The sequence below is a fragment of the Actinoplanes sp. NPDC019969 genome (assembly GCF_055562375.1).
This window is the reverse complement of the sequence record NZ_JBVHFK010000009.1, coordinates 225,816-341,158: the sequence shown is the minus strand read 5'-3', so window position 1 is coordinate 341,158 and position 115,343 is coordinate 225,816. Positions and strand designations below refer to the sequence as shown.

Genomic DNA, 115,343 nt, shown 5'->3' with positions numbered 1-115,343 from the left:
GTGGACCGACCACGCCCGTGACCTGGTCGCCGACCGGGTCGCCACCCAGTTCGCCGGCTCACCGCAGAAGGTCGCCGCCCAGCTGCGCATCCTGCAGCGCGTCACCGGCGCCGACGAGCTGCTGATCACCACGATCGCCCACGACCACGCCGACCGGGTCCGCTCCTACGAACTCCTCGCCAAGGAGTGGAACGCCTGACGTCGATTCATCGGGCATGATCGGGGGCGGCACACATCTGCCGCCCCCGATGGAGGTCCGCATGACCCGCCGCCGTCTCCGCCCGCGCCGCTGGAGGCCGCCGCGTCTCGCCGACCCCGGGGCGACCGGCACGCTGCGGGTCGCGGGGCGGCTGGCGACCGGCGGGCGAGGACCCGAGGACGTGGTGTTCGGCCACGACGGGCGGATCGTCTGCGGGCTCGGCGACGGGCGGATCGTACGGATCGACCCGGTCACCGGCGAACGGGCCGTGCTCGCCGACACCGGCGGGCGGCCGCTGGGGCTGCACCCACGGGACGACGGCGGGCTGCTCGTCTGCGACCACGACCGGGGGCTGCTCCGGGTCGATCCGGACGGGACGGTCGAGGTGCTGGCGGAGGTGACGTTCGCCAGCAACGTGGTGGAGGCCGCCGACGGGACGATCTGGTTCACCACCTCGACGACCGAATGGAGCCTCGACGAGCACCTCGGCGATCTGTTCGAGCACTCGTGCACCGGCCGGCTGCTGCGCCGGGACCCGGACGGGACGGTCGCCACGCTGCTGGACGGGCTCAAGTTCGCCAACGGGCTCGTGCTCGCGCCGGACGGGTCGCATCTGCTGGTCGCGGAGACGGCCGGGTACCGGATCCAGCGGTACTGGCTGACCGGCCCGCGAGCCGGGACCGCGGAGATCCTGATCTCCAACCTGGCCGGATTCCCCGACAACATGTCGCTGGGCGGGGACGGGCTGCTCTGGGTGGGGATCGCGGCGCCCCGCAACGCGCTGCTGGACCGGCTGCTGCCACTGCCCGGCGCGCTGCGGACACTGGTGTGGAACCTGCCCGAGGCGGTCCGGCCGAAAGCCGTCCCGATCGCGTGGGTCATGGCGTTCACCCTGGACGGCACGCGGGTGCACGACCTGCGGGCCGCCGACGGGTCGTACGGCTTCGTCACCGCGGCCGCCGCCCAGGACGGAACGGTCGTTCTGGGCAGCCTCACGGAACCGGACGTGGCGACCGTACAAATACCTCTTTAAGGTGATTTTGGGGTTGAAGGGTGTGGGGTGGTGGCCGGGCGAGCACCATCGCAGGGTGGAGTTGCGGCAGCTCAGCTATGTCGAGGCGGTGGCGCGCTACGGGGGGTTCACCCGCGCCGCCGAGCGGCTGCACGTCGCGCAGTCGGCGGTGTCGGCGCAGATCCGGGCCCTGGAGATCGAACTCGGGGTGACGCTGTTCGCGCGGACCACCCGCAAGGTGGCGCTGACCCCGGCCGGGGAGATGTTCGTGGCGCGGGCCCGGCGGATCCTCGCCGAACTCGACGGCGCCCGCGCCGAGATGAACGAGATCAACGCCGTGGTCAGCGGCCGGGTGACCGTCGGGGTGACGGCGGTGCTCGGCGCCTACGACCTGCCGCGGGCGCTCGCCCGGTTCCGCGAGCAGTTCCCGAAGATCGCGCTGCGGCAACGGTCCGGGCTGATCACCGGGCTGCTCGGCGCGCTCGACGGCGGCGAACTGGACCTGGTCGTCGGGCCGCTGCACGCCGACCTGCCGGTCCGGTTCGAGGCGCTGCCGCTGGTCGACGAATACCTGTCGCTGGCCCTGCCGGTGGGGCACCCGCTCACCCGGGTGGGCCGGCTGACCCTGGCCGAGGCACGTGACGAGCCGTTCGTGAGCCTGCCTCGAGGCAGTGGGCTGCGCTGGATCCTCGACGACGCGGCCCGGTCGGCGGGGTTCACCGCGCGGGTGCAGTTCGAGACCGACGGCCCGGCGGGGGTACGGGAACTGGTCGCCGCCGGGCTCGGGGTCGGCCTGCTGCCCCGGTCGGCGGCCCAGGCGCCGTGCGGGTCCGAGGTGGAGATCCGGCAGCTGCATCCGCCGCCGCCGCACCCGCCGATCGGCGTCGTGCACCACAAGGACCGGCCGCTGGGCCCGGCCGCCCAGTCGTTGCGGCACCACCTCGCCGAGTTCGCCGGGCCGCGTCCCCTGCCCGCCCCGGAACCCGAACCCTCCGATGCCGACGACTTCGCCGAGGTCCCCGACTGACTCCCCGTGTGGCGAGTTCGGCCGTCATGCGCGCCCGAACTCGACACGGTGGGGTGTGTGTTGGGTTCGGCCATCATGCGCGCCCGAACTTCACACGCTGGTCAGAGGCGGCGGTACTGGGTGAAGTCGGTACGTCTGCGCAGCTCGAAGCCGATCGACTCCTTACCGGCGATGTCCTCCGGCTTGGTGACCTGCTCGCCGTACCCCTGCTTCGCCGGCCACGCCAGGTTGTCCAGGCGGTAGGTGACGAAGTCGTACTTCTGCTTGCGCTCCTCGGTGACCGTGATGTTCGACGCGCCGAGCTGGTACTTGCCGCCGTTCTGCAGGGCGGTGAGGTGGGGGAGGAGGTTGAGGTTCTGGAAGACGAAACCGATCCCGATCCGCTGCTTGAGGATCTGCCGCTCGCTCAGCTCGCCGTCCACCCGGACCGTGCCGCGGTTCACCTTCTCCAGGTGGTTGACGCACCGCAACAGGGTGGACTTGCCGGAGCCGGACGGGCCGAGGACCACCGTGACGGTGCCGGCCTCCGCGGTCAGGTCGACGCCCTTGAGCACCTCGACCGGGCCGAACGACTTGTGCACGCCGGAGATCTCGATCATCTGCGGAACGCCGCCTTCAGTCGCTGGAACGGGGTGGGCGGCAGGGTGCGGACCGCGCCGCGGGCGAAGTGCCGCTCGCGGCGCCAACCGGGACACCAGGAAGTAGCCGGCGAACGTCGTTGCGCGTGGGACGGGTATTGCCAGTAACTCCATAGATGCGATAGGAATACCGGGCATTCATCGCGTACCCCTGCCTGGAGTTTCCTTTGACCACCTCCGTCGCCCCCGCGCCGCCGGCCGCGCAGGCCGTGAACCCCGCGGCCGGCCGTCCCGCGGCGCTCGCGCCCGGCGGCGGCCTGCGCCGCCGGCTCGCCCTGCGGTTCCTCGCGCTCGTCGTGCTCTACGTGCTGTGGGAGATCACCGCACGCGTCATGCGCAACCCCACCTTCATCCCGTCGCCCGGCGCGGTCTGGGACCAGCTGATCACCACCTCGACGACCCACGACGGGGTACGCGGATACAGCGGCCACCTGCTCATCGAACACCTCGGCGTCAGCCTCCGGCGCATCGTCGTCGGCTCCGCCATCGGCATCGCCGGCGGCCTGCTCATCGGCGTGCTGCTGGGCACCGTGAGCTGGCTGCGGGTGGTCGCCGAACCGGTCATCACGTTCGTCCGCGCGCTCCCGCCGCTGGCCTACTTCAGCCTGTTCATCATCTGGTTCGGCATCGACGAGACCCCGAAGCTGTGGCTGCTCGCCATCGCCGCGCTGCCGCCCGTCGCGGTCGCCACCGCCGCCGCCGTCCACAACGCCCCCACCCACCTGGTCGAGGCGGCCCACGCGCTCGGCGCCGGACACCGGCAGGGCATCCGGGACGTGGTGCTGCCGAACGCCCTGCCGGAGATCTTCACCGGTGTCCGGCTGGCGGTCGGGGTCGCGTACTCCTCGGTGGTCGCCGCCGAGACCATCAACGGCGTCCCGGGCATCGGCGGGATGATCCGCGACGCCCAGCGCTACTCGCAGACCGACGTGGTCGTGCTCGGCCTGTTCGCCATCGGGCTGTCCGGGCTGCTCATCGACGCGCTGCTGCTGACCGCGGAGAACAAGCTGATCCCGTGGCGCGGCCGCGCCTGACCACCCTGTCGAATAATTTCAGCCTGAACAGTTAAGGACCCCCGTTGAAGAAACTGCTCGCCACCGTCATCTCCGTCGCGCTCGCCGGGGCTCTCACCGCCTGCGGTAGCGGCGCCGCCAGCGGCGGACCGAACCCGGAGCAGAAGACCATCCGCCTGGCCTATCAGGCGTTCCCGTCCGGCGACCTGATCGTCAAGAACCAGGGTCTGCTGGAGAAGGCGCTGCCCGGCTACAAGATCACCTGGACCAAGTTCGACTCCGGCGCCAGCATCAACACCGCGTTCGTGGCCAAGAGCGTCGACATCGCCGCGATCGGCTCCAGCCCGGTCGCCCGCGGGCTGTCCGCGCCGCTGAACATCCCGTACCAGGTCGCGTTCGTGCTGGACGTGGCCGGCGACAACGAGGCCCTGGTGGCCCGCAACGGCAGCAACGTCACCGACGTGGCGTCGCTGAAGGGCAAGAAGGTCGCCACCCCGTTCGCGTCGACCGCCCACTACAGCCTCCTCGCCGCGCTCGACAAGGCCGGCGTCAAGGAGTCCGAGCTGACCATCGTCGACCTGGAGCCGCAGGACATCCTGGCGGCCTGGACCCGCGGTGACATCGACGCCGCGTACAGCTGGCTCCCGTCGCTGGACGAGCTGAAGAAGACCGGCAAGGTCCTGATCACCAGCCGGGAACTGGCCGCCGGCGGCAAGCCGACCCTCGACCTGGGCGTCGTCTCCACCGCGTTCGCCGAGGCCCACCCGGACGCCGTCGACGCGTGGCGCAAGGTCGAGGCCGAGGCGCTGCACATCATCGCGAGCGACCCGGACGCCGCGGCCAAGGCGGTCGGCGCCGAACTCAACATCTCCGCCGGCGACGCCAAGGCGCAGCTCGCCCAGGGCGTCTTCCTCAAGCCGGCCGACCTGTCCTCGCCGGAGTGGCTGGGCACCGAGGGCGCGCCCGGCAAGCTCGCCGACAACCTGCTCAGCGCCGCCGAGTTCCTCAAGTCCCAGCAGAAGATCGACGCCGTGCCGGCGCTGGCCGACGTGCGGAAGGCCATCTACGTCAAGGGGCTTCCCGGTGTCCTCGGCTGACGCCATCCGGATCGACGGCGTCGCGCACTCGTACGGCGACGTCACCGCGGTCGGGCCGATCGATCTGACCGTTCCGCAGGGCGAGTTCCTGGTCCTGGTCGGCGCGTCCGGCTGCGGCAAGAGCACACTGCTCCGGCTGATCGCCGGGTTCGAGCAGCCCACCACCGGGACCGTCCACACCGATGGGACGGCTCCGGAGCCCGGCCGCGGCGCCGGACTGGTCTTCCAGCAGCCCCGGCTGTTCCCGTGGAAGACCGTCGGCGGGAACGTGGCGCTCGCTCTCAAGTACGCGGGCCTGGACGCCTCCCCGGCCCGGGTGGACGAGCTGCTCGCCCGGGTCGGCCTGCACGACGTGGCGAAACGCCGTACCTGGCAGATCTCCGGCGGCCAGCAGCAGCGCGTCGCCATCGCCCGCGCCCTCGCGGTCGAGAACCCGCTGCTGCTGCTCGACGAGCCGTTCGCCGCCCTGGACGCGCTGACCCGCGAGAAACTCCAGGACGACCTGCGGCAGGTCAGCGCCTCCACCGGGCGGACCAGCGTGTTCGTCACGCACAGCGTCGACGAGGCGGTCTTTCTCGGCAGCCGGGTCGTGGTCCTCACGCCCCGGCCCGGCCGGATCGCCCTGGACCTGCGCATCGACCTGCCCCGTACCGGCATCACCGCCGACGAGCTGCGGGGGTTGCCCGCGTTCGCGGCGCTGCGCGCCGAGGTCGGCCACGCCATCCGCGACCGGGTCACCGTCTGACCCTCCGCAAGCGTGTGGATTTCGGCCGCGCATAGCGCCCGAAATCCACACGCCGGGGTGACCGGGAGCCGGGGCACAATGCGGTGGTGATCGAAACGACCCGGGACCTTCTCGCCGTGCTGGAACCGCTGGCCCACCGGCCGCGGATGCGCCACATCGCCGCCTGGGCGCGCGGCGCCGCGGACCGGGCCGAGGTCTGCGCCGACCTGCGGCGACACGGGCCCTACGAACGGCATGTCGCGCTGATCGCGGCGATGGCGGCCCAGGACGCCGCGGGCATCGAGGCGGCCACCCGGGACCCGCTGCCGTCGTTGCGGGCCGCCGCGTACACCGCCGCGCTGCGGGCCGGGGTGCTGGGCGGGCGGCAGGACGACCTGGCGGCCGCGGACCGCCGGCTGATCTACCGCAAGGTGCGCCGCCTGCGGAGACCCGGCGTCGCGGACGCGCTTGTCCACGAGGTCCTGGAGCATCACGGGCCGGGCGAGGCGGCGGCGCTGCTGCCGGTCTGTTCGGCGGAGACGGTCCGGGCCCTGCTGCCCGGCCTGGAGCACGCGGTCAACCTGACCGCTCTGTCCTACGAACACCCTGATCTGGTACGGGATCATCTGCGCCGCCGCTTCGACGAGACGCCGCCCGAGCACCGGGCGTGGCTCTGGCACCGGGCGGCCGCGCCGATCCTCACCGGCGATCCGGCGGCCGCGCTCGAGATGCTGGAGCGGTACGCCCCGGAGGATGCGCTGCCGGGCGCGCTCACGGCGTACCGGAGAATCGACCCGCAACGCCTCGCCCGCCTGCTCACCGCACCCGGCCGCACCGCCTGGCTGCGTCGCCAGACGCTCCCGCCGGGACTGCTGCGCCGCCTCGCCGCGCTGCCCGACGAGCTTCTCGTGCCGATCGGCCGGGTGTTCCGCGACGACCCGCGCATGTTCCCGAAGCTGCTGGCCGCGCTGCCGCCGGCCCGCCGCGGCGCGTTCCACGACCACGTGCTGGCCGACATGGACACCGCCGCCCGGACGCCGTCGACGCAGGTCATGGACGTGCTGCCGGCCGCGGTCCGGATCCGCGAGGCGACCCGGGTGCTGAGCCTGCCGGCGACCGGCGAGCAGGAGGTGAACGTCTACCGGTGGAGCACCTACCTGGCCTGGCCGGAGGCGTCCGCGGCGCTGGAGCCGGCGATCCGGGCCGCCGACGCGGGCACCCGGAGCCTCGGCTGGTCCCTGCTGGTCGCGGCGGCGGTCCGGAGCCGGGAGACCGTGCCGGTGGCCGAGGTGATCGAGCGGATGGGGCGGCTGCGCAACGAGCAGGATCCGGTACGGGCGTCCGCGCTGCGCGCCCTGGTCCGGGCCGGCCGGCTGGTCACCCCCGCGAGTGTGCCCGGCCTGACCCGGATCGTCACCGACGTGGCCGAGGCCGCCGACGCCTCCGAGGACACCCGCCGGTCGGTGGGCCGGCTCGCCGGGGAGGTGCTGCGCCACCAGCCGGGCGTGCCGGAGCTGGTGGACTGGGCGCTGTTCGCCTGTCAGCGGTTGCGCGGCAGCGTGCTCGCGTCGCCGCTGGAGCTGCGGCACGGACAGGAGACGCTGGTCTTCGAGCGGCTGCGGCCGGACCTCGAGGCGGCGTTGCGGAGGGGCGCGCCGGCTGACCTGTTCGCGCTGACCAGGGCCTTCGGGCGGCGGGCCGGGGACGTGCCGGGTCTGCAGGAGTTGCTGCGCCGGTGCATCGAGCCGGGCGTGCCGGAGTCGACGGCCCGGCGGGCGATCGAGCTGTGGCTCGAGAATCCGCGCCATCGCGGGGAGCGGGTCGCCGAGGTGCTGGCCACCGACCCGACGGCGGTGGCGATCCCGGTGGTGTGGGCGACGGTGTGCGCGACCCGTACCGACCTGCTCGACGTGGTGCTCGCCGACCCGCCGCGACCCCGGTCCGGTCTGCGGGCCGCGCTGTCCGGCAGCCGCCCACGCGGCCGCTTCCTCCCCGAGGGCGTGCGGTGGGTCCCGTCCCACGTGGAGCACGCCGGCCGCTGGACGGCACGGCAGCAACGCCGCCTCGTCGAGCTGATGGCCCGGGTCGTCGACGACCCGGGCCGGCCGGACCACGAACGGGCCGCGGCGCTGCGGACCGCGTCCGTCGTGCCGGTCGCCGGCCTGGAGCTGGTGCTGCGCCACCTCGACGGCCCCGAGGTGGTGATCGCCGAGGCCGCGCTGCGGGCCCTGGCCCGGACCGGCCGGCCGGAGGAGGCCCTGCCGAGGCTGCTCGCGCACGCCGGCGGCGACCGGGCCCGGGCCGCGATGTACGCCGCGACCCGGGCGGTCCGGCACCTGCCGCCGTCACGCCTGCCGGACCTGCTCGCGCCGGTGCTCACCGGACCGGCGAAGGTCACCAGCCGCAAGGAGGCGGCGCGGATGCTCGCCCACTACGGCCCGCCGGGCGCGATGGAGCTGCTGCGCGACGCCTACCGGGCCGAGGGCCGGCACCGTGACGTCCGGGCCGCGATCGTCACCGCCGCCCGGCAGCACCTGGCGAGCCCGGTGAGCTGGGACATCCTCGACGCGTCGGTGCACGGCGGCCGCGAGGAACGGCAGGCCGTGCTGGACGCGAGCCCGGAACTGATCGCGGTGGCCGACCGGCCCCGGTACGCGGCCCTGGTCGCCGCCACCTGCCGTGCCACCGACCGGTCCCTGCGCCGGGAGGCGTACCACCGGCTGCCCGTCTGGGCGCCCTGGTCGGGTGACGTCACCGCGCTGATCGTGGAACGGCTCACCGACCTCGGCGAGATCCTGGACCGGTACGAGGCCGGCACGCTGCTGGCCGTCGCCGGCGGCGGCTGGCTGCGCGGCGCGTTCGACAGCCTGGCCGCCCGCGACGCCGCCGACCCCGAACCCGGCCGCTCGGGTTCGGACCGGCCGGCCCGTCGCCGGATCGAGGAACTCGCCCGGGCGACCCTCGCCGTCTCCTCCCGGGTGACCCGGGCCGAGCTGGCGGAGGAGATCCGGTGGCTCGCGCGGCGCCCCGAGTACCTCCGCACCGCCGTCGTCACCCTGATCGGGCTGGGCCGGCTGGACGACCTGGCGGAGGCCGCCGATCTGTGCGCGGATCGGCCGGCGCTGGCGGTGCGGGCCGCCGAGACGGCCGGGACCCGGCTGCGGCAGCTTCCGGAGCTGATCGACGCCGGGTTCCTGGAACCGCTGATCACCGGCCTGGCCGGGCGCGGGGACCTGGCCGGCGGGCTGATCGCGGTGGAACTGGTCCGGCCCGGCGCCACGTTCGGCTGGGCCGAGCCGTGGCGCGGGCTGCTGCTGGCGCTGCGCGGGCACCCGGCGCCGGACGTCCGGGACGCCGCCTGCGCGGTCGACATGACCTAGCCGGCCCTGACGACGGCCTTCTTGCCGGAGATCGTCACGGTGTAGGCGGCGGACCTCCTGGTCCACGGGTTCACGGCGGAGACCCGTACCCCGCCCGCAATGTCCTTGACCTGCACCATCGCCACACCCGCCGCCTTGTTGGCGGACGCCGCGCCGCTGCGGGCGAGCTTGCGCAGCGCGGCGATCGTGGCGGTGCCCTTGGCGGTTCTGGTGACGACCTTGCGGACCACGGCGGCCATGTCGAGGTACGCGACACCCTTCGCCAGCGTTCCCCCGGCGATCGTGACGGCCCCGGCCGGCAGGGTGACGGTCTGCGGGCCGTAACCGAAGACGATGGAGGCCCGGCTGACCCCGGTCGCGCCGGCGGGCACCGCGTCCACCCCGGTCAGCACCGATCCCGCGCCGACGTGCAGGGTCACCGTGTACGGGTCGTCGCCCTCCTGGTCGAGGACGGTGAAGTCGGCGGTCCCGTCGTCGTGGACGGTCCTGGTGCCGGCCCGCGCGTAGTATTCGGCCATGTCGGCCGGGGCGGGCGCGTTGTCGGCGGCCAGGAAGGCGTCCAGCTTCAGGGCCTTGTCGGCGCTGAACACGTACGTCACCGCGGCCTTGCCCATCATCCGCAGCGCTGCCGTCTGCCCGCCGTCCTCCACCGTGCGGTACACGCCCTCGCCCGCGGCCGCGTAGGTCTCCTCGCGGCCGTACCTGCCCAGGTCGACCACGTTCGCGTACCGCCCGTGCACCGGATCCACGACGGTGGTGTCCGCCATGGTGATCGTCCCGGCCTGCGGCGCGGTCAGGCGGAAGTCCGTGACCGCCCGCCAGCCACCGGCCCCGGCCAGCGCCGACGCCGCCGCGACCGGCTGCAGCGCCGCCGTCATCTCGGCGGCGGTCAGCGTCGTGGTGGCATCGGCGGCGAAGGCCGGGCCGGGCGCGACGAGCAGACCGGCCGCGACCGAGGCGGCGGCGAGCAGGACAGCGGGCCGGGATCGAACGGACATGCGGTGACCTCGGGATTCACGTGGTGGCTGACACCGCTTGCGATCGGCCGCCGGCCCGCGGTCCGTACCGTCCGGCCGGTAGCGGTCCGGGTGCAGTCCTTCGCATCGGGATGTCTGCCGGCACTTCACCCGGAAGTGAGTGAGGAGTGTGGACCGGCGCGGTGTTCTTCACTATGGTTCACGAGTTCCTCCATCATTTGCGAGTGGATCGACGACACTCAGCAGCGATACGGGCGTGCATGATGGAGTCAGGAGGCGGGTGCACGGAGGCGATGGGAGAGGTCCGGTGCCGCAGGGCTCGAACAAGAAGGATCCTGCAACCGACCTGAGGGATGCGCTGATCAAAGCCCTCATCGAGATTCCGTTCATGAACGCGCTGCCCGATCGGCGGCTGTTGCTGCAACTCATTCGCCGCGACGTGGTCAATTTTCCCGACGTTCAGGAGCACAACGAGGTCCGTCTCCACGTCGTGCAGATCGTCCTGGCCTGTCTCGGTCATCCCGGCGGCCTGCGCGCGCTGACCGCCGCGCTGTCGACGATGGCGCCGGACGCATCCGGGAGCAGGCGGGCGGTCGAACTCATCGACACCGCGTCACTGCTCAGCCTCCTTCCCGAGAGCGAGAGCAAGCGGATCAACGACCTGCTGCGCCGGGCCGAGACCGAGCAGGGCGAGCGGGGCTGGTGGCGCTCCGGGGCGATCGAGGCGGGCATCGGCGTGCCGCCCGAGGCCACCACCCTGAACGCCGCCTTCGCCGGGCTCGCCGCGCGGCCGGCCGGCCCGGGGACGGAGCTGTCCGCGCTGACCCTCACCCGGCACGTCGCCGACCGGCTGACCGGGTCCCTGGCGGTCGAGCTCTCGCACTGGTCGGCGGGCCAGGCCGACCGGCTGGAGATTCCGGAGCCGGCCGCGCCCGCCACCCCACCGTGCGCCGGTGACGAACCCCTCGTCACCGGCGTTCCGAGCACCACCCCTGCTGTTCCAGATGACCCGGGCGGTGGCGCGAAAGGGCCAGTGCCTACAATTACCCCGGACAGTCCGGACAACTCGGGCGAATCGTCTGAAGTTTATCCGGCGGAGGAGGGCATCGAACCGGTCCGAGCGGGCGACAGCGATTCGACTTCACTGCGAGGAGATAGTGCGATGCCTCCCGTCGGCACCACCCCGCCACTGGTGAAACTGCCCCAGGTGTGGGGTGAGATTCCGCAGCGCAACCCGACCTTCACGGGACGTGAGGACCTGCTCAAGGTCATCCACGAGGAACTGAACCGCAGCCAGGAGACGGCGGTCCTGCCACAGGCGCTGCACGGCATGGGTGGCGTCGGGAAATCCCAGGTCGCCATCGAGTACGTGTACCGGCACGCCGCCGAATACGATCTCGTCTGGTGGGTGCCCGCGGAGCAGGAGGGCCAGATCCTCGCCTCCTTCACCCAGCTCGCGCAGCAGCTGAAACTCGACGTCGGCCCGGAGGTCAACACGGCGGTGCCGGCCGTGCGGGACGCGCTCAGCACGGGTCGCACCCCGTACAGGAACTGGCTCCTGGTCTTCGACAACGCCGAGGCGCCGCAGGCGGTCAAGAAGTTCTTCCCGACCGTCGGGTCCGGCAAGATCCTGGTCACCTCCCGCGACCGGGACTGGACCCGGTTCACCCGATCGGTCGAGGTCGATGTCTTCACCCGGGCGGAGAGCCGGGACTTCCTGCTCGGCCGGGAGCTCGGCCTCGACGACGACGACGCGGAACGGCTCGCCGAGGCACTCGGGGACCTGCCGCTGGCGATCGAGCAGGCGGCGGCCTGGCGGGCCACCACCGGCATGCGGATCGAGGAGTACCTCGACCTGCTGGAGCAGAAGCGCATCGACGTGCTGGAGACCAGCCCGTCCCCGGACTACCCGGACTCGGTGGCCGCCGCGTTCGAGCTGTCGCTGGAGAAACTGCGCGAGAAGAACCCGGCCGCCCTGCAGTTGCTGCAGATCTGCTCGTTCTTCGCACCCGAGCCGATCGCCCGTGACCTCTTCGCCGGCTCCCCGGTCGCGCCGATCAGCGAGGCGCTCGACCCCGTTCTCAGCGATCGGTTCCGGTTGAGCCGCGCGATCCGCGACATCCAGAAGTACGCCCTCGCCAAGATCGACCACGCCCGGGACGCGCTGCAGATCCACCGGCTGGTCCAGGCCGTGCTCGTCGGCCGGATGACCGACGAGGAACGGATGCAGATGCGGCGGGGCGCGCACACCCTGCTGGCCAACGGCAACCCGAACAACCCGAGCCGGCCCGAGGAGTGGCGGCGTTACCAGGGGCTGCGCCCGCACGTGGCGGTCTCCCGTGCCGTCGAGTCCTCCGACCCGCGCGTGCAGGACCTGGTGTTCGGCATCGTCCAGTTCCTGTACTACTGGGGCGACCACACCGGCAGCGAGCAGCTCGCCGAGGAGGCGCACGGCTGGTGGGTCAAGACCCGCGGCGCCGCCCACCCGGAGACGCTGCGGCTGGCCAAGTGGCTGGGCTGGATGCGCTGGGTCAACGGCGACTTCGCCGGGGCCAAGCAGCTCAACCAGCGGACCCTCGAGCTGTACCAGGAGCACATCGGCGACCGCGACGAGGGCACGCTCGACGCGATGTACATGGTCTCGATCGACCTGCGGACCAGTGGCGACTTCATCGCGGCCCGGGATCTGGACGAGCGGGTGCTGACCATCGCCCGGCAGGAGTTCGGCAAGGACGATCCGGCGACCCTGATCTTCGCCCACAGCCTCGGCGTCAGCTTCCGGTTCACCGGTGAGTTCCAGCGAGCCGAGGAGTACGACGCCGACACCCACCGCCGCCGGGAGATGGTTCTCGGCGTTCATGACGAGAACACCCTGAACACCCTGAACGCCCTGCTGATCGACCGGCGGGAGCTCGGTCATTACCTGGAGGCCGCGCGGCGCCAGGAGGAGCTGTACCACCAGCATCTGGAGCTGTTCGGCAACGACAAGCCGTCCACCCTGCAGGCCGCGCGTTACCTGGCCATCGCCCGGCGCAAGGCCGGCGACCATCCGGGGGCGCTGAAGATCGCCCAGGACACCCTGGAGCGGTACACCCGGCGCTACGGTCCCGACTATCCGCGCACGATCGCCATGGCGGTGAACTACGCCATCGACCTGCGACATGCGGGCGAACTCGAGCGAGCGGCGGCCTACAGCACCGACACCTACGACCGGTACCAGCGAATGTTCGGCGCCGGCCACATGTACACGCTGGCCGTCCGGACCAACCTCGCCGTCGTGCTGCGGCTCCAGGGTGAGTGCGAGCAGGCCAGGCAGCACAACGCCGCCGCGCTGCAGGGACTCGAGACGGGCCTGGGCCCGGACCATCCGATCACCCTGATCTGTGCCACCAACCTGGCCAGTGACCTGCACGCCCTGGGACGTTTCCAGGAGGCCTACGAACGCGACACCGACACTCTGGCCCGGTCGTCGCGGGTTCTCGGCGACGAGCACCCGTCGACTCTGGCCGTCGGGGTCAATCTGGCGCTCGACCTGCGTTCGCTCGGCCGTGTCAACGAGGGCGACAAGATCCTCGCGGACACGATGCTGCGGCTGCGGGCGACCCTGGGCGACCGGCACCCGGCCACGCTCAACGCTTTGCAGAGTCTGCGTGCCGACTGTGACGTGGACCCGCCGCCGCTCTGACGCCGACGCTCCCGGGCGGGTCGGACTCTCAGTCGACCCGCCCGGGGCTGCCGCCGCCGCCGAGATTGGCGCGAGGAGTGTCGACCTGCTCGAGGATCCTTCTCATCGACGCGCTGAGCACCGAGGGATCACAGCGGTGCAAGGACGCGAGAGAAATCTCGGAAAGGTCGATCAGATCGGTCTCCACCTCAACCGGAGAAAGATCCACGGGGCGAGCCTCCCTTGATTCCGAATGCGGGCGCGCGCATCCATGGCCTCCACTATCGCATATAGCACTTGATTCACCCGGCGAACTTATTTCTGTACTTATCCACCACCGGCATGCCAGGCTAGCGGCGTCAATGTCCGCGGCAGTGATCGGATGCCGGGTGAACGTTCGTTCCATGAGAGTCGTCGTCGACGCGCTGGAGAACATCCCCCTGATGCGCGACGACTATCAGCGCCGCCTGGTGCTGGACCTGTTACCCGTCCGGATCCGTTCCGGGATCGCGGACAGCACCCTTCCGCGGGTGCACCTCGTCGCCATCGTGCGGGGCTGTGAACAGGACCCGGGGGGCCGGCACGCGCTCGTCGAGGCCCTCCGGCTGGTGCTCGGCGACGACTCACCGGACTTCCGGCACTTCGACGGCGTCGTGCGCGCCCACTGGTAACGCCCGCTCCAGCCACGTGGTCGTAGTGAGCGGATCGGTGACGATGTGCCGAGCGCGGAGGGCGGCGTGCAGGGCGTAAACGATCTCGGGGAAGGTCGCCAGCACCGAGCCCGGGGCGATGGTCGCCGCCAGAGCGGCCCAGGCGGGCGGGTCGGACGGGCGGTCCGAGATGGCACGCAGTGCGGCGTCGCGGGCGGTGTCCACGTCGGCGGCCAGCACCGTGGCGTGGAATCCGGATCGTTCCACCTCTCGGGCGCCGGCCAACCGCCACGCGGTGATCCGCCAGACCAGCGACCAGCGTCCGTCCCCATCGGGCCGGACGGTGCGGGCGGTCAGGCCGGCGGCCCCGGCCGGGTCGGCGGGCCAAGCGGCTGCCAGGCGCCGGATCAGTTCCGGGTCCGGTGCTGACTGCCGGATCCGCCATTCCAGCCGGTGCACCGCGCAGAGCCGGGTGGCGATCGTGACCGCCAGCGGATCCACCGGGCCGTCCGGCCACTCCCGTACGGAACCGGCCAGCCCGTCGACCATGCGGCGGCCGGCCTCGGTCAGGCCGTCGGCCCCGGACAGTTCTCGCAGGGCCGCTTCGACCTGGTCGCGGGCGTACCGGAAGGCGAAGTCCGCGACGGTGCGCCGCCGGCCCTCGGTGCGGAGCCGGCGGGTACGCCAGAAGTCGGCGATCCCGAAGAACGCGTACACCCCCTGCACCAGCCCGGGGAGCGGACGGGGGTCGTCGCGCCACGGCGCGTACAGCACCGGCGCGCCGTGGTCGCCGGTCAGGGCGGTCAGATGGATGAGGCCGCCGAGCTTGATGTGCTGGAACTCGTGGACCAGGCCGACCGCCAGATCGACGTGATCGTTGGGTGGGGAGATCATCACGCTGCCGAACGCCTCGCCGGTGGAGGCGCTGCGGGTGATGCCGGTCCGGTCGTCGGGCAGCGGCACGAGGCTGACCACCCCGGCGGCGAGGGCCTCCGCGGTCACCGGATGGTCCCGGCACAGCACCGACCAGGCGCCGTCGAGCAGCTCCGTCCAGCGGTCCACGTCGCCGGCGTCGAGGCGGTCGGGCGCGACCGGGTCGGCGAGCTCCCGGAACGGGTCGATGTCGTCCAGGAACACCGACAGGCGAGGCCCGTCCCCGGTCCGGATCCGCCGCAGCGGCCACCACCCGGGCGCCTCCGGCTCCGGACCGTCCGGCACCAGCACCTCCCGCCCACCGGCGCGCAGCCGGATCACGCCGCTCGCGCACGTCGCCTCGACCGTGTCCCACCGGTGCAGTCCCGGGAAGGTCGCCATGCCGAGGGCGGGCAGCATCACCCGGCCGCTCCTGGCCGGCAGCCGGGTCCACCAGCTGATCCCGGCGCGAGCGGCCGCGATCAGCGCGATGGTGTGCAGGACCCCGGCGTCGACCCAGAACGGGGCCTCGGACGCCGCCCGGTTCCGGCTGCGCCGCACCACGTACGCGGCCCATGATCCGACCTGCGGATGGAGCAGCAGCTCACCGGCGCCGGCATCGGTGCCGGCGGCGAGAAGGACCGTCCAGGCCTCGTCCGCGGGTGGCAGGGGGCCCATCCCGGCCGGGTCGGCGGTGACGGCGCGGTGGACGGCGTCGAGCAGGAGCAGGCGGCGGCTGCGCTGGCCGGCCCAGAGTGTGCGGATCGCCGGGACGCTGCCGCCGCCGGCGTTCAGTTCGGCCAGCTGGTCGGCCGGGATGCGGTGGTTGTGCAGCGTGTGTTCGTGGTCGGCAGTCTGTCCCACAGGTGTGCCCCCGCTCAGGCCGATCGACGCTGATCACTGTTTGATCCCAGGGTGATCGTACGCACACGGTCGGCAGTCGTTCGAGGGTGCGCCGGGCGGGGTTGAGGGAGTCCGGCCGGCGTGATGGGGTGGGGCGGTGACGGACTCCGAGATCGAGACTGATCGGCAGCCGTGGCTCGGCGGCCTGTGGGCGCTGGTGCCGCACCTGATGCTGCTGGTGTGGATGCTCTGGTCGGCGGCGACCGCCGAGGAGCGGCCGGAGCTGGCCGGGATGCTGGTGCTGCTGGAGATCTGGCTGGCGCCGGCCGGGCTGATCGCCGCGGCTCTGCTGTGGCGCTCGGACCGGTTCCGGGCGCGGACGCCGTGGGTGGCCGGCGCGACGGTGCTGGGCGCGGCGATCGTGTGGATCGCCGCCGTCTCGCTCTGACCCTCCGGTGTGGACGTCAGTGCCGGGCCGCGTATGCTCGGCGCCGATCGTGACGCCGCCGACGGGAGCCGCCGCCATGACCGACCAGGACGTCGCCGCCAAACTGGACACCAGCGTGCCGCACTCGGCGCGGGTGTGGAACCACTGGCTCGGCGGCAAGGACAACTTCCCGGTGGACCGGGCCGTCGGCGACGACTTCGCGAAGCTGTACCCCGACATCGAGGTGGTGGCCCGGCACTCCCGGGCGTTCCTCAAGCGGGCCGTCACCTTCCTGGTGACGGAGCGCGGCATCCGGCAGTTCCTGGACATCGGCACCGGCATGCCGACCGCGGAGAACACGCACCAGGTCGCGCAGGCCGCCGCCCCGGACACCCGGATCGTCTACGTCGACAACGACCCGCTCGTGCTGGTGCACGCGCGGGCGCTGCTGACCAGCACCCCCGAGGGCCGCACCGACTACATCGACGCGAACCTGCACGAGCCCGCCGCGATCATCGAGGCGGCCGGGGCGACGCTGGACTTCACGCAGCCGGTCGGCCTGATCCTGATGAACATCCTCGGTCACGTGCCCGACCTGGACCGGGCGGTGGAGATCGTCCGGGCGCTGCTGGCCGAGCTGCCGTCCGGGAGCTACCTGCTGACCGCCGACGGCACCAACGTCATCGACGGCCCGGCGTTCGAGGCGGCGATCGCGGTGTGGAACGCGAACGCCCCGCTCGGCTACCACCTGCGTCATCCCGACCAGATCGCCCGTTTCCTGGACGGCCTGGAGGTTCTGGAGCCGGGCCTGGTGCCGTGCTCGCGGTGGCGCCGGTCCCCGGACGCGTCCGGCGAGGACCTGCGCGAGGTCGACGAGTTCGGCGCGGTCGCCCGCAAACCCTGAGGCAGGGCGTGCGGCCACCGGTCTGCCGCCGGCGGGGTCAGACCTTGCGGGGTACGCCCACGCATGACCGCATCGACGCAAGAGGCGGTGTCGCGCGACCGGCTCTCACCCGAAGCTGAGACGCGGCCGCGCGACGACGCCTCTTTCGTGGGCCCGGTCATGTGTGGCCGTACCAGAAGAAAGCGGCTGACCGCCATGAGTGTCGCGCCCATGGTGACCGGCCGTCCCCCTCCGTCCCGGGGGCGGCCGGCCACCGGTCTCACGGGGCTAGATCGACCACCAGACGGTGGTGTCCGGGGGCAGCACGACGGTGCCGGCGTCGCCGCCGAGCGGGCCGCTGGCCAGCAGGATCTCGCCGGAGCGGGGGAGCGTGACCGGCTCGGCGCCCATGTTGACGGTGACCCGGACCGCCGGGGCGCCCGCGGCCTCGCGCTCGAACGCCAGCACGCCGGCCGGAGCGGTGATCCAGCGCAGGTTGTCGATCGGGGCGAGCGCCGGGTTGTCGCGGCGGATCGCGAGCGCGTCCCGGTACAGCTCCAGCGTCGACCCGGCGACCCCGGCCTGCGCGGCGACACTGAGTCCCGCCCAGGACGCGGGCTGCGGCAGCCAGCTGCCGCCACCCTCCGGGCCGAAGCCGTACGGCGCGGTGTCGCCGCTCCACGGGATCGGCACCCGGCAGCCGTCGCGGTACCCGTCCTGGCCGGTGGCGCGGTGGAACGCCGGGTCCTGGCGCACCTCCGGCGGCAGGTCGATGACCTCGGGCAGGCCGAGCTCCTCGCCCTGGTAGAGGTAGGCGGAGCCGGGCAGCGCCAGCATCAGCGCGCTGGCCGCCCGGGCCCGGCGCAGGCCGGCGATCTCGTCGACCGCCTCGGGCTTGCGGCCGGCGGCGTCGCCCTCGACCTTCTGCATCAGGCGGGTGCTGTGCCGGACCACGTCGTGGTTGGACAGCGTCCAGGTGGTCGGGGCGCCGACCGCGCGCATCGCGGCGAGCGACTCGTCGATCATCTCGCGCTGCTCGTGGGCGTTCCACGCGGTGCCCAGGTAGCTGAAGTTGAACGCCTGGTGCAGTTCGTCGTCGCGCACGTAGTTGGCGACCCGGGCCAGCGACGGCGCCCACGCCTCGGCGACGGCGATGCGCTCGCCGGGGTACTCGTCGAGGATCTTGCGCCAGTCGCGGTAGATCTCGTGCACGCCGTCCCGGTCGAAGAACGGGCTCTCGCCGGCGCCGAGCAGGTGCCACTCGCCGGTCTCGCCGATGTCCGGCAGGCCGGCCTCCTTGACCATGCCGTGCGCGACGTCCACCCGGAATCCGTCGACGCCCAGGTCGAGCCAGAACCGCAGGATGGTCTTGAACTCGTCCCGGACGGCCGGGTGCTCCCAGTTGAAGTCGGGCTGCTCCGGGGCGAACAGGTGCAGGTACCACTCGCCGTCGGCGACCCGGGTCCAGGCCGGGCCACCGAAGATCGACGGCCAGTCGTTGGGCGGCAGCTCACCGTTCGCGCCCTGGCCGGGACGGAAGTGGTAGCGCTCGCGGAACGGGGACCCGGGGCCCTCGGCGATCGCGCGCTTGAACCATTCGTGCTGGTCCGAGGAGTGGTTGGGAACGAGGTCGACGATCACTCGCAGGCCCAGGGCGTGCGCGCCGGCGATCAGCTGCTCGGCGTCGGCGACGGTGCCGAAGATCGGGTCGACGGTGCGGTAGTCCGACACGTCGTAACCCGCGTCCGCCTGGGGCGAGGCGTAGAAGGGGGAGAGCCACACCGCGTCGACTCCCAGATCCCGCAGGTACGGCAGGCGGCTGCTGATGCCGGGCAGGTCGCCGATGCCGTCGCCGTTGGAGTCGGCGAAGCTGCGCGGGTAGATCTGGTAGATGACCGCGTTCTGCCACCACGATGCCGGGGGCGCCTCCACGGTGGGCGGTGCGATCAGTTGGTCCGTCATGGCGACGAACGCTAGCAGCTTACTAACTCGTGTTACATAGCTCGACGGCTGCTTTCTTTCAGCAAGTTCTTGCAGTGATGGGTTATGTCGGTTTCGCGGTGGATTCCCGGACGATCAGAGTAGTGCCGAGGGTCTGCTGCGGGTGCTGCGCCTCACCCCTGATTGCCGAGATCAGGAACTCGGCGGCCATCCGGCCCTTGGTCACGATCGGCTGGCGTACGGTGGTCAGCCGCGGCCGGAACCACGAGGACTCCGCGAGGTCGTCGAACCCGGTCACGGACACCTCCTCGGGCACTTTGATTGCAAGTTCTTGCAAAGCATCCACGGCCCCGTAGGCGAGCACGTCGGACAGCGCCAGCACCGCTGTCGGACGGTCCGGCCCGGCCATCAGCGCCATCGTCGCCTGATAGCCGTCCGCCCTGGTCACCGGCACCTCGGCGAGCCTCATCCCGGCCATCGCCAGACCCGCCTCGCCGAGCGCGTCGGCGATCCCGGCCATCCGCCGCGCCACCGGCCCCCGATAACCGCGCACCGCCGCGTCCGCGCCCGGGTCCATGGACAGCACCGCCAGCCGCCGGTGACCGAGTTCGAGCAGGTAGCGGGTCACCTCGCGGGCGCCGCCCCGGTCGTCCACCTCGACACTCGGGGCGCCGGCCAGCCGGTCGCTGTCGATCAGCACGAACGGGATGCCGCGCCGATCCAATTCGGCCACCTCGCCGCGATCGGTCTCCAGCCCGCACACGATGAAACCGTCCACGGCGGCGTACGGGATCGCCTTCAGCACCGAGTCCTGCAGCGGCGGCGTCAGCAGCAGCGTGTAGCCCTCCTGGTCGCACACCTGCCCGGCGCCCATCAGGAAGCGGGAGTAGTACGGGTTCTCCAGGATCCGGGCCAGCCGCTGCGGCAGCAGCACCCCGAGCGAGTTGGTGGTGCCGGCCTGCAGCATCCGGCCCAGCGTGCTCGGCGCGTACCCCAGCGTCTCCGCCGCGGCCAGGATCCGCTCCCGGGTCGCCGGCGAGATGCGCCGCGGATTGTTGAAGGCGAACGAGACGGCGGAGCGGGACACCCCGGCCGCCGCCGCGACGTCACTGGACGTGGCCTTTCTCGACGGCATGGGCCACCATAACGCACCCAATCTGACCGTACGGGTTCCCCCGGCCGGGGGATCGATGGCCCGGTGGGCCGGTCGGTACGCCTAACGTGGGAGCGGTGAGCCCGACCCTCTTACCCGACCACACCTGCTGGTCCTTCGACGACGATCGGGCCTTCGAACGGCACGCCCGGGAGTTCCTGCACACCGGCCTCTGCTGCGGCGAGCAGGTCTGGTACGTGCCCGGCCCGCGCTCCGACGGCATCGCCGACTGGCTGCTCGACACCGCGACGGGCCGGGAGCGGTCGGTGCGGATCCTGGACCCGGAACTCGCCTACCCGGCGGACGGCGCGATCGACCCGGACGCGCAGACCGCCGCCTACGTGGCCGCCACCGAGGAGGCCCTGTCCGAAGGTTTCACCGGCCTGCGGGTGGTCGCGGACGCCACCGCGCTGGTCCGGACCGCCGCCCACCTGGACGCCTTCGCCCGCTACGAGTACGCCATCGGCCGCTACATGCGGATCGCCCCGCTGCGCGCCCTCTGCGTGTTCGACCGCTCCGCCCTCGGCCCCGACGCCGTGGCCGAACTCGCCTGCCTGCACCCGCGCACCAACACCGCCGAGGTGCCGTTCGGCCTGCACGCCGGGGCCACCCCGCGGACCGCCGTCCTCGGCGGCGAACTGGACGTCTCGGTGACCGAACTGTTCGCCCGCGCCGTCGAGCGCGCCGGCCTGCGGCCGGTCCGCGGCGAGGTGGTGGTGCACGGGGAGGGCCTGCGCTACATCGACCACCACTGCCTGCGGGTGCTGCACGAGTACGCGGAACGCAACGCGATCACCGTGGTGCTGCGGACCAGCCTGAGCACGGCGCCGGTGATGGTCGAACTGCTCGGGCTGATCCGGCTGCGGGTGGAGATGCTGCGATGACCGGGAACCTGCACCAGGCCCTCTGCTACGACTCCGACGACCACCTGCTCGCCGTCGCCGTGCCGTTCCTGCTCGGCGGGGTGGCGGCGGGCGAACCGACGGTGGTGTCCCTCGGGCCGCGCAACGCCGAGCTGGTGCGGGCGGCGCTGCCGGCGCTGGTCGGGGTGACGTTCCTGGCCGGGGGAGCGGTGTACGGGCGGCCGGCCGCGGTGCTGCGGGAGTACCGGCAGATGCTGGCGGCGTACGTGGCCGCCGGCGCGGGCCAGATCCGGATCATCGGCGAGCTGCCGCCGAAGATGCTCGGCGCGACCTGGGACTGGTGGGCACGGTACGAGGCGACGGTCAACCACGCGCTGCGGGAGTTCCCGCTCTGGAGCATGTGCGCGTACGACACCCGGATCACGCCGGAGACGGTGCTGGCCGACGTGCTGCGGACCCACCCCGGCACCGCGGACCCCGACGGCCGGCACCGGCCCAGCGCGACCTACACCGACCCGGCCGTGTACCTGATGGAGCCACGGGAGCCGCTCGTCGACCCGCTGCAGTGGACCGAGCCGCACAGCGACCTGAAGAACCCGAACGGCACCGTCACCCGGCAGGCGGTCCGGGAGGCCGTCCGCGGGGTGCTCGCGGCGCCGTCCGCCGACGAACTGCTCATGGTGGTCAGCGAGGCGGTCACCAACGCGCACCGGCACGGGCAGGGCATGGTCCGGGTGCGGATCTGGGCCGGCAAGGACCGGGTGGTGGCCGCCGTGAGCGACGAGGGCCCGGGCCCGGCCGACCCGTTCGCCGGGCTGCTGCCGCCGCGGGACGTCACCCGGGGCGGGCTCGGCCTGTGGCTCACCCACCTGTTCAGCGACCACGCGGTGCTGGACCGGCGGCCGGACGGATTCACCATCCGCCTGACCGCCGGCGACCCGCACTGGTGCTGACGGTCAGGCCGCTCATCCTATCTACTCAATAGGAGAAGCAGAAGATGCCGGGCAGCCTCGGGCTGCCCGGCATCCTTCTTTCGCTAGCGGTGGGTCTCCTCGGTGAGCTTGGTACGGTTCACCGCGTCCCAGTCGGTGTCCGGCCGTGCCTGCGGCCCGTCACCCTCGCCGGACCCGGCCACGCCCTGTGGCCGGCCCGGCCACCAGAACCGGTCGCCGGTGAGCGTGGCCAGGGCGGGAACCAGCACGGTACGCACCAGCAGCGTGTCCAGCAGCACACCGATGCCGACGATGATGCCGATCTGGGTCAGGGTGACCACCGGCAGCACCCCGAGCACCGCGAAAACCGCGGCGAGCAGGATCCCCGCGCTGGTGATGACCGCGCCGGTCACCGCCAGGGCGTGCACCATGCCGTCCTTGGTGCCGCGGGTCGCCGCCTCCTCCTTTGCCCGGGTGACCAGGAAGATGTTGTAGTCGACGCCGAGTGCCACCAGGAACAGGAACGAGAACAGCGGCACCGAGTTGTCCAGGGCCGGGTAGTCGAACACGTTCCGGAACAGCCAGGAGCCCGCACCGAGCGAGGCCACGAAGCTGATCACCACGGTGATCATCAGCAGGATCGGCGCGACCAGGGCCCGCAGCAGCGCGACCAGCACCAGGAACACCACGGCGAGAACCACCGGGACGATCACGGTCAGGTCCCGCCGGGCGGCGTCCCGGGTGTCCAGGGCGGTCGCGACCGTACCCCCGACCAGGGCCTCGCCGTCCAGGTTGCCGCGCAGCTCCCGGATGGTGTCGAACGCCTCGGCGGTGTCCGGGGCGGCCTCCAGCACCGCGCTGATGCTGACCCGGGCGTCGGTCGTCTCCGCGATCCGGGCCTGTGCGACCCCCTCGGTCTTCGTGACGGTGTCCAGCACCTGCTGGGCCTTGGCCGGCTCGGTGAGGACCACCGCCGGCCCGGCGGCGCCGGCCGGGAAGTACTTGGAGAGCGTCTCCAGGCCCTGCACCGACTCCGCCTCGACCCGGAACTGCTCGGCCTGCGACAGGCCGACCTTGGTGCCGAGCCCGCCCAGCGAGAGCAGGCCGAGCACGACCACCGACAGCACGGTCACGGCGACCGGGCGGCGGACCACCGTCTTGCCGACCCGCGCCCAGAAGCCCTTGCCGTCCTCCGGCCCGGCCTGGCCGACCTTCGGGATGAACGGCCAGAACAGCCCACGACCACAGATCACCAGCGCGGCCGGGAGCACCAGCAGCGCGAACACGGCGGCGATGGCGACGCCGGCGGCCGCGGTGATGCCCAGCGCCACGTTGCTCTTCAGGCTGGCCAGCATCAGGGTGAGCAGCGCCAGGATGACGGTGCCCGCGCTGGCGGCGATGGCCGGGCCGGCCCCGCGCAGCGCCTTGCCCATGGCCTCGAACCGGTTCTCGTACTTGTGCAGCTCCTCGCGGTACCGCGAGATCAGCAGCAGCGCGTAGTCGGTGCCGGCGCCGAACACCAGCACCGTGACGATGCCTGTCGTCGAGCCGTTCACGGCCAGGTCGGTGTGCTGCGACAGCAGCGCGATCACCTTGGCGGAGAGCTGGTCGGCGAAGCCGACGACGAACAACGGCACGACCCAGAGGATCGGGCTGCGGTACGTGATCAGCAGCAGCACCGTGACCACCACGACCGTGACGATCAGCAGTTTGGTGTTCGCGCCGCTGAAGCTGTTCGACAGGTCGGCGCTGAAGCCCGCCCCGCCGGTGACCTGCGCCGTCACGCCGGGCGGCAGGCCGGTCGAGGCCTTGGCGCGCAGCTCGTCGACGGCCTTGATGGTGGCGTCCGCGTCGCCGGTGGCCGGCAGCACCACGGTGACGATGGCGGCCTTGCGGTCCTCGGAGAAAATCGGCTGCCCGAGGTCCTTGACCGTGACCAGGTCCGCGTCGGTGAGCGCCTCGCCGTTCTTGGCGACCACGATCAACGCCGGGTTGGTCCGCCCGGAGGGCAGCTCCTTCTGCAGCTCGGCGACCCGGGTCGACTCCGCCGAGGACGGCAGCGACGACGTGGGGTCGTTGTCCGTCTCGGTGGAGCCGGCGAACCCGAAGACGAGTCCACCGAGCAGCAGGGCCAGGAGGAGCGTCGCCCATGCCCTTCTCATTACTGGGCCCCCTATGAGGAATCTTCAAGACTGAGAATCTTTACCATCGAGATTGTTCATCACTGGCACGGGATCTGCAACACTTACCCCCGTGGAAGTGAACGAGACCGCAGAGCGACAGCGGTTGCGCAGGGAACTCGTCGACCTGCTGAACACGTACAGCGGTGAGGCGCAGCACATCGGGCACGCCTTCGCCAACCAGCACCGGCTGCACGCCACCGACATGCACGCCCTGCTGGCGGTCATGCACGCCGAACGCAAGGGCGCCCCGCTGACCCCCGGCAAGCTGGGCGAAGCCATCGGCCTGTCGTCCGGCGCCACCACCGCGCTGATCGACAGACTGGAGCGCGGCGGCCACCTGCGGCGCACCCGGGAGAGCGCCGACCGCCGGGTCGTCCACCTGCGCTACGCCGACGCCGGCATGGCCCTGGCGCTCAGCTTCTTCGCGCCGCTCGCCCCGCGCACCGACAAGATCATGTCCGACTTCTCCGTCGGGGAACTCCAGACCATCGAGAGATTCCTGCAGAGCATGATCGCGTCCGTGGTGTCGTACCGGGACGAGCTGCGCAACGCCTGACGCCCGGATCGCAACGCACTGTCAACCGGCGGTTGCCGCAACCCCGGACGGTGCGGGCCGATCGAGAACGGCGTGCAGATCCTCGCCGAAGCCGACGCCCTCCTCGCCCGCGGGCGGGCCCACAACGCCGAGCGCCTCCTCGCGCCCTTCGTCGGGCGCGAGCCGGAGAACGTCGGCGCCTGGCACCGGATCACCCGGGCCCGGCTCGAACTTGACGACCGCACCGGGGCGCTGGTCGCCGCACAGGCGGCGTGGCACCTCGACCCGTACGGCGCCGAGTCGCTGTACTGGCTCAGCCAGGCCCGCAGCCGGCTCGGCGACCACGGCGAGGCGATCGCGGCCGCGGCGGCGGCCTGCCGGGAGGACCCCGGCAACCCGCGCCTGCACAACCGGCTCGCCCAGGCGCAGCTCGCGGCCGGTCTGCCGACCGACGCCGCCGAGGGGTTGCGGTGCGTCGTGGACCTGGCGGGGTACGACGCCGACCTGCTCGTGACGTACGGCCAGGCGCTCTTCGCGATCGGGCGGCCGCTCAGCGCGCGGGAGGCGGTCGGGCGGGCCCTCGCCATCAATTTCGGTCACGCCGGCGCGCGGGCGGCGCTGAAGGCCTTCGAGAAGTCGATGAGCACGGCGGTCGACGCCGCGTCCCTCGCCCTCGCGGCCGACGAGTTCGCCGAGTCGCTGCGGATCCACCCGGGCCGGCCGGTACGGCGGCGGCCCGGTGCGGGGCAGGCGGCGCTCGGGCACTTCTCCCGGGTGGCGCTGGCGTGGTTCCTGGCCGTGTTCACCCTCGCCGGGATCCTCGAGACGTTCGGCGTGACGACCGTGCCGACCGGCGTGTATCTCGGGCTGCTCTGCGCCGGCGGCGCGACCGGGTGCGTGGCGGCGCTCGCCGGGCCGTCGCGTTAGCCCTGGCTCCTGTCCCGCTGTTCCTCCCGCGCCTCGTCCGGCCGGCGGCTCTCTCCCGCGCCGTCCGGCGAGCGGCTCTCCCTTGCGTCGTCCGGCCTGCTGCTCTCCCGCGCGTCGTCCGGCCAGCGGGTCTCCCGAAGGCGGCGGAGGATGCGGGTCAGGTCGGCGCGGTCGGCCGGGTCGAGGCCGGCGAACAGGTGCTCGGCCTCGGTCTCGCGGGCCTTCTTGATCGCCCGGGCGGTGGCGATGCCCTGCTCGGTCAGCACGACCAGGGTGGCGCGCCGGTCGGACGGATCCGGGTGGCGCTCGACCAGGCCGCGGCCCTGCAGGTCGTCGATCACCTCGGTGGCCGAGCGCGGGGCGATCCGCAGATGCTCGGCCAGGGCGCTCAGGCGCATCTCGCCGTGCCGGGCGAGCATGCCGAGGGCCCGGGACTGCGACGGCGAGACGTGCCAGGGCTCGAGGGTGATCCGGGTGTGCTCGCGCAGGCGCCGGGTCACCGCCCAGAACGATTCCAGCAGGCCGTCGTCCTCCATGGGAACAAACTATCAGCGACTACCGTTGTTCCCTCATGGTGAGGTAACCTCAGCTTGTCGGAAATCGTACGGGAGGCCCGCTCTTGGCTGGACGAAAAGGTCAGACCCTGACCGCCGCGGAGAAGGCGCAGGCACGCGCCGTCTCGCTGCGCCGCATCGGCGCCCTGTTCACCGGCCACCGCCGGCATCTCGCCGTCGTCGTGGCCGTCATCGTCCTCTCCTCCGTGATCTCGATGGCGTCACCGTTCCTCCTGCGTGAGGTTATCGACGTCGCCCTCCCGCAGTCCGACCTCCGGCTCCTCGTCCTGCTCGTGGCCGGCATGGTCGGCGTCGCCGCGGCCACCTCCGCCCTCGGCGTCGTGCAGACCTGGATCGCCACCACCGTCGGCCAGCGCGTCATGCACCGGCTGCGCACCGACGTGTTCGCGCACCTGCAGCGGCAGTCGATCGCGTTCTTCACCCGCACCCGCACCGGCGAGGTGCAGTCCCGCATCACCAACGACATCGGCGGCATGCAGCAGGTCGTCACCACGACCGCCACCTCGGTCGCCGCCAACCTGACCACCGTCGTCGCCACCGTCGTGGCGATGACCGCCCTGTCCTGGCAGCTCACCCTGGTGTCGCTGATCGCCCTGCCACCCGCGGTCTACTGGACCCGCCGGGTCGCCCGGATGCGCCAGGCCATCACCGCCCAGCGCCAGCGCGAGCTCGCCGACCTCAACGTGATCATCGACGAGGGCCTGTCGATCAGCGGCGTGCAGCTGGCCAAGACGATGGGCGCGAGCGGCGCGCTGACCGAGCGGTTCGCCGCCTCCTCCGGCCGCCTCATCGACCTGGAGCTGCGCTCCGAGCTGGCCGGCCGCTGGCGGATGGCCAGCATGAACATCGTCTTCGCGATCATCCCCGCCGCGATCTACCTGGCCGCCGGCCTGCCCGGCACGTTCGGCGCGATGAGCATCGGCACCCTGGTCGCGTTCACCGGCCTGCAGGCGGGCCTGTTCCGGCCGCTGATGAGCCTGCTCGACGTCGGCGTCACGCTGGTCGCGTCACTCGCGCTGTTCCAGCGCATCTTCGAATACCTCGACCTGCCGGTCGACGTCCGGGAGCCGGCGACGCCGGTGCGCCTGCCGGAGGTGCGCGGCCACTTGAGGTTCGAGGACGTCACTTTCGCGTACGGGGAAGGCGCCGCCGCCGTCGCCGGAGTCAGCCTGGACGTCCCGGCCGGCACGTCGCTGGCCCTCGTCGGGGAGACCGGCTCGGGCAAGAGCACCATCGCCGCCCTGATCGCCCGGCTCCACGACCCCACCTCGGGCCGCGTCACCATCGACGGCGTCGACGTGCGCGACCTCGCCCTCGACGACCTGGCCGGGATCGTCGGCGTGGTCAGTCAGGAGACCTACCTGCTGCACACCACGATCCGGGAGAACCTGCGCTACGCGAAACCGGACGCCACCGACGCCGAGATCGAGCGGGCCGCCCGCGCCGCCCAGATCCACGACCTGATCGCCGCCCTGCCCGACGGCTACGACACCATGGTCGGCTCCCGCGGCCACCGCTTCTCCGGCGGCGAGAAACAGCGCATCGCCATCGCCCGCACCCTGCTGCGCGACCCGCGCATCCTGGTCCTCGACGAGGCCACGAGCGCCCTCGACAACGAGACGGAGCGGGCCGTGCAGCGCGCTTTCGACGCACTGTCCGCCGGCCGCACGACGGTCACCATCGCCCACCGCCTCTCCACGATCCGCGACGCCGACCAGATCGCCGTCATCGACCACGGCCGCATCCTCGAATCCGGAACCCACGACACCCTGCTCGAGGCCGCCGGCCGCTACGCCACCCTGGCCCGCTGACCGGCGCCGTCAGTCCAGGGCGAGGATCAGCACCTCGAGGGCGCCGGGGGAGCGGCGGCGTTTCGCCAGCAGGTTCATGGCCAGGGCCACTTCGATCAGGTCGACGGCGAACGGGGTGTTCCCCGCGATCTGCGCGAGACGGGCCAGCACCAGGGCCGGCGCGCGGACGGCCGCGGCCGCCGCGTCGGTCACCTGGCGTTCCCGCCGCAGGAGCGGCCCCGCGGCCTCCAGCAGGTTGTCCAGACCCCACGCGACCTCGGGGGTGAGCGGCGGCCAGGTGCTGTGGTCCGTCATCTTCCGGACGGCGCCGGCCAGCCGGTTCAGATCGACGGGGAACGGTTCCCCGTCCAGGTATCGCTGCGGCAGCAGAGCCCGGGCCACGTCGACAGCCGGCTTCGAGCTGATCAGACCGGGAAGCGGCAGGTTGATTCCCATCCGGTGCGGCGCGGCGAGCGTCCGGTCCAGGAGCGTCCGCCGCCACGGCGGTGGGCGGTGCACCCGGAGCGCCGGGATGGCCTGGTCGATCTCCGCGAGCACCTCCTCCAACTCGGCGAACAGTTCCGTCTGCCCGGGACCCTCCCGGTCGGCGGCGTTACGGGGGATCCGGGCGATGGCCTCCCGGACCGGAGTGAGGTTGATCTCGAGCAGGTCCGTGATGACCGTGGCCACCAGCCGGGACACCTCCTCCGGTATGCCCCGGAGAACGTTCCGGAACGAGATCGTGGCCTCCCTCAGCTGCTCGAGCCGGCCCTGGAGGTCCGTGGCGACACTGCGAACCCGGTTCCGGGCCCCGGCCAGCAGGGTCGGATGGTCCCCTGGCGTGGCGAGCACCGCCGCGAGATAGTCGGAGGCCTCGCGCAGTTGCGTGGCATCCGCGTCGATCTTCCAGTGCTGGCGGATCACCGTCCGGATCCGGTGCGCCTTCGCCAGCAGAATCGTGTTGAGCAGCCGTGAGCCCGGCAGGTCCACGGCCAGGGAGGCGACCATCTCGTTCGCGGTGACCTCGAACCGGTGCTGGTTCGGGTGCCGCAGGCGCGTCCGGGCCCCGTCGGTGGCCCAGGCGGGGCTGGTGGGTTTCACCACGTCCAGTTCCGCGACCGTGGGCAGCCGGAAACTCGTGCCGCTGGCCCCCCACGGCCCGGCGACGATCAGCGCGTTGATCCACTGCAGGAGCGCGTGGGCGTCGTCGCGCCACACCCCGCGTACCGGCTGATCCCTGTCGTCCGGATCCGGCGCCTCCGGGAACGGGTTCGCGGTGTCCAGCGCGAACAGCCGGAACATCTCCGCCGAGATCGGCTGTCGAGTGATCTTCGAGCCGTCCGGAGTGGTGACCATCGTGCGCAGCAGCCGGCCGATCAGCACGTTGGCGGTCAGGGTCCGGTCGGACTGCTCGGCGTTCGGCAGCGATCCGCGGCTCAGCACGACGTCCAGCCGGGCCCGGAGATCCGAGGACACCCGGGAGGACTGCTCGGCGATCTCGAACGCCAGGGACAACGCCACCACCGTGCCCGACGCCAGCGCGCTCTCCACCAGCGGATCCGGGTCGTTGTCGGCCGCGTACAACAGGATGGTGTCCCGCCACCACGGATCGTCGATCGACTCGGTCAGCAGAACGGACAGGTTCTGCTCGGCGATGTGGCAGGCGGCCAGGTACTCCTGGAAGGTCTGGTGGGCGAAGGTGAACTGTTGCAGATCGGGGATCGGCAGGAGACCACTGGCCTCCATCTCCTCCAGGAACCGTTCGGCGGTGATCCCGCTGCCGGTCTCCGCCAGCCACGGCTCCACCGTTCGCAGCAGCGCGCGGCGGTCCATGCCACGGGTGCCTTCCCGCATCCAGTCGAACGCCAGCCGGGACAGCAGGCGCAGGCGCTGCTCCCCGGCCGGCCCGACATTGCGGCCGCGTTCCTCGTCGCGGCGCCACAGCATGACGTCGCACACTTCGCGGTACAGCATGGCGCGGTTCTCGGGCAGCCGTTTGCCGTACCGGTGCACGTTGGCGATCATCGTGAGCAACAGCGGGTTCGCGGTCAGATCGTGCAGACCCGGGATGGCGTCGATCTGCCCGAGCAGGTGCGCCGCCGCCTGCCGGCCCCGCGCCGCGGCGGCCTCCAGTTCGTCCGGGTCGGCGTCGTGCTTCTCGGCGGCGATGTACCACTTCTCCAGGAACTGCCGGACCTGCTTCGGCGCGAACGGGAGCACCTGGACCGTCGCCGTGGCGTCCACGAACGACGTGCGGTACCCGTGCGGCCGCGACGTGATCACGAAGTCGTCGGCCGGATGCGCCGCGAGCTGTGCGTTGATCCACTGGACGACCACCCGGCGCACCTCCGCCTCGCCGGCCTCGTCCAGCCCGTCGAGCAGCACCACGCACCGGCCGGCTCGCAGCTGGCGTTCCCACCACCGGGCCGGCTCCGGACCCACCGAGGGCGGGACGGTCTTGCGGATCAGGTCGGTCAACAGGATGTCCGGCTCCGCCACGATGGCCGGGGCCACATCCCGCAGTTGAAGCCAGACCGGCACCGGCCGGGTGATCCGCGGCCGCTCGGTGGCCGCGTCCCGGTGCCGCTGATCGGTGGCGGTCTCCCGGGCGACGTGACTCAGCAGGGTGGTCTTACCGCTGCCCGGCGGGCCCAGCACGGCCAGCACCACCCGGGGCCGCCGGTTCAGGAAGTACCAGATCGACCGCACCCGGCCGCTCTCCGGTGAGTTCGGCACCACCCCGGACGGCACCTGACCCGGAGCCTTCGAGGTGAGCGCCAGGCGGACGAACGCGACGTCCAGATCGGGGCTGAACGGGCCGATGATGTTCAGGCCCTTCGAGTCCATGGTGCGCCGGCTGTCCCGGACCCAGCGCTGGTAGTCCCGGAGGTACGCCGAGGTCACCCGGTCCAGCAGCGCCCGCCGCAGGCCGCTCGCCCTCCCCGGGTTGTCCTGCAGATGCTGGTACAGGCCGGTGCCGACGGCCAGCACCACACACGCCGCGAAGACGGTGCCCATCAGCCGCCAGTCGTGGGCCCACGCCCAGCCGTCCGGGAGGGCGCCGGTGAAGATGTTGGTGACAGCCCCGACCGCCACGGTGACGAGCACGCCGATGGTCACCGTCCAGCGGCTGGTGGCCGGCCGGCGGCGATCCGTCATCGGGCCATGATGGCAGTCCCGTGGCGTGTGCCGGAAGCCGTCCATGGTCCTTTGCGGACCACGGAGGCGCGCCGTCACCCGGGGCGCCTCCGGCAAGCCGTACGAAATCAGCTGCTCGTGAACCTGTCGAAGTGGACGACCTCGTCCAGGGGGCGGCGTTTCGGCTCGGACCAGCGGCCCTTGCTCGGGTGACCCAGCGGGATCAGCGCCATCGTCAGCGCGTCCTCCGGCAGGCCGAGCAGTCGGCGGACGTCGTCCTCGTGGCCGATGTGCAGGGTGGTGAGGGTGGCGCCGAGGCCGTAGGCGCGCGCGGCCAGGATTAGATGCTGGATCGCGCCGTAGATCGACGATCCGAGCCGCGGGTTCGTCGACTTCGCGGCGCCCAGCATGACCGGGATGATCCAGACCGGGGCCTCCTCGAGGTGGTTGGCCAGGTGATCGGCGGCGAGGAAACTGCGCTTGCTCATCGGGCCACCGTCCGGCGCGCCGAGGATCTGCTCGCGGCGGGAGCCGTAGTGGCGTTCCCATCCCTCCCGGTACCACCCGGCGATCTGCTTCTTCACCTCCGGATCACGGACCACGATCCAGGCCCAGAACTGGCCGTTTCCGGCGGAGGGCCCACGGATCGCGGCGTCCAGGATCGCCCGGATCACGTCGTCGGCGATCGGCTGGTCCGACAGGTAACGGCGGGCCGGGGTGGAGTGCAGCGCCTCGAGGAGGGAAAGCGCTTTCGGATCGGGAGAAGTCATGCGCCCGAGCCTACTGGCCGGTAGGGATCAGGCGGGCGGGTTGCCGGCGTAGGTTCCGGACGGGCGGAAACGGAGCGGGCGGTCGCCGTACTCCTCCAGGGCGTGCGCGAGCCAGCCGGCGGTCCGGGCCACCGCGAAGATCGCCTCGCCGGCGTCCGCCGGCATGCCGTGGTGCAGGGCGAGGGCGGCGAGCGCGAGGTCGACATTGGCGGGGGTGCCGGATCGGGTACGCATGGCGTCGTCCAGCTGGATAGCGGTTTCCTTCGCCGGGCCGTCGTCGAGCAGGTCGAGCAGGGCCGCCGCCCGCGGATCCCCGGCCGGGTAGAGCGGATGACCGAAACCGGGCACCGGCGATCCGGTTCGCAACCGCTCGGCGATGGTGGCGACCGGGCCGGGTCCGGTCATCGCCTCTTTCACCAGCGGGTACGCCAGTCCGCTCGCCGCGCCGTGCAGCGGGCCGTCGAACGCGGCCAGGCCGGCGCTGACCACCGCGTACGGGTGTGCGCGGGTGGACGCGGCGACCCGGGCGGCCAGCGTGGATGCGGCGATGTCGTGGTCGGCGAGCAGGACCAGCGCCGCGTTCAGGATCCGCAGCGCGGACTCCGTTGCCGCGGCGGCCGTCAGCCGGGGCCACAGGATCGCGGCCAGCCTCGACCGGTCCAGTCCGTGATCCGCCGCGGGCTCCGGCGTGCGGGGGATCTCGGAGAGCCGTTGCAGGCGGATCGCCGACGGCCCAGGCGCGGTCGGGTCTTCCGGGGCGAGCCGTTGCAGGCGGATCGCCGACGGCCGAGACGCGGTCGGATCCTCCGGGGGGACCCGCTCCGGGGGGACCCGCTCCGGTGGATCGGCGGGGAGCAGGGCGTGGACCATGGTGGCGATCAGCTGGCGGCCGGTGGTGACGACGGCCGCCGGGGTGGTGTCGAAGCGCAGCGGGTCGGTGGCGGCGACGGCGGCGACCGTGACACGGAAGCGGTCGGTGAGGCGGGCCGCCGCGGGCAGCGGGCTGGTCACGGCCCGGGCCACGGCGTGCTGCTCGGCGCTGAGCGGGAACGGCACGTCGTCGAGCGCGCCGGTCCAGAGCAGGCTTGCCACCGCCTCGAACGGCGTGTCCCGGGCCAGGGCGACGGCGTTGTGACCGCGGTAGTGCAACGCGCCGTCCCGGATCAGCGTGATGCCGGTCTGGATGCCGGGCGTGGTGGCGCGGCGTCGGCCGGCCAGGAACGTGTCGACGTCGGCCTTGGCGAACAGGCTGCTCTTGCCGTCGGCGTTACGGCGGCTGGAGAGAAGACCACGGCTGACGTACGCGTACACCGTCGCGGGTTTGACGCCCAGCAGCGTAGCGACTTCCTCGGTGGTCAGCAGGGGTTGCGAGGACATGTCGTCATCCTCTCATATTGACTGAATCAACATTGACATCAACATGTCGGTTATCCACATTGAGACCATGTTGACGGTGAATCCTGGACTTGCCGGTGTCGTCGCGTTCGACACCGAGATCGCCGAACCCGACCGGAACGGCGGAGCGCTGCGATACCGCGGCGTCGACATCACCTCGCTCGCCGGGGCGGTGTCGTTCGGGGACGTGTGGGGACTGCTCGTGGACGGCGACTTCGCCCGCCCGCTGCCCGCCGCCGGGGAGCTGCCCGCGTCGGCGGCGAGCGGCGACATCCGGGCGGACGTGCAGGCCGCGGTCTCGCTGCTCGCCCCGCGGTGGGGGTTGCGCCAGCTGATCGACATCCCGGAGGCGCAGGCGCGGGACGATCTGGCGCGCAGTTCGGCGGCCGTGCTGTCGTACGTCGCACGGGCCGGCCACGGCGATGCCGCACCGGTGCCGCGGCGGCTGGTGGAGGCGGGGCGGACGGCGACCGAACGGTTCATGATCGAGTGGCAGGGCGAGCCGGATCCGCGGCACGTCGCGGCGATCGACAGGTACTGGATCTGCGCGGCGGAGCACGGCATGAACGCGTCGACGTTCACGGGGCGGGTCGTCGCCAGCACCGGCGCCGACGTGCCGGCCTGCCTGTCCGCAGCGGTCGCCGCCCTCTCCGGGCCGCTGCACGGCGGGGCGCCGGCGCGGGCGCTCGGCATGATCGAGGAGGTCGAGCGAGGGGCGGAACCCCGGCGGTACGTACAGGGACTGCTCGACGGCGGCCAGCGGCTGATGGGGTTCGGGCACGCCGTGTACCGGGCCGAGGACCCGCGGGCCCGGATCCTGCGGCAGGCGGCGCGGGAGCTGGCCGCGCCCCGGTACGAGGTGGCCCGGGCACTTGAGATCGCCGCCCTGGCCGAACTCCGGGAACGCAAACCCGACCGGATCCTGGAGACCAACGTCGAGTTCTGGGCGGCGGTGATCCTCGACTTCGCCGGGGTGCCCGCGGAGATGTTCGCGGCGATGTTCACGTGTGCCCGCACGGCGGGCTGGAGCGCGCACATCCTGGAGCAGAAGCGCCTCGGCAAGATCATCCGCCCGTCGGCGGATTATGTTGGCCCGGGGGAGCGCGACGCCTCCGCGGTCGCGGGTTGGCGGGACGCCCTGACCCGCAACGGCTGATCCTCCGGTCTGCCCTCGGCCGTCGCTTGCAACGGCGGGTCTTCCGGCTGCCGGGCCGTCGATCCCCGGGTGCGGCCGGTGACAGCCGGTCGTCAGGCGCCGCCCCTACCTGCTGATCTTCCGGCTGCCCGGCGCGGCCGGCGACAGCCGGTCGCCAGGTGCCGTCCGCGCTGGCCGGTCCTCCGGCTGCCCGGCTGTTCGGTCCCCGTGCGGCCGGGCCGGCCGGGCGCAGGCGTTGCCCGCACCGACTTGGTCCTTCGGTTGCCGGTTTCGGCGGGAGGGAAAGCGTTGGCGGTACGGGGAGAGCGCACCGGCCGTGACGGCATGGCGAGACGCACTGAGTGTGCGCGGGAGAGCCGCGCCACAATAGCGACACTACGGACAACCGCATCCAAATAGGAGGCGTCCGGGTTGTCAGGTCGGATGGCGCCGCGGAGCACGGCGCGCCGGCCGGCGGCGTACACCGGCGGCCTGAATCATGCGGAAGGCGTTCGATGGTTGCCAGGCGGTGGGGTGTCGTGTTCGCGGCGGTGGGGCGTGAGGCGCGCCGGCGGCCCGGGCTGAGTGCGGTGTTCGCGGCGGTGGCGGTCGGGGCGGTGATCGTGTCGGCGTTCAGTGCGGTCCCCGAGCCTCCGCAGTTCCGGATGCCGCCGGTCGCCGCCCCGCAGCCGTCCGCCGTGAAGGTCTCGGCGGCGGCGGTCCACTCGGGTCTGGCACCGTACGCGCCACCGGCCGAACCCTCGGCGGCCCCGGCAACGCGCGGCGGGCGTACCCAGGGCACGCCTGACGACCGCGGGGTTCCGTCGCCGGCGGCGTCCACCAGGACCGGCGCCGCGACGGTGTCGCCGTGGGTGAGTTCCGCGCCCGTGGGGAAGCCGGCCGAGACCCGGGGGAGTACGGGTTCGGCCAGCGCCGGGACACCGGAGAAGGCGGCGACGATCCGTATCGGACAGCCCGGCGACGGCGAGACCGTCGCCGCGAGCGCCACGGTCAGCGGCGACGCGGACCTGCCCGGGGACCACGAGATCTGGCTGCTGTGGCGGCACGGCGGCGGCGCCTACCACGTCGCGGGCGCCTGCCGCGCCGGGCGGGCGTTCACCTGCGGCCCGGCGGGGCTGGAGAGCGGCGGCGAGGACGGTTTCACGCTGACGGTGATCGTCGCCGACCCGGCGACGGGACGCACGCTGAGCGCGGGAGACTCCCGGGAAACGCTGCCCGCGCACGTGGCCCGCGACGAGGTCAGCGTCCGCCGCGCCGCGGCTTAGCCGGCCTCGGTGAGGGACGGGAGCGGTCCGGGCGGCGCCCCCTTTGACGCCGCCCGGACCGTGCCCCGGAACGAGGTCTCTAGACGGCCACCTTGGCGAGCATGGGACAGACCAGCCCCGCGAACTCCTCCGGCCGTTCGATCTGCGGCATGTGACCCGTCCGGGCGAACAGGTGCGACTGCGCGTGCGGGAACGCGGCCCGGGCCGCCGCCAGGTGCTTGCTGGGCAGGATCAGGTCGCGGTCGCCCCAGACGAGCATCGTCGGTCTCGGGTGGGCGGTGAGACGGCCGAGCAGCTCGGCACGCCAGGCGGCGGCCACCCCGCGGAAGCCGCCGAGCGCCTTGGCCGTCTCCAGGTACACCGCCGCGAAGTCCGGCTGCCGCGCGATCCGGATGGCCATCTCGATCCGTTCCGGGGTGACGTGCGCCCGGTCGGCGAAGACCATGCGTTCCATCCGCGGCGCGGTGAGCCGGTCGACGCGGCGCAGCATCTGCCGGCCGAGACCGGGCACGGCCAGCAGGCGCAGCGCGACCGTCACCTCCTTGCCGAACCCGGCACTGTTGACGAGCGTCAACGTTGACACCCGTTCGGGTGTGCCGGCCAGCATCGTCATCGACACGGCGCCGCCGAGCGAGTTCCCCATCAGGTGCACGGGCCGGTTCTCGCCGAGCGTGTCGAGGACCGCCCACACCCCGCCGGCGAGCCCGTCGAGGGTGGTCGGCGCGGGCAGGCGCTGCGACAACCCGAACCCGGGCATGTCGACGCTGATCACCCGGTACTCGCTGTCGAGCAGCGGATGCTGCAGGGACCAGTCCTCCAGGCTGCGCCCGATACCGTGCAGCAGCACCACCGGCGGTGCGGCCGGATCACCGCTCTCGTGGACGCGGACGCGCGTATCCCGTACGTCGATGAATCTCATCTTCCGACCACCGATCGCGCGCCGCGGGACGCCGTGGCGACGGTGAACGCGCGCACGATCCGGGCGTGACCGACCGGCAGCAGCCGGGCCAGCAGGTCGGGCGCCTTGGCGCTGGCCGCGATGAGCAGCCGGGCCTTCCGCTTCGCGACGGCCCGCAGGATCTGCTCCGCGGCCTTGTCCGGGGGATAGCTGAGCAGCGCGGCGAAGAGTTTCTGGTTGGGCTCGACCTCCTCCTGCGGTACGAGTGACCCGACCAGAGCCGACTCCGCGATCCTCGTGGCGATCCCGCCCGGATGCACCGTCGTCACCCCGACCCCGTTGTCGATGAGTTCGCTGCGCAGCGACTCGCTGAGCCCGCGCAGCGCGAACTTGCTCGCCGCGTACGCGCTCTGGCCGGGCGGCGCGATCAATCCGAACAGACTGGACAGGTTGACGAGATGTCCACCCGGTGTGGCCGTCAACGCGGGCAGCAACGCGTGCGTGAGCAGCATCGGCGCCCGGAAGTTGACGTTCATGACCTGCTCGAACTGCTCGACCGACACCTGGTCGAAGCGGCCGCCCAGCGCGATCCCGGCGTTGTTGATCAGCAGCCCGATCGCCGGGTGCTCGTCGAGGATCCGGGTGGCGAGGGCCTCGACGGCGGACCGGTCGGCCAGATCAACATTGATCGTCTGTACGGTGACGGCGGGGTGGGCGGCGCGGATCCGGTCGGCGACCGTCTTGAGCCGGCTCTCGTCGATGTCGGCGAGGACCAGGTCGCTGCCGCGGAAGGCCAGGCCGTAGGCGAGATGTTCGCCGATGCCGCTGGCCGCGCCGGTCAGCACTGCGGTGCGCCCGGCGAACCGGTACTCGGGGATTCGCGTCATGAGACCACCTCGGTAGAACGGACGGGAGCGGGCTTGCGGCTGAAGGTCATGTCACGGGTGACATCGGCGCGCGGTGTGGCGACGACGTCGCGCAGGTAGTTCTGCCGGACGATCCACGGGTCGCGGTCGCCCTGGCGGGGGAACGTGTCGAGGGCCCGCTGCACGTACCCCGACGAGAGGTCGAGCAGCGGCGCGCCGGTGCCGGACGGGCTGGTCGGCGTGGCTGCCGCGTACCCGTGCCGGTCCATGTGGCCGAGCAGTTTCAGCAGGTAGCGGTGGGACAGGTCGGCGCGCAGCGTCCACGACGCGTTGACGTACCCGATGCAGTAGGCGAAGTTCGGCACCCCGCTGAGCATCAGCCCGCGGTAGGCGGCGGTCTTGCCGACGTCGACCGGTTCGCCGTCGACGACCAGCTGGACACCGCCGACCGGCAGCAGCGACAGCCCGGTCGCCGAGACCACCACGTCGGCGTCGAGCACCGCGCCGGACCTCAGCCGGATGCCGTCCGGGACGAACGTGTCGATGTGGTCGGTGACGACCGATGCCCGGCCGTCGGTGATCGACCGATAGAGATCACCGGACGGGATCACACAGAGCCGCTGATCCCAGGGGTCGTAGCGGGGTTTGAAGTGCTCGTCCACGTACCCCGGATCCTGCAGGAAGTGGATGGCGGCCCGCCGCAACGCGCCGCGCACCAGCTTGGGCCGCCTGCGTGCGAGGTGGTAGAAGCCCTGCGTGAGCAGGAGATTCTTGGCGCGGGCCACCCGGTTCGCCGCCTTCGGCGGGAGGAGACGCCGGGCGACGTCGGCGATCAGGTCGCGGTCCGGGAGAGGCGTGACGTACGTGGGGGAGCGCTGCAGCATCGTCACGTGCGCCGCGTCGGCGGCCATCGCCGGGACCAGCGTGACCGCGGTGGCCCCGCTGCCGATCACCACCACGCGCTTGCCCCGGTAGTCGAGGTCGTCCGGCCAGAACTGCGGGTGCACGAGCCGCCCGCGGAAGTCGTCCCGACCGGGGAAGTCCGGCTGGTAGCCCTCGGCGTAGTTGTAGTAGCCGGCGCACCCGTACAGGAATCCGCACGTCAGGACGTCGCCGGCCGACGTGTGCACGGTCCAGCGGGCCTGTTCCGTCGACCATGCGGCGCGGACGACCCGCGTACCGAACCGGATCTTCGGGGTGATGCCCGCCTCGTCCGCGGTGGCCTCGATGTACCGGCGGATCTTCTCGCCGGAGGCGAGGGATTCGGGCTCGCGCCACGGCCGGAACGGGTAGCTGAGGGTGAACATGTCCGAGTCGGATCGCACGCCGGGATAGCGGAACAGGTCCCAGGTGCCGCCGATCGCGTCCCGCGCCTCGAGGATGGCCCAGGTGTCGCCGGGCCGCTGCCGCTGGAGCCGCCAGGCCGCGCCGATGCCGGACAGCCCCGCGCCGATGATCAGTACGTCGAAGTGCTCACCGGGCATCCGTGGCCTCCTCCGGAGCGGGGAACCACGGCGGCGTGCCGGTGCCGGAGATGCGGATGCCGCCCCACGGGTCCGGGTCGCCCAGTCTGACGGCCGTCTCCGGCGCGCCCGGCACCACGATCGTGGCCGTGCGCAGGCCGCCGCCGACCCGTTCCCGCAGCATGTCGTGCGGCCCGGTGCGCCCGGCCCAGCGGAACCGGCCCTCGATCGGCTCGAAGCGCGCGGACATCCGGATCTCCACCGGGACCGGGCCGTCGTCCAGCCGTAACGTCGCCGGCCCCCGGTACTCCTCCTCGTCGGTGCTCATACGTCTCTGGCCCACCCTTCGGTCGCGGCGAGTCCACCGGGGACGTCGGCGGCGCGGCGCATGCCGGCGATGCCGCCCCAGAGGAACGTGGTCAGGTATTCGCCGAGCGCCTCGCGGCTGATCGGCTGTTGCTGGCGCAGCCACCAGTCACCGACCGACTGGACATAACCGACGACGCCGTACGCCCACGGCAGCGCCGCCCCCGAGTCGAGGCCGCGGGCCCGCAGCCGGTCGCCGAGGATCCGTGCCAGGCCGCTGGCCACGGTGTCCATCACGTCGGCGACCACGTCGCGGTGCCGGGCGATGTCCGGCTGGTGCACGACGAACCGGTACAGGTTCACGTCGGACTCGATCCGGGTCAGGTAGATGTCGATGGCGGCGGCGACGATGTCCCGCTCCTCGCGGACGGCCGAGATCGCCGGGACCATGTCCTCCAGAACCATCGCGCCGGCCACCTGGCCGACGGCCAGCCACAGCTCGGACTTGTCGGCGAAGTAGCGGTAGAGCACCGGTTTGCTCACTCCGGCGTGCGCGGCGATGGCCTCCATGCCGACGTCCGGGCCCTGCGCGCGGATCGCCTCGATCGCGGCGTTGGTCAGCTCCGCCCGCCGCTGCTCACGATGGCCGTCCCAACGGCCGCGGCGGCCGTCACCGGATCGACGGGGATTGACGGGTGGGGTGACCGAGTTCATAGTACGAGTAGTAACTGTTACCGCCGGTAACGTCAAGCGTCTTCATCGTTTTCCCGCTTCCCTGGGAGGTCCCGGATGACCACCACCCCGACCGAACGCGACCGCACGGCCACCCGGCTGCTCCGCTCCTCGGCGGAACACTCGTACGACCCCGAGGTGGAGATCGACTGGGAGGCCCCGTTCGTTCCCGGTAGGTACTTCGTGCCGCCGCACCGCTCCAGCCTGTACGGCACCGCCCTGTGGGACCGGATGACCGAGGAGCAGCGGATCGAGCTGACCAAGCACGAGGTCGCCAGCATCGCCGGCCTCGGCGTCTGGTTCGAGACGATCCTCATGCAGCTGCTCATCCGGGACTACTTCAAGCAGGACCCGACCGCCCCGCACGCCCAGTACGCGCTCACCGAGATCGGCGACGAATGCCGCCACTCGGTGATGTTCGGCCGGATGATCGCCCGCCTGGACGCGCCGCTGTACCAGCCCACCGGCGTCAACCAGTGGCTCGGCAAGTGGATCGCGCACACCGGCGTCGGCCCGCGGATGTACGCCGCCATCCTGATCGCCGAGGAGATCCTGGACACCCTGCAGCGCGAGGCCATGAACGACGAGAACGTGCAGCCCCTGGTCCGGATGGTGTCCCGCATCCACGTCGTCGAGGAGGCCCGGCACGTCCGGTACGCCCGCGAGGAGCTGGCCCGGCAGATCCGGGCCGCCGGGAAGGGCCGGCTCGCCTTCGACAAGCTGGTGATCGCGCGGGCCGCGTACCTCACCGGCACCCGCCTCGTGGACCCGCGCGTCTACCGGGCCGTCGGCATCGACCCGGAGGAGGGCCGGCGGGCGGCCCGCGCCAACCCGCACCACCGCGAGACCATGCGCTGGGCGGGCGAGCGGATCGTCACCTTCCTCAAGGACCTGGACCTGATCGGCGGCCCGGGTCTGGCCCTCTGGCACGCCTCCGGCCTGCTCCCGCGTACGCCTTCCGCCGCCTGACCCGACCGGCCGGTGTCAGCCGCCGACCAGGGGGACCAGGCGGATGAAGGCGACGCTGTCGCACTGCCGCAGGTCGATCACCTCGTCGAGGGACTCGATCTGCCGGTCGCCGGTGAGCATCACGAAGCCGTTGCGGTCGAAGGCCGCGCACGCGGCAGCGGCCTGCGCCTCCCCGTCGATCCGGGTGACGCCGGGAAGCCGGAAACCCCGCGGCGTCTCGGCGGCGGCGGCCGGGCGCACCAGCCCGTGGAACAGGTCGCCGCCGGCCAGGTTGAAACGGGCCACCTCCTCCCGGACCCGCAGCCGCACCAGTTCGCGGGCGGTGATCGTGTCCGGCAGGCCGGGCAGCACCCAGGAGTTGATCTCCCGCCCGCTCATCGTCTCGTCGCGCACCACCGCGTCGGTCATGGCTCCTCCAGAACCGGCCAGGGGTCAGCGCGGCAGCTGCCGCAGGATGGTGGGGTCGGTGATCCGGTTGTCGGCGGCCAGCAGCAGGGCCTTGGACAGGATCAGGGAGAGCCGCTCGTCGTCGTCGAACGGCAGTGGCACCGCGCCGGGCCGGCGGTCGGGGACGATGCACAGGTAGGAGTCGTCCGGTTCCATCAGGATGTTCGCCGAGCCGAGGTGGATCTTGTAGACGGCGCGGGTGCCACGGACCTTGAGGAACCGGTCGGTCAGCTCGCACTTCGGGCCGATCCTGAGCCGGGGCAGCAGCCGGGCCAGCACGTCGCGCCGGATCTCGGCGCTGCCGGTGAGGGCGCCGAAGGCGGCCTCCGACCAATAATCCCGGAAGCCGTGCTCACCCCGGTCGGCCCAGGTCTCGTCGGCGGCGATCGACGTCACCCCGACGAACAGGTCGACGTCACGCATCGCCTCGCTGAGCACCCGGGCGGGCACCTCGGCGAGCGGCGTGAGCTCCCACCGGCGGCCGTCGCGGCGGGCGAACCGCACCTGATCGGTGGAACAGAACTCGACATCCTCGCTCCGGTCGGTGAGGCCGGTGATCTCGTGCCGGAACGACGCCCGCCACGTCCCGGCCGCGAACTCCTTGGTGGCGTCGCTGTCGTAGCCGCCGTCCCACGCGCCGAGGAACGCCGCCGCCCAGCCGCGCACCCGCATCAGGGCGCTGGCCTGCCGGTAGCGCAGGATGTGGCCGGCGAACCGGTTCGAGTAGACGCGGGTCTGCTCCTCGGCGGGAGTCAGCCGGTAGACCTCCCGGAACGCCTGCTTGACCGGCTGCCGCAGGCCGGCGGCGGTGACGTGATCGCGCCAGGCGGCCACCTCGGCCGGGTCGGCGAGCACCGGATGCCACAGCCGGACCGCGAGCGCCGCCCCGGACCGGCCGGCGAGCGACCAGCCGGTGCCGTCGTGCTCGGGCAGGCCGGTGGTCCACGTCGCCCCGTCGGCGGACACCTGCCAGATCAGCCGGCGGCCGATCGAGCCGGTCACCGGATGCTCCAGATAGCGCTGACGCCAGGTGTCCCCATCCCAGATCCGGTCGTGGGAAAGCAGGCCCTCGATCCGGCTCCGCTCGGTCGCCAGCGTCCTGTTGACCTCCTTGGCCAGCGCTTTCGCCGCGGTGACGGCGTCGTCGCCGCGCACCGTGGCGGGCAGGCTCCGCAGCGGCGAACCGTCCCGCCAGGCCCGGACCACCGCCTTGTCGCCGTCGATCTCCACGGTCACCGTGTGGTCACCGGGAGCCGGCCAGGACCGGCGGCCGCCGGAGTCCAGGCCGTGGTCGTCGATCGCCAGCTCCAGGGCCTCGCCCGGCTCCCACCCGCGCAGCGTGCCCATCCGCTCCAGCGCGGTGCGGACCCGGTCCCGGACCGGCCGGCTGCGGGCGGTCAGCGCCAGCCGGGCCAGGGCGCGTGCCGGCGCGACACCGGGCCGCCCGGCCACGATCTCCACGGCGGCGGCCGCGGTCCGGGGGGCACGCGCCCACGCGCCCCGGCCCGGAGACGTCCCGGCCGCCTCGGCCACCGCGGCCAGCAGCACCGTGACCTCTTCAGCCGCGGTGCTCGAGGCGTCCGGGTCGGCGGCGGCCAGCCAGCAGACGCCGCGGAGCAGATAGTCGTTGTCGTCGTGGACCCGGCCGGTGGTGAGCGTGAACGCCGTCAGGATGTCGCGGATCGCTGCTGTCGAGCCGGCCGTGAGCACCGCCGCGGCCTGCCGCAGCCAGGCCTTCGTGGGCACCGGCTTCGTCAGCGTGCCGGCGAATGTCAGTGCGGCGACCGTGGCCGCGTCGAACCGGTGCCCACCGAGACGCTCGAGGGCTTCGGCGCCGAACGTGTCATGGGCGATCAGGAGCTGCATCGGCATGCCGCCGGCGATGCGGGCCAGCGCACTCCCGAACCGCTCGACCAGAGCACGGCGGTAGTCGACGGGCATGTACCAGTCGTCGTTGCGCCGGAGCCTGCCGATCACCCCGGTCAGGGCGGGCGCGCAATCGGCCAGCCACTCCACCGGGATCTGCTCGGCGATCAGCGCGGGCAGGTGGTAGGGCCCGGGATCGGACGACGGGAGGTGTGCCCCGTTCTCGTCAGCGCGCAGCGCCCACTCCAGATCGCCGTGCTGCCACGGCACCGGGCCCGCGGCGATCCGGTAGATCTCCGGATCGGCGCCGTCGTAGCGATGCTTCCCGGCCAGCGCCTCCTGATGCCAGGCCATGGCGGCCTCGCGCCGCTGTCCGGGCGTGCGGGGGTGACTCTGGAGATCCATGCCGGACATCATGCCGAGGGGGTACGACAGAAACGCGTACGGTGGCACTCGTGGATCTGGAAGAACGTATCGCCCTGTTCCTGGACTACGAGAACCTGGCGATCGGCGCCCGCGACAATCTCGGGACCGCCTTCGACCTGCGGCCGGTCGTGGACGCGCTGGCCGAGCGGGGCCGGGTGGTGGTCCGCCGGGCGTACGCCGACTGGTCGTACTTCGACGAGGACCGGCGCATGCTCACCCGCTCGCACGTCGAGCTGATCGACATCCCGCAGCGGATGGGCGCGTCCCGCAAGAACGCCGCCGATATCAAGATGGCGGTGGACGCGCTGGTGCTGGCCTTCGAGCGGGAGTACGTGACGACGTTCGTCCTCTGCACCGGCGACAGCGACTTCACCCCGCTCGTCCACAAGCTGCGCGAGCTGAACAAACGCGTGATCGGCGTCGGCGTGGAGAAGTCGACGTCGGCGCTGCTGCCGCCGGCGTGCGACGAGTTCCTCTTCTACGACCGGCTGGAGGGTGTCGAGATCCCGGTCCCGCGGGGGCGCCGGGTCCGGCAGAGCGCCCCCGAGCCGGTCGTCCCGGAGCCAGTCGCCGCCGAGCCGGAGCCGGAGGGCGGCGACCTGGACTCGCTCGCGGTGCTGGTCGCGCAGACCGTCGCTGGTCTGCAGGCGAGTTCGAGCGGGCCGGTCAACGCCTCCACCCTGAAACGGACGCTGCTGCGCAAGGACCCGACGTTCAACGAGGCCGAGTTCGGTTTCCGGGCCTTCGGCGAGCTGCTGCGCCACCTCGCCGGGAAGTCCGTGGTCGAGCTGTCCGAGCGGTCCGCCAAGGGTGATCCGGAGATCACCCTGCCGGAGCGCGGCGACCGGGAGATCGCTTTCGACCTGCTCCGCTCGACGGTCCGGGACCTGGCCGAGCGGGACGGGCCGGTGGCGCTGTCCGGGTTGAAGAACCAGGTGCGCAAGGCGGCCCCGGAGTTCAGTGAGAAGAAGCTCGGGTACCGCAGCTTCCTGCAGTTCTGCAAGGCGGCGGCGGCCGGCGGCGCGGTGGCCCTGGAGTGGGACGCGGCCGCCGACGACTACCTGCTGGCCGTGCCGGCCGAGCGGTGACCGCGGTCAGGAGCGGCGGCGCAGCAGCGTGGTCCCGGCGGACTGCCCGGCCGTGACGTAATCGGCGCGCAGCCTCGCCAGCGCGGCGTCCACGGTCTCCTCGGTGGCCATGCTCAGGTGGTACGGCTCGGTGTAGACGACCCAGTCCGGGTGGATGCCACCGCCCGGGTGGCCGGGGAAGAGATAGACGGTGCAGCGGGCGGTCAGTTGCGGGGCGAGACGGTTGTCGGCGGCCACCGTCGCGCCGTCCGGGATCATCGCCAGCAGCCGGTTCGCCGAGGTCACTGACGGGTCGGCGCGCCAGGTGGCGGGGTGGGCCAGGCCGCGGAGCGGCAGCGGGGCCAGGACGGTCGCGGCGACGGCGATCCCGGCCATGGCGGCGGGGACGAGACGGGACAGGCGGGGCAGCTTGGGGAGGGCGTCGAGGGCGGCGACGAAGACGATCGGCATCAGCACGGCGCTGTACTGGAAGCCGGTGCCCCAGTAGAACCCGTTGGTCGACCAGAACCGCCACAGCAGGGTCGGGAGGGCGATCAGGAGCAGCGGCGATCGTACGGCCACCAGGCACACCGGCGCGAGCAGCAGCAGGACGGTCCGCCACTTCTCCAGCGGCGTGAACAGGCGGTGGAACGGGTTCTGGCCGTCGGCTGCGGTGCTCGCCGTGTAGGCGTACGTCTCGGCGGGGTTGAACGCCGGGATGACGACGGTGATGATCAGGACGCCGGCGGCGACCGCGGTCACGGCGAGGGCCGCACCCGCCCGGCGCCGGCCGCGCAGGGCCAGCACCAGGCCGATCGCGGCGACCGTGGCCGGCAGGTCCTCCTTCACCAGCAGCAGCGGGAGCGCCCAGCAGACCGCGGCCCGCCAGCGCCCCTCGGCGAGCGCGACCAGGCTGAACGCGAGCAGCGGCACCGCGAACGCCACCTCGTGGAAGTCGAAGTCGGCGGCGGCCTGCAGCCCCCACGACAACCCGTACGCGGCGCCGGCGGCGACCCCGCGGGCCGGCCCGGTGACTCCGATGGCGAGCCGGGTCACCGGGAGCGCCGACACGGCGATCAGCGCGGCCTGCGCGACCAGCAGCGTGACCGGGCCGGGGAACAGCCGGTACAGCGGGGCGAGCGTGGCCAGGATCGGATGGAAGTGGTCGCCGAGCAGGTTGAACCCCGGCGCCTTGAGGTCGGCGACCGGTGGGCCGAACCCGGCGTACCCGCGGACGGCCTGCTCGAAGATGCCCAGGTCGAAACCGGTCGTCTCGTGCCGCCGGTGCAGCGACACCGACCACGCCGCGTACAGCGTGAACAGGACGATCCCGGTGATCCACGGCAGTCTCTCGCGGGTCATGGCGGGCAGCGGCACCGCGCCACCGTAGCCAGCCGGTTCAAGCGCCCGGGCTCACGGGCGGTTGTGCAGGAACCAGGTGTCGCCGCGGGTCACCGCGAGGGCGATCTCCCACAGGTCCATCTCCAGGTTCGCGGCCAGGTGCTTGATCGGGACGGCCAGGTCCCAGGCGTCGTCGGCGGAGTTGGGGCGGTGGCCGACGGCGAACTGCAGCATGGTGTCCCAGCAGGCGACCAGTTCGGCCTCGCACCGCTGGCGCCACTGCCACGGCCGGCGACCAGGTGCGGTTCGGTGAACGGCAGCAGGATCAGCCGTACCGCCTCCGGTTCGTGCCAGTCGCCGGTGAGACGGTCGTCGTGGGGGACCAGGCCGAGGAGGTACGGGTCGGTGCGTACCCGATCGAAGAGGAAGCGGTTGAGGGCCCGGACCGTGACCGTGCCGTCGGTGGCGGCCCACGCCTCGGCCTCGTCCAGCAGGCCGGCGCCGGGGAGGTCGCGCACGTACAGGCAGATCTCGTCCACCGGGATCGTGATGTCCCACCACGCCGTCCCGGGCGCCGGCCACGGGTCGACGGTCCGGGCCTGCCGGTCCAGGAGCGCGTCCTCCGCCTCGCCGCGCGCCGACGGGAAACCGTCGAAGACGTGCGGCTCGGCGCTCAGGAGGATCGGCCGCCGCCCGGTCGCCGGCATGACCGCACGGGCGGCCCGCCACGCGGTCAGGACCTCGGCCGGCTCCACGCCGCTGACGACGAGGCAGTCACCGGGGAACTCGCCGACCGGCAGACCGCGGAGCCTCGTGCCCTGCAGAACTCGTCGAACCTCGTCGATACCGGCTGTCACCGGACGAGTATCCGCCGGTGTGGGGTGACGTACATCGCAGGGTGCGGAACGGTTTCGGCGAGGTTGCCGGTGTTCCCGGGACGGCAGGCGGAGGAGCCGGCCCGGACGGTCCGCCCGGATCGAGACCATCGGACGGTGAAGGGAGGTCTCACGGTGTGCGAGATTGTCGCGACGTTCCGCGCCAGGCAGCGAGAACGCGGTGACGCCGGGGGAGAGAAGACAGATGGACGACGCTCTGGTGGCCTACAACGCGGGCCGGGTGGACGGGGCGGCCGGATACCGGGACCCGCAGATCGCTGCGGACGCCGAGGTCGGTGCCGACTACCGGATCGGGCTGCTGGACGGGCGGATCGCGGCGTTCCATCTGATCATGGAGGTGCGGCGGATCCTCGGTGTGGAGGGTTCGCTGTTCGAGCGCCCGGACGATGTCACCGGTTCATGATCAACTGCTCACAAGGGGTGCTCGAAGCCAAGTGATCGGCCGTTATTCTGACGGAAACATTCACTTGGTGGTCCCGAAACCAGGCCTTAGGACTCTTGCACCGGACGGCGGCACAGGATGGGGACCGGATGATCGAGGGTGCACTGGCCGGCTTCACCGTGGCGGTGACCGCGGAACGACGCCGGAGCGAGATGGCGGCGTTGCTGGAGCGGCGCGGGGCGAGAGTGATCAGCGCATCCGCGATCACGATCATCCCGCTGATCGACGACGAGGCACTGCACGCGGCGACGGCGGCCTGCATCGGCTTGGAGCCGCACATCGTGGTGGCCACCACCGGATTCGGTTTCCGGGGCTGGCTGGAGGCGGCCGAGGGCTGGGGGATGGCCGAGACGCTGCGTGAGTCGCTGCGGAACGCGCGGATCATCGCCCGCGGCCCGAAACCGTGCGGGGCGATCCGCGCGGCCGGGCTGACCGAGGACTGGGCGGCGAAGACCGAGGCCTCCGAGGAGGTGCTGGAGCGGCTGCTCAGCGAGGGCGTGGCCGGCAAGCGGATCGTCGTGCAGGAGCACGGGGAGCCGCAGACCGAGTTCGTGAAGGCGCTGCGGACGGCGGGCGCGGCGGTCGTCGAGGTCCCGGTGTACCGGTGGGCGATGCCGCCCGACACCGCGCCGGTGCGGCGGCTGGCCGAGCAGGTCGCGGGCGGCCAGATCGACGCGGTGACGTTCACCAGCGCACCGGCGGTCAAGGCGTTTCTGCAGGTCGCCGAGGAGGCGGGGGCGGACGTCGGGGCGGCGTTCAACGGCGGCACGCTCGCCGCGTGCGTCGGCCCGGTCACGGCGGCGCCGCTGATCGACCGCGGCATCGAGGTGGTGATGCCCGACCGGTACCGTCTCGGCGCCCTGATCAAGACGGTCACCGACGAGCTGCCCCGGCGGGCGGTCCGGCTTCAGGTCGCCGGCACGACCTTGGAGGTACGGGGCCACGCCGTCCTGATCGATGCGGTCCCGCACGCGCTCGCCCCGGCGGCGATGGCGATCCTGTCGGCGCTGGCCCGCAAGCCCGGCGCGGTCGTCTCCAAGGACCAGCTGGCGGCGGCGCTGCCCCGGGGCAACGACGGGCACGCGGTCGACGTGGCGGTGGCCCGGCTGCGCGCGGCGCTCGGCTCCGGCAAGCACATCGAGACCGTGATCAAACGCGGTTACCGGCTCCGCGTCGACGAGGCGGCCTGAGATCGGGGAGACCTGAGATCGGGGAGACCTGAGATCGGGGAGACCTGAGATCGGGGAGACCTGGGACCGGGGAGACCTGAGATCGGGGCGGCCCGGGGCGAAACACTGGGACCGGAACCGCAACACGGGCAACATCAGCCGGAAAAGCAGGACCGGCAGTATCGACAGGGCCGGGTGGACCGGCAGGAAGAGCACCCTGGCAGGGACCGTGAGATCCACGGGTCCCGCAGGATGGAGCAGTGACCGGACGCTTCGCCGCAGCCCGTGACAAGCCGGGCGGTCGAGGCGTCACGGCCGGCGACGAGGCCGGATCCGCCGAGCGCCCGATGTCCATGCCGGGCCGGCGGGGGGACCAGACCCGCGGCCGGGATCGTCACCCGGAGGGAAGCCGGTGGCGGCCCTGGCCGTACGGAAAGACGAATGAGCCTGATGCGAAGCCGGGCCGATCCTTGTCGCGCACCACTGTCGGAGGAGATGTCCCGTGAGTGAGAACACCACCCTGATCGCCGTCGCCCACGGCACCCGCTCCGCGGCCGGCCGCCGCCAGATCCAGGAGCTGGCCGCCGCCGCGGCCCGCCGCCGGCCGGGACTCGACGTCCGGCTCTGCTACGTCGACGTGCAGGAGCCCAAGGTCGCCGACATCGTGGCCGGCGTCGTGGCGGAGCAGCGGGCCGCCGTCGTCGTCCCGCTGCTGCTGTCCTGCGGGTATCACGTGCGGGTCGACATCGCGGAGGCGGTGGCCGGCACCGATTTCCCGGTCAGCGCGCCGCTCGGGCCGGACCCGGTGTTCACCGGGAGCCTGCGCCGCGCCCTGCCGGCCGGGGCGGACGCCGTGGTGCTCGCCTCCGCCGGATCGTCGGACCCGCTGTGGGTCGAGGGCATCCGGCAGGTCGCCGCGGAACTGCCCGGCCGGGTCGAGCTCGGGTACACCGCGGGCAGCGGGCCACGGGTCGCCGACGTGGTGGCACGCCTGCGGGCCGAGGGCGCCCGGACCGTCGCGGTCGCCGCGTACCTGCTGGCCGAGGGACTGTTCTACCGCACCCTGCACACGGCGGGCGCGGACGTGGTGACCCCGCCGCTGTGCGCCGACCCGGCGGTCGCCGACCTGGTGCTCGACCGCTTCGACGCCCTGCGGCTCGCCACCGTCTGAGGTTCGCGAGGTCCCGGGGCAAGGGGCCGAAGGTCCCAGCGGACGGTCCCATGACGCACTGATCATGGCCCGGTGGATCCCGGAGGATCGGACAGGTAACCGGTGGCGGCGCGGGACGGCGCGGCCCCGGAGAACCTGACGAAGAGGGAGCCCGGCCGTGAGCAGGCAGCGACTGGTCGTCATCGGCAACGGCATGGCGGGGGCCCGCACCGTCGAGGAGATCCTCGACCGTGACGGCGACTTCGACATCACGATGTTCGGTGACGAGCCGTACGGCAACTACAACCGGATCCAGCTGTCCAACCTGCTGGCCGGGGTGGAGGACGAGTCCGGGATCTTCCTCAACGAGCTGGGCTGGTACGCCCGGCACGGCATCACCCTGCACGCCGGGGTCCGGGTGGACCGCATCGACCGGGTGGCGCGGACGGTGCACGCGGCGGACGGGTCGGTCACCCCGTACGACAAGCTGATCATCGCGACCGGCAGCCACTGCTGGACGCCGCCGGTGCCGGGGATGACCGTCGCCGGGGGCGGCTACCGCCGGGGCGTCTTCGCGTTCCGCACCCTCGACGACACCCGCGGCATGATCCGGTACGCCCGTGAGCACGAGCGCGCCGTGGTGATCGGCGGGGGCCTGCTCGGCCTGGAGGCAGCCCGCGGGCTGCAGAACCACCTCGGCCACGTGACCGTCCTGGACGCCCTGGGCCACCTGATGAACGTGCAGCTCGACGAGCGGGCCGGCGCGATGCTCAAGGACAGCGTCGAGGGCCGCCTCGGCGTCGAGGTGCGGCTGAACGCGCGGATCGCCGAGGTCCTCGGCGAGGAGAAGGTCACCGGGGTACGGCTGGCGAACGGCGCCGTCCTCGACGCCGACCTGGTCGTCCTGGCCGCCGGCATCCAGCCGAACACCGACGTCGCGGTCAGCAGCGGCCTGCCGGTCGGGCGCGGGATCGTGGTCGACGACCGGATGCTGGTGAGCGGTGAGGACGACGTCTACGCGGTGGGGGAGTGCGCCGAGCACCGGGGCGAGCTGTACGGCCTGGTCGCCCCGCTGTTCGAGCAGGCGAAGGTGCTCGCCGACCACCTCACCGGGCGGGACCCGGCGGCCGCGTACACCGGCTCGAAGGTCTCCACGAAGCTGAAGGTCGCCGGTGTGGACGTGGCCGCGATGGGCCGCAAGGAGCCGGAGAGCGCCGACGACGAGGTGATCGTCTATGCCGAGCCGGCCCGCGGCCTCTACAAGAAGCTGATCGTCCGGGACGGTGTGCTGGCCGGCGCCATGCTGGTCGGCGACAACGGCAAGGCCGCGAGCCTGATCCGGGCGTTCGACCGGGGCGAGTTGCTGCCGGAGAACCGTTCCGAGCTGATCTTCGACCTGAACGGGCCGGCCGAGGAGGAGTCGCCCGCCGACATGCCCGACGACACCCAGGTCTGCAACTGCAACGGGGTCACCAAGGGCGACATCTGCACAGCCGTACATGACGGCTGTACGACGATGACCGGGGTGATGGACAAGACGCGGGCCGGGCGGGGCTGCGGCTCCTGCAAGCCCCTCGTGCAGCGGATCGTCGAGTGGGCGGCGGGCGGCCACGTCGAGGAGGACCCTCGAGCGTCCTGGTACGTGCCCGGCGTCCCGATGCCGAAGCCGGAGCTGATGGCCGCGATCCGTAAGTACGGGCTGCGCAGCGTCTCGTCGGTGTTCGCGAAGCTGGCGCCGGGCGGTCACGAGGACGCCAGGAGCAAGATGGGCCTGGCCTCGCTGCTCAAGATGATGTGGGCCGATCAGTACGTGGACGAGCGGGACGCCCGGTTCATCAACGACCGGGTGCACGGCAACATCCAGAAGGACGGCACCTTCTCGGTGGTCCCGCAGATGAAGGGTGGCGTCACCTCGGCGGCCCAGCTGCGCCGGATCGCCGACGTGGCCGACAAGTACGACGTGCCGATGGTGAAGCTGACCGGCGGCCAGCGCATCGACCTGCTCGGCGTGCCGAAGGAGCAACTGCCGGCGATGTGGGCGGACCTGGACATGCCGTCGGGGTACGCGTACGCGAAGAGTTTCCGCACGGTGAAGACGTGTGTCGGCTCGGAGTTCTGCCGGTTCGGCCTCGGCGACTCCACCCAGCTCGGTATCGCCCTGGAGGAGCGTTACCAGGGTCTGGAGGCGCCCGGCAAGATCAAGATGGCGGTGACCGGGTGCCCGCGGAACTGCGCCGAGGCCTACTGCAAGGACGTCGGTGTGGTGGCGATCGGCGGCGGGAAGTGGGAGATCTACGTCGGCGGCGCGGCCGGCGCCCACATCCGCAAGGGCGACCTGCTCGCCACCGTGGACTCGGCCGACGAGGTGATCCGCCTGACCGGCCGGTTCCTGCAGTACTACCGCGAGAACGCGAACTGGCTGGAGCGCACGTACGCCTTCGTGCCCCGGATCGGCGTCGAGACGATCCGCCGGGCCCTCGCCGACGACGCCGCCGCCCTGGACGCCGCGATCGACGAAGCGGTGCGCTCCTACCAGGACCCCTGGGCGGAGCGGGCCGAGCCGGCCACGCCCGGCCAGTTCCGTACCTCTCTTCCCCTGACCGTTCTCCCGAAGGTTCCGGTGCGCTCATGACCATCGCCATTTCTCAGACCGACCTCGGCGGCGTCGACGACATCCCGCCCGGGGAGGGCCGGACCTACGCCGTCGGCGACGACATGATCGCGGTGTTCCGGCTGCGGGACGGCGCGCTGCGGGCGGTGTCGGCGGTCTGCCCGCACCGCGGCGGCCCGCTCGCCGACGGCCAGATCGACGACGAGATCGTGGTCTGCCCCCTGCACCTGAACGCCTGGGACCTGGCCACCGGGTGCTCGAAGTCCGGTCACCCGGCGCTGCGGACCTACCCGGTGTGGGTCGAGGACGGCCGGATCCTGCTGGGCGAACGGCGCGACTGAGTCGGTTCGGTAGCGCAAACCTCACAACGGTCCGTAGCGCTTTGTAGTCACAAGCGTGGCGGACCGGTTGTAGGGATTCCTGTACAACAGCGTCACCGGGAGGCGTCGTAAGGGTTAACGGCAGCCGTAAAACATTCATGGCGTGACGGCGACCCAGACGCATTGCCCGTACTGCGCACTGCAGTGCGGAATGACGCTGACGCCCGAGATCCCGCTGCGACCGGGGATGCCGGGTGTTCGGCTCGAGCCGGCCGAGTTCCCGGTGAACCGGGGCGGCCTGTGCGCCAAGGGCTTCACCGCGGCGGACCTGCTGGACCACACGGACCGGCTGCTGACGCCGCTGGTGCGCAAAGAGCCCGGCAACCGGGAGTCCCCCTTGCGGGAGGCGTCCTGGGAGGAGGCGTACGAACGGATCGTCACGGCGATCCGGAACAGCCAGGAGCAGTACGGCCCGGACAGCGTCGGATGTTTCGGCGGGGGCGGCCTGACCAACGAGAAGGCGTACGCGCTCGGCAAGTTCGTGCGGGTCGCGCTGCGCTCGTCGGCGATCGACTACAACGGCAGGTTCTGCATGTCCAGCGCGGCCACCGCCGCCAACCGGGCGCTCGGGATCGACCGTGGCCTGCCGTTCCCGCTCGCCGACGTGGCCGAGGCGCGGACCGTGCTGCTGGTCGGCGCGAACCCGGCCGACGCGATGCCGCCGTCGATGCAGTACCTGGACACCGGCCGGTCCAACGGCGCGAAGCACATCGTGGTCGACCCGCGCCGCACCAGCACCGCCAACGGCGCGCACCTGCACCTGCAGCCGCTGCCCGGCACCGACCTGGCCCTGGCGAACGGGATGCTGCACATCGCGATCCGCGAGGGATACGTCGACGAGGCGTACGTCAAGGAGCGGACCGAGGGTTTCGAGGCCGTCAAGACAGCGGCGAACGCGTACTGGCCGGAGCGGGTCGAGCGGATGACCGGCGTCCCGGAGGCGCAGCTACGGGAGACCGTGCGGCTGCTCGCCACTGAGGGCCCGAGCATGATCCTCACCGCCCGGGGCGCGGAGCAGCACAGCAACGGCACGAACACCGCGCAGGCGTGGCTGAATCTGGCCCTCGCGCTCGGGCTGGTGGGGAAACCCTTCGCCGGGTACGGGACGATCACCGGCCAGGGCAACGGGCAGGGCGGCCGGGAGCACGGTCAGAAGGCCGACCAGCTGCCCGGGTACCGCCGGCTCGACGACCCGGCCGCGCGCGCTCATGTCGCGGCGGTCTGGGGGATCTCCCCGGACGATCTCCCGAAGCCGGGCGTCTCGGCGTACGAAATGATCAATGCTCTCGGCGCCGACGGCGGGGTCCGGGCCCTCTGGATCCTGGCCAGCAACATCGTGGTGTCGGCGCCGCACAGCGGCAACGTCGTCGCCAAGCTGAAGCAGCTCGACTTCCTGGTCGTCTCGGACATCTTCCGGTCGGAGACCGCGGAGCTCGCCGACGTCGTCCTCCCGACCGCCCAGTGGGCGGAGGAGGAGGGCACCATGACCAACCTCGAAGGCCGGGTCATCCGCCGGAGGATGGCGCTGCCGCCGCCGCCGATGGTCAAGAGCGACCTGACGGTGCTCAACGACCTGGCCGGACTGCTCGGCCGCGGCGAGTTCTTCTCCGACGAGCCCCGCGCGGTGTTCGAGGAGCTGCGCCGGGCCAGCGCCGGCGGGATCGCCGACTACGCCGGGATCAGCTACGAGCGGATCGAGGCCGAGCAGGGTGTCTTCTGGCCGTGCCCGTCCGAGGAGCACCCCGGCACGCCGCGGCTGTTCGCCGACGGCTTCCCCACCGCCTCCGGCCGGGCCCGGTTCATCCGGGTCGATCACCGCGATCCGGCCGAGGTCCCGGACACCACCTTCCCGTACGTGCTGACGACCGGCCGCAACATGCAGCAGTACCAGTCCGGCACACAGACCCGGCGGGTACGGGCGCTCACCGTGGCGCTGCCCGAACCGCGCGCCGAGATCCACCCCGACCTGGCCCGCCGCCACGGCATCGCCGACGGCGACCTGGTCGAACTCCGAAGCCGCCGAGGCGCCGCGACGTTGCGCGCCCGGCTCAGTGACGGCATCCGCCCGGACACGGTGTTCGCGCCGTTCCACTGGCCCGGAGCCAACGCCCTGACCAACCCGGCACTGGACCCGCACTCCAAGATGCCCGCTTTCAAGGCCTGCGCGATCGCGATCTCGCGTGCGCCGGAACGTTTGGAGAACTGATGACTCAGAAGCTGGTTGTCATCGGCAACGGTATGGCGGGCGCCCGCACGGTCGAGGAGATCCTCGCCCGCAACGGCGACTTCACCATCACGATGTTCGGTGACGAGCCGTACGGCAACTACAACCGGATCATGCTGTCCAACCTGCTCGCCGGGGTGGAGGACGAGGCCGGGATCTACCTGAACGACCTGAGCTGGTACGCCGACAACGGCATCACCCTCAACGCCGGGGTCAAGATCGAGAAGATCGACCGGGCGAAGAAGGAGGTGATCGCGGAGGACGGGACGCGGACCCCGTACGACAAGCTGATCATCGCCACCGGCTCCAGCTCGTGGACCCCGCCGATCAAGGGCATCCACAACCCGAAGCGCGGCTTCCACCAGGGCGTCTTCGCGTTCCGCACGCTCGACGACACGCGCGGCATGATCCGCTACGCCCGGGACCACGAGCGCGCCGTCGTCATCGGCGGCGGCCTGCTCGGCCTGGAGGCGGCCCGCGGCCTGCAGAACCACCTCAGCGACGTGACCCTGCTGCACGCCATGGGCCACCTGATGGAGCGGCAGCTCGACGAGAAGGCCGGCCACATGCTGCAGGCCAGCGTCGAGAACAAGCTCGGCATCAAGGTCGTCACCAACGCGATGACCACCGAGATCCTCGGCAAGGACAGGGTCGAGGGCGTCAAGCTGGCCGACGGCACGGTGATCCCCTGCGACGTCGTGGTGATCGCCGCCGGCATCCGGCCGAACACCCAGATGGTCGCCGACAGCGGCCTGCCGGTCGAGCGCGGCATCGTCGTCGACGACCAGATGCGGGTCCAGGGCGAGCAGGACGTCTACTCGGTGGGTGAGTGCGCCCAGCACCGCGGCAACCTGTACGGCCTGGTCGCGCCGCTGTGGGACCAGGCGAAGGTGCTCGCCGACCACATCACCGGGCGGGACACCACGGCGGCGTACGAGGGCTCGAAGCTCTCCACCAAGCTCAAGGTCGCCGGCATCGACGTCGCCTCGATGGGCCTGATCGCCCCGGAGACCGACGACGACGAGGTCATCATCTACAACGAGCCCAAGAAGGGCATCTACAAGCAGCTGATCATCCGGGACGGCGCGCTCGCCGGCGCGATCCTGGTAGGCGACAACAGCAAGGCCGCCAGCCTGATCCAGGCGTTCGACCGGGCGCAGGCGCTGCCGGACGAGCGCGCCGAGATGCTGTTCGACATCGGCGGCCCGGCCGGCGAGGTCAAGCCCGAGGACATGCCGGACGACGCGCAGGTCTGCAACTGCAACGGCGTCAGCAAGGGCGCCATCTGCGGCGTCGTCAACGCCGGCTGCAAGACCGTCTCCGGCGTCATGGACAAGACCCGCGCCGGCAAGGGCTGCGGCACCTGCAAGCCGCTCGTGCAGCGGATCGTCGAATGGGCCGCCGGCGGCGAGGCCGAGGAGGACCCGGCCGCGTCCTGGTACGTCCCGGGCGTCCCGATGCCGAAGCCCGAGCTGATGGCCGCGATCCGCAAGTACGAGCTGAAGAGCGTCTCCTCGGTCTTCGACAAGCTGGTCCCCGGCGGCGAGCACGACGCCAAGAGCAAGATGGGCCTCGCCTCGCTGCTCAAGATGATGTGGGCGGACCAGTACGTCGACGAGCGCGACGCCCGGTTCATCAACGACCGGGTGCACGGCAACATCCAGAAGGACGGCACCTTCTCGGTGGTCCCGCAGATGAAGGGCGGCGTCACCACCCCCGCCGAGCTCAAGCGGATCGCCGAGGTCGCCGAGAAGTACAACGTGCCGATGGTGAAGCTCACCGGCGGCCAGCGCATCGACCTCCTCGGCATCCCGAAGGAGCAGCTGCCGGCCATGTGGGCCGACCTGGACATCCCGTCCGGGTACGCCTACGCGAAGAGCTTCCGCACGGTGAAGACCTGCGTCGGCTCCGACTTCTGCCGATTCGGTGTCGGAGACTCCACGGCGCTCGGCATCGCGATCGAAGAGCGGTTCCAGGGTCTGGAAGGCCCCGGGAAGATGAAGCTGGCGGTCACCGGATGCCCACGGAACTGTGCTGAGGCGTACGTCAAGGATCTGGGTGTCGTCGCGATCGACGGCGGCAAGTGGGAGATCTACGTCGGCGGCGCCGCCGGCGCCCACATCCGCAAGGGCGACCTGCTCGCCACGGTCGACTCGCCCGAAGAGGTCATCCGCCTGACCGGCCGGTTCCTCCAGTACTACCGCGAGAACGCGAACTGGCTGGAGCGCACCTACGCCTGGGTGCCCCGGGTCGGCATCGAGAAGGTCCGGGCGGTCGTCGTGGACGACGCCGAGGGCATCGCCGAAGCCTTGGACGCCGCGATCGAAGAGGCCGTGCAGGCCTACAAGGACCCCTGGAAGGAGCGGGCCGTCCCGGCCACTCCCGGCCAGTTCCGTACCTCTCTTCCCCTGACCGTTCTCCCCCAGGTTCCGGTGCGCTCATGACTCTCGCCATTGAAAAGACCGTCCTCGGCCCCATCGACGAGATTCCGTTCGGCGAAGGTCGCACCTACGCCGTCGGAACCGACATGATCGCCGTCTTCCGCCTCCGCGACGGCTCCCTGCGCGCGGTGTCGGCGGTCTGCCCCCACAAGGGCGGCCCGCTCGCGGATGGACAGATCGACAACAAGGTTGTCGTCTGCCCGTTGCACCTGTACGCATGGGACCTCTCCACCGGGTGTTCCCAGTCCGGCCAGCCCCCGATCAGCGTCTACCCGGTCCGGGTCGATGACGGTCACATCATCCTGGGAGACTGACAATGACTGCGACGTTGCCCCCTGTCTCGCTGGACAGACCCGGCGCCCGGACCCTCCACGGACACTGGATCGACGACTGGCGGCCGGAGGACAGGGAGTTCTGGGAGTCCGGCGGCAAGCAGATCGCCAAGCGGAACCTGATCTTCTCGATCTTCTCCGAGCACATCGGCTTCTCGGTCTGGTCGCTCTGGTCCGTGATGGTCCTGTTCCTCGGCCCCGCCTACGGGTTCGACCCGGCCCAGAAGTTCCTGCTCACGGCGGTGCCCACGCTGGTCGGCGCGGCGCTGCGGATCCCGTACACGTTCGCGGTCGCCAAGTTCGGCGGCCGGAACTGGACGATCATCAGCGCGTCGCTGCTGCTCGTCCCGTCGGTCCTGATGTCCTTCATGATCGAGCCGGGGGTCGAGTACAACACCCTGCTGATCCTGGCCGCGCTGGCCGGCGTCGGCGGCGGTAACTTCGCCTCCTCGATGGCCAACATCAACGCCTTCTACCCGGACCGGCTCAAGGGCTGGGCGCTCGGCATCAACGCCGGCGGCGGCAACATCGGCGTCCCGGCGGTCCAGCTGGCCGGCCTGTTCGTCCTCGCGGTCTTCGGCGCCGGCAGCCCCGGCATCGTGGCGGGCATCTACATCCCGCTGATCGTGGTCGCGGCGGTCGGCTCGGCCTTCTCCATGGACAACCTCTCGCAGGCCCGCAACGAGAAGAAGGGCATGCGGGACGCCGCGAAGCAGGGCCACACCTGGGTCATGTCGGTGCTCTACATCGGCACCTTCGGCTCGTTCATCGGGTTCGGCTTCGCGTTCGGCCAGGTGCTGCAGGTGCAGTTCGCGGACATCTTCAACACCCCGGTCAAGGCCGCGTACCTCACCTTCATCGGCCCGCTGCTGGGCTCGCTGATCCGCCCGTTCGGCGGGGCGCTCGCCGACCGGTTCGGCGGCGCGAAGGTCACCTTCCTCAACTTCCTGGCGATGGCGGCCGGCGCGTCGATCGTGCTGGTCGCGGCGCAGCAGCGGTCGCTGCCGCTCTACCTGGTCGGCTTCATCAGCCTGTTCATCCTGAGCGGGCTGGGCAACGGCTCGACCTACAAGATGATCCCGGCCATCTTCAAGCAGAAGTACGCCGGTGACGAGGCGACGGCCCGGCGGATCTCCGGCGCGGTCATCGGCATCGCCGGAGCGATCGGCGCGGTCGGCGGTGTGCTGGTCAACCTGGCCTTCCGCCAGTCGTTCCTGACCTACAAGGACGCGGACGCGGCGTACATGGCGTTCATCGGGTTCTACGCGCTCTGTGTGGTGATCACCTGGGCGGTCTACCTCCGCCCGGCGGCCCGTACCAAGATCGCGGTCTGACCTCCTCTCCACGGAGGATCACACCCTGGCTGAAAGTATGAACTCCCGCAGCTGAGCTGCGGGAGTTCACTCTTTCGGGGTGCGTGTTCCCAAGGTCAACACCCCCTGTCGATCATACGATCCACCTTGTCCAGAAATTACCCTTTCTTACGGAAATGGTGATCGTATGAACAAGGTGACACGTGCGTTCGTGATGACCGGCGTCGCTGCGGCGGCCGGCCTGACCATGGCCGCCGGGCCCGCCGCGGCCTCCCCGGCGGCCCCCGCGACCCCGTCGGTGAGCGCCGCCGGGACCACCGCCGGCCAGCAGCAGGACGTCCGGCGCCGGGACCGCATCTACGGCTTCTACAACAGCCCGGGGACCTGCCACCGGATCGGCAAGATCGGGCAGTACAAGCGGCAGTGGCAGCGTTACAGCTGCTTCAAGGTCTACCGCGGGTTCCACAGCGGCGAGTGGGCGCTGAAGGTCTCCTACGGCTGGAACTACAACCACGGCAACAAGCACTGGAACAACGGGCCGGACATGCACCACTGGAACAACGGCCCGCAGCAGGGCGGCGACTACGGCCAGCCGGGGCCGTACCAGTACTGAACGTCAGCGCGATCGGCCGAGGGCCGCACTCCTTCCGGGGGTGCGGCCCTCGGCCGTGATCCGCCCCCGGGCCGCTACCAGCCGTACCTCCTCGAGCGCGCCGATGTCGCGCATCGGATCGCCCCGCACCACCGGCAGGTCGGCGTCGAGCCCGGCGCGCAGCCGCCCGGTGCGGCTCGCCGACCTGCTCACGCCGCGGTCCCCGGCTCGTAGTGCTCCGCCCATCCGTCCGGCGCGACACGGTTCGCTGCGACGGCGACGATCACACCGTCTTTCGCCGGCACCGTCGCTCCGCCGGGCAGCTCCCGATCGCCATCGAACGCGACGTCCGCCCGCACCGGGCATCACACTACGCTTGTAGTAGACACAACTACAAGCGTAGTGTGCACGGTATGGCAAGCAGACGGGACGAGGTGCTCGATGCCGCTATCGAGGTTCTCGGGCAATCCGGCATGCGCGGTCTCACCCACCGCCGCACCGACGCCACGGCCGGTCTCCCCGCCGGTTCCACCTCTAATCTCTTCCGGACACGGGACGCGCTCCTCACCGCCGTCGTCGAGCGCTTCGCCGACCGCGAGCAGCACAACTTCGAGGCCCTCGTCCTCGGCGTCGCGCCCTCCACACCGTCCGACATGGCGCACGTGATGACCCGCGCCGCTCACGACGCCACCGGACCCCATCGCACTCTCACCCTGGCCCGCTACGCGATCCTCGTCGAGGCGGGCATCCACCCGAGCCTGCGTGATCGCCTGCGGGCCACCGGCGCCCGCGTCAACGCCTGGTTCCACACCTGGCTGCGTGCCGCGGGCTCGGCCGATCCCGGGCGCCACGCCCCCCTGCTGATGAACCACTGGACCGGCGTGGTCCTGCACGAGATCGCCATGCCCGACCCAGCCTTCGACCCGTCGTCCCAGTTCACCGACCTCGTCACCGCCGTCCTCGCACCGGTCCGCACCGCCTGAGGCCATCCCGGACAGGAACCGACATGGACCCATGGCCCGAGATCCACCGACAACGGCTCGCCATCGCTGACCTGCTCGACCGCCTCGACCCGGACGACTGGGACCGCCCGTCGCTCTGTGCCGGCTGGACGGTCCGCGACGTCGCCGCCCATCTCACCCTCCAGCAGCTCGGCCTCCGCGACCTGGCCGGCATGCTGCGGCACTGGCAGCGCGGCGGCATGGACGCGAACATCCGGGCGGCGGCCCGCCGGCAGGCCGCCGCGCACACCCCGGAGCAGCTGGCCGGCGAGATCCGGGACACCGCCGCCCTGCGCCGTCGCAACATCGGCGTCACTCCGATGGAGACCCTCATCGACCTGCTCGTCCACGGGCAGGACATCGCCGTGCCGCTCGGGCGGGACCATCCGGTGCCGCCGGAGGCGGCCGCCGCGGCCACCCACCGCGTCCTGACGATGCGTTTCCCACCGCCGTTGCGGACCGTCCGCCTGCTCGACGGCCTTCACCTCGCCGCCACCGACGTGCCCTGGACTCACGGCGAAGGCCCCGAGGTACGCGGCCCGATCCGTTCCCTCCTGCTGATCAGCACCGGTCGCACGATTGCCCTGCCCGCTCTGACCGGCCCCGGCGCTCCCACCCTCACCGCCCGCTTCACCGCATCGTGAGGTCACCCCCCGGCTGGTTCGCAGGGCTGTCTCATGCCTGCCGAGACAGCCCTGCGAACCAGCCGGGCGAATCGGGCATGCGGGTGGCTTGCGGGTCGGCGGTGAGTCCCGGCTGGCTCTCACGGCTGTCTCAACCGCGCGGAGACAGCCGTGAGAGCCAGCCGGACACGGGTGGATCACCCGCTGTTTGTGTGTGATCGGTAAGCTGCGCCGTCCGGCATCTCCGCCGAATCGGGAAGGCTCCTCACGTGCGCGACGACACCACCACCAGCATCGAGACGCTGCCGCGGACCGTGCCGCCCGCGGCCTTCGACCACGCCGGCGAGAACCACGCCGGCGCGACCCCTGCCGGCGCGACCCACGCCGGCCAGGACGAGGGCGGCCACGACGGGACCGACGGCGACACGCTGCCCACCCCCGACGAGATCATCAACGAGCTCGCCGCCCTGCTCCGGGAGATCCTCCCGGCTGAGGCGGAGGAGCTGGTGCTCGACGGGGAGGTGGACGACGAGTGGTCCAGCCACAACTACACGATGTGGCGGCCGGACGGGACGTCGTTCACGTTCGACGGCGACCCGGAGGAGGCCGACGACGTCGCGGGCCTGCTCGGCGACCTGTGGGACGCCACGCAGGAGCACGGCGACGACCCGTGGACCGGCATCACCCTGACCGTCCGGCAGGACGACACCTTCGAGCTGACGTTCTGGGACGACGCGGACGACGACGGGCCCGGGGCGGCGGAGGACGACACGGTGGGGACCGCGGGCAGGGCCTGACGAGGGCGCGCGGGCTGCCCGGCGAGGCCGGGCAGCCCGCGGCCTCAGGCGGTGGTGGGACGGGGGCGGCGGCCCCACAGGACGAGGCCGGTCAGCAGCATCGCGCCGCCGAGGGCGACCATCGCGACAGCCGTGCCGGTCCGGGCGCCGCCGGACAGGTGCGAGGCCACGATCCAGCCGCCGGAGATGTCGAACACCAGCACCATCAGTCCTTGCGGGACGACCGGGATCCAGCCCACGGTCAGCAGGCCCAGCGCCCACGCGGTCGCCCGGTTCTCCCGGTACCACGCGGCGTCCAGCTTCAGCGGGATCGGCGTCTCCGGCGCCCGGGTGCGCTGCCCGGCCGCGGTGAGGACCTCAGCGCCCCGGTTGGCCAGCCGGTCGTCGGCGAGCCAGGCGCCACCGGCCCAGGCGGCCACCCCGGCCGCGACGCCGAGCAGCGGCGCCACCCACGCCGTCCCGCCGGGCCCCCAGATCAGCCAGGCCATCGGCACGGCGGCGGCGACCAGGCCGCCACCGCTGGCGACCAGCACGCTGACGATGTCGGTCGGATTGTCGGCCGCGGTGGGATGCCGCGCGTCGGGCACCGGCCGGACCCGCAGCAGCGACACCCACACCGGCACTGTCGCGCCGGCCCCGAGCACGGCGGGCAGTACCGCGAGCGCGGGCAGCGGGTCGGCACCGGGTGCGGCGACGATGCCGGCGACGGTCAGCAGCACCGCGATCGGCGTGATCAGAATCAGCCAGGCGGCGGCACGGCCCCGGACCTCGGCGCGTTCCCCGGCGGGCATGGTGAGGGGCATCCACAGCGCGGTGCCGTCCAGCCCGACCAGTCCCGCCGACATGGCCGCCGCCCACAGCGCGGTGAACACCCCCGCCCACGGCGCCAGCAGTGCGATGCCGTCGAGCAGCGGCAGGCCGGCCAGCAGCGCCCCGTAGACCACGGCGAACGTCAGGTACTGCAGGCGCAGCGGGTGCCGCGCCCATGTCCGCAGTTCCCGGCCGGCCACCGCCCACATCGGCCCGGCGCCCCACCGTCCGCCGGGGACACGCCGCGGGCCGGCGGTGGTCACGGCGGGCTTCGCGGCTCGCGGCAGCCGGGGCCGCCAGGAGGTGCGGGCGACGAGGGTACGGCGGACCAGCGCGACATATCCCGCGATGACGACGGCGGCGACCGCCGTGAGCCCGAGGAGCAGCCCGGCGGCATGCGGTGCCGTCCCGCCCGCCGCGGACAGCGGCCAGCTGCCCGGGAAGTACGCCAGCCAGCGCACGACGTGCTCCGGCGCGCCGTCCAGCAGATCGGTGATCCACGGCGCGACCGCCCACACCGACCCCAGCACACCCATGACCGTGCCGGTGAACGCGCCGGTCAGGATCGCCCCGGCCGGCCCACCGGCGTGCCCGATCGCCTCGAGCGCGAGCGCCGACCCGGCGAGCCCGATCAGCCACAGCAGCAGCGCGCCGAGCCCGGCGGCGAGCACCGCGCCCGGTCCGCCGGAGGAGGTGGCCGCGTGCACCGGCAGCGCGGCGAGGGCCACGAGGGACACCAGCGGCCCGATCCCGACCGCTGACGCGAGCAGCAGGCCGGCCGCGGCGCTCAGGCTGCCGATCGGTTCCAGGCGCAGGTGCGACGGGCGGACCCGGCCGCGCCCGCCGCCGAGCATCAGGGGGAGCACGATCCACCCGAGCACCCACGTGCCGGCCAGGATGGAGAGGGTGTGGCGGTCCCCGTACGCCGCGTAGTGAATCAGCCAGCCGGCCGCGAGCAGGCCGGCCAGCGCGGCCACCGCCGGCGCGGGGTTCTCGCGCAGCGAGCGCCGCAGCATGACCGCCCGCATCTGAGAGGGGGTGACGATCCCGCCGGCGACGCTCACCGGACCAGCCACGACAGGCCGTCGGCGCCGGACGTCTCGGCGCCGACGAGTTCGACGAAGCGGTCCTCGAGGGGGAGGCCGCCGGCCACCTCGGCGACCGTGCCGGCCGCGACCACGGCGCCCTGGTGGATGACGGTGACCTCGTCGCACATCTGCTCGACCAGCATCATCGAGTGGGTGGAGAGCACGCAGGTGCCACCACTGTCGACGAAGCGGCGCAGCACCCGCCGGATGCTCGCCGCGGACACCGGGTCGACGGCCTCGAACGGCTCGTCGAGCACCAGCAGCCGGGGCGCGTGCAGCAGCGCCTGGGCCAGGCCGACCTTCTTGCGGTTGCCGGTGGAGCAGTCGGCGAGCGGGGTGGCGGCGGCCTTGACCAGGCCGAGGACCTCGATCAGCTCGGTGACCCGGTCGGCCGCGGCGGCGCGGGACAGGCCGCGCAGCCCGGCGCTGTACCGCAGCAGTTCCGCTCCGGTGAGCCGTTCCGGCAGGTCCAGGCCGTCCGGCAGCACCCCGGTCAGGGCGCGGGCGGCGGCCCGGTCGCGCAGCGCGTCGTGGCCGAGGATGCTGATCTCCCCGGCGTCCGGGACGATCAGCCCGACGGCCATGCCGATGGTGGTCGACTTGCCGGCGCCGTTGGGGCCGACGATCCCGTGGAACGTGCCCTGACGAACGGTCAGGTCGACCCCGTTCACCGCCCGGAAGGTTCCGAAATTCTTGCGAAGCTGACGTATTTCCAATGCTGGGGACGGCATGGCCGTCAGCGTAATCAATACGAGACACGCGGGGGTTCCCCTGGGTATTCGTAGATGGAAATGTGTCTCCTCATGGGATGGAGAAGGTCTTTCACCGTGACGGTCGTCGCGGTCCTCCTCGGGGCGACGGCGGGACCCGCCGCCTCCGCGGGGGCCGCACCGTCGCTCGGCTATCTGCAGCCGGGCGGCCAGCCGCGCCTCGTCGAGAAGGTGCCGGTCAACGTGGTGTTCGTCGGCTACGAGCCGGAGCAGGTCGCGAAGAGCGCCTTCACGGCCGAGCTGGCGAGCGGGTACGAGCCGGTGGTCCGTTCCCGGCTGTGGTACGGCGTGACCGAGAAGCTCGGCATCACCTACAAGTACGACTACAAACTCACGTACACCGGCAAGTCGTACGAGGACAGGTTCTTCCAGCAGCTCGGCAAGCTGGCCAAGCCGGCCCCGCTCACCGACTACCAGCAGGCCTACAACGACCAGGCGAAGAACGTCCTGGACATTCCGAGCAACCACACCATCGACGCGCCGAGCGTGGAGAAGTGGCTGGCCTTCAACCCGCCGGCCGGTGTCGACACCCGCCGCAACACCGTCTTCTTCGTGAACTGGTACGGCCGCTCCGACTTCAAGCACCACGTCTACACCAAGATCGGTGAGCCGGACCCGGACACCGGCAACGACTTCGGCGCCGTACGCGAGAGCCGCAAGATGATCGCCTGGGGCGGTACCACCGCCGACGACGAGGAGACCGGCCTCGGCGCCACCCGGCGGGTCTGGTTCCACGACCTGTCGGCCGGCCCCGAGGCGTGGACGGCCAACTACGACGTCGACAACGCCGACGTGGACGGCGACGGCGTGCCGGACTACCGGATGCCGCCGATCTGGGAGTACGCCGCCAACGGCTTCCGTGCCCCCGCGGCGCTGGCCGGCGACCTCGGCAAGATCACCCGGTACGTGGCGCTGAACCTGCTCTTCACCACCTCGCCGCTGTACCCGGTGGAGCTGCCGACGGCCTGGCCGCCGAAGACCCTCGACCTGGACAGCAACACCTACGAGGGCTGGCCGGGCGTCGACGCGTCGAAGCAGTACATCAAGCCCGGGCTGCTCGTCGACGAGCTGTCCGAGCTGCGCTGGCGCAACCGGTTCTCGCAGGATCAGCAGGACCTGCCGTTCGACGCGAAGGCCGAGGAGTGCTACCTCGGCTACCTCAACGGCGACAACCCGTGCTACCCGGACACCGACCTGCCGGCGAGCGCGAACCTGTTCATCTACAACAACCGCAACCTGGACCGGGCGCTCGACGACCAGGGCCGGGTCGACCACGAGATCCCGATGTTCAACTACGCGGTCGGGCCGGGCGTCGGCACGCCGGGCCTCGGCGTGGCTGACGACAACTGGGTCGACGGCACCCAGTCGTACGTGTTCTCGTTCATCTCCCCGGAGATCGTCGAACTCGGGTACGGCCTGACCACCACCCAGATCCACGAGGTCGGCCACCACCTGGGCCTGAGCCACCCGCACGACGGTTACGACAGCGCGACCGGTGTCGCCTACGGCGCCGGCGGCGAGTTCTTCTTCGTCAACGCCGGCGACGAGAACAACTCGATCATGAGCTACATCGATGTCAACTGGGACTTCAGCCAGTTCGACCGGGACAACAGCGACCGGTTCCTGACCGCCGCCTACTGGGAGGCCGCGAACCGTCTCGCCGCGACCGTCCCGGCCGGCAAGGGCAGGCTCGCGCTGAAGGCCGCCGACGCCCTGCTCGGCGGCGCCTCCAAGGCGTTCGCCGCGCACGACTACCGGGCCGCCTACGTCCTCGCCGAGAAGGCGTACGACACGGTCGCCGCCATCCCCGGTGTCGACACCAAGGGTGTCTCGGCCGCGCTGAAGGCCGAGGCGGACGCCGCCCGGACCAGCAGCAAGGTGCACGACCCGCACGAGTTCATCGACACCCTGGGCCCGGAGAGCCCGCGCAGCCAGCCGTGACGATCCGCCGGCCCCGGGTCTCCCGGGGCCGGCGGCTCACATCTGGCAGAGTTTCCCGCCGGACCGCATCTCCTCGAGGTTCGCGCGCAGCGCCGCCAGCCGTTCCTCGGCCTCCCGGATCAGGGTGTCGGCGATCCGGCCCCAGTCCTCGGGAGCGGGATCCTCGGGCAGCGCGGCGAAGACCTCGGTGATCTCCCGGACGGTCAGGCCGACCCGCTGCGCGACCTTCGCCACCCGGATGCGGCAGGCCGCGTCCGTGCTGAACCGGCGCTGGTCACCGGCGGTGCGCACGGCCCGGATGACGCCGTGCTGCTCATAGAACCGGACGGCCGACGAGGCGACGCCGCCGGCCGCCGCGACCTCGCCGACAGTGAGCGTGTAAGTGGTCTGCGCTGGTGCGGTCATGACGTCATCCTGCTCCACCGAGCGCTTGACTTCAACATTGGTTGAAGCCCGAGCCTGTGGTCATGACTGAGACATCCTTCGCGGAACCACCCATCACCGTGCCGGGCCGGGAGCCGCTGCGGATCGCGGTGATCGCCGCCAGCGTCCGCGAGCAGCGGGTCGGCCGTGCCGTCGCGGAATGGGCGGCGTTCCGCGCGGCCGGCGCGGCCTTCGAGGTCGATCTGATCGACTGCGCCGAGGCCGGCCTGCCCGATGACGGACGGCTGAGCCCGGGCGGCAGCGCCGGCTCCCCGCTGTCGGACCGGCTCGCCGCCGCCGACGCGTACCTGTTCGTCACCCCGGAGTACAACCACAGCTATCCGGCCGGCCTGAAACGGCTCATCGACTGGCACTACCGGGAGTGGATGTTCAAACCGGCCACCGTGCTGTCCTACGGCGTCCAGGGCGGACTGCTCGCCACCGAGCACCTGCGCGCCGTCTTCGCCGAACTGCACATGGTCACCACCCGGCGGGTCGTCGGGCTGGCGCAGCCGTGGACGAACCTCGGCCCGGCAGGCTACACCCCGCCCGAGGACGTGGCCGGTGCTCTCGACGCGGCCCTGCACGAGGTGCGGTGGTGGGCGGGACTGCTGCGGACGGCGCGGCGCGAGCAGCCGTACGCCCGCTGATGAGCGCCGTGGGAACCGGCCGGACGGCTGCGGGCCTGGACCGGCGGACCCGGGCGATCGGATTGAGCCTGGCGCTCGGCGGCCTGATGGTGGTCGTCGACACGACGGTGACCGCGGTGGCCGTCCCGGCGATCGTCGCCGGACTGGACGTGCCGTTGCCGGCCGCCCAGTGGGCCACGATCGCGTACCTGCTCGGGCTGGTCGCGGTGATCCCGCTCGCCGCCTGGGCGATGGACCGCTTCGGCGCCCGCCGCGTCTACCTGGTGGCGCTGCTGGTCTTCACCGTCTTCTCGGCGCTGGTCGGGCTGGCCTGGGGCATGGTGTCGCTGGCGGTGTTCCGGTTCCTGCAGGGACTCGGCGGGGGCCTGCTGAATCCGGTGGCGATGGCGATCGGGTTGCGGGCGGCGCCCCGGGAGGCGCGCGGCCGGCTGATGAGCCTGCTGGTGCTGCCGCTGGTGATCGGCCCGGTGGCCGGTCCGCTGCTGGCCGGATGGCTGATCGACACGGCCTCCTGGCGCTGGATCTTCCTGATCAACATCCCGGTCGGCGTGCTCGCCCTGGTGGTGTGCGCCCGCGTCCTGCCGTCCGGCGACGGCCCGCCGGCGCGCCGCCCGGTGGACTGGACCGGCCTGCTGCTGCTCTCCGGCGGGGCGGTGCTCCTGGTGCTCGGCGGAACCCTCCTCGACCGGCCGTTCGGCCCGGTGCTCGCGGCCGGCGCGGGGCTGCTGGTGACCGGGGCGGGCATGCTCGCCGGGTTCGTGCGGCGGGCCCGGCACCTCGATCATCCCCTGGTCGATCTGCGGCTGCTGCGGCACCAGCCGGTCCGGGCCGGGCTCGGCGTGCTGAACACTCTCGGTCCGGCCTACTTCGGGACGATGACGGTGTTGCCGCTGTACGTGCTCGGGGTACGGGGCGATCCGGCGACGCTGATCGGGCTTCTCACGCTGCCGTCCGCGATCACGGTCGGGGTGGTGGCGCAGATCGCGACCCGGCTCGTCGACCGGGTCCCGGCGCGGCGGATCATCCTGACCGGTACGGGTCTCGGCGCGGCCGGGGGAGCGGCACTCCTCGCCGCCACCGTCACCGACGCCGGCTATCCGTGGATCGTGGCAGGGTCGATGCTGCTCAGCGCGGGTTCCGGGGCGACCCTGATGCCGACGATGACGGTCTCGCTGCGGGACCTCGACCAGGCCGAGACGCCCCGGGGCACCACACTGTTCGCGCTGGCCCAGCAGTTGTCGTCGGCGGTGGGCGGCGCGGTCGTGGCGATCACGCTCAGCATGTCGGTCGCGGCCCGGCTGCCGGGTGGCGTGAGCGGGATGCTGGCTCTGGACCCGGTGGCGCGGGCGGCGGCACAACCGGACCTCGCGGCGGCGGTCGGCGCCGCGTACCTCCTGCCCGTGATCCTGCTGGCCCTGAGCTGCCTGATCGCCGCCCGTTCCGTCCGGTTGGTCGTGGGAGCTGTCCCGACCGGGTCGAGACAGCCCTGAGAACCAGCCGGGGGTGACCGGGACGGGCATGCATGACCCGCACCCGCGGAACGGCGGTAAGGGGACGCCTGCCGTGGCCGCCGCGAGTCACGGGACGGTGCGTGGCCCGTACCTCAGCATGGGGTTGATCGTCAGCGAAATGGTGAGGGCCGCACCGGAGATCCGGCGCGGCCCTCGGTGACGTGCGGGGTGTCAGCCCTTGACGCTGCCCGCGAGCAGCCCTCTCACGAAGTAGCGCTGGAGCAGCAGGAACACCGTGACCGGGACGATCATGGAGACGAACGCGCCGGCCGACAGCAGGTACCACGCGGTGCCGCGGGTGCCCGTCATGTTCGACAGCTGCACCGTGATCGGGGAGATCTGCGGCCCGGTGAAGGTCAGCGCGACCAGCAGGTCGTTCCACACCCAGAGGAACTGGAAGATGCCGAACGCGGCCAGCGCCGGGGTCAGCAGCGGCAGCAGCACCCGGAAGAAGATCGACACGTGGCCCGCGCCGTCGATCCGGGCCGCCTCGATGAGGCTGGACGGCACTTCCTTGATGAAGTTGTGCAGCAGGTAGATCGCCAGCGGCAGCGCGAACGTCGAGTGCGCCAGCCAGACCGTCCAGAACGTGCCGGCCAGATCGATGTCGACGAAGAACGTCAACAGCGGGATCAGCGTGACCTGCAGCGGCACGATCTGCAGCGCGAAGATCACGATGAACAGGAGGTTCTTGCCGGGGAAGTTCATCCAGGCGAACGCGTACGCCGCGAGCGACGCCAGGAACAGCGGGATCAGCACCGAGGGGATGGTGATGACCAGCGAGTTCAGGAAGTAGTCGGCCAGGTTGACGCCGCCGTCCCCGCCGCCGAAGACCGCCTCGTAGTTCTCGAAGGTCACCAGCGGGTTGGAGAAGAACGTCCACCAGCCCGTCTTCTTGATGTCCGCCTCGGGCCGGAACGACGTGATCAGCAGGCCGAACGTCGGCAGGGTCCAGAGGACCGCGATGACGATCGCGGCCAGCGACGCCCACGGCGACGAGAGCTTCTTCTTCGCGGCGGCCGCCGGGGTGGCGACCTTCTTGACGGCTCCGCCGACCGGCGCTGTGGTGATGGGTGCTTCGGTGGTCATCACGCCTCCGAACGGCGAAGCTGGCGGATGTTGTACACGACGATCGGGATCACGAGGATGAACAGCACGACCGCGAGCGCCGAGCCGAAGCCACGGTCGCCGGTGCGGATGGCCTGGCTGTAGAACTCGTTGGCGATCACGCTCGTCTCGAACCGGCCACCGGTCATGGTCTGCACGATGTCGAAGACCTTGAGGGTGCCGATGGCGATGGTGGTCAGCACGACCACGAGGGCCGGCCGGATCGCCGGGACCGTGACGAACCGGAACATGCCCCACGGGGTGACGCCGTCGAGCCGGGCCGCCTCCACGATGTCGTCCGGGATCGCCTTGATGGCCGCCGACAGCACGGTCATCGCGAAACCGGCCTGGATCCAGATCATGATCACGATGAGCAGGAAAGTGTTGAGCGGCGAGTCGATCAGCAGCTGCTGCGGCTTGCCGCCGAACAGCACGATGATCTGGTTGATCACACCGATCTGCTTGATGTTGCCCTGGTCGGGGCGGTACTCGTACATGAACTTCCAGATGACCGTCGCCGCCACGCCGGAGATCGCCATCGGCAGGAAGATCAGCGCCTTGGCGAACGACTCACCCTTGGCCTTGTCGACCAGGATCGCGTAGAGCAGGCCGATGCCGGTGGCCGCGAACGGCGTCACCAGCACCCAGAAGAACGTGTTGCGGAGTACGAGTCGCTGGTCCGGATCCTCGATGATCCGCTGGTAGTTGTCGAGCCCGATGAAGTTGTTCAGCGAGGCGTCGAAGAACGACTGGTAGATGGTCCGCAGACCGGGGTAGAGCAGCCCGACGCTCAGCATGATCACGACGGGGGCGAGATAGAGGGCGGCGACCGCCCGATCGCTCTTGCCGGTGAACCGGCTGGCGATGAACAGGATCAGGCCGACGACGGCGGCGAACAACAAGATCGCTGCGACCATCTGCAGCAACTTGTCGCTGGTGGTGGAGGCGGTGGTGAACACGCGGCCCGTTCCTCCCTGGCGAGTTTCCAGTAAGGGGTATCAGTGAAGAACAAAAGTGATCGGACTGCCAGGGGCCGGTCGGGTATGTCCCGACCGGCCCCTGTGTGCTAACCGATTACTTCGGCCACGATGCTTCGATCTTGTCGAGCGTGGTCTTGGTGTCCTGGCCGGTGATCCACTTGGTGGTCTCCTTCCAGAAGGAGTTCGCGCCGACCGCGGCGGGCATCATGTCGGACGCGTCGAAGCGGAAGGTCGCCTTCGGGTTGAGCAGGATCTCGGCGGACAGCTTGTCGACCGGGTTCTGCAGGTTCGCCGGGTCCAGGCCCTTGTTGGCGGTCACCCAGCCGGACGAGACCTTGGCCTTGGCGTTGGCCCAGGTGTCGCTGGACAGGTAGGTCTGGAACGCCTTGACCTCGGGACGGTCGGCGAACGCGAGGGTGAACTCGCCACCACCGAGGACCGGGGCGCTGTCGGCGGTCTCACCCGGCAGGTAGAAGGCGAAGACGTCGCCGTCCGGGCCCACCTTCGCGGTCTTCGGGAAGTTGGCCGCGTAGAACGAGGCCTGGCGGTGCAGCGAGCACTCGCCCTCGAGGATCGGCAGGCCGCCGTCCTGGAAGGTGGTGCTGGCGATGCTCTTGACGTCGCCGAGACCGCCGTTGACGTACTTGTCGTTCTTCAGGTACTCACCGACGGCGTCGAGGGCCTTGGTGGCCTCGGGGCCGTTGAAGGGGATCTCGTGCTTCAGCCACTTGTCGTAGGTCTCCGGGCCGGAGAGCCGCAGCATGAAGTCTTCCATCCAGTCGGTGAGCGGCCAGCCGGTCGCCTCACCGGAGTTGATGCCGGCGCACCACGGCTTCTTGCCGTCGGTCACCATCTTGTCGGTGAGGGTCTTCAGCTCCGCCAGGGTCTTCGGCTCGGCGTAACCGCTGTCCTTGAACTCCTTCGGGGAGTACCACACCAGCGACTTGACGTTGGCGCCCAGCGGGGCGGCGTAGAACTTGCCGCCGACGGTGCCGTACGCCTTCCAGTCGGCGCCCCAGAACTTGTCGACGTTCGCGGCGACCTCGGCCGGAGCCTCCTTGGCCTTGCCGGTGTCGACGAGGCGCTGGAGCAGACCCGGCTGCGGCACGAAGGCCAGGTCGGGCGCGTTGCCGGCCTCGGCGCGGACCAGGATCTGCGTCTCGAAGGCCTTGTCGCCCTCGTACTTCACCGTGACGCCGGTGCACTGCTCGAAGGGCTTGTAGGACTCCTTGTGCGGGGTGTCCTCCGGGGTCACGATGCCCGTGTAGATCGAGACCTCTTTGCCGGTCAGGTCGCCGAACGCCTTGTACGGCGTGCAGTCGATGGCGGCCAGCGAGGTCGCGCCGGTGCCCGGCTCCTCGTCCTTGCTGTCACCGCACGCACTGAGACCGAAGACGAGGCCCATGCTGAGGGCCCCGGCGATCGCGACCCGCGAACGCGAACTCCCACGATGAACGAACATACCGCTCCCTATGTCATAGCGCCTCCGGCGTCTTGCGACGCCGCCGTCCGAAGCGCTTCTTGACCAACAGTCAAGAGGTAACCGGCAAGTTGCGCAATGATTTCAGCGCGATCGAGTCGGTAACGATATCGCTGCGACCCACCGGCACCTTAACCGGTTAAGAAGATTGGCGGAAGAGCCTACCGGTATCCGACTCTCACTGCGCTGACTTACCCGGATTTATCCAGACTAAACGGTTATCCCGTATGGTGTGAGTCGGTTTTGTTGGGGCCTCGTGGGAACCTATGCGCTTATCCGTCACTACAGCCCCAAAAAGGAACCGCCGCGGCAGCCGGCAGGCCGCCACGGCGGTGAGGTGGCGAACTCACGGACGCCACACGGTAAGGGGGTCTAACCGGCGACCGCCACGTAACGGTAGCCGAGACGGCGCATCCGGTCCGGGTCGAGCACGTGCCGGCCGTCGAGCAGGATCGGCGTGCGCATCAGGCCGACGAACTTCGACCAGTCCAGCTCGAGGTACTGGGCCCATTCGGTCACCAGCACCACGGCGTCGCAGTCGGCGAACACGTCGTCGATGGTCGGGCTGAGGTAGGCCGCGAGCTCCGGCTGCTCGGCGCGGAACCGCTCGGCCGCCACCGGGTCGTGCAGCTTGACCCGGGCGCCCCGGGCGATCAGCGAGTTCGCGATGTCGAGCGCGGGCGCGTCGCGCAGATCGTCGGTGTTCGGCTTGAACGCCAGCCCCAGCAGGCCGATCTTGCGGCCCTTCAGGATGCGCAGCTCGTCCTGGAGGCGCTCGACGGCGATCGCGCGCTGCCGGCTGTTCACCTCGCGGGCGGCCTTCACGATCGGCATCTCGAGGTTGTACTCGGCGGCGGTGGCGATCAGCGCCTTGGTGTCCTTGCCGAAGCAGGACCCGCCCCAGCCGACGCCGGGCTGCAGGAACCGCGAGCCGATCCGCTGGTCAAGGCCCATGCCGCGGGCCACCTCGGTGATGTCGGCGCCCACCTTGGCGGCGAGCTGGCCGATCTCGTTCGCATAGCTGATCTTCAGGGCCAGGAACGCGTTGGCCGCGTACTTGATCAGCTCGGCGGAGGCCAGGTCGGTGGAGACCAGCGGGACCGCGTTGGCGTCCTCCGGGCGCGGCAGGAAGCTCGGCGCGGTGAAGGTCTGGTTGATGATCGGCCGGTAGAGGCGGTTGAGCACCTCGAGGCTGCGCGGGTTGTCCGAGCCGATGACGATCCGGTCGGGGTAGAGGGTGTCGGCGATCGCGTTGCCCTCGCGCAGGAACTCCGGGTTCGACGCGACGGCGAACTCGACGCCGGCCGGGCGGTCCTCCCTGGTCGCGAAGGAGTCGCGCAGGATCGCGTCGACCCAGTTGCCACTGCCGATCGGCACGGTCGACTTGTTGACCACCACGGTGAAGTCGTGGTCGAGGGCGTGCGCGACGCTCTCGGCGGCACTGCGCAGGTAGCGAAGGTCGGGGCTGCCGTCCGCGGCCGACGGCGTCTGCACCGCCACGAAGACCACGTCGGCGCCGGGCACGCCCTCCGCGTACGAGGTGGTGAACGTCAGGTTCGGCGCGGCCTCCGCGAGCAGGTCCTCCATCCCGGGCTCGTAGATCGGGCACTTCCCGGCACGCAGCATGTCGACCTTGGCCTGGTCGAGGTCCACACAGGTGACCTCGTGACCGAGGAAGGCCAGGCTGACGCCCGTGGTCAGGCCGACATAGCCGGTACCGACAACGCAAACCTTCATGCAATCTCCTCCACCGCTACGCCGGACCGCGGTCACGCCACGTGTTCGGATCGTGGCTCAACCGGCCTCTTCCCGGCCCGGCCGGCCGGCTCCTCGGCTGGTTCCGGCCTGCGTGTTCCGGCCGAATGATACACACGCGACTCGCCTCTTATTTGTCACTGAATGTCGTCTTCATGCCCCTGGCCTCCCGCGCTCGAACCGAGCGTCGCGGAGTGTGGCCCAACTGTCACCAAGAGATTTCCGGCTCTTGACATGAAGATGACATCGGCAGACGCTTCTGGGAGCGCTCCCACTCATGCTTCTCGATGAAAGGGTCCTTCTCGATGCGAAGGTTCCCCGGCGTCGCGATCGTCGCCGCCCTCGCGACCGCCGTCACGGCGGTCGCCGTCGCCTCCGGCCCACACCTGGCTGCCGCCGCCCCCGCGGAGCCCTACACCTGGCAGAACGTCCGGATCGACGGCGGCGGGTTCGTCCCCGGCATCGTCTTCAACCGGGGCGAGAAGGACCTCGTGTACGCCCGGACCGACATCGGCGGCGCCTACCGCTGGAGTCAGGCCACGCAGAGCTGGACCCCGTTGCTGGACTGGGTGGGCCAGGACGACTGGGGCCACAACGGGGTGCTCAGCATCGCCACCGACCCGGTCGACACCGGCCGGGTCTACGCCGCCGTCGGCATGTACACCAACTCCTGGGACCCCAACAACGGCGCGATCCTGCGCTCCAGGGACAAGGGCGCCACCTGGCAGCGGACCATGCTGCCGTTCAAGGTCGGCGGCAACATGCCCGGCCGCGGCATGGGGGAGCGGCTCGCCGTCGACCCGCGGGACAACCGGAAGGTCTATTTCGCCGCGGAGGGTGGGAACGGACTCTGGCGCAGCACCGACTACGGCGCCACCTGGGCCGAGGTGTCCAACTTCCCGAACGCCGGCAACTACGTGGCCGACCCGTCCGACACCAGCGGGTACCAGAGCCAGAACCAGGGACTGACCTGGGTCACCTTCGACCCGGCGTCACCGGCGGTCTACGTCGGCGTGGCGGACAAGGAGAACCCGGTCTACCGGTCGCTGGACTCCGGGGCGACGTGGGAGCGGATCCCCGGCCAGCCGACCGGGTATCTGGCGCACAAGGGCGTGGTGGACGGCAGGTACCTGTTCATCGCCACCAGCGACACCGGCGGGCCGTACGACGGCGCCGCCGGCCAGGTCGCCCGGCTGGACACCGGCACCGGCGTGTGGACCGACATCTCGCCGACCCCGGCCGCCGACCGCTACTACGGGTACTCCGGACTGACCGTGGACCGGCAGAAGCCCGGCACGCTGATGGTCGCCACCCAGATCTCCTGGTGGCCGGACGCGATCTTCTTCCGGAGCACCGACTACGGCGCCACCTGGACCCGGATCTGGGACTGGAACGGCTACCCGAGCCAGACGAAGCGCTACACCATGGACATCTCGGCGAACCCGTGGCTGGACTTCAACGGCAACCCCAGCCCGCCGGAGACCGCCCCGAAGCTCGGCTGGATGAACGAGAGCCTGGAGATCGACCCGTTCGACTCCGACCGGCTGCTCTACGGCACCGGCGCGACCCTGTACGGCACCACCCAGCTGACCAACTGGGACTCCAACACCACGTTCGCCATCAAGCCGTTCGCGAAGGGCATCGAGGAGACCGCGGTCCTCGACCTGGCCAGCCCGCCGTCCGGGGCGCCGCTGGTCAGCGCCCTCGGCGACGTCGGCGGCTTCCACCACGCCGACCTGGACACGGTGCAGCCGAGCTTCCACGACAGCCCGGCGCTGGGCAGCAACACCGGCCTCGACTTCGCCGAGCTGAACCCGGCGTTCTTCGTCCGGGTCGGCAACGCCGAGGCGGCGCCGCACATCGGCGTCTCCACCGACGGCGGCAAGAACTGGTACCCGGGCCAGGAGCCGTCCGGCGTCACCGGCGGAGGCACGGTCGCGGTCGGCGCCGACGCCACCGCGGTGGTCTGGTCGCCGGTAGGCGCCGGCGTGCACTACTCGACCACCCGGGGCAGCACCTGGACCGCCGCCACCGGCATCCCCGCCGGGGCCAAGGTCGAGAGCGACCGGGCCGACCCCAAGACCTTCTACGGGTACGCCGCCGGCACGTTCTACACCTCCACCGACGGCGGGGCGACCTTCACCGCCTCCGGCGCCGCCATGCCCACCGCGGGCCGGGTCAACCTGAAGGCCGTGCCCGGCGCCGCCGGTGAGGTGTGGCTGGCGGGCGAGACCGGCCTGCTGCGCTCCACCGACTCCGGGAAGACCTTCGCGACCGTCGGCGGCGGCGTGACCGAGGGGATCAACGTCGCCTTCGGCAAGGCCGCCCCCGGCGCCACCAGCCCCGCGGTGTTCCTGGTCGGCACGGTCGACGGCGTGGACGGCGTGTTCCGCTCCGACGACAGCGGCGCGGCCTGGGTGCGGATCAACGACGACAAGCACCGGTACGGCAACGCCGGTGACGCCCTGGCCGGTGACCCGCGGATCTACGGCCGGGTCTACCTGGGCACCAACGGCCGCGGCATCCTCTACGCCGACCGGCAGGGCGGCCCGTCCAGCCCGACCCCGTCGACCTCCGTCCCGGTGTCGCCCTCGATCCCGGTCTCCCCGTCGATCTCCGTCTCGCCCAGCACGTCCACCGGCTGCACCGCCACCTACCGGGTGACCGGCCAGTGGACCGGCGGCTTCCAGGGTGAGGTCACCGTCACGAACAACGGCGCGTCCGCCACCACCGGCTGGAAGGTCGGCTGGACCTATCCGAGCGGGCAGAAGGTCACGCAGAGCTGGGGCGGCGCCGCCACCCAGTCCGGCACGGCGGTCAGCGTCGTCAACGCCGGTTACAACGGCACCCTCGCGTCCGGGGCGTCCACCACGTTCGGATTCCTCGGCAGCACCACCGGCACCAACCCCGTCCCGTCCCCGATCACCTGTTCCACCACCCCGTAGGCCGGGCCCCGGCGGCTGTGTTGAGTTCGGGCGCGCATAGCGGCCGAACTCAACACACCGAAAGAGCCGCCCGTACCCCGGCGGAGAGGAACACCCCCGTGAGTCCCTTCAGGCAACGCCTGCGACGCAGGCTCGCCGCCTCCGGCGCCGCCGTTCTCGGCGCCGGAGCGATCCTCGTGGCCGGCGCCCCGGCCTATGCCGCGGCCGGCTGCACCGTGGTCTACAAGGTGCAGAGCCAGTGGCCGGGCGGTTTCACCGGCGACATCCAGATCAAGAACACCGGTGACGCGCTCAGCACCTGGAAGCTGGAGTTCGACTTCCCGGACGCCGGCCAGAAGGCGGTGCAGGGCTGGAGCGGCGTGTACAGCCAGACCGGCCAGCACGTCACCGTCAACAACGCCGCCTGGAACGGGTCGCTGCCCACCAACGGCACCGTGAGCAGCGGCTTCAACGGCACCTTCACCTCGGCCAACCCGGTGCCGACCGCGTTCACCCTGAACGGCACGGCCTGCAACAAGACGGCGAACGCGCCGGCCGTGGCGATCGACAGCCCGGCGGCGAACACCCGGTACACCGCGCCCGCGTCGATCCCGATCGCGGCCACCGCCACCGCGGCGAGCGGCCAGACCATCAGCAAGGTCGAGTTCTACCACGACGGGCTGCTGCTGGGCACCGACACGAGCGCGCCGTACTCGTACAGCTGGGACGGGGTCCCGGCGCAGAGCGCCGCCTACCACCTGCAGGCGATCGCCTACGACAACGCCGGCACCAAGAGCAGCACCGCCGACGTGCCGGTCTTCGTGGACGCGGCCACCACCCCGGCGATCGTCGCCGACGCCACCTCGCTCGCCATCAACCCGGGCGCCAGCGGCTCGTTCAAGATCTCGCTGAGCAAGGCGCCCACGGCGAACGTGACGGTGGCCGTGGCCCGCAGCGCCGGATCCACCGCGGTCACCGCGACCCCGGCGACGCTGACCTTCACCCCGTCGAACTGGAACACCGGCCAGGCCGTCACGGTCGCCGCCGCCGCGTCGGCCACCATCGGCGACACGGCGACGATCTCGGCCACCTCCAGCGGCTACACCGCGGCCCAGCTCGGCGTCTCGGTGGTCAAGGCGGGCGCTGTCGACGCCCGGTTCACGCAGCTCTACAACGACCTGAAGAACCCGGCCAACGGGTACTTCAGCCCGGAGGGCGTGCCCTACCACTCGGTCGAGACGCTGATCGACGAGGCGCCCGACCACGGCCACGAGACCACCAGCGAGGCGTTCAGCTACTGGCTGTGGCTGGAGGCCGAGCACGGGCAGGTCTCCGGTGACTGGGCGCCGTTCAACGCCGCCTGGGCGACGATGGAGAAGTACATCATCCCGTCGCACGCCGACCAGCCGACCAACGACAAGTACGACCCCTCGAAGCCGGCGACGTACGCGGCCGAGCACCCGCTGCCGTCGCAGTACCCGTCGCAGCTCGACCCCAGCGTCTCGGTCGGGCAGGACCCGCTGGCCAACGAGCTGAAGGCGGCGTACGGCACCTCCGACATCTACGGCATGCACTGGCTGCTCGACGTCGACAACACGTACGGCTTCGGGCGCTGCGGCGACGGCACCACCCGCGTCGCGTACATCAACACCTTCCAGCGCGGCCCGCAGGAGTCGACCTTCGAGACCGTGCCGCAGCCCTCCTGCGACACGTTCAAGCACGGCGGCCCGAACGGCTTCCTCGACCTGTTCACCAAGGACTCGTCGTACGCCAAGCAGTGGAAGTACACCAACGCCCCGGACGCCGACGCGCGCGTCGTCCAGGTCGCGTACTGGGCGCTGCAGTGGGCCACCGCGCAGGGCAAGCAGGCGCAGCTCGCCACGACCGTCGCCAACGCGGCGAAGATGGGTGACTACCTGCGGTACTCGTTCTACGACAAGTACTTCAAGAACCCCGGCTGCGCCTCCACGTCCTGCGCCGCCGGCACCGGCAAGTCCAGCTCCAGCAACCTGATGTCGTGGTACTACGCCTGGGGCGGCGCCTACGACACCAACGCCGGCTGGGCGTGGCGGATCGGGTCCAGCACCAGCCACTTCGGCTACCAGAACCCGATGGCCGCGTACATCCTGTCCAACGTCAGCGCCTTCAACCCGAAGTCGCCGACCGCGAAGGCCGACTGGCAGGCCAGCCTCGACCGGCAGCTCGAGTTCTACCAGTGGCTGCAGTCCTCCGAGGGCGCCATCGCCGGTGGCGCGACCAACAGCTGGAACGGCAACTACTCGGCCCGGCCCGCGAACGTCCCGACGTTCTACGGTCTGGCGTACGTCGAGGCCCCGGTCTACGCCGACCCGCCGTCCAACCGCTGGTTCGGCATGCAGACCTGGTCCCTGGAGCGGCTCGCCGAGCTGTACTACGTGACCGGCAACGCCAAGGCCAAGGCGGTGCTCGACAAGTGGGTGCCGTGGGCGCTCGCCAACAGCACCATCGGGGCGAACACCTTCTCCATCCCGTCGGACCTGGCCTGGACCGGCGCGCCGGCCACCTGGAACCCGTCCAGCCCGGCCGCCAACACCAACCTGCACGTCGAGGTCACCAGCCACGGCCAGGACCTGGGCGTCGCGGGCTCGTTCGCGAAGGTGCTCACCTACTACGCCGCCAAGTCCGGCAACGCGCAGGCCAAGACGGCGGCCAAGGGGCTGCTCGACGCGATCTGGGCGTTCAAGGACAGCAAGGGCGTCTCGGTCACCGAGACCCGGGCCGACTACAACCGGATGGACGACGTCTACGACGCCACCACCGGCCAGGGCATCTACATCCCGCCGGGCTGGACCGGCAAGATGCCGAACGGCGACGTGATCAAGCCGGGCGTCTCGTTCCTGGACATCCGCAGCTTCTACCGCAACGACCCGGACTTCGGGAAGGTCGACGCCTACCTGAAGGGCGGCCCCGCGCCGACGTTCAACTACCACCGATTCTGGGCCCAGGTCGACGTCGCCACCGGCTACGCCGACTACGCCCGGCTGTTCCCCGAGGGATGAGCATGAAACTACTGAGAATGGCCGCGGTGGTCCTGTTCACCGCCGCGGCCGGCGTCCTGGCAGTCCAGGCGTCCCCGGCCCAGGCGCACGGGGCGATCCAGGTCCCCGGCAGCCGCACCTGGTTCTGCTACCAGGACGGCCGTAACCCGCAGACCGGGGCGATCGAGCCGAAGAACCCGGCCTGCGCCGCGGCGGTCGCCCAGAGCGGGGTCACCTCGCTCTACAACTGGTTCGCCGTGCTCCGTTCCGACGGGGCCGGGCGGGTCAACGGGTTCCTCCCGGACGGTCAGCTGTGCAGCGGCGGGACCGGTGGGCCGTACAACTTCACCGGGTTCAACCTGGCCCGGGACGACTGGCCCACCACCCACCTGACGGCCGGCGCGAACGTGCAGTTCAAGTACAACAACTGGGCCAAGCACCCGGGCACGTTCTCGCTGTACATCACCAAGGACGGCTACAACCCGGCCAAGCCGCTCGCCTGGAGCGACCTCGAGTCCACGCCGTTCGACCAGGTGACCAACCCGCCCGCGAACGGCGGGCCGGGCACCGACGACGGGCACTACTACTGGAACGGGCGGCTGCCGGCGAACAAGACCGGCAAGCACCTGATCTACTCGGTGTGGTCGCGCTCGGACAGCCAGGAGACCTTCTACGGCTGCTCGGACGTGGTCTTCGACGGCGGCAACGGCGAGGTCACCGGCATCGGCGGCGGGGGCACCACCAGCCCGTCGCCGTCCACCTCCACGACCACGCCGCCCCCGCCGGTCCCCGGCTCCTGCACCGCGATGTACACCGTCACCTCGGCCTGGACCGGCGGATTCCAGGGCGAGGTCATGGTGCACGCCGGCACGACGCCGGTGAACGGCTGGAACATCTCCTGGACCTGGCCGGGCGCGCAGAAGCTCGCCCAGGTGTGGAGCGGAAAGTCCACCAGCACGGGATCCCTGGTCTCGGTCACCCCGGAGAGCTGGAACGGGAGCGTGCCGGCCAACGGCCATGTGACGTTCGGATTCCTGGCCTCGGGCACAGCCACCCCACAGGTCCAGAACTTGACCTGCGCCACAGGTTGACGCCCTTGTGACCGCTCCTCCGGCAGTGTGTACCTTCCTCATGCTGCCGGGGGAGCGATACACGGGGGAGAGCTTGACGCGTCTTCGCGACTATACGTATTTTACCCGTATAGGTGATAAAAGGTATTTTACTGGAATAGTGAACCGCCTCCGGGGGAGCGGCGCCTTCGCCGGGGCGCCGAGCTGGTCGCCGATGCACCGCGCGGTGACCCGCCGTGGTCTGCTGCTGGGCAGCACCTCCGCGGCCGTCGTGCTGGCCACGCCCAGCGAGGCGGCCTTCCCGGATCCGGTCCGGGTCGGCACCTGGGCGTGTGTGCCGACCGCCGTGCCGCCCGCGTCGGTGCTCACCCTGGACGGCGGCCACACCGTCCGGCAGGTGATCCACGTCAGCGTCGGCGGTGATCTCCCTCGCGTCACCCTGACCAACGAATACGGCGCCGAACCGGTACGGATCGGCGCGGCCCGCCTCGCCCAGCGCGCCGGAACCGGTGATTCCTGCGACACCGTCCCGGGCAGCGACCGCCCGCTCACCTTCGGCGGCGCCGCCGAGACGTTCCTGCGGCCGGGCGAGGCGCTCACCAGCGACGCCGTGCGGATGGCCGTCAAACCCGGCGAGGACCTGGTGCTCAGCCTGTACCTGCCGGAACGCACCGTCACCGGCACGGTCAGCCCGCGCGCCCGGCAGACGAACACGATCCTGCCCGGCGACGAGACCACCACGACAGTGGTCCGGCTCCTCGGCGGCCGGCGCGTGGTCAACGACTACCTGTGGGTCCGCGGCGTCAGTGTCCGCACCGTCCACGGGGTGTCCGCCATCGCCGCCTTCGGCGACTCGATCACCTCCGGCATCGCGACCACCGAGAACACCAACGTGCGCTGGCCGGACCTGTTCGCGGCCCGGCTGCGGGCGTCCGGCCGGTCACGCGGCGTCCTGAACGCCGGGCTCAGCGGCAACCGGCTGTTCTACGGCTACGAGGACCCGACCGGGCGGGCGGCGCCGCACGCGTACATCGGGGCGCCCGGCGTGCGCCGGTTCGACCGGGACGTGCTCACCCAGCCCGGTGTCCGCGACGTGGTGACCCTGATCGGCGTGAACGACCTCGCCCACGACCCGAACATCCCGGTCGCGCGGCTGATCGCCGGGCACCGGGACCTCATCCGCCGGGCCACCGCCGCCGGGATCCGGATCGCCGGCGGCACGCTGCTGCCGTTCGGCGCGCACCAGCCCATCGCCAGCAAGAGCAACCTGGCGAAGCGGGAGGAGCTGAACGCCTGGATCCGGACGTCGGGGGAGTACCCCGCGGTGATCGACTTCGACGCGGCGGTGCGCGATCCGGCCGATCCGCGGCGCCTGCTGCCGGACTTCGACGCCGGCGACGGGCTGCATCCCAACGACGCGGGAACGGCGGCGCTGGCCGAGGCCGTCCCCCTGGAGATCTTCGCCTGAAGGAGTGCCGGAGGCGGCATGACCGCCTCCGGCGTCGCCCCCCATGGACGTCAGGACGTCCACGACCCCCCGTGGTCGTCGTGGACGCGGGGACCATGGTGACGGCCCCCGTTTGCAAATCGCTTGCACATCGGCAATCGTTTCAACCCCGCCCTCGACGGCGGGGGTACGGGAAACAACGGGGGATCGACGCGATGCGCTGGCGTCTGCTGGGGCCGGTAGGGCTGTCCGACGGGCCGGAGGGCGTGGATCTCGGCACCGGCAAACAACGCTGCCTGCTCGCCGCCCTGCTGCTCACCCCCGGCCAGGTGGTGCCCGCCGGCACCCTGATCGACCGGATCTGGGGCGACTCGCCGCCGCGGTCGGCCACTCCGCTCGCGCCGTACGCCACCCGCCTGCGCCGCGTCCTCGACCCGGTGCCCGGCGCCGGCGGCATCCGGTACACCGCCGGCGGATACCTGATCGACTGCCCTGCCGACACCGTCGACCTGCACCGGGCCCGCCGCCTCGTCTTCGAGGCCCGCGCCGCCGAGGAGGCCGGCGACGACGCCCGTGCCACCTTCCTGCTGCTGGACGCCCTGGACGGCTGGGACGACGAGGCGCTGGGCGGGGTGCCGGGCGGCTGGGCGGCCCGGATCCGGGAGTCCCTGGGCCGGGAACGGCTCGACGTCATGACCCGGCTCGGCCGGACCGCGCTGCGCCTGGACCGGGCCGAGGAGGTCGCCGAGCGGCTCGCCCCGTTCGCCGCCGAGCACCCCACCGTCGAGGGCCTGGTCGCGGTGTTCATGGACGCGCTGGTCGCGGCCGGGCGGCCGGCACAGGCCCTGGAGGCGTTCGCCCGGACCCGGGAGGCCATCGCCGACCGGCTGGGCAGCGAACCCGGCCCGGAGCTGACCGGCCTGCACACCCGGATCCTGCGCGGCGCGGCCGGGCCCGCGGTGAGCGCCCGGCCCCGGCCCGGCGCGCCCGCCCAGCTGCCCGCCGACGCCATCGCGTTCACCGGCCGCCGCGCCGAGCTCGCCGCCCTGGACCGGGCGCTCACCGGCGGCGCGCGCCTGGCCGCCGTCACCGGCCCGCCCGGCGTCGGCAAGTCCGCCCTGGCCGTGCACTGGGGACACCGGGCCCGGCACCGGTTCCCGGACGGCCAGCTCTACCTCAACCTGCGCGGCTTCGACCGGGGCGAGGACGTGATGGCGCCCGAGGAGGCGGCCCGCAACCTGGTCGTCGCGCTCGCCCCCGGCCACCCGGTGCCGGCCGGCCTGGACGCCCGCACCGGCCTGCTGCGCAGCCTGCTCGCCGGGCGGCGGCTGCTGATCGTGCTGGACAACGTCCGGGACGCCGCGCACGTCCGGCCGTTGCTGCCCGGCGCCGGCGACTGCGTGACCGTGGTGACCAGCCGGGACCGGCTCGCCGGGCTGGTCGCCTCGCACGGCGCGCTACCCGTCCCGCTGGACGCCCTGGATCCCGGCGAGGCCGGCGAACTGCTCGCCGGCCGGCTCGGCGCGGGCCGTCTCGCCGCCGAGCCGTGCACCGTCGCCGCGCTGGTCACGGCGACCGCCGGGCTGCCGCTGGCGCTGGTCACGGTGGCGGCGCGGGCGGCGATGCGGGCCGGGCAGACGCTCGGCGAGCTGGCCGCCGAGATCGCCGGCTCGCGCCTCGACGGGCTCGGCGCGCCGGAACTGCTCGGCGACGAGACCGACCCGCGGACCGTGTTCTCCTGGTCCTACCGGGCCCTGAGCCCGGCCGGGCAGCGGATGTTCCGGCTGCTCGGCGTCACCCCGGGACCGGACCTCTCGGTCGCCGCGGCGATCTCCCTGGCGGGCGTTTCCGACCGGCCCGGCGTTTCCGGCCGGGCCGCGGCCTCCGCGGTGCCCGGCTGCTGCGAACTCGCCGGCAGCGGCCTCGGCGAGTCGGTGACGGCCGCCGCCCTCGCCGAGCTGGTGGCGGCCAGCCTGATCACGGAACACCGGCCCGGCCGGTACGTGATGCACGATCTGCTCCGGGCGTACGCCGCCGATCTGCTGACCGCAACCGAACGCGAACCCGCGGCCCGCCGCCTCCTCGACCACCACCTGCACACCGGTCATGAGGCCGCGCTGCGCCTGGACCCGCAGCGTGAGCCGCTGCGTCTCGCCGCGCCCGCGCCGGGTGTGCGGCCGGAGCCGATCCGCGGTGAGGCCGCCGCCCTGGAGTGGTTCGCCGCCGAGCACGCCGGCCTGATGGCGCTGATCCGGCACGCCGACGAGGACTACGGCTGGCAGCTGCCCTGGGTGGTGATCGACTTCCTGGACCGGCAGGGCCACTGGGACGACTGGATCACCGTGGAGCGGATCGCCGTCGCCGCCGCCCGCCACCGCGGCGAGGTCCGTGCCGAGGCCCTCGCGCAGCGGGTCCTGGCCCGCGGTTACGTGCAGCTCGGCCGGTACGACGAGGCGGAACCGCACTACGCCGCCGCGGACCGCCTCTACGAGCGGGCCGGTGACCTGGTCGGCCGGGCGCACACCCTGTTCAGCCTCACCTGGCTGCGCGAGCAGCAGGGCCGCGAGCAGGACTGTCTCGACCTGACCACCCGCGCCCTCGAGCTCTACCGGCGGGCCGGGCACCGGTGCGGGGAGGCCCGCGCCCTCAACGCCCTCGGGTGGTACCTGGGCCGGGCCGGGAACCACGAGCTGACCCTGCGGCACTGCGCCGAGGCGTTGCGGTTGCAGCAGGAGCTCGGCGACCGGTACGGCGAGGCGGCCGCCTGGGACAGCCTCGGCTGGGCCCACCACCACCTCGGCGACCACGACCGTGCGGTGGCGGCCTACCAGCGGGCCCTCGACCTGTACCGGACGGCCGGCGACCTGCTCAACGAGGCCGAGATCCGGCAGCATCTCGGGGACGCGTACGCGCACGTCGGCGACCTGTCCTCGGCGACCGGACACTGGCGGCAGGCGCTCGCGCTGCTGGAGAAACTCGACCATCCGGGCGCGGCCGAGCTGCGGATCAGACTTCGGCCGCGGTGAACCGGCCCGGGTCGCCGGCACCGACCCGCAGGATCTCCGGGGCGCCCTCGGACAGGTCGACGACGGTGGTCGGCTCGGTGCCGCACTCGCCCTCGACGACCGCGTCGAGCACGTGATCCAGGGTCTCCTTGATCTCCCAGCCCTGGGTCATCGGCTCGTCCTCGCCGGGCAGCAGCAGGGTGCTGGAGACCATCGGCTCACCGAGTTCGGCCAGGATCGCCTGGGCGACCGCGTGCGCGGTGATGCGTACCCCCACGGTCTTCTTCTTAGGGTGCAGCAGCCGGCGCGGCACCTCCTTGGTCGCCGGGAGGATGAACGTGTACGGCCCCGGCGTCGAGGCCTTCACCGCCCGGAACAGCGCGTTGTTGATCGTCACGAACTGCCCGAGCTGGGCGAAGTCATGACACAGCAGGGTGAAGTGGTGCCGGTCGTCCAGGTGCCGGATCGCGCGGAGCCGCTCCAGGGCGTCCTTGCTGCCCATCCGGCAGCCCAGCGCGAAACACGAGTCGGTCGGGTAGGCGATCAGCCCGTCGGCGCGGATCAGGTCGGCGACCTGGGCGATGCTGCGCGGCTGCGGGTTGTCCGGGTGCACGTCGAAGTACTTGGCCACTCCCGACAGCCTAGGCTGTGATCAGGTCCGCTGTTCACCGCCCGGCCGTGATCGCCGCGTTCACGCCGTGACGCGGGCCGTGTTCACGCACTCGGCGACGTCGAGGACCAGCAGCAGCCGGCCGTCGGTCTTGTAGGCGCCGGTGACCAGCGCCCGGGACGGGCCGGTCAGCGTCGCCGGCGGCTCCTCGAACAGCTGCGCCTCCAGGTAGGCCACCTGCCCGATGCGGTCCACCAGCAGGCTCACCGGCTCGCCGTCGTGCCGCACGATGACATTCATCACCAGGCCGGTCATGTCCCGGCGGGGCAGCCCGAACTGCACCCGCAGGTCCACCGCGGCGATCACCTGGCCGCGCAGGTTGAACAGTCCGCCGACCGCGCTGGGCGCCATCGGCACCGGCGTGTACTCGCTGTACGACAGCACCTCCTGCACGGCGTCCACGTCCACGCCGAAGAACTGGCCGGCGACCTCGAATGTGACGAACTGACGACTGGACACGCGTGACTCCCCCGAAAGTGATGACTGCCGGGCCTATCGGTCGTTCGCGGGCCGGTTCAAGCACGAGGGGGATGTTGCTCCCCCGCTGAAACCGTGACCCAGGCGGCGGTGTCGGGCGGCAGGGCGCCGTCGGCGGTCAGCGGGCCGCTGGTCAGCAGGACCCGGCCGGGCGGCAGCGGGACCGGGCCGGCGCCCATGGCGACGGCCAGGGTGAGGGCGGGCCGCTGTGCCAGCAGCCGGTCGTCGTGGTCGACGGTGACGGTGACCGGGTCGTCGGGGGACAGCGCCAGCTCGCGGCGCAGCCCGATCGCGGCGCGGGTCAGCGGCAGGGTCGCCGAGGTCAGATGCTCGTCCCAGCCGTCCGGGACCGGCAGCCACGGCGGCGCCGAGCCGGGCGGGAAGAAACCGCCGGGCCAGGGCAGCGGGACGCGGCAGCCGTCGCGGGAGAAGCCGGAGCGCCGCCAGGCGGGGTCCTGGCGGGCGGCGTCCGGCACGTCCGCCTCCGGCAGGCCGTACTCCTGGCCCTGATACAGGTACGCGGCGCCGGGCAGGCCCAGGATCGTCAGCAGGGCGGCGCGGGCGCGGGCCGGGCTGCCGTACCGGGTGGCGGTACGCACCACGTCGTGGTTCTCGACGACCCAGGTCACCGGCGGGTGGGCGAGCAGCCGGGTGACGGTGTCGCGCCAGGCGGGGGCGCTCCACGGGGCGATCAGGAACTCGAAGGCGAACGACTGGTGCAGGCGGTCCGGGCCGACGTACGCCGCGGCGCGGTGCGGGTCCAGGTTGACCTCGCCGATCAGGGCGCGCGGGGGATCGTACGCGTCGGTGATCGTCCGCCACCGGCGGTAGACTTCGATGGTCTCCGGCTGGTCGCAGCACAGCGGGTTCCCGCGCAGCCGGCCGGGTTCGGGCACCGTGCCGGGCGGCAGCGGCGGCAGGCCGTCGGCCTTGAACAGGCCGTGCGCGACGTCGATGCGCAGGCCGTCGGCGCCCCGGTCCAGCCAGAACCGCAGCACGTCGTCGAAGAACGGGGCGGTCCGCGGGTCACGCCAGTTCCAGTCGGGCTGTTCCGGCGCGTACAGGTGCAGGTACCACGAGCCGTCCGCCACCTGGGTCCAGGCGGGCCCGCCGAAGACGCTGGGCCAGTCGTTGGGCTCGGCGGCGAAGTGGAAACGCGCGCGCGCCGACGGGTCGCCGCCGAGCGCCGCCCGAAAGAGCGGGTGCTGGTCGGAGCAGTGGTTCGGCACGATGTCGACGATCACCCGCAGGCCCAGGTCATGGGCCCGGGCCACGAGCGCGTCGAAGTCGGCGAGACTGCCGAACAGCGGGTCGACGTCCGTGTAGTCGCTGACGTCGTACCCGTGGTCGGTCTGCGGCGACCGCTGGAACGGGGTCAGCCAGATCGCGTCGGCGCCCAGCCCGGCGATGTGATCGAGGCGGGCCGTGAGGCCCGCCAGATCACCGACGCCGTCGCCGGAGGAGTCCGCGAACGAGCGCGGATACACCTGATAGACGACCCCGTCACGCCACCACACGAACGCCGAGGTTAACGGCGCGGCCCGCGGTTCTGCAGCCGGGTGAACAGGTTGCGGAGACGGGCCTGGTTCTCCGGCTTGGCGAGCTGACGGCGGCCCTGCTCGGTCAGCTTGCGGCCGTTCGGGCTCTGCAGGAATGCCTGGATGCGCTGAGTGATCGTAGCCATGACTGTTATGTGCCCACTGGAGGCGTGGCACAACCCTGCACGGGGGACGATGCTCACCGGGGGACCTGTTCGACGTGAGGAGCTGTGGTGGAGACCGAACTGTTCATCGGCGGGAAATGGGTGCCGGCGTCGGCGGCCGGCCGGTTCGACGTGCACGATCCGGCGACCGGTGACGTGATCGCGTCGGTCGCCGACGGCGGCGAGGCGGACGCGATCACCGCGGTGGACGCGGCGGCGGCGGCGGGCCCGGGCTGGGCCGCGACACCCCCGAGGGTACGGTCGGAGGTGCTCCGCCGGGCCTTCGAGCTGATGACCGATCGGGCCGCCGAGCTGGCGAAGCTGATCAGCCTGGAGAACGGCAAGGCGCTGGTCGACGCCAAGGGCGAGGTGGCGTACGCGGCCGAGTTCTTCCGCTGGTTCGCCGAGGAGGCGGTCCGGGCCGACGGCGCGATCGCGACCGCCCCGTCCGGCGCCAACCGGATCCTGGTGACCCGGCAGCCGGTCGGCGTGTGCCTGCTGGTCACGCCGTGGAACTTCCCGGCCGCGATGGCCACCCGCAAGATCGGCCCGGCCCTGGCGGCCGGCTGCACGGTGATCCTCAAGCCGGCCAGCGACACCCCGCTGACGGCTCTCGCCATGGCGGCGATCCTGGCCGAGGCCGGGGTGCCGGAGGGCGTGGTCAACGTGCTGCCGTCGCGCAGCTCCGGCCGGGTGGTGTCGGCGATGCTGCGGGACCCGCGGGTCCGCAAGCTGTCGTTCACCGGCTCCACCGAGGTCGGCCGGATCCTGCTCGCCCAGGCCGCCGAGAACGTCGTCAACACGTCGATGGAGCTGGGCGGGAACGCGCCGTTCGTGGTGTTCGCCGACGCCGACCTGGACGCCGCCGTGGACGGGGCGATGATCGCGAAGATGCGCAACGGCGGCGAGGCGTGCACCGCCGCGAACCGGTTCTTCGTCGAGGCGCCGGTCGCCGCCGAGTTCGCCCGCAAACTCGCGCAGCGGATGTCCGCGCTGGTCGTCGGGCCCGGCACGGACGAGGCAACGCAGGTCGGCCCGCTGGTCAACGAGAACACCGTGGCGAAGGTGGACAGCCTGGTCAAGGGCGCCCTGGACGGCGGCGCGGAGGCGATCACCGGCGGCAGCAGGCCGGACGGCCCGGGCTTCTACTACCCGCCGACGGTGCTGACCGGGGTCGCCGCGGACGCGCCGATCCTGCGCGAGGAGATCTTCGGGCCGGTCGCGCCGATCGTCACGTTCACCGGCGAGGCGGAAGCCGTCCGGCTCGCCAACGACACCGAGTACGGCCTGGTGGCGTACGTCTGGACCCAGGACCTGGCGCGCGGCCTGCGGGTCAGCGAGGCGATCGAGGCCGGCATGGTCGGCCTGAACCGGGGCCTGGTCAGTGACCCGGCGGCGCCGTTCGGCGGGGTGAAGCAGAGCGGCATCGGCCGGGAGGGCGGCCACGAGGGGCTGCTGGAATACCTGGAATCCAAGTACATCGCGGTGAACTGGTAGTCCACGGGTCGCGCATCCCCCGTCACGGACTTAACGTCATTGATGGAACCCATCTGTTGCGGGGGGTGCATCTCAATGACGAGGTCCAGGTGGTCGGCTGCCGCGGCGGCCCTGATGCTCAGCGTGACACTCGCCGGGTGCGGCGACGACGGCGGCGGCGAGGACGGCGGCACCCTCACCGTCTGGAGCCTGGAGAACCTGACCGACCGGATGCAGGCGACCCAGAAGATCGTCGACGAGTTCACCGCCGCCACCGGCATCCCGGTCAAGCTGGTGGCCACCGACGAGAACCAGTTCAGCAACCTGATCACCAACGCGGCGGCGGCCGGGACCCTGCCGGACGTCGTCGGCGCGCTGCCGCTCGCGGCCGTGGCCCAGATGCACACCAACGAGCTGGTCGACACCGCGGCCGCCAAGGCCGTCGTCGACCAGCTCGGGGCGAGCGGATTCTCGCCCCGGGCCCTCGAGCTGACCAGCCAGGACGGGGCCCAGCTGGCCGTACCGTCGGATGCCTGGGCGCAGTTGCTGTTCTACCGCAAGGACCTCTTCGACGCCGCGGGCCTGCCGAAGCCGGAGACGTACGACGCGATCCGCGCCGCCGCCGAGAGGCTGAACTCCAAGGACGTCGCCGGGATGACCATCGCGACGGTCGGCAACGACGCCTTCACCCAGCAGACCTTCGAGAACCTGGCGCTCGGCAACGGCTGTCAGCTCGTCGACGACGCCAAGACCGTGCAACTGGACTCGCCGCAGTGCGTGGCCACCTTCCAGCTGTACGAGGACCTGGTCAAGAAGTGGTCGGTGCCGGGCGCCCAGGACGTCGACACCACCCGGGCCACGTACTTCTCCGGCAAGGCGGCCATGGTCGTCTGGTCGTCGTTCCTGCTCGACGAGCTGGCCGGGCTGCGCAACGACGCCCTGCCCACCTGCGCGCAGTGCAAGAGCGACCCGGCGTGGCTGGCGAAGAACACCGGGGTGGTCGCCGGCATCGCCGGTCCCGGCGGGCAGCCCGCGCAGTTCGGCGAGATCACCAGCTGGGCGATCACCAAGGACAGCCCGCGCAGTGATCAGGCGAAGAAGTTCGTCGCGTACATGATGAACGAGGGCTACGCCGACTGGCTCGCCATCGCCCCCGAGGGCAAGCTTCCGGTACGCCAGGGCGCCGCCGACTGGAAGTCGCTGCCGGCCGGCGTCGACACCAAGAAGCCGCTCGCCGAGATCTACCCCGCGGACGTGCTGGACACCCTGGCCAAGAGCCCGGACACCTTCCAGCGCTGGGGGTTCCCGCAGAAACAGGGCGCCCTGGTCGGCGCCACCCTGGGTGAGCTGCCGGTGCCCAAGGCGATCAACGATCTCGCCGGCGGCCAGCTGGACGCGGCAGGCGCGGCGAAACAGGCGACCGAGGACGTCAAGGCGATCCAGAAATCCCTCGGGTGAAGAAGCCGCTGACCGCCCGGCAGCGGGAGAGCCGCGCCGGGCTCGCCTACCTGTCCCCGACCCTGGTCGTGGTCCTGGTCGTGGTGGTGATCCCGATCCTCTGGACGGTCATGCTGGCCTTCCAGCGGATCCGGCTGATCAACGTGCGCCGGGCCGGCGTCTTCGGCCAGTACACCCTGGCGAACCTGGAGACGGTGCTGGGCTCGCCGGGGTTCTGGTCGTCGCTGTGGACCACGCTGGTCTACACGGTCGGCGCCACGTTCGGCTCGATCGTGCTCGGCCTGATCGCGGCGCTCGCCCTGCGGGGCCGGTTCCGGGGCCGCACGTTCGTCCGGGGGTCGGTGCTGCTGCCGTACGTGGCACCCGTCGTGGCCGTCGCCTTCGTCTGGAACGTCCTGCTCAGCCCGCAGTTCGGGCTGGTCAACGACTGGGGGGTGCGGTTCCTCGGCTGGGACCGGCCGATCGCGTTCCTCAGCCAGCGCGAGTACACGCTGAACCTGCTCGGCCTGCACCTCGATGTGCCGCTGGCCCTGCTCACCGTGATCGCCTTCGAGACGTGGCGGTACTTCCCGTTCGCGTTCCTGTTCCTGCTGGCCCGGCTGCAGGCGGTGCCCGGTGACCTGGAGGAGGCGGCCCGGGTCGACGGCGCCGCGCCCACCCAGATCTTCCGGCACATCCTGCTGCCCCAGCTGGGGGCGGTGATCGCCCTGCTCAGCGTGCTGCGGTTCATCATGACGTTCAACAAGTTCGACGACGTCTACCTGCTGACCGGCGGCGGCGCCGGCACCGAGGTGGTCAGCGTCCGGGTGTACGAGTACCTCACCGCCCGCTTCGACATCGGCGCCGCCGCCGCGCAGGCGCTGGTGCTCGCCGCCGGCCTGCTCGTCCTGCTGGTGATCTATCTGCGCTTCTTCGCGCCCCGCATCGAGGCCGCCGAGGGGGAGGGCTGATGGCCGACCGCGCCGAGGTGGAGACCCGGATCCTGCGGGTGCTCCGGCCGATCGTGATCGCGGTGATCGCGCTGATCACCCTGTTCCCGTTCCTCTACATGCTGCTGCTGTCGATCCGCCCGATCGAGGACCTGCTGCAGAACCCCGGCCAGTTGTGGATCGCGCCGTCGGAGTGGACCACCCGCACCTACCGCGAGGTGCTGACCTCGGTGGAGGACGGCGGCCAGGGGTTCCTCAAGTTCCTGCTGAACTCGGCGATCGTGTCGGTGGCCGCGACGGCGCTGACCCTGCTGGTGGCGATCCCCGGCTCGTACGCGGTGGCCCGCCTGCGGTTCGCCGGCCGCCGGCAGGTGCACTTCCTGTTCCTCTCGGTGTACCTGTTCCCGTCGATCCTGCTGGCGATCCCGCTGTTCGTGCTGTTCACCCGGCTCGGGCTGCGCGGGTCGCTGGGCGGCCTGACGCTGGTGTACATCGCCCAGACCGTCCCGGTCTCGATCTACATGCTGCGCAACTACCTGTCGACGATCCCGGCCAGCCTGGAGGAGGCGGCGGCGGTCGACGGGTACAGCCGCCTGCAGACGCTGCGCAAGGTGATCCTGCCGCTGGCCGCGCCCGCCGTCATGGCGAACGCCCTCTACGTCTTCATGATCGCCTGGAACGAGTTCCTCTTCGCGCTGCTCTTCCTGGTGGAAGATCGAGCCGATTGGACAGTCTCGCTCGGCCTGGCGCAGTTGTCGGGTGGCATCGAGGTCAGCAAGACCGTCCTGATGGCCGGTTCTGTTGTGCTGACCCTGCCGATTGTGATCATATTCTTCGCGGCGGAGCGGCTCCTCACCGAAGGATTGACGGCCGGCGCCGACAAGGGTTGACACGGGGAAGCAATACGCGATCACTGACAGTGATTGTTGGCAGGATCGCGGTGAAAATGAATAATCTTGTTCCCCGGCCCCCCACCCGATGCTGCGGCCGTGACGCGCTGGCCGATACTTGGCGGACCGTTCAGCGTCTCCGCGCAGCTCGGGACACCGTGAGAGGAAACACATCGCCATGCGCAAGTCTCTGGCCATCCTGGTCGCCGCCGGCCTGCTGACTTCGGTCACGCTCACGGCATGTGACGACGGGGGCGAAGACGGCGCCGCCGGGAGCGTGGCGACCACCAGCGGCGGTAGCGAGAAGGTCACCGGCAACGACGGCATCGCCGTGATCCTGCCGGACACCAAGTCCTCCCAGCGGTGGAGCACCGACGACCCGAAGTACCTGGAGGCGGCCTTCAAGAAGGCGAACGTGCCGTACCAGATCTTCAACGCCGAAGGCAACAAGGACGAGTTCCAGCGGATCGCCGAGACGGCCCTGGACAAGGGCTTCAAGGTGCTGGTGATCGCCAGCCTCGACTCGGTCAGCGGCAAGGCGGTCATCCAGAAGGCCCACGACCGCAAGGTCCCGGTGATCGACTACGACCGGCTCACCCTCAACGGCGGCGCCGACTACTACGTGAGCTTCGACAACGTGGCGGTCGGCGATCTCCAGGCCAGGGGGCTGGAGAGCTGCCTGAAGGCCAAGGAAATCGAGAAGCCGGTCATCGCCGAGCTGAACGGCTCGCCCACCGACAACAACGCCACCCTGTTCAAGGAGGGCTACGACGCCCACCTGAGCACGATGTTCAACGCCGGCCGGGCGGTCCAGGGCCCCGACCAGTTCGTGCCGGACTGGGACAACGACGAGGGCCGTGAGATCTTCGCCCTGATGCTCAAGCAGTTCCCGAACATCAACGGCGTCCTCGCCGCCAACGACGGTCTCGGCAACGCGGCCATCGAGGTGCTCCGCGAGAAGGGCCTCGCCGGCAAGGTCCAGGTCACCGGCCAGGACGCCACGACCCAGGGCCTGCAGAACATCCTCGCCGGCGAGCAGTGCATGACCGTCTACAAGGACGTGAAACTGGAGGCCGACGCGGCCGCCGAGCTGGCGATCAACCTGTTCCAGAACAAGAAGCCGCAGCTCAAGGACAAGCTGAAGGACCCCGAGTCGGGCGCCTACGTCCAGTTCCGGAAGCTGACCCCGCGGGCGATCACGATCAACAACGTGAAGTCCGTGGTCGAGGCCGGCTTCGTGGACGCCGCGGCGCTCTGCACCGCCAAGTACCGCAAGGCCTGCCGCACCGCCGGCATCGTCAAGTAGGCGGTCCGTTCTTCGTCCCGGCGCCGGCGGAACCGGCGCCGGGACCCACCGTCAGGTGCGCAGGACGGCCAGCCGGCGGGTGGCCCGGGTCATCGCGACATAACGGTCGACGGCGCCCTCGATCCCGTCCCCGAACGTCTCCGGATCGACCACCACGACCAGGTCGAACTCCAGGCCCTTGGACAACTCGGGGGTGAGGACCCGTACCCCCGGGAAATCGATCGGACCGCGAGCGATCACGCACGCCGTGCCCTCGCGGTGATCCGCCAGGATCGTCTCCAGATCGGTGACGGGACCGTGATGGACCGGGATCCCGCTGCTCCGGATCGAGGTGGGCACGTTGGCGTCCGGCAGCGCGGCCCGGATCACCGGCTCCGCCTCGGCCATCACCTCCTCCGGCGTCCGGTAGTTGACGGTCAGCGACGCCATCGCGATCCGGTGGAGACCCACCCGTTCCAGGCGCTCCGGCCACGACTCGGTGAAGCCGTGCCGCGCCTGCGCCCGGTCCCCGACGATGGTGAGACTCCGCGACGGGCAGCGCGACAGCAGCATCCGCCACTCCGCGTCGGTGAGCTCCTGCGCCTCGTCCACCACGATGTGCGCGAACGGGCCGGCCAGCAGGTCGGGGTCGGCGGCCGGGAGCGCGCCCCCGGTGTCCAGCACCTCCCGCAGGTCCTGCTGGCGCAGCATGGTCATCAGGCCCTCGCCGTCGTCGTACTCGTTCGACGCGATCAGATCGTCGACGACCCGGTCCATCGCCCGCCGGCCGGCCGCGACCGCCGCCCGCTCCCGGCGCCGCCGATCGGACGCCGCCGGGTCGCCGAGCCGCTGCCGGGCCGCGTCCAGCAGCGGCAGGTCGGACACCGTCCAGGCCCGCGGGTCGTCCCGCTGCAGCGCGCGGATCTTCCCGGCGCTCAGCCAGGGCGCGCACTTGCGCAGGTACGCCGGGACCGACCACAGATCGGCGACCAGGTCGGTGGCCTCCAGAACCGGCCACGCCCGGTGCAGGGCGGTCCGCAGCTCCGGGCTGCGCGCCAGTTCCGCCTCGCTCGCGCCGGACCGTTCGGCGAGGATCGCGTACAGCTCCTCGGCGATCTGGTCGCGCGCCTCGTTGTGCGGGGTGCCGGGGTCCGGCGCCTCGAACGCCGCGGCCCAGTCCGCCGCGGTCACCCGGACGTCACCGTCGCCGGTGCCGACGGTCAGCGGCGTCACCGGCGGCTCCTCGTAGAAGCGGACCGCCGCGTCGATCGCGCCGACCAGGGCCGCCGACGACTTCAGCCCGGCCACCGCCGGATCGGCCTCCACCCCGGCGTGCGCGCCCTCGGCCACCAGGTCCCGGATCGTGCACGTCTGCACGTCGTCCTCACCGAGGTTGGGCAGGACGTCGGCGACGTACGCCAGATAGGGCTCGTGCGGCCCGACGAACAGCACACCGCCCCGGCCCCGGCCCAGCCGCGGATCGGAATAGCGCAGGTAGGCGGTCCGGTGCAGGGCCACCACGGTCTTGCCGGTGCCCGGCCCGCCGTCGACCACCAGCGCGCCCGCCGAACCGGCCCGGATGATCGCGTCCTGGTCCGCCTGGATGGTGCCCAGCACGTCCCGCATCCGCGGTGACCGGCTGCTACCCAGGCTGGCGATGAACGCCGACTGGTCGTCCAGAGCCGCGTTGCCGTCCAGCCCGTCGGCGTCGAACACCTCGTCCCAGTAGTCGGTGACCCGGCCGTCCGACCACCGGTACCGGCGGCGGCTGACCAGGCCCATCGGGCCGGCGTGGGTGGCGCCGAAGAACGGCTCCGCGGCCGGCGACCGCCAGTCCACCAGCAGCCGCCCGCCCGCGCCGTCGGTCAGCCCCAGCCGCCCGACATAGACCGTCTCGCCGTTCGCGAACACCATCCGGCCCAGGCACAGGTCCAGGCTGTACCGGCGCAGCGACCGCAGCCGCGCGTTCATCCGCCGGACCGCGTCGTCCCGGTCGACCGCCTGCCGCCCCTTTCCGGCGGGCGCGCGCCGTTCCGCGTCGAGCTGTTCCGACAATGCGGCGATCGACCTCTGGAGGCTTTCCGCTATTTCCGCGAAATGCTTTTCGTCGGCCGCGATCATCGCCGGCTCCGCTTTCGCGGCGAGCCGCTCCGGCAGGGCGAAAGCGCTGGTGGCAGACATGTTCACGGCATCCCCGTTTCGGCAGACTGCGTTACGGTGGACGATTCTCCGCCGCAACCGGGGTCTTGCCGCAAGCCCCACCCTGTGCTATAGCTTAGAAGTGGCGGGAGAGTGTTTCGCCCTCCTCAATCGCCCTTCATCAATTCCCGGACCCGTGGGATCACCTCTTCGGCATAGAGCCGGATGCAGGTCATCAGCTGATCGTGCGGCAGCGGCCCGTGGGAGTACTTCAGGTCGAAACGGTCGATGCCCAGCGCCTGGATCGTCGCCGCGATCTTCCGGGCCACCGTCTCCGGCGAGCCGACGTGCCAGGCGCCCTCGGCGACATCGGCCTCGAACCGGTCCCGGGTGATCGGCGGCCAGCCCCGCTCCCGGCCGATCCGGTCCAGGTTGCGGCGCGCGTGCGGCCACAGGACGTCGGCCGCCTCCTGATCGGTCGCGGCCACGAAACCCGGGCAGTGCACGGCGATCGGCTGCGGCGCCTGGTCCAGCTCCTTGAGCGCGCGGTGGTACAGCTCGGTGTACGGGGCGAACCGGGCCGGGGCGCCGCCGATGATCGCCAGGACCAGCGGCATGCCGTACTGCGCGGCGCGGACCACCGACTCCGGGCTGCCACCCACCCCGATCCAGGTGCGGATCGCGCCGGACGCCGTCTTCGGGTAGACGTGCTGCTCGACCAGCGGCGGCCGGATCGAACCCTCCCAGGACACCGGGCCCTCGGAGAGCAGCTCCGACATCAGATCCAGCTTCTCGGCGAACAGGCGCTCGTAGTCGCCCAGGTCGAACCCGAACAGCGGGAACGACTCGGTGAACGAGCCCCGGCCCAGAATGATCTCGGCACGGCCGCGGGCGACGGCGTCCAGGGTGGCGAAGCGCTCGAAGACCCGTACCGGATCATCGGAACTCAGCACCGTGACCGCCGTGCCCAGCCGGATCCGCTCGGTCCGCGCGGCGATCGCCGCGAGCACGATCTCCGGCGCCGAGATCGCGTAGTCGTCGCGGTGGTGCTCGCCGACGCCGAAGAAGTCGATGCCGAGACGGTCCGCGAGCACCCCCTGCTCGACGACGTCCCGGATCACCTCCGGATAGGGCTTGCCGTTGACGTCACCGAAAGTGTCCAGACCGAATTCCACGTGCCGAGCCTAGCGGCGGCCGTCGACGCCTTTCAGGCGACGGCCCATCTCCTTGGCGATCTCCTTCTTGGCGTCCCGCTCGGCCATGACCTGCCTTTTGTCGTACGATTTCAGGCCGCGCGCCAGACCCAGCTCGATCTTGGCCCAGCCGTCCTTGAAATACAGCGACAGCGGCACCAGGGTCAGGCCGGAGCCCTCCTTGAGCTGGTTCAGGATCTTGACGATCTCGACCTTGTGCAACAGCAGCTTGCGGGTACGCCGCGGCGCGTGATTCGTCCACGAGCCGAACCCGTACTCCGCGATGTGCAGGCCGTAGAGCATGATCTCGCCCTCGTGCTCCTGCGCGAACGTGTCCACCAGCGACGCCCGGCCCAGCCGCAGCGACTTCACCTCGGTGCCGGCCAGCACCAGACCCGCCTCGTACGTCCGCAGGATGGCGTAGTCGTGCCGCGCCTTCTTGTTCGACGCGATCAGCTTGACGCCGGTCTCCCTAGGCACGCTCGTCCACCACGGCGGTCTGCATCGCCACCAGGTCGGCCGGGATCGGGCGGCGCATCGAGTACGTCACGCTGCTCAGCCGGTGCGGCTCGCCGATCACGTGGATCACCGACCGGTCGTACGCCTGCCAGCCGGCCGCGCCCGCCCGGTTCAGATGCCGCAGGTCGTCGAAACGCTCGTCGGTGCCCCAGCGCAGCACCCCACCCGGATGATGGAACGTCGCGGTCCAGTCCATGAAACGGTCGGCGCCGAGCGTGCCCGCCGCGCGGTACTCCAGTCGCGCGTACTCCCAGTTGTCCACCGGATGATTATGCCGTCCGATTCGGCCCGTTGCCGCCCGAGAAACGGGCTTCGTGGGAGTTCCGCTCCCCGCGGCGTGCGCAGGATGTCGATCATGACCGATGGCCTCCTCCGGCACCGGCCCGGCCGCGACGGGTTCGTGCCGGCGCGCGGGCAGCGACCGGAGAGAGCCGCTGACGGTACGGAGATCGACCTGCTCGCGGCGATCCCGCTGCACCCGGCCGAACTTACTCCCCAGCGCCGGCACGGGCCCGCGGCACTGATCGACATCCTCCACCAGGGCCGCGTGCCCGAACCGCTCGAACCGTCCCGGCCCGCCCTCGTTCCCGGCGCCTGAACGACGCTACTGCGGCTCGGCCGTCACGGTGCGGCCCGCGAGATGCCGGAAACCCTCGGCCACCAGGTCTCTCAGGACCGCGTGGTCGACGTCGGCGAGACGCTTCAGATAGAGACACGACTTTCCGGTACGGTGCGGGCCGAGCCGGGCCAGCAGATCGCCGGCGCCGTCGAAACCCGTCGAGATGTACAGGGTCAGCGCCTGCTTGCGCGGCGACAGGCCGACCGGTGGCCAGTCGCCCTCACGGCCGGACGCGTACCGGTAGTGGTACGTCCCGAACCCGATGATCGAACCCCCCCACATCGCCGGCGCCACCCCGGTCGCCTCGGTCATCAGCGTGACCGCGGCCTCCGCGTCGGCCCGGCGCGCCGGATCGGTGACGGCGGCGAGGAACGCCGCCACGCTCTGCTCGTTCCGTTTCGTCTTCGCTTCCGCCATCCCGCCAGTCTGGGCCGCGCCGCCCGCCCGCGGGATCACCCGAGCGGACGGCACCCCGGCCGGCCGCAGATCGTTCCTGGCGCCTGACTCAGGCCGTGACGGCGCCCGGCCGGCGCTCAGGGCTGTCTCGCGCGCGTTGAGGCAGCCGTGAGCGCCAGCCGGGGTTTGCCGGCTCGTTGTCACGGCTGTCTCGCGCGCGTTGGGGCAGCCCTGAGCGCCAGCCGGGGTTTGCCGGCCGGTCGTCAGGGCTGTCTCGGGGACGCTGAGACGGCCCTGGCGATCGGCTGAGCAGGGTCAGGGGAGAGCGTCCCGGACGGCGGGGAGCCATCGGGCCGCGATCTTGGTGTTGCCGGCGTCGTTGGGGTGGACGCCGTCGTACGTGTCGGTGGCCGTGTTGAACCCGGTCCACTGGTCGACGACGGTGATCGGGGAGGCGGCGGTCGACAGGGACGCGGCCCAGGACGGGATCGCGGCGTTCAGGGTGACCACGCGCTGGCCGCAGTCGGCGCAGGTGGACGGGTTCAGCGGGATGATCTGCGCGACGATGATCTTGATCTTGGGGTTGGCGGCGCGCATCTGGCCGACCAGGGTGGTGTAGGCGTTCAGGATCGTGGTGGCCGGGATGTTGCTCCACGCGTCGTTGGTGCCGAAGTGCATCAGGACCACGTCGGGATCGCTCGCGGAGAGCCAGGCGGGGAGCAGGTTCTGGCTCGCCACGTTGGTGACGAGGTAGCCGCCGTGGCCCTCGTGCTCGCCGTCGTACGGGAACCCGCAGCCGTCACCCGGAAGCGTGCCGACGAAGTCCACCGCGGTGGCGGGCAGTTGCTGCCAGAGCTGGGCGCGCCAGCAGCCGGGGGAGCCGGTGATCGAATCGCCCAGCGCCATGATCTTCGTCTTGCCGCCGGTCGGGTCCGGGGTCGGGTCGGTGGGGGTGGGATCGACCGTACCGGTGCAGGTCACGCCGTTGAGGGAGAACGACGTGGGCGCCGGGTTGGAGCCGGTCCACGATCCGTTGAACCCGAACGAGGCCTTGCCGTTGGTCGGGATCGCACCGTTCCAGCCGGTGTTGCGGACGGTGACCGACGACCCGGACTGGGTGACCGAACCGTTCCAGAGCTGGGTGATCGTCTGGCCGGCGCCGAAGCTGAACGCCACCGACCAGCCGGTCACCGGGTCGCCGAGATTGGTGACGTCGACGTTTCCGCCGAAGCCGCCCGGCCACTGGCTGGACACCGTGTACTTCACCGAGCAGCCGGCGGCGGCGTGCGCGACGCCGCCGGTGACCAGGGTGAACGCGGCCGCGGTGGTGGTGGCGAGGAGGGTCGTCAGGCCGAGCGAGGCCCATTTCCGTCGATGCATGGGGATGCCTTCCGGGGGAGGTGCTTGACGGGACGTGCGGGGAGGGGCATGGTGGGAGCGCTCCCAATTTAACGCATATCAATGTGTTGGGCGGGTCCCCGTCCGCCATTCGCTCAGAACGCCGCCACGCGAGGTGCTGGATCAGACGTGCGGCGCGATGGGATGGGTGCCGTACGGGCGGGTGACCGTGGTGGGGGAGAGGTCGGCAGCGCGGGGGCGCAGCGACCTCGCTCAACGGCCACCGGCCGGGAGAGCGCGGGGAGAACGGGTGCTACGGGACCCGTTCTCCCCGCGGTTCCTCACGGCGCGGATGTCAGCGTGGCCGCGGGCAGCCCGCGGATCGAGGCGTCCAGGACGTGGGCCGTGTGGGCGAGGGCGATCGTTCCACCCCGGCGGCGGACCGCGGCGGCGACCTGCATGAGACAGCCCGGGTTGGCAGTGACGAGCAGCTCGGCTCCGGTGGCCAGGACGGCTTTCGCCTTGCGGTCGCCGAGTTCGGCGGCCGGGCCCGGATTGAGTACGTTCCACACGCCCGCCGATCCACAACAGATCTCCGGATCGGCGATCGGGCGCACCTCCAGCCCGGGGATGCCGCGCAGCAGGGCCCGGGGCTGTGCGCGGACACCCTGCGCGTGCCCGAGATGACAGGCGTCGTGGTACGCGACCGTCATCGGCAACGGGTGCCGGATGGCGACGGGCCCCAGTTCGGCCAGCAGTTCGGCCAGGTCACGGACCTTCGCGGTGAAGTCGGCGGCCCGCCTCGCGTACGCCGGGTCGTCGGCGAGCAGCTCGTCGTACTCCTTCAGCGACGAACCGCAGCCCGCCGAGTTGACCACGAAGTAGTCCATGCCGGTGCTCTCGAACGTGTCGATCAGCCGCCGGGCGAACCGCTGCGCCTCGGCCCGGCGGCCGTTGTGCACGCTCAGCGCCCCGCAACATCCCTGGCTCGGCGGGATCAGCACCTCACAGCCTTCGGCGGCGAGGACCCGTACCGTCGCAGAATTGACGTCCGGAAAGAACGCGCTCTGAACACAACCGGTCAGCATGCCGACGACGGCGCGGCGTTCACCGCGGGCCCTGACGCGTTCCGGAGGGCGCGGCACCCCGCGCAGGCGCGGAGCCAGGGATTCCAGGGTGGCGAGGGTCGGCGCGAGGCGTTCGAGCAGGCCGCTGCGGGCGACGAGCTTCTGAAGACCGGATCTCTGGTACGCCCGGAGCGGTCCCCGCAACAGCCGGAGCCTGCGGGGGTACGGGAACAGCGCGAAGATCGCCGCCCGCAGGGCCCGGTCCCGCGTGCGCCGGGCGTGGCGGCGTTCCACCTGGGCCCGCGTGTCCTCGATCAGCCGGTCGTAGCGGACGCCGGACGGGCACGCCGTCACACACGCCATGCAGCCGAGACACCGGTCGAAGTGGGTGACCGTCGAGTCGCTCAGCGGCTCGCCGGAGAGTCCCTGCCCGATCAGGTGGATCCGGCCGCGTGGCGAGTCCATCTCCTCGCCCCAGAGCACATAGGTCGGGCAGGTCGTCAGGCAGAACCCACAGTGAACACAATCGGACACGATGTCGGCGCTGGGCGGATGGTGGCCATCGAACGCGGGTTCCCCCGGCGGCACCGTCCCGTTCTCCGCGGCCCGCAGCGCGTCGACCGGCGGCGTCCCGGTGCCGTGCGTCGCGCCGACCGGCGTCCGGCCATCCGCGGCAGCCCCGCGATCGTGGTGGACGGGGCGGGGGCCGTCGGTGCCGGGCATCAGATTCCTCCCACGAAGCGGCCGGGGGCGAAGCGGTGATCCGGGTCGAACTGGTCCTTGATGCGGCGCATGAGGTCGAGGCCGGGTACGGGGCCCCACATGTCGAGGCCGTCGCGCGTGCCGCCGGGTGCGGAGAGCACCACGGCGTGCCCACCGGCGGCGGTCGCTGCCGCCCGCAGCACCGCAACGATCCGGGCGACCGCGTGGCGGTCAGGGGTGGGGGTGGCCGTGTGGCCGTGCGACGCGGAGGAGAACGTTCGGTCGGTGGTGGAGGCGCCGGTGCTGGTTGCGGGGATGCCTGCGTAGAGGACGCCTGTACCGGCGGAGCCGCGGATCGTGAGGCCGGCGTCGACGGCGGCCGTGACCAGGTCCGGGACGCGGGAGAGAGCGGCCGTGAGTTTCACCAGGAGACCCCCGGGCGGGGCAGGGGGAACGCCCCACCAGGGTGGAGGTTCGGTGGTGACGTCGCCGCCGAGCAGGCGGGCCACGGCGGCGGCGCGGTCGCGGACGCCGGCCGGGGTGCCTTCCAGCAGGACGGCGATCTCCGGGTCCGCGCCGGGTGCGGCGTTGATCTCGATGGCGCTGGGTGCGAACTGCGCGGACAGGACCCGCGCGGCCAGGCCGCTGGGAGCGATGGCCCGTACGAAAGCGGTGGTTACCGGAACCGGATGCAACCGGAAGACGCACTCGGTGATCAAGCCCAGCGTGCCGAAGGAGCCGGTGAAGAGTTTGCCCAGGTCGTAGCCGGCGACGTTCTTGACCACCTTGCCGCCCGCCTTCGCGATCCTGCCGTCCGGGCGGACCACGGTGATGCCGATCAGCAGGTCGCGGGCCGTGCCGTAGCGCAGCCGGCGGGGGCCGCTGGTGTTCGCCGCGACAGTGCCGCCTGCCGTCGCCGCGGCGGGCGCGTCCAGGGCGAGTTGCTGGCCGGGCAGACGGTGCAACTCGGCCATCGGGGTGCCGGCCCGGACCACGGTGATCAGGTCGCCGGCGGCGTGTTCGACGACTCCGGCCATCCGGCGCGTGTCGATGATCAGGTCCAGGTCGCGGGGTGGCGGGCCCTGCTGCAGCCGGGTGCCGCCGCCGCGGACCACCACGGTGAGATCGCGGGCGGCGGCGATCAGCGCGGCGGCCTCCTCGGTGCCGGCGGGCGCGGCCACGAAACGGGCGGGCACCCCGCAGACCACGTCGTCGTCCCCGGCTTTCACCGCGAGATCGTCGAGCACGCTCATCAGAAGACCTCCGCGCCCTGATGCTCGAAAGCGCCCTGCCTGCGCCCCGGCCGTTCGCCGCACAGGCGCGGGGTGGGGAAGACCTTGCCCGGGTTGGCCAGGCCGTCCGGGTCGAACGCGCACCTGACCAGCTGCATCGTGTCGAGGTCGGTGTCGCTGAACATGCGGGGCATGTACCGGGCCTTGTCCACGCCGACGCCGTGTTCGCCGGTGATCGAGCCGCCGTACTCGATGCACAGGTCGAGGATCGCGCCGGACACCGTCTCGGCGCGTTCCGCCTCGCCCGGCACCGCGTCGTCGAACAGCACCAGGGGGTGCAGGTTGCCGTCGCCGGCGTGGAAGACGTTCGCCACCCGGACCCCGTGCGCCGACGCGACGTCGGTGATCCGGCGCAGCACCTCGGGCAGCGCGGTCCGGGGGATCACCCCGTCCTGGACGATGTAGTCGGGGCTGATCCGGCCGACCGCCGCGAACGCCGACTTGCGGCCCCGCCAGATCAGTTGCCGTTCGGTGTCGTCGGCGGCGACCCGGATCTCGAACGCCCCGTTCGCCTCGCACAACGCTGTGACCTCGTCGAACTGAGCTTGCACCTCGGCGGACGGGCCGTCCAGCTCGACCACCAGGACCGCGCCGGCGCGGGGCGGGTAGCCGCAGTGCACCGCCGCCTCGGCGGCCTCGATGGAGAGCGCGTCCATCATCTCGATCGCGGCCGGCACCACCCCGGCCGCGATGATCGCCGACGTGGCCGCGCCGGCCTGGTCGGTGCCGTGGAAGGCGGCGAGCAGGGTCCGGACCGTCTCCGGCAGCCGGGTGAGCCGCACCGTGACCTCGGTGGCGACGCCGAGCGTGCCCTCCGAGCCGACGAACGCGCCGACCAGGTCGTAGCCGGGGGTGTCCGGGGCGGCCCCGCCGAGCCGGACCAGGTCGCCGTCCGGGGTGACGATCTCCAGGCCGGTCACGTGGTTGGTGGTGAACCCGTACTTGAGGCAGTGCGCGCCGCCCGAGTTCTCCGCCACGTTCCCGCCGATCGAGCAGATCTGCTGGCTGGACGGGTCGGGGGCGTTAGCCGTGCGGGGTGGCGGCCTGTGTGACCTGCAGGTTGATCACGCCGGGCTGGACGACGGCGCGTTCGTCCGCCGGGCGCATCTCCAGGATGTCGCGGAGCTGCGAGGTGACGATCAGGACGCCGTCGGCGTGCGGCAGCGCCCCGCCGGACAGGCCGGTGCCGGAGCCGCGGGCGACGAACGGGACCTTCGCGCCGGCGCAGGCGCGGACCACGGCGGCGGTCTGGGCGGCGGTGCGGGGAAGGGCGACCAGCGCCGGGATCACCTTGTAGTGGGCGAGGCCGTCACACTCGTACGTCCGTAGCTGTTGCCTGTCGGTGAGCACCTGGTCCGGGCCCAGGGTGATCCGCAGGCGGGCGGCCAGTTCATCGATCGCGGTCATGCGCGTGGACCTCCTCGGCGACGCTGCCCTGGGGTCACGCTAACCCTGTTCGACCTCCGGCGCGAGAAGCAGAGCGCCGCCGCGTACGGCAGCGCCTCCTGGTCCACGCGTACCGGGAAAGGCTCGTGTTTTTCTGGCTGCGCTCCGTGTTCTGGCAGGATGGCCGGATGCTCGTGACCGCCAGATCCCTCCGTGCCGCTGTCGGGGCCGTGTGTGCCCTGGTCCTGGCGGCCGGGTGCAGCTCCTCCGACGGCGAGCCGGACGCCGGGCTGATCACTGTCACCACCATGCGGGGCGCGTTCCTGCAGCCCGCCGAGATCGGGCCGGCCTGGGCCGCGCCGCAGCAGAGCGCCGACCCGCAGCAGATGGTGAGCTTCTGCGGCGGGACCAGCAAGCCGCCGCAGGCGCCGCCGGGCGCGGAGATCGTGTCGGCGGCCGCGGCAGACGAGGGGGAGAAGGGCGCGCAGACGCTGCAGCAGACGGCGCTCGTCTACGCCGACGAGGCCAGCGCGACGGCCGGGCTGTCGCTGCTGAAGACGGTCGCCGAGCAGTGCCCGAAGTCGGCGGAGGTGCCGGCGACGGTGACGGCCGACCGCAACGAGCCCGCGTACACCGAGACGGCCGAGTTCCGGGATCTGAACGAGGGCGCCTGGTCCGGGTTCGTGATCGTGCGGCACAAGCTGTACGAGTCGCAGCACCCGGGCACCGCCGACACCGCCGTGGCCGTGCTGCGCACCCGCAACGTGGTGCTGGTCGACAGCTACGCCCTCTACCGCCTCGACAACGCGTCGGCGTCGCCGAACTTCGAGGCGGACTGGCAGCGGCTCGTCGGATCCGTCGTGCAGCGGGTCGGCTGATACTTCCGGAGGCGGTCCGGCCCTCCGGGATGGACAGCGTGCCGAACGTCGTCTAATGTTCGCGGTGCGCCGTTGCGAGTTCTTCCCCCGTGGAATTCGCAGCGGCGCCCTTATTTTTTGCCGTGAACCGTCCCGGCGACCCTCCCTCACCACGTGATCAGAAGCAGTCGCGAAAAGGCCATCTAGGCGTACGACTACCGGCTGACCAAGGCCGCTGCGCGTTCGTGCGCGGAGAGAGCGCGTACCGATCACGCTTCTCCGCGCCCGTGTGGAAAAAGCCACCGCACTGTTAACTATTCGCTGTACTCATGCTTAGCCTTACGAATCCCAGGGCAGGAACTGATGTCCGCCGCGGATTCTTAACCGGAGGTAGTGGCATGACGTTCGTCTACGACTTCGCCGAGGGCAACAAGGACCTCAAGGATCTGCTGGGTGGCAAGGGCGCCAATCTCGCGGAGATGACGAACCTGGGCCTGCCCGTGCCTCCCGGCTTCACCATCACCACCGAGGCGTGCCAGCAGTACCTGCGCAACGGCACGCACGCCGACGGTCTCGCCGGCGAGATCGACGAGCATCTCGCCACGCTCGAGTCCACGATGGGCCGGCGGCTCGGCGACCCGGCCGACCCACTGCTCGTGTCCGTGCGGTCCGGGGCGAAGTACTCGATGCCCGGCATGATGGAGACCGTTCTCAACGTCGGGCTCAACGACGAGTCGGTGGCCGGGCTGTCCCGGCAGGCCGGCGGCAACGACCGGTTCGCCTGGGACTCGTACCGGCGCCTCATCCAGATGTTCGGCAAGACCGTGTGCGAGGTGCCCGGCCACGAGTTCGAGGACGCGCTGCACGAGGCGAAGACGGCCAAGGGCGTGCGGGACGACGTGCAACTGGATGCCGAGGATCTGCGGGCACTCGTCACGGCGTACAAGAAGGTCTTCGTCAAACACACCGGCCACGAGTTCCCGCAAGATCCGCGCGAACAGCTCGACCAGGCCGTCGAGGCCGTCTTCCGGTCCTGGAACGCCGACCGGGCCGTGCTGTACCGCCGCCAGGAACGCATCCCCGCCGACCTCGGCACCGCCGTCAACGTGGTCGCCATGGTCTTCGGCAACCTCGGCTCCGACTCCGGCACCGGCGTCGCCTTCACCCGCGACCCGGCCACCGGCGAGCAGGGCGTGTACGGCGACTACCTGGCCGACGCCCAGGGCGAGGACGTGGTCGCCGGCATCCGCAACACGCTGCCGCTGGCCGATCTGGAACAGCTCGACAAGACGTCCTACGACGAGCTGATGCGGATCATGGCCACCCTGGAGGGCCACTACCGGGACCTGTGCGACATCGAGTTCACCATCGAGCGCGGCAAACTGTGGATGCTGCAGACCCGCGTCGGCAAGCGCACCGCGGCGGCCGCCTTCACCATCGCCGCCCAGCTCGTCGACGAAGGGGTGATCGACCTCGACGAGGCGCTCACCCGGGTCAGCGGGGCCCAGCTCGCGCAGCTGATGTTCCCGCGGTTCGACCTCTCGGATTCCCCGGAGTCGATCACCCGCGGGGTCGGCGCGTCCCCGGGCGCGGCGTACGGCCAGGTCGTCTTCACCTCCCAGCGGGCCGTCGAGGTCGCCGCCGAGGGCAAGCCGGTCATCCTGGTGCGGCGCGAGACCAACCCCGACGACCTGCCCGGCATGATCGCCGCCAACGGCATCCTCACCAGCCGCGGCGGGAAGACCTCGCACGCCGCCGTCGTCGCCCGCGGCATGGGCAAGACCTGCGTCTGCGGCGCCGACACGGTCGAGGTCGGCCAGGACTCCTTCACCGTCGGCTCACACACCGTCCGCGAAGGCGACACGATCTCCCTCGACGGCACCACCGGCCGGGTCTACCTCGGCGAGGTGCCGGTGCGGCCGAGCGAGGTGGTGCAGTACTTCGAAGGGGACCTCGACCCGGCCCAGGCGAACGATCCGCTGGTGGCTGCCGTACACCGGATCCTCACGCACGCCGACGAGAAGCGGCGCCTCACCGTGCGCACCAACGCCGACACCGGAACCGACGCCGCCCGGGCACGGCGTTTCGGCGCCCAGGGCATCGGCCTGTGCCGCACCGAGCACATGTTCCTCGGCGACCGCCGGGAACTCGTCGAACGGCTGATCCTGGCGCGCAACGAGACGGAGCGCAACGAGGCCCTCGCCGCGCTCCAGCCGCTGCAACGGGCCGACTTCCTGGAGATCTTCCGCGAGATGAACGGGCTGCCGGTCACCGTGCGGCTCATCGACCCGCCGCTGCACGAGTTCCTGCCGTCCCTCGAGGAGCTCGCCGTCAAGGTCGCCGTCGCCCACGAGCACGGACAACACGTCGAACACGACGAGCAACTGCTTGCGGCGGTACGGCGGATGCACGAGCAGAACCCGATGCTGGGCCTCCGCGGCGTCCGGCTCGGACTGGTGATCCCCGGACTGTTCGCCATGCAGGTACGGGCCATCGCGGAGGCCGCCGTCGCGCTCGCCGCAGAAGGTGGCAACCCGCGCCCGGAGATCATGGTGCCGCTGGTCGGCGCCGTCCAGGAGCTGGAGACGGTACGGGCCGAAGCCGAGCGGATCATCGCCGAGGTGGTCGGATCCTCCGGCGTCAGCATCCTGATCGGAACGATGATCGAGGTGCCGCGGGCCGCGCTCACCGCCGGGCAGATCGCCGAGGCCGCCGAGTTCTTCTCCTTCGGCACCAACGACCTCACCCAGATGGCGTGGGGGTTCTCGCGCGACGACGTCGAGGGCGCGTTCTTCTGGCGGTACCTGGAGTTGGGGATCTTCGGCATCTCCCCGTTCGAGTCCATCGACGCCGACGGGGTCGGGCGGCTCGTGACGATCGCGGCGGAGGAGGGCCGGGCCGCCCGTCCCGGCCTCAAGCTGGGCGTCTGCGGCGAACACGGCGGCGACCCGGACTCGGTCCACTTCTTCCACCGGGTCGGCCTGGACTACGTGTCGTGCTCCCCGTTCCGGGTGCCGATCGCCCGCCTCGAAGCAGGCCGCGCGGCAGTCGAGTCGGAGGGCTCCGACCACCGCTGAGTGAGCCGGGCGGCGGGTCCGGGGCGGTTCGCTCCGGACCCGCCGCTCTTTCTGTCGCGTCTTTCCTCAGCCGCCCGTCCGCCGGTGTCGGCCTCCGCCGGTGCCGAGCGGGCGCGGCGCTGTGTTGTCCGCACACTCCCGATCGCAATCAACAGATCCATCGGTGGCCCTCTTGGGGCTGGGCGGGTGCGAGCTGGTCAGCCGCGGTCGTGTGGGGCGTCGCGGTAGGCGCCGTCGATCACCGGCGGTGGCGTGGCGCCCGAGGGCCTGGCCTCGATGAAAGCGTCGGCGACCGCGGCGTGCAGCCGCTGCGCGATCCGCGGGCCGCCGGTGGCCAGCAACTCCGGGACGGCATGCTCCAGGATGGCGGCGGCGCGCGGCCAGTCACGGGCGGCGACGTCGGTGAGCAGCCGGGCCGCGTCGGCGGGACGGTGCCGGAACAACAGCACGCAGAACTCCGGCACGGTCTCCGCCGGGCGGTCCAGAAGCGGATGCGGGTCGCCGAAACCCGCGTCGGCGAGGATCAGCAGCGACTCCCGGTCGCCCGCCGCCGTGGCGTCGGCCAGCACCCGGCCGGCCAGGGCCGCCACGATCGGCGTGCCCGCGTTGTGACGGACGATCTCCGCATACGCCGGCAGGCGCTCCGGATCCAGCCCACCGGGAACCGGCTCGGGAACGAGGTCCGCCGCGCCGAGCCGCCGCACCCGCACCGTGCGGGCCGTGATCCGGGCGTGCAGCCGGTAGACGGGGTCGTCGATCGGCAGCTCCGCGCCCCCGAGAACCTGCTCGTTGGCGGAGACCACCGCGGCGTCCACCGGGCCGGCCGGACTCCGGCGCAGGCTCTCGTGGGCGTCGGCCAGCTCCGGATCGGGACGGCAGCACGCCAGGCGCTGGGCCGTGTATCGGTCCGAGGCGTCGCACGCGTAGGCCTGCCGGAACACCGCACCCAACGCCGGCAACCCGGCGAGCAGCGCGAAACCCAGATCCGGCGCCATCGGGAGCATCCCGATCGCGGTGTCGAACCGGGCCCGGTGATCGGGGCGAAGATAGGCCACGGCTTCACGGTCGTGGCCTGCCGAACAGTCCCGCCAGCGCCACGCCCGCATCCGGGTGAGCAGATGCCGCAGCCGGGCCCAGGCCTGCTCCTCACCGTCCAGGTCGCGCTGGCCGACAGCGGCCGCGACCAGCGCACACTGTGCCACAGCCGACTCGCCGGGATCCTCGATCAGGTCGGCGAGGGCGGTTGCGGTGTGCCGGTGGGTTGCGGCGAGTTGCACCACAAAGGTACGGAGGACGCGCCCCAGCGAATGCGGATGCCCCGCCATCGGGGCCGGTGGTGACAGCGCGCTGAGCAGATCAGCGGGCGTGGTGAACAGGTGCCGGCGCGTGTGGCCGACCCACCGCGCATGGATCTCCCGCAGGCAGGCGTCCGCCCGGCCGCGCCCAAGATCGACGGCGTCCGCTCGGCCGTGCCCCACCTTGACGGCATCGGCTCGCCCGTGCCCCACCTCGACGGCGGCGGTGGTCGCCTCGCCGTGGCCGTGGGGCCGTGGCGCGGAGCCCGCAGCGGAGCCCGCAGCGGAAACCGCCGGTGGATGGCGCGCCGGCGGTGCCATCGGCGCGTAGGGCGGTGTGGCCGCGGGACGGCGCGAGGCCGGATCTCCCGCGGTGAGGCTCAGGTACAGAAGGCCGGGCAGATCCTCGACGGTCGCTGCCATGCCGGCCTCCTTGATCGACTTGTGCGTCTTCCTCTTTCGTGCCTCCGGGCGCCTGCTCGCCCCGCGAATGCTACCGGCGGGGTACGACAAAGAACCCCTGCCGACTCTGCCAGCCTGCGGACGTTCCCGGCCGGGTGGAGCCGGTCGGAGGCGGGCGAAAATGTCGGGGGGTGGAGAAGCAGATGTGGGGCGACGAGTTCGGCCAGCTCACCGACCGGTTCGGCATCCCATGGATGGTCAACATCGTCCAGCCGCAGTAAGTCCTGCCGACCAGCCCACGTGTGCCCGGCCGGACCGGGTTCCGCGGCGGCAACCGATGTGGGCGTGCGCCGGACGGCCCGGCCATGCCTCCCTGGTGGCCGCATGCGTGCGGCAGGGCGGCTCGGGTCGCCGGCGGGGATAGCGGAGGGAGATCCCGACAGTTACGGAAGGTTACTGAAATTGGGACGGGATGGCCGGTGTCGTGCTTCCGACGCGGGACGGGAATCGGGGTGAATTGCTCAGGGAATTGCGTTTTGGCTGTTGGGGGAAGTGCGGGCAGGCGGCGCTGCGAGGCTGTTTTGTTGGTAATGGGCGATTTCGGCGCGACCGGTCCACTGTGGTGGCCGACACGTGACGCATTCCTGGGGGTGACTGTCCGAATGGTGTGATGCATAGAATCTCCGCGAAATCAGCATCGGAGAGCCAGGGGGGCTCGTGCGCCGCTGTGCGGTGACGATGCTGCGAGGGGGAGAGCTACGTGACGGTCGAGCGGCCGGTCCGTGAATGGAACGGCCTGATCATCCCCGATCCAGGGGTGTACACGCTGGACGAGGCGCACAAGCGGATCGGATTCGTGGCGCAGCACATGATGGTCAGTCCGATCCGGGGGGAATTCGCCGAGGGGGCGGCGACGATCGTGGTGGGGACGGATCCGCTGCGTTCGTCGATCAGCGCGACCATTCGCGCGGGAAGTATCAACACGCACAATCCGGAGCGGGACGCGCATCTGTCGAGCGCGGATTTCCTGGATGTGGCGCGTTATCCGACGTTGGAGTACCGCAGCACCGGCATCGCCTGGGAGGCCGACACCGATCCCATCTTCAATTGGGCGCGGCTGCGGAACAATCCGCTCGGCCGGCGCGGCACGGTCGCCGATCTGCCGCCGGCGGCGACCCGGGCCTCGGGCCGGTTCGTGATCAAGGGCTATCTGACGGTCAAGGGCGTGACCAGGCCGATCGACATGCACATGGAGTTCGGTGGGGCGCGCCGCGACCCGTACGGGCGGGAGATCTTCGGTTTCAGCGCCACCGCCGAGATCGACCGTGAGGACTACGGCCTGATCTGGAACGTGATGTTGGAGGCCGGCGGCGTCCTGGTCGGCAAGAAGGTCCGCATCGAACTCGCCGGTGAGGCCATCCGCAGTGCCTGAAGCCCGCCCGGGGTGAAAGGCGGGCTTCAGGACGGGGGGCCAAGGCGGGCTTCCGGGTAGGGGTTACTCGTAGCCGGGCTCGCCGAAGAAGTCGGGCTCGGGTGGAAGCGGGATCGCATCATCGTCGTCGGCCACCGCGTACTGCCCCGCCCGCGGAGCTGAGGACCGTGTGGCTGAGGACTGCGGTTCCGCGGACGGGGTGACCACGTCGGCCGGGAAGAGCTGGCCGGGGGAGGGGGCGTCGCCCGGCGAGAGGGTGTCCCCGGGGGAAGGGATGTCGCCGCGGACGACGGTCAGGACCTGGTCGCCGAACTTGGCGAGTTTGCCCTGGCCGACGCCGCTCACCGTGGCCAGCTGGTCGAGGGTCCGCGGGGCCAGCGTGGCGATGCCGCGCAGGGTCGCGTCGTTGAAGATGATGTACGGCGGGACCTGCTGCTCCCGCGCCATCGTCGTCCGCCACGCCCGCAGCCGCTCGAACAGCCCCCCGGCCTCCGGGGAGAGATCCGCAGCCGCCGGTGACGGGGCCGCCCCGGACCGGGACGAGCCGCCGGACCGCGACTTGGCAACCGCCACCTCCCGGCGCATCGGCAGTTGCCGCTCACCGCGCAGGACTTCCCGGCTGCGCTCGGTCAGGACGATCGTCCCGTACTCGCCCTCGACCGCCAGGAACCCCCCGGCCAGCAGCTGCCGCACCACCCCGCGCCACTCGGCCTCCCGCAGGTCCGCGCCGATGCCGAAGACGCTCAGCTCGTCGTGCCGGAACCGGGTCACCTTGTCGGTCTTCTTGCCGAGCAGGATGTCGATGGACTGGCCGGCGCCGAACTTCTGCCCGCGTTCCTTCTGCAGCCGCAGCACCGTGGACAGCAGTTTCTGCGCGGGCACCGTCGCGTCCCACGACTCCGGCGGCGTCAGGCAGGTGTCACAGTTGCCGCAGGACTCGGCGGCGGTCTCGCCGAAGTAGGACAGGATCTGCGAGCGGCGGCAGGTCACGCTCTCGCACAGGGCCAGCATCGCGTCGAGGTGCCGGCCGGCGTTGCGGCGGAACGCGGCGTCCCCCTCCGACCCCTCGATCATCTTGCGCTGCTGGATGACGTCCTGCAGCCCGTACGCCAGCCAGGCGGTCGACGGCAGCCCGTCCCGCCCGGCGCGCCCGGTCTCCTGGTAGTAGCCCTCGAGGGATTTCGGCAGGTCCAGGTGGGCGACGAACCGTACGTCCGGCTTGTCGATCCCCATGCCGAAGGCGATGGTGGCGACCATCACCAGGCCGTCCTCGCGCAGGAAACGGGCCTGGTTGGTGGCGCGGGTCCGGGCGTCCAGCCCGGCGTGGTACGGCAGCGCCGGGATCCCGTTCTGCGACAGGAACTCGGCGTGCTTCTCCACCGACGCGCGGGACAGGCAGTAGACGATCCCGGAATGGCCGGCGTGCTCGCTGCGCAACAGGTCGAGCAGCTGCCGGGACGGGCTGTTCTTCGGCACGATCCGGTACTGGATGTTCGGCCTGTCGAAACTCGCCGTGAAATGCCGGGCGCCGGTCAGCTGGAGCCGGCCGGCGATCTCGTCGCGGGTGGTCGTGGTGGCGGTGGCGGTCAGCGCGATCCGCGGCACGTCCGGCCAGCGCTCGTGCAGCATCGACAGGGCCAGGTAGTCGGGCCGGAAGTCGTGGCCCCACTGCGACACACAGTGTGCCTCGTCGATCGCGAACAGGGAGATCTTGCCGCGGTCCAGGAGCCGCTGCACACCGGCGGTGCCGAGGCCTTCCGGCGCCACATAGAGCATGTCGAGCTCACCGGCGACGAACTCGGCCTCGACGATCCGCCGCTCCTCCAGGTCCTGCGAGGAGTTGAGGAAGTTCGCCCGGACGCCGAGGGCACGCAGCGCGTCCACCTGGTCCTGCATGAGCGCGATCAGCGGCGAGATCACCACGCCGGTGCCGGGCCGCACCAGCGCCGGGATCTGGTAGCACAGCGACTTGCCGCCGCCGGTCGGCATCAGCACCAGCGCGTCGCCACCGGCGATCACGTGATCGACGATGTCGCCCTGCTGCCCACGGAACGATGGGTAGCCGAAAACGCGGTTGAGGGCGTCGATGGCACTGGACACGGGAATGGGGGGCGCCGAAGTCACCCGGCGAAGTCTAGAGAACCGAACGGCGGATCGGATTCACCCTGTGGATGAGAGATCGGTGGACGAGAGGTCTGTGGATGACGGGAGGCCGACCAGGTCGAGGATCCGCTGGGCGGGACTGCCCGGCGGCGCGATCAGCGTCAGCGGCGCCTTCTCCAGCTGATGCTGCGCGGCCACCTCGTGCAGCGCCGAGACGCCCGCGCTGGACAGATGGCCGAC

The 115,343-nt window shown here is 71.5% G+C and carries 96 protein-coding genes (2 of these 96 cut by a window edge); 50 read left to right on the top strand and 46 right to left on the bottom strand.

The features are described from left to right. From ACZ3II_RS27200 to ACZ3II_RS27190, 3 genes are all read left to right on the top strand, one after another. Nucleotides 1-199: the 3' end of an LLM class flavin-dependent oxidoreductase gene (locus ACZ3II_RS27200; protein ID WP_465520573.1), read on the top strand. 920 nt of this gene lie to the left of the window's left edge; 199 of the gene's 1,119 nt are visible here — the last part of the coding sequence; the start codon falls outside the window, past its left edge; its stop codon occupies nucleotides 197-199. Nucleotides 200-260: 61 nt separating this feature from the next. After that, on the top strand, nucleotides 261-1,232 hold the full coding sequence (locus ACZ3II_RS27195) for an SMP-30/gluconolactonase/LRE family protein (protein WP_465520572.1): 972 nt from the start codon (nucleotides 261-263) through the stop codon (nucleotides 1,230-1,232). 55 nt (nucleotides 1,233-1,287) lie between these two features. Next, nucleotides 1,288-2,238 carry a LysR family transcriptional regulator gene (locus ACZ3II_RS27190; protein WP_465520571.1) on the top strand — a complete coding sequence of 317 codons (951 nt, stop codon included), beginning with the start codon at nucleotides 1,288-1,290 and terminating at the stop codon, nucleotides 2,236-2,238. Between the two features lie 101 nt (nucleotides 2,239-2,339). Here ACZ3II_RS27190 and ACZ3II_RS27185 read toward each other — a convergent pair whose 3' ends face one another. Next, nucleotides 2,340-2,837 carry an ATP-binding cassette domain-containing protein gene (locus tag ACZ3II_RS27185; protein WP_465520570.1) on the bottom strand — a complete coding sequence of 166 codons (498 nt, stop codon included), beginning with the start codon at nucleotides 2,835-2,837 and terminating at the stop codon, nucleotides 2,340-2,342. Between the two features lie 206 nt (nucleotides 2,838-3,043). Between ACZ3II_RS27185 and ACZ3II_RS27180 the strand changes: the two genes are divergently transcribed. The 4 genes from ACZ3II_RS27180 to ACZ3II_RS27165 all read left to right on the top strand — a co-directional run bounded on the left by ACZ3II_RS27180 (nucleotide 3,044) and on the right by ACZ3II_RS27165 (nucleotide 9,090). Next, entirely contained in the window at nucleotides 3,044-3,910 is an 867-nt protein-coding gene (locus ACZ3II_RS27180; protein WP_465520569.1) for an ABC transporter permease, read from the top strand. A 44-nt stretch (nucleotides 3,911-3,954) separates the two neighbouring features. Continuing rightward, nucleotides 3,955-4,986 carry a taurine ABC transporter substrate-binding protein gene (locus ACZ3II_RS27175; RefSeq protein WP_465520568.1) on the top strand — a complete coding sequence of 344 codons (1,032 nt, stop codon included), beginning with the start codon at nucleotides 3,955-3,957 and terminating at the stop codon, nucleotides 4,984-4,986. Next, on the top strand, nucleotides 4,973-5,731 hold the full coding sequence (locus ACZ3II_RS27170) for an ABC transporter ATP-binding protein (protein WP_465520567.1): 759 nt from the start codon (nucleotides 4,973-4,975) through the stop codon (nucleotides 5,729-5,731). The genes ACZ3II_RS27175 and ACZ3II_RS27170 overlap by 14 nt, the downstream gene beginning before the upstream one ends. 86 nt (nucleotides 5,732-5,817) lie before the next feature. After that, nucleotides 5,818-9,090, top strand: coding sequence for a hypothetical protein (locus ACZ3II_RS27165; RefSeq protein WP_465520566.1), 3,273 nt, complete (start codon nucleotides 5,818-5,820; stop codon nucleotides 9,088-9,090). Here the strand turns inward: ACZ3II_RS27165 and ACZ3II_RS27160 are convergent. After that, nucleotides 9,087-10,088, bottom strand: coding sequence for a hypothetical protein (locus tag ACZ3II_RS27160; RefSeq protein ID WP_465520565.1), 1,002 nt, complete (start codon nucleotides 10,086-10,088; stop codon nucleotides 9,087-9,089). The genes ACZ3II_RS27165 and ACZ3II_RS27160 overlap by 4 nt on opposite strands. Nucleotides 10,089-10,227: 139 nt before the next feature. Here ACZ3II_RS27160 and fxsT point away from each other — a divergent pair, with 139 nt between their 5' ends. Further along, nucleotides 10,228-13,752 carry an FxSxx-COOH system tetratricopeptide repeat protein gene (fxsT, locus tag ACZ3II_RS27155; protein WP_465520564.1) on the top strand — a complete coding sequence of 1,175 codons (3,525 nt, stop codon included), beginning with the start codon at nucleotides 10,228-10,230 and terminating at the stop codon, nucleotides 13,750-13,752. A gap of 28 nt (nucleotides 13,753-13,780) precedes the next feature. On the opposite strand, the gene ACZ3II_RS27150 is transcribed toward fxsT, so the two are convergent. Further along, on the bottom strand, nucleotides 13,781-13,960 hold the full coding sequence (locus ACZ3II_RS27150) for a hypothetical protein (protein WP_465520563.1): 180 nt from the start codon (nucleotides 13,958-13,960) through the stop codon (nucleotides 13,781-13,783). 175 nt (nucleotides 13,961-14,135) lie between these two features. Here ACZ3II_RS27150 and ACZ3II_RS27145 point away from each other — a divergent pair, with 175 nt between their 5' ends. Further along, nucleotides 14,136-14,402 carry an effector-associated domain 2-containing protein gene (locus ACZ3II_RS27145; protein WP_465520562.1) on the top strand — a complete coding sequence of 89 codons (267 nt, stop codon included), beginning with the start codon at nucleotides 14,136-14,138 and terminating at the stop codon, nucleotides 14,400-14,402. Here the strand turns inward: ACZ3II_RS27145 and ACZ3II_RS27140 are convergent. Further along, entirely contained in the window at nucleotides 14,355-16,157 is a 1,803-nt protein-coding gene (locus ACZ3II_RS27140; RefSeq protein ID WP_465520561.1) for an HEXXH motif domain-containing protein, read from the bottom strand. The genes ACZ3II_RS27145 and ACZ3II_RS27140 overlap by 48 nt on opposite strands. A gap of 136 nt (nucleotides 16,158-16,293) precedes the next feature. Here ACZ3II_RS27140 and ACZ3II_RS27135 point away from each other — a divergent pair, with 136 nt between their 5' ends. After that, nucleotides 16,294-16,584 (top strand): hypothetical protein, encoded by a 291-nt coding sequence (locus ACZ3II_RS27135; protein ID WP_465520560.1) that lies wholly within the window; start codon nucleotides 16,294-16,296, stop codon nucleotides 16,582-16,584. 76 nt (nucleotides 16,585-16,660) lie between these two features. Further along, complete coding sequence (locus ACZ3II_RS27130; protein WP_465520559.1) at nucleotides 16,661-17,467, top strand: SAM-dependent methyltransferase; 807 nt, start codon at nucleotides 16,661-16,663, stop codon at nucleotides 17,465-17,467. A gap of 267 nt (nucleotides 17,468-17,734) precedes the next feature. On the opposite strand, the gene ACZ3II_RS27125 is transcribed toward ACZ3II_RS27130, so the two are convergent. Then, nucleotides 17,735-19,408: a glycoside hydrolase family 13 protein gene (locus tag ACZ3II_RS27125; protein ID WP_465520558.1), complete on the bottom strand. Its 1,674-nt coding sequence runs from the start codon at nucleotides 19,406-19,408 to the stop codon at nucleotides 17,735-17,737. Between the two features lie 82 nt (nucleotides 19,409-19,490). After that, nucleotides 19,491-20,522, bottom strand: a complete 1,032-nt coding sequence (locus ACZ3II_RS27120) for a LacI family DNA-binding transcriptional regulator (protein ID WP_465520557.1) — start codon at nucleotides 20,520-20,522, stop codon at nucleotides 19,491-19,493. Between the two features lie 95 nt (nucleotides 20,523-20,617). Between ACZ3II_RS27120 and ACZ3II_RS27115 the strand changes: the two genes are divergently transcribed. Then, on the top strand, nucleotides 20,618-21,424 hold the full coding sequence (locus ACZ3II_RS27115; RefSeq protein ID WP_465520556.1) for an MEDS domain-containing protein: 807 nt from the start codon (nucleotides 20,618-20,620) through the stop codon (nucleotides 21,422-21,424). Next, nucleotides 21,421-22,356, top strand: a complete 936-nt coding sequence (locus ACZ3II_RS27110; RefSeq protein ID WP_465520555.1) for an anti-sigma factor RsbA family regulatory protein — start codon at nucleotides 21,421-21,423, stop codon at nucleotides 22,354-22,356. Before ACZ3II_RS27115 ends, ACZ3II_RS27110 begins: the two co-directional genes overlap by 4 nt. An 83-nt stretch (nucleotides 22,357-22,439) precedes the next feature. On the opposite strand, the gene ACZ3II_RS27105 is transcribed toward ACZ3II_RS27110, so the two are convergent. Further along, nucleotides 22,440-24,497 carry an MMPL family transporter gene (locus ACZ3II_RS27105; protein WP_465520554.1) on the bottom strand — a complete coding sequence of 686 codons (2,058 nt, stop codon included), beginning with the start codon at nucleotides 24,495-24,497 and terminating at the stop codon, nucleotides 22,440-22,442. A gap of 91 nt (nucleotides 24,498-24,588) precedes the next feature. Here ACZ3II_RS27105 and ACZ3II_RS27100 point away from each other — a divergent pair, with 91 nt between their 5' ends. After that, complete coding sequence (locus ACZ3II_RS27100) at nucleotides 24,589-25,074, top strand: MarR family winged helix-turn-helix transcriptional regulator (protein WP_465520553.1); 486 nt, start codon at nucleotides 24,589-24,591, stop codon at nucleotides 25,072-25,074. Nucleotides 25,075-25,146: 72 nt separating this feature from the next. Next, entirely contained in the window at nucleotides 25,147-25,980 is an 834-nt protein-coding gene (locus ACZ3II_RS27095) for a tetratricopeptide repeat protein (protein WP_465520552.1), read from the top strand. Here ACZ3II_RS27095 and ACZ3II_RS27090 read toward each other — a convergent pair. Beyond that, nucleotides 25,977-26,516 (bottom strand): MarR family winged helix-turn-helix transcriptional regulator, encoded by a 540-nt coding sequence (locus tag ACZ3II_RS27090; protein ID WP_465520551.1) that lies wholly within the window; start codon nucleotides 26,514-26,516, stop codon nucleotides 25,977-25,979. The genes ACZ3II_RS27095 and ACZ3II_RS27090 overlap by 4 nt on opposite strands. Nucleotides 26,517-26,599: 83 nt before the next feature. Here ACZ3II_RS27090 and ACZ3II_RS27085 point away from each other — a divergent pair, with 83 nt between their 5' ends. Continuing rightward, complete coding sequence (locus tag ACZ3II_RS27085; RefSeq protein ID WP_465520550.1) at nucleotides 26,600-28,366, top strand: ABC transporter ATP-binding protein; 1,767 nt, start codon at nucleotides 26,600-26,602, stop codon at nucleotides 28,364-28,366. A 9-nt stretch (nucleotides 28,367-28,375) separates the two neighbouring features. Here ACZ3II_RS27085 and ACZ3II_RS27080 read toward each other — a convergent pair whose 3' ends face one another. The 3 genes from ACZ3II_RS27080 to ACZ3II_RS27070 all read right to left on the bottom strand — a co-directional run bounded on the left by ACZ3II_RS27080 (nucleotide 28,376) and on the right by ACZ3II_RS27070 (nucleotide 33,630). Next, the gene (locus ACZ3II_RS27080; protein WP_465520549.1) at nucleotides 28,376-31,504 is read right to left on the bottom strand and encodes an NACHT domain-containing protein; all 3,129 of its coding nucleotides are present in this window, start codon (nucleotides 31,502-31,504) and stop codon (nucleotides 28,376-28,378) included. Nucleotides 31,505-31,611: 107 nt separating this feature from the next. Continuing rightward, nucleotides 31,612-32,253 (bottom strand): nitroreductase family protein, encoded by a 642-nt coding sequence (locus ACZ3II_RS27075; protein ID WP_465520548.1) that lies wholly within the window; start codon nucleotides 32,251-32,253, stop codon nucleotides 31,612-31,614. Nucleotides 32,254-32,280: 27 nt separating this feature from the next. Next, entirely contained in the window at nucleotides 32,281-33,630 is a 1,350-nt protein-coding gene (locus ACZ3II_RS27070) for a citrate synthase (RefSeq protein WP_465520547.1), read from the bottom strand. A gap of 67 nt (nucleotides 33,631-33,697) precedes the next feature. On the opposite strand from ACZ3II_RS27070, the gene ACZ3II_RS27065 reads away from it, so the two are divergent. Both ACZ3II_RS27065 and ACZ3II_RS27060 read left to right on the top strand, forming a co-directional pair. Beyond that, nucleotides 33,698-34,804, top strand: a complete 1,107-nt coding sequence (locus ACZ3II_RS27065) for a citrate synthase 2 (protein ID WP_465520546.1) — start codon at nucleotides 33,698-33,700, stop codon at nucleotides 34,802-34,804. Between the two features lie 494 nt (nucleotides 34,805-35,298). Next, nucleotides 35,299-36,069: a hypothetical protein gene (locus tag ACZ3II_RS27060; protein WP_465520545.1), complete on the top strand. Its 771-nt coding sequence runs from the start codon at nucleotides 35,299-35,301 to the stop codon at nucleotides 36,067-36,069. A 79-nt stretch (nucleotides 36,070-36,148) separates the two neighbouring features. Here the strand turns inward: ACZ3II_RS27060 and ACZ3II_RS27055 are convergent, their stop codons facing one another. The 5 genes from ACZ3II_RS27055 to ACZ3II_RS27035 are packed head-to-tail and all read right to left on the bottom strand — an operon-like array spanning nucleotide 36,149 to nucleotide 40,316. Continuing rightward, nucleotides 36,149-36,988 (bottom strand): alpha/beta fold hydrolase, encoded by an 840-nt coding sequence (locus ACZ3II_RS27055; RefSeq protein WP_465520544.1) that lies wholly within the window; start codon nucleotides 36,986-36,988, stop codon nucleotides 36,149-36,151. Further along, entirely contained in the window at nucleotides 36,985-37,854 is an 870-nt protein-coding gene (locus ACZ3II_RS27050) for an SDR family NAD(P)-dependent oxidoreductase (RefSeq protein WP_465520543.1), read from the bottom strand. The genes ACZ3II_RS27055 and ACZ3II_RS27050 overlap by 4 nt, the downstream gene beginning before the upstream one ends. Then, complete coding sequence (locus ACZ3II_RS27045) at nucleotides 37,851-39,317, bottom strand: flavin-containing monooxygenase (protein WP_465520542.1); 1,467 nt, start codon at nucleotides 39,315-39,317, stop codon at nucleotides 37,851-37,853. The genes ACZ3II_RS27050 and ACZ3II_RS27045 overlap by 4 nt, the downstream gene beginning before the upstream one ends. Further along, on the bottom strand, nucleotides 39,307-39,624 hold the full coding sequence (locus ACZ3II_RS27040) for a DUF4873 domain-containing protein (RefSeq protein ID WP_465520541.1): 318 nt from the start codon (nucleotides 39,622-39,624) through the stop codon (nucleotides 39,307-39,309). The genes ACZ3II_RS27045 and ACZ3II_RS27040 overlap by 11 nt, the downstream gene beginning before the upstream one ends. Continuing rightward, nucleotides 39,621-40,316, bottom strand: a complete 696-nt coding sequence (locus ACZ3II_RS27035; protein ID WP_465520540.1) for a TetR family transcriptional regulator — start codon at nucleotides 40,314-40,316, stop codon at nucleotides 39,621-39,623. Before ACZ3II_RS27035 ends, ACZ3II_RS27040 begins: the two co-directional genes overlap by 4 nt. Nucleotides 40,317-40,391: 75 nt before the next feature. Between ACZ3II_RS27035 and ACZ3II_RS27030 the strand changes: the two genes are divergently transcribed. Further along, nucleotides 40,392-41,303 carry an AurF N-oxygenase family protein gene (locus ACZ3II_RS27030; protein ID WP_465520539.1) on the top strand — a complete coding sequence of 304 codons (912 nt, stop codon included), beginning with the start codon at nucleotides 40,392-40,394 and terminating at the stop codon, nucleotides 41,301-41,303. Between the two features lie 15 nt (nucleotides 41,304-41,318). On the opposite strand, the gene ACZ3II_RS27025 is transcribed toward ACZ3II_RS27030, so the two are convergent. Together ACZ3II_RS27025 and ACZ3II_RS27020 are read right to left on the bottom strand one after the other, a co-directional pair. Then, the gene (locus ACZ3II_RS27025; protein ID WP_465520538.1) at nucleotides 41,319-41,711 is read right to left on the bottom strand and encodes a hypothetical protein; all 393 of its coding nucleotides are present in this window, start codon (nucleotides 41,709-41,711) and stop codon (nucleotides 41,319-41,321) included. A 24-nt stretch (nucleotides 41,712-41,735) separates the two neighbouring features. Beyond that, entirely contained in the window at nucleotides 41,736-44,021 is a 2,286-nt protein-coding gene (locus ACZ3II_RS27020) for a DUF4132 domain-containing protein (protein WP_465520537.1), read from the bottom strand. A gap of 50 nt (nucleotides 44,022-44,071) precedes the next feature. Between ACZ3II_RS27020 and ACZ3II_RS27015 the strand changes: the two genes are divergently transcribed. Then, nucleotides 44,072-45,130, top strand: coding sequence for an NYN domain-containing protein (locus tag ACZ3II_RS27015; RefSeq protein ID WP_465520536.1), 1,059 nt, complete (start codon nucleotides 44,072-44,074; stop codon nucleotides 45,128-45,130). A 6-nt stretch (nucleotides 45,131-45,136) separates the two neighbouring features. Here the strand turns inward: ACZ3II_RS27015 and ACZ3II_RS27010 are convergent, their stop codons facing one another. Both ACZ3II_RS27010 and ACZ3II_RS27005 read right to left on the bottom strand, forming a co-directional pair. Next, on the bottom strand, nucleotides 45,137-46,486 hold the full coding sequence (locus tag ACZ3II_RS27010) for a DUF2079 domain-containing protein (protein ID WP_465520535.1): 1,350 nt from the start codon (nucleotides 46,484-46,486) through the stop codon (nucleotides 45,137-45,139). 74 nt (nucleotides 46,487-46,560) lie between these two features. Beyond that, nucleotides 46,561-47,307 (bottom strand): hypothetical protein, encoded by a 747-nt coding sequence (locus ACZ3II_RS27005; protein ID WP_465520534.1) that lies wholly within the window; start codon nucleotides 47,305-47,307, stop codon nucleotides 46,561-46,563. Between the two features lie 223 nt (nucleotides 47,308-47,530). Here ACZ3II_RS27005 and ACZ3II_RS27000 point away from each other — a divergent pair, with 223 nt between their 5' ends. From ACZ3II_RS27000 to ACZ3II_RS26955, 10 genes are all read left to right on the top strand, one after another. Beyond that, nucleotides 47,531-47,749, top strand: a complete 219-nt coding sequence (locus ACZ3II_RS27000) for a hypothetical protein (protein WP_465520533.1) — start codon at nucleotides 47,531-47,533, stop codon at nucleotides 47,747-47,749. A 128-nt stretch (nucleotides 47,750-47,877) separates the two neighbouring features. Then, a complete protein-coding gene (locus tag ACZ3II_RS26995) occupies nucleotides 47,878-48,978 on the top strand; it encodes a uroporphyrinogen-III synthase (protein ID WP_465520532.1) in 1,101 nt (366 codons plus the stop codon). A gap of 481 nt (nucleotides 48,979-49,459) precedes the next feature. Continuing rightward, nucleotides 49,460-50,128 carry a sirohydrochlorin chelatase gene (locus ACZ3II_RS26990; protein ID WP_465520531.1) on the top strand — a complete coding sequence of 223 codons (669 nt, stop codon included), beginning with the start codon at nucleotides 49,460-49,462 and terminating at the stop codon, nucleotides 50,126-50,128. 157 nt (nucleotides 50,129-50,285) lie between these two features. Next, complete coding sequence (gene nirB / locus ACZ3II_RS26985; RefSeq protein WP_465520530.1) at nucleotides 50,286-52,739, top strand: nitrite reductase large subunit NirB; 2,454 nt, start codon at nucleotides 50,286-50,288, stop codon at nucleotides 52,737-52,739. Continuing rightward, nucleotides 52,736-53,059, top strand: coding sequence for a Rieske (2Fe-2S) protein (locus tag ACZ3II_RS26980; protein WP_465520529.1), 324 nt, complete (start codon nucleotides 52,736-52,738; stop codon nucleotides 53,057-53,059). The genes nirB (ACZ3II_RS26985) and ACZ3II_RS26980 overlap by 4 nt, the downstream gene beginning before the upstream one ends. 142 nt (nucleotides 53,060-53,201) lie before the next feature. Beyond that, nucleotides 53,202-55,304 (top strand): molybdopterin oxidoreductase family protein, encoded by a 2,103-nt coding sequence (locus ACZ3II_RS26975; protein ID WP_465520528.1) that lies wholly within the window; start codon nucleotides 53,202-53,204, stop codon nucleotides 55,302-55,304. Continuing rightward, complete coding sequence (nirB, locus tag ACZ3II_RS26970) at nucleotides 55,304-57,766, top strand: nitrite reductase large subunit NirB (protein WP_465520527.1); 2,463 nt, start codon at nucleotides 55,304-55,306, stop codon at nucleotides 57,764-57,766. The genes ACZ3II_RS26975 and nirB (ACZ3II_RS26970) overlap by 1 nt, the downstream gene beginning before the upstream one ends. Further along, entirely contained in the window at nucleotides 57,763-58,077 is a 315-nt protein-coding gene (locus ACZ3II_RS26965; protein WP_465520526.1) for a Rieske (2Fe-2S) protein, read from the top strand. The genes nirB (ACZ3II_RS26970) and ACZ3II_RS26965 overlap by 4 nt, the downstream gene beginning before the upstream one ends. A 2-nt stretch (nucleotides 58,078-58,079) precedes the next feature. Beyond that, entirely contained in the window at nucleotides 58,080-59,429 is a 1,350-nt protein-coding gene (locus tag ACZ3II_RS26960; protein ID WP_465520525.1) for a nitrate/nitrite transporter, read from the top strand. A 166-nt stretch (nucleotides 59,430-59,595) separates the two neighbouring features. Continuing rightward, the gene (locus tag ACZ3II_RS26955; RefSeq protein WP_465520524.1) at nucleotides 59,596-60,021 is read left to right on the top strand and encodes a hypothetical protein; all 426 of its coding nucleotides are present in this window, start codon (nucleotides 59,596-59,598) and stop codon (nucleotides 60,019-60,021) included. Between the two features lie 3 nt (nucleotides 60,022-60,024). On the opposite strand, the gene ACZ3II_RS26950 is transcribed toward ACZ3II_RS26955, so the two are convergent. Together ACZ3II_RS26950 and ACZ3II_RS26945 are read right to left on the bottom strand one after the other, a co-directional pair. Beyond that, nucleotides 60,025-60,213, bottom strand: a complete 189-nt coding sequence (locus tag ACZ3II_RS26950) for a hypothetical protein (protein WP_465520523.1) — start codon at nucleotides 60,211-60,213, stop codon at nucleotides 60,025-60,027. Further along, nucleotides 60,210-60,359: a hypothetical protein gene (locus ACZ3II_RS26945; protein WP_465520522.1), complete on the bottom strand. Its 150-nt coding sequence runs from the start codon at nucleotides 60,357-60,359 to the stop codon at nucleotides 60,210-60,212. The genes ACZ3II_RS26950 and ACZ3II_RS26945 overlap by 4 nt, the downstream gene beginning before the upstream one ends. A gap of 54 nt (nucleotides 60,360-60,413) precedes the next feature. Between ACZ3II_RS26945 and ACZ3II_RS26940 the strand changes: the two genes are divergently transcribed. From ACZ3II_RS26940 to ACZ3II_RS26930, 3 genes are all read left to right on the top strand, one after another. Further along, nucleotides 60,414-60,983, top strand: a complete 570-nt coding sequence (locus tag ACZ3II_RS26940) for a TetR/AcrR family transcriptional regulator (protein ID WP_465520521.1) — start codon at nucleotides 60,414-60,416, stop codon at nucleotides 60,981-60,983. 23 nt (nucleotides 60,984-61,006) lie between these two features. Continuing rightward, nucleotides 61,007-61,645 (top strand): maleylpyruvate isomerase family mycothiol-dependent enzyme, encoded by a 639-nt coding sequence (locus ACZ3II_RS26935; RefSeq protein ID WP_465520520.1) that lies wholly within the window; start codon nucleotides 61,007-61,009, stop codon nucleotides 61,643-61,645. Between the two features lie 248 nt (nucleotides 61,646-61,893). Continuing rightward, nucleotides 61,894-62,421: an antitoxin YezG family protein gene (locus ACZ3II_RS26930; protein WP_465520519.1), complete on the top strand. Its 528-nt coding sequence runs from the start codon at nucleotides 61,894-61,896 to the stop codon at nucleotides 62,419-62,421. A gap of 44 nt (nucleotides 62,422-62,465) precedes the next feature. Here the strand turns inward: ACZ3II_RS26930 and ACZ3II_RS26925 are convergent, their stop codons facing one another. Both ACZ3II_RS26925 and ACZ3II_RS26920 read right to left on the bottom strand, forming a co-directional pair. Then, a complete protein-coding gene (locus ACZ3II_RS26925; protein WP_465520518.1) occupies nucleotides 62,466-64,295 on the bottom strand; it encodes a hypothetical protein in 1,830 nt (609 codons plus the stop codon). After that, entirely contained in the window at nucleotides 64,292-65,050 is a 759-nt protein-coding gene (locus ACZ3II_RS26920; protein WP_465520517.1) for an ABC transporter ATP-binding protein, read from the bottom strand. Before ACZ3II_RS26920 ends, ACZ3II_RS26925 begins: the two co-directional genes overlap by 4 nt. Nucleotides 65,051-65,146: 96 nt before the next feature. Here ACZ3II_RS26920 and ACZ3II_RS26915 point away from each other — a divergent pair, with 96 nt between their 5' ends. Continuing rightward, on the top strand, nucleotides 65,147-67,030 hold the full coding sequence (locus ACZ3II_RS26915) for a zinc metalloprotease (RefSeq protein ID WP_465520516.1): 1,884 nt from the start codon (nucleotides 65,147-65,149) through the stop codon (nucleotides 67,028-67,030). 36 nt (nucleotides 67,031-67,066) lie between these two features. Here ACZ3II_RS26915 and ACZ3II_RS26910 read toward each other — a convergent pair whose 3' ends face one another. Further along, nucleotides 67,067-67,435 (bottom strand): MerR family DNA-binding transcriptional regulator, encoded by a 369-nt coding sequence (locus ACZ3II_RS26910; RefSeq protein ID WP_465520515.1) that lies wholly within the window; start codon nucleotides 67,433-67,435, stop codon nucleotides 67,067-67,069. 62 nt (nucleotides 67,436-67,497) lie between these two features. Between ACZ3II_RS26910 and ACZ3II_RS26905 the strand changes: the two genes are divergently transcribed. Continuing rightward, nucleotides 67,498-68,103, top strand: coding sequence for an NADPH-dependent FMN reductase (locus tag ACZ3II_RS26905; RefSeq protein WP_465520514.1), 606 nt, complete (start codon nucleotides 67,498-67,500; stop codon nucleotides 68,101-68,103). Next, on the top strand, nucleotides 68,052-69,593 hold the full coding sequence (locus ACZ3II_RS26900) for a DHA2 family efflux MFS transporter permease subunit (protein WP_465520513.1): 1,542 nt from the start codon (nucleotides 68,052-68,054) through the stop codon (nucleotides 69,591-69,593). The genes ACZ3II_RS26905 and ACZ3II_RS26900 overlap by 52 nt, the downstream gene beginning before the upstream one ends. Nucleotides 69,594-69,785: 192 nt before the next feature. On the opposite strand, the gene ACZ3II_RS26895 is transcribed toward ACZ3II_RS26900, so the two are convergent. The 4 genes from ACZ3II_RS26895 to ACZ3II_RS26880 form a co-directional block, all read right to left on the bottom strand. Then, nucleotides 69,786-70,703: a carbohydrate ABC transporter permease gene (locus ACZ3II_RS26895; RefSeq protein WP_465520512.1), complete on the bottom strand. Its 918-nt coding sequence runs from the start codon at nucleotides 70,701-70,703 to the stop codon at nucleotides 69,786-69,788. Further along, a complete protein-coding gene (locus ACZ3II_RS26890) occupies nucleotides 70,703-71,638 on the bottom strand; it encodes a carbohydrate ABC transporter permease (protein WP_465520653.1) in 936 nt (311 codons plus the stop codon). The genes ACZ3II_RS26895 and ACZ3II_RS26890 overlap by 1 nt, the downstream gene beginning before the upstream one ends. A gap of 157 nt (nucleotides 71,639-71,795) precedes the next feature. Further along, nucleotides 71,796-73,163: an ABC transporter substrate-binding protein gene (locus ACZ3II_RS26885; protein ID WP_465520511.1), complete on the bottom strand. Its 1,368-nt coding sequence runs from the start codon at nucleotides 73,161-73,163 to the stop codon at nucleotides 71,796-71,798. Nucleotides 73,164-73,553: 390 nt separating this feature from the next. Continuing rightward, the gene (locus ACZ3II_RS26880; protein ID WP_465520510.1) at nucleotides 73,554-74,918 is read right to left on the bottom strand and encodes a UDP-glucose dehydrogenase family protein; all 1,365 of its coding nucleotides are present in this window, start codon (nucleotides 74,916-74,918) and stop codon (nucleotides 73,554-73,556) included. Between the two features lie 323 nt (nucleotides 74,919-75,241). Between ACZ3II_RS26880 and ACZ3II_RS26875 the strand changes: the two genes are divergently transcribed. From ACZ3II_RS26875 to ACZ3II_RS26855, 5 genes are all read left to right on the top strand, one after another. Further along, nucleotides 75,242-77,881 carry a cellulose binding domain-containing protein gene (locus ACZ3II_RS26875; protein ID WP_465520509.1) on the top strand — a complete coding sequence of 880 codons (2,640 nt, stop codon included), beginning with the start codon at nucleotides 75,242-75,244 and terminating at the stop codon, nucleotides 77,879-77,881. Nucleotides 77,882-77,979: 98 nt separating this feature from the next. Next, the gene (locus tag ACZ3II_RS26870) at nucleotides 77,980-80,898 is read left to right on the top strand and encodes a glycoside hydrolase family 48 protein (RefSeq protein WP_465520508.1); all 2,919 of its coding nucleotides are present in this window, start codon (nucleotides 77,980-77,982) and stop codon (nucleotides 80,896-80,898) included. Between the two features lie 2 nt (nucleotides 80,899-80,900). Then, nucleotides 80,901-81,968: a lytic polysaccharide monooxygenase auxiliary activity family 9 protein gene (locus ACZ3II_RS26865; RefSeq protein WP_465520507.1), complete on the top strand. Its 1,068-nt coding sequence runs from the start codon at nucleotides 80,901-80,903 to the stop codon at nucleotides 81,966-81,968. A gap of 139 nt (nucleotides 81,969-82,107) precedes the next feature. Further along, complete coding sequence (locus tag ACZ3II_RS26860) at nucleotides 82,108-83,415, top strand: SGNH/GDSL hydrolase family protein (RefSeq protein WP_465520506.1); 1,308 nt, start codon at nucleotides 82,108-82,110, stop codon at nucleotides 83,413-83,415. Between the two features lie 194 nt (nucleotides 83,416-83,609). Beyond that, entirely contained in the window at nucleotides 83,610-86,420 is a 2,811-nt protein-coding gene (locus ACZ3II_RS26855; protein ID WP_465520505.1) for an AfsR/SARP family transcriptional regulator, read from the top strand. Here ACZ3II_RS26855 and ACZ3II_RS26850 read toward each other — a convergent pair. The 4 genes from ACZ3II_RS26850 to ACZ3II_RS26835 are packed head-to-tail and all read right to left on the bottom strand — an operon-like array spanning nucleotide 86,401 to nucleotide 89,230. Beyond that, the gene (locus tag ACZ3II_RS26850; protein ID WP_465520504.1) at nucleotides 86,401-87,030 is read right to left on the bottom strand and encodes an L-threonylcarbamoyladenylate synthase; all 630 of its coding nucleotides are present in this window, start codon (nucleotides 87,028-87,030) and stop codon (nucleotides 86,401-86,403) included. The genes ACZ3II_RS26855 and ACZ3II_RS26850 overlap by 20 nt on opposite strands. A gap of 60 nt (nucleotides 87,031-87,090) precedes the next feature. Next, the gene (locus tag ACZ3II_RS26845; RefSeq protein WP_465520503.1) at nucleotides 87,091-87,528 is read right to left on the bottom strand and encodes a chemotaxis protein CheW; all 438 of its coding nucleotides are present in this window, start codon (nucleotides 87,526-87,528) and stop codon (nucleotides 87,091-87,093) included. 56 nt (nucleotides 87,529-87,584) lie between these two features. After that, a complete protein-coding gene (locus ACZ3II_RS26840) occupies nucleotides 87,585-89,063 on the bottom strand; it encodes an alpha-amylase family glycosyl hydrolase (protein ID WP_465520502.1) in 1,479 nt (492 codons plus the stop codon). An 11-nt stretch (nucleotides 89,064-89,074) separates the two neighbouring features. Next, nucleotides 89,075-89,230: a hypothetical protein gene (locus ACZ3II_RS26835; RefSeq protein WP_465520501.1), complete on the bottom strand. Its 156-nt coding sequence runs from the start codon at nucleotides 89,228-89,230 to the stop codon at nucleotides 89,075-89,077. 87 nt (nucleotides 89,231-89,317) lie between these two features. Between ACZ3II_RS26835 and ACZ3II_RS26830 the strand changes: the two genes are divergently transcribed. From ACZ3II_RS26830 to ACZ3II_RS26810, 5 genes are all read left to right on the top strand, one after another. Further along, on the top strand, nucleotides 89,318-90,745 hold the full coding sequence (locus ACZ3II_RS26830) for an NAD-dependent succinate-semialdehyde dehydrogenase (protein WP_465520500.1): 1,428 nt from the start codon (nucleotides 89,318-89,320) through the stop codon (nucleotides 90,743-90,745). Nucleotides 90,746-90,820: 75 nt separating this feature from the next. Next, nucleotides 90,821-92,182, top strand: coding sequence for an ABC transporter substrate-binding protein (locus ACZ3II_RS26825; RefSeq protein ID WP_465520499.1), 1,362 nt, complete (start codon nucleotides 90,821-90,823; stop codon nucleotides 92,180-92,182). Next, nucleotides 92,179-93,132, top strand: coding sequence for a carbohydrate ABC transporter permease (locus tag ACZ3II_RS26820; protein ID WP_465520498.1), 954 nt, complete (start codon nucleotides 92,179-92,181; stop codon nucleotides 93,130-93,132). The genes ACZ3II_RS26825 and ACZ3II_RS26820 overlap by 4 nt, the downstream gene beginning before the upstream one ends. Beyond that, on the top strand, nucleotides 93,132-94,001 hold the full coding sequence (locus tag ACZ3II_RS26815; RefSeq protein ID WP_465520497.1) for a carbohydrate ABC transporter permease: 870 nt from the start codon (nucleotides 93,132-93,134) through the stop codon (nucleotides 93,999-94,001). Before ACZ3II_RS26820 ends, ACZ3II_RS26815 begins: the two co-directional genes overlap by 1 nt. A 178-nt stretch (nucleotides 94,002-94,179) precedes the next feature. Next, the gene (locus tag ACZ3II_RS26810; RefSeq protein WP_465520496.1) at nucleotides 94,180-95,307 is read left to right on the top strand and encodes a sugar ABC transporter substrate-binding protein; all 1,128 of its coding nucleotides are present in this window, start codon (nucleotides 94,180-94,182) and stop codon (nucleotides 95,305-95,307) included. Between the two features lie 51 nt (nucleotides 95,308-95,358). Here ACZ3II_RS26810 and helR read toward each other — a convergent pair whose 3' ends face one another. From helR to ACZ3II_RS26790, 4 genes are all read right to left on the bottom strand, one after another. Continuing rightward, the gene (gene helR, locus ACZ3II_RS26805) at nucleotides 95,359-97,467 is read right to left on the bottom strand and encodes an RNA polymerase recycling motor ATPase HelR (protein ID WP_465520495.1); all 2,109 of its coding nucleotides are present in this window, start codon (nucleotides 97,465-97,467) and stop codon (nucleotides 95,359-95,361) included. Nucleotides 97,468-97,592: 125 nt separating this feature from the next. Further along, entirely contained in the window at nucleotides 97,593-98,600 is a 1,008-nt protein-coding gene (locus ACZ3II_RS26800) for an LLM class flavin-dependent oxidoreductase (protein WP_465520494.1), read from the bottom strand. Nucleotides 98,601-98,609: 9 nt separating this feature from the next. Continuing rightward, nucleotides 98,610-99,098: an SsrA-binding protein SmpB gene (gene smpB / locus ACZ3II_RS26795; RefSeq protein WP_465520493.1), complete on the bottom strand. Its 489-nt coding sequence runs from the start codon at nucleotides 99,096-99,098 to the stop codon at nucleotides 98,610-98,612. Then, nucleotides 99,091-99,399: a hypothetical protein gene (locus tag ACZ3II_RS26790; protein WP_465520492.1), complete on the bottom strand. Its 309-nt coding sequence runs from the start codon at nucleotides 99,397-99,399 to the stop codon at nucleotides 99,091-99,093. Before ACZ3II_RS26790 ends, smpB begins: the two co-directional genes overlap by 8 nt. 93 nt (nucleotides 99,400-99,492) lie before the next feature. Here ACZ3II_RS26790 and ACZ3II_RS26785 point away from each other — a divergent pair, with 93 nt between their 5' ends. Beyond that, on the top strand, nucleotides 99,493-99,735 hold the full coding sequence (locus ACZ3II_RS26785) for a hypothetical protein (RefSeq protein WP_465520491.1): 243 nt from the start codon (nucleotides 99,493-99,495) through the stop codon (nucleotides 99,733-99,735). A 6-nt stretch (nucleotides 99,736-99,741) separates the two neighbouring features. Here ACZ3II_RS26785 and ACZ3II_RS26780 read toward each other — a convergent pair whose 3' ends face one another. The 6 genes from ACZ3II_RS26780 to ACZ3II_RS26755 all read right to left on the bottom strand — a co-directional run bounded on the left by ACZ3II_RS26780 (nucleotide 99,742) and on the right by ACZ3II_RS26755 (nucleotide 105,958). After that, entirely contained in the window at nucleotides 99,742-100,173 is a 432-nt protein-coding gene (locus ACZ3II_RS26780; protein ID WP_465520490.1) for a DUF1801 domain-containing protein, read from the bottom strand. Between the two features lie 294 nt (nucleotides 100,174-100,467). Next, nucleotides 100,468-101,532: a cellulose binding domain-containing protein gene (locus tag ACZ3II_RS26775; protein WP_465520489.1), complete on the bottom strand. Its 1,065-nt coding sequence runs from the start codon at nucleotides 101,530-101,532 to the stop codon at nucleotides 100,468-100,470. 299 nt (nucleotides 101,533-101,831) lie between these two features. Next, nucleotides 101,832-103,280: a (Fe-S)-binding protein gene (locus ACZ3II_RS26770; protein WP_465520488.1), complete on the bottom strand. Its 1,449-nt coding sequence runs from the start codon at nucleotides 103,278-103,280 to the stop codon at nucleotides 101,832-101,834. Next, nucleotides 103,280-104,512, bottom strand: coding sequence for an FAD-binding oxidoreductase (locus tag ACZ3II_RS26765; protein ID WP_465520487.1), 1,233 nt, complete (start codon nucleotides 104,510-104,512; stop codon nucleotides 103,280-103,282). Before ACZ3II_RS26765 ends, ACZ3II_RS26770 begins: the two co-directional genes overlap by 1 nt. Beyond that, nucleotides 104,512-105,528, bottom strand: a complete 1,017-nt coding sequence (locus tag ACZ3II_RS26760) for an FAD-linked oxidase C-terminal domain-containing protein (RefSeq protein WP_465520486.1) — start codon at nucleotides 105,526-105,528, stop codon at nucleotides 104,512-104,514. Before ACZ3II_RS26760 ends, ACZ3II_RS26765 begins: the two co-directional genes overlap by 1 nt. A gap of 46 nt (nucleotides 105,529-105,574) precedes the next feature. After that, the gene (locus tag ACZ3II_RS26755; protein WP_465520485.1) at nucleotides 105,575-105,958 is read right to left on the bottom strand and encodes an FAD-binding protein; all 384 of its coding nucleotides are present in this window, start codon (nucleotides 105,956-105,958) and stop codon (nucleotides 105,575-105,577) included. Between the two features lie 167 nt (nucleotides 105,959-106,125). Here ACZ3II_RS26755 and ACZ3II_RS26750 point away from each other — a divergent pair, with 167 nt between their 5' ends. Both ACZ3II_RS26750 and ppdK read left to right on the top strand, forming a co-directional pair. After that, nucleotides 106,126-106,815, top strand: coding sequence for a hypothetical protein (locus ACZ3II_RS26750; RefSeq protein WP_465520484.1), 690 nt, complete (start codon nucleotides 106,126-106,128; stop codon nucleotides 106,813-106,815). Nucleotides 106,816-107,192: 377 nt separating this feature from the next. Continuing rightward, nucleotides 107,193-109,871, top strand: a complete 2,679-nt coding sequence (gene ppdK, locus ACZ3II_RS26745) for a pyruvate, phosphate dikinase (protein WP_465520483.1) — start codon at nucleotides 107,193-107,195, stop codon at nucleotides 109,869-109,871. A 197-nt stretch (nucleotides 109,872-110,068) separates the two neighbouring features. Here the strand turns inward: ppdK and ACZ3II_RS26740 are convergent, their stop codons facing one another. Then, nucleotides 110,069-111,589 carry a hypothetical protein gene (locus ACZ3II_RS26740; protein ID WP_465520482.1) on the bottom strand — a complete coding sequence of 507 codons (1,521 nt, stop codon included), beginning with the start codon at nucleotides 111,587-111,589 and terminating at the stop codon, nucleotides 110,069-110,071. Between the two features lie 796 nt (nucleotides 111,590-112,385). Between ACZ3II_RS26740 and ACZ3II_RS26735 the strand changes: the two genes are divergently transcribed. Beyond that, complete coding sequence (locus ACZ3II_RS26735; RefSeq protein WP_465520481.1) at nucleotides 112,386-113,000, top strand: YceI family protein; 615 nt, start codon at nucleotides 112,386-112,388, stop codon at nucleotides 112,998-113,000. Nucleotides 113,001-113,063: 63 nt separating this feature from the next. Here the strand turns inward: ACZ3II_RS26735 and recQ are convergent, their stop codons facing one another. Both recQ and ACZ3II_RS26725 read right to left on the bottom strand, forming a co-directional pair. Further along, the gene (gene recQ / locus ACZ3II_RS26730; RefSeq protein WP_465520480.1) at nucleotides 113,064-115,124 is read right to left on the bottom strand and encodes a DNA helicase RecQ; all 2,061 of its coding nucleotides are present in this window, start codon (nucleotides 115,122-115,124) and stop codon (nucleotides 113,064-113,066) included. Nucleotides 115,125-115,160: 36 nt separating this feature from the next. Continuing rightward, on the bottom strand, nucleotides 115,161-115,343 hold the 3' end of the coding sequence (locus ACZ3II_RS26725) for a SpoIIE family protein phosphatase (protein WP_465520479.1). It continues 1,755 nt past the right edge of the window; 183 of the gene's 1,938 nt are visible here — the last part of the coding sequence; its start codon lies off the right edge, out of view; the stop codon is at nucleotides 115,161-115,163.

Bases quoted from the DNA above. Each gene is read 5' to 3' on its own strand.
- ACZ3II_RS27195 (WP_465520572.1), top strand. From the start codon at position 261: ATGACCCGCCGCCGTCTCCGCCCGCGCCGCTGGAGGCCGCCGCGTCTC.
- ACZ3II_RS27185 (WP_465520570.1), bottom strand. From the start codon at position 2,837: ATGATCGAGATCTCCGGCGTGCACAAGTCGTTCGGCCCGGTCGAGGTG.
- ACZ3II_RS27160 (WP_465520565.1), bottom strand. From the start codon at position 10,088: ATGTCCGTTCGATCCCGGCCCGCTGTCCTGCTCGCCGCCGCCTCGGTC.
- ACZ3II_RS27145 (WP_465520562.1), top strand. From the start codon at position 14,136: ATGAGAGTCGTCGTCGACGCGCTGGAGAACATCCCCCTGATGCGCGAC.
- ACZ3II_RS27130 (WP_465520559.1), top strand. From the start codon at position 16,661: ATGACCGACCAGGACGTCGCCGCCAAACTGGACACCAGCGTGCCGCAC.
- ACZ3II_RS27125 (WP_465520558.1), bottom strand. From the start codon at position 19,408: ATGACGGACCAACTGATCGCACCGCCCACCGTGGAGGCGCCCCCGGCA.
- ACZ3II_RS27120 (WP_465520557.1), bottom strand. From the start codon at position 20,522: ATGCCGTCGAGAAAGGCCACGTCCAGTGACGTCGCGGCGGCGGCCGGG.
- ACZ3II_RS27110 (WP_465520555.1), top strand. From the start codon at position 21,421: ATGACCGGGAACCTGCACCAGGCCCTCTGCTACGACTCCGACGACCAC.
- ACZ3II_RS27105 (WP_465520554.1), bottom strand. From the start codon at position 24,497: ATGAGAAGGGCATGGGCGACGCTCCTCCTGGCCCTGCTGCTCGGTGGA.
- ACZ3II_RS27090 (WP_465520551.1), bottom strand. From the start codon at position 26,516: ATGGAGGACGACGGCCTGCTGGAATCGTTCTGGGCGGTGACCCGGCGC.
- ACZ3II_RS27080 (WP_465520549.1), bottom strand. From the start codon at position 31,504: ATGACGGATCGCCGCCGGCCGGCCACCAGCCGCTGGACGGTGACCATC.
- ACZ3II_RS27075 (WP_465520548.1), bottom strand. From the start codon at position 32,253: ATGACTTCTCCCGATCCGAAAGCGCTTTCCCTCCTCGAGGCGCTGCAC.
- ACZ3II_RS27070 (WP_465520547.1), bottom strand. From the start codon at position 33,630: ATGTCCTCGCAACCCCTGCTGACCACCGAGGAAGTCGCTACGCTGCTG.
- ACZ3II_RS27065 (WP_465520546.1), top strand. From the start codon at position 33,698: ATGTTGACGGTGAATCCTGGACTTGCCGGTGTCGTCGCGTTCGACACC.
- ACZ3II_RS27060 (WP_465520545.1), top strand. From the start codon at position 35,299: ATGGTTGCCAGGCGGTGGGGTGTCGTGTTCGCGGCGGTGGGGCGTGAG.
- ACZ3II_RS27055 (WP_465520544.1), bottom strand. From the start codon at position 36,988: ATGAGATTCATCGACGTACGGGATACGCGCGTCCGCGTCCACGAGAGC.
- ACZ3II_RS27050 (WP_465520543.1), bottom strand. From the start codon at position 37,854: ATGACGCGAATCCCCGAGTACCGGTTCGCCGGGCGCACCGCAGTGCTG.
- ACZ3II_RS27045 (WP_465520542.1), bottom strand. From the start codon at position 39,317: ATGCCCGGTGAGCACTTCGACGTACTGATCATCGGCGCGGGGCTGTCC.
- ACZ3II_RS27040 (WP_465520541.1), bottom strand. From the start codon at position 39,624: ATGAGCACCGACGAGGAGGAGTACCGGGGGCCGGCGACGTTACGGCTG.
- ACZ3II_RS27035 (WP_465520540.1), bottom strand. From the start codon at position 40,316: ATGAACTCGGTCACCCCACCCGTCAATCCCCGTCGATCCGGTGACGGC.
- ACZ3II_RS27030 (WP_465520539.1), top strand. From the start codon at position 40,392: ATGACCACCACCCCGACCGAACGCGACCGCACGGCCACCCGGCTGCTC.
- ACZ3II_RS27025 (WP_465520538.1), bottom strand. From the start codon at position 41,711: ATGACCGACGCGGTGGTGCGCGACGAGACGATGAGCGGGCGGGAGATC.
- ACZ3II_RS27020 (WP_465520537.1), bottom strand. From the start codon at position 44,021: ATGGATCTCCAGAGTCACCCCCGCACGCCCGGACAGCGGCGCGAGGCC.
- ACZ3II_RS27000 (WP_465520533.1), top strand. From the start codon at position 47,531: ATGGACGACGCTCTGGTGGCCTACAACGCGGGCCGGGTGGACGGGGCG.
- ACZ3II_RS26995 (WP_465520532.1), top strand. From the start codon at position 47,878: ATGATCGAGGGTGCACTGGCCGGCTTCACCGTGGCGGTGACCGCGGAA.
- ACZ3II_RS26980 (WP_465520529.1), top strand. From the start codon at position 52,736: ATGACCATCGCCATTTCTCAGACCGACCTCGGCGGCGTCGACGACATC.
- nirB (WP_465520527.1), top strand. From the start codon at position 55,304: ATGACTCAGAAGCTGGTTGTCATCGGCAACGGTATGGCGGGCGCCCGC.
- ACZ3II_RS26965 (WP_465520526.1), top strand. From the start codon at position 57,763: ATGACTCTCGCCATTGAAAAGACCGTCCTCGGCCCCATCGACGAGATT.
- ACZ3II_RS26960 (WP_465520525.1), top strand. From the start codon at position 58,080: ATGACTGCGACGTTGCCCCCTGTCTCGCTGGACAGACCCGGCGCCCGG.
- ACZ3II_RS26955 (WP_465520524.1), top strand. From the start codon at position 59,596: ATGAACAAGGTGACACGTGCGTTCGTGATGACCGGCGTCGCTGCGGCG.
- ACZ3II_RS26940 (WP_465520521.1), top strand. From the start codon at position 60,414: ATGGCAAGCAGACGGGACGAGGTGCTCGATGCCGCTATCGAGGTTCTC.
- ACZ3II_RS26935 (WP_465520520.1), top strand. From the start codon at position 61,007: ATGGACCCATGGCCCGAGATCCACCGACAACGGCTCGCCATCGCTGAC.
- ACZ3II_RS26920 (WP_465520517.1), bottom strand. From the start codon at position 65,050: ATGCCGTCCCCAGCATTGGAAATACGTCAGCTTCGCAAGAATTTCGGA.
- ACZ3II_RS26910 (WP_465520515.1), bottom strand. From the start codon at position 67,435: ATGACCGCACCAGCGCAGACCACTTACACGCTCACTGTCGGCGAGGTC.
- ACZ3II_RS26905 (WP_465520514.1), top strand. From the start codon at position 67,498: ATGACTGAGACATCCTTCGCGGAACCACCCATCACCGTGCCGGGCCGG.
- ACZ3II_RS26895 (WP_465520512.1), bottom strand. From the start codon at position 70,703: ATGACCACCGAAGCACCCATCACCACAGCGCCGGTCGGCGGAGCCGTC.
- ACZ3II_RS26890 (WP_465520653.1), bottom strand. From the start codon at position 71,638: ATGGTCGCAGCGATCTTGTTGTTCGCCGCCGTCGTCGGCCTGATCCTG.
- ACZ3II_RS26885 (WP_465520511.1), bottom strand. From the start codon at position 73,163: ATGTTCGTTCATCGTGGGAGTTCGCGTTCGCGGGTCGCGATCGCCGGG.
- ACZ3II_RS26880 (WP_465520510.1), bottom strand. From the start codon at position 74,918: ATGAAGGTTTGCGTTGTCGGTACCGGCTATGTCGGCCTGACCACGGGC.
- ACZ3II_RS26875 (WP_465520509.1), top strand. From the start codon at position 75,242: ATGCGAAGGTTCCCCGGCGTCGCGATCGTCGCCGCCCTCGCGACCGCC.
- ACZ3II_RS26865 (WP_465520507.1), top strand. From the start codon at position 80,901: ATGAAACTACTGAGAATGGCCGCGGTGGTCCTGTTCACCGCCGCGGCC.
- ACZ3II_RS26855 (WP_465520505.1), top strand. From the start codon at position 83,610: ATGCGCTGGCGTCTGCTGGGGCCGGTAGGGCTGTCCGACGGGCCGGAG.
- ACZ3II_RS26835 (WP_465520501.1), bottom strand. From the start codon at position 89,230: ATGGCTACGATCACTCAGCGCATCCAGGCATTCCTGCAGAGCCCGAAC.
- ACZ3II_RS26825 (WP_465520499.1), top strand. From the start codon at position 90,821: ATGACGAGGTCCAGGTGGTCGGCTGCCGCGGCGGCCCTGATGCTCAGC.
- ACZ3II_RS26815 (WP_465520497.1), top strand. From the start codon at position 93,132: ATGGCCGACCGCGCCGAGGTGGAGACCCGGATCCTGCGGGTGCTCCGG.
- ACZ3II_RS26810 (WP_465520496.1), top strand. From the start codon at position 94,180: ATGCGCAAGTCTCTGGCCATCCTGGTCGCCGCCGGCCTGCTGACTTCG.
- helR (WP_465520495.1), bottom strand. From the start codon at position 97,467: ATGTCTGCCACCAGCGCTTTCGCCCTGCCGGAGCGGCTCGCCGCGAAA.
- ACZ3II_RS26785 (WP_465520491.1), top strand. From the start codon at position 99,493: ATGACCGATGGCCTCCTCCGGCACCGGCCCGGCCGCGACGGGTTCGTG.
- ACZ3II_RS26780 (WP_465520490.1), bottom strand. From the start codon at position 100,173: ATGGCGGAAGCGAAGACGAAACGGAACGAGCAGAGCGTGGCGGCGTTC.
- ACZ3II_RS26775 (WP_465520489.1), bottom strand. From the start codon at position 101,532: ATGCATCGACGGAAATGGGCCTCGCTCGGCCTGACGACCCTCCTCGCC.
- ACZ3II_RS26770 (WP_465520488.1), bottom strand. From the start codon at position 103,280: ATGCCCGGCACCGACGGCCCCCGCCCCGTCCACCACGATCGCGGGGCT.
- ACZ3II_RS26765 (WP_465520487.1), bottom strand. From the start codon at position 104,512: ATGAGCGTGCTCGACGATCTCGCGGTGAAAGCCGGGGACGACGACGTG.
- ACZ3II_RS26755 (WP_465520485.1), bottom strand. From the start codon at position 105,958: ATGACCGCGATCGATGAACTGGCCGCCCGCCTGCGGATCACCCTGGGC.
- ACZ3II_RS26750 (WP_465520484.1), top strand. From the start codon at position 106,126: ATGCTCGTGACCGCCAGATCCCTCCGTGCCGCTGTCGGGGCCGTGTGT.
- ppdK (WP_465520483.1), top strand. From the start codon at position 107,193: ATGACGTTCGTCTACGACTTCGCCGAGGGCAACAAGGACCTCAAGGAT.
- ACZ3II_RS26740 (WP_465520482.1), bottom strand. From the start codon at position 111,589: ATGGCAGCGACCGTCGAGGATCTGCCCGGCCTTCTGTACCTGAGCCTC.